The following is a 113,748-nucleotide window of genomic DNA, read 5'->3' as shown; positions in this document are numbered from 1 at the left end:
CCATGCAGGGCCTCCTGGACGACGGCGACGAGGTCCTCGTACCGGCGCCGGACTACCCGCTGTGGACGGCCGCCGTGTCGCTGTCCGGCGGTACGGCCGTGCACTACCGCTGCGACGAGCAGTCCGACTGGATGCCGGACCTCGCCGACGTCGAGCGCAAGGTCACCGACCGCACCAAGGCGATCGTGATCATCAACCCGAACAACCCGACCGGCGCGGTCTACGACGAGGCGGTGCTCAAGGGCCTGACCGACATCGCCCGCCGCCACAACCTGCTGGTCTGCTCGGACGAGATCTACGACAAGATCCTCTACGACGACGCCGTGCACGTCCCGACGGCCCGGGTCGCCCCCGACCTGCTGACCCTCACCTTCAACGGCATGTCGAAGGCCTACCGCGTGGCCGGCTACCGGGTCGGCTGGATGTCGATCTCCGGCCCCCGCGCGCACGCGGACTCCTACATCGAGGGCCTGACGATCCTCGCCAACATGCGCCTGTGCGCGAACATGCCGGGCCAGCACGGCGTGGTCGCCGCGCTCAGCGGACGCCAGTCGATCAACGACCTGGTGCTGCCGGGCGGCCGCCTGCGGGAGCAGATGGAGGTCGCCCACGAGTTGCTGACGCAGATCCCGGGCGTGACATGTGTGCGCCCGAAGGGCGCCCTGTACCTCTTCCCCCGCCTCGACCCCAAGATCTTCAAGGTGAAGGACGACCGCCGGCTGGTGCTCGACCTGCTTCGGCGCGAGAAGATCATGGTCGTGCACGGCACCGGCTTCAACTGGCCCGAGCCCGATCACTTCCGGGTCGTGACCCTGCCCTCGGTCGTGGATCTGCGGGACGCGATCGACCGGATCGCCCGGTTCCTGGACGGCTACAGCCAGCCCTGAGGTCACGCTGCGAATTCACGGATCCCTGATGGGTGACCGGCTCAACTTTAGACGAAATCTAAGGTAGGATGGCTTCTGCCAAGCACAGGAGGCCATCCCATGTACGAACCGATCCGCGACAAGTCGGTCCACACGATGGCCGGCACCCCCTCCGACTTCCCCCACCGCTCCCGTGAGGAAGAGCTGGACATCCAGCTCGCGGGACACCTCGCCGCGCTGCTCGCCGTCACCGACGAGCTGCGCGCGCTGGCCCCGTCCGCCGACCTCGACACCGCGGCCGTCCGGCTCGCCGAGCAGGTGGCCCGGCTGCGGGGAGGCCGTACGCCGGCCCGCACCTCGGCGACGGCGGCCGCCGCGCCGCACCTCGCCGCGCTGCACCGGCGCGCCCACGCCCTCGCCGGCCGGACGCTGGTGGTCGCCGCGTCCCGCGCGGACACGGCGGTGGCGATCCTCGCGGCCGAGCGGATGGACGCGCACGCGGCCGCGCTCGGCCCCCGCGAGCTCGCCGCCCACTGAGCCCGCAAGGGCCTCTCGTGCGGCCCCGGTCCGCGTGCACCCGCAGCGACGCGCGGACCGGGTGCCACAAGTGCGCCCGCCGTAGCGGGCGTTGCGTACCGGGACCTTCAAGTCACCCGTCGTTCACCCCGGAAGCCGGGGAACGTTGGGTTCCGGGAGCACGCTCCCCGGCGTGAGACGAATCGCAGGGATTGTCCTCGCGGTGTTGCTGATCGGCGGCGTGGTGGCGGCCGTCGTGGCGGGCCGGGACAACGGGGACCAGGGCACGGCAACGAAGACCGTGCGTGGCGTGGTCGGGTCGGAGAAGACGGAGTTCTTCGCCGACCCCCAGGTGGTGGACGCCCTTGCCGCCAAGGGTTACACCGTGCAGGCGGAGCCGTCCGGCTCGTGGGCCATGGAGGAACTGGACCTGGCGGGCTACGACTTCGCCTTCCCCTCCAGCAAGGCGCCCGCCGACGCGCTCGCCGCCAAGTACAAGGCGCAGCAGCCGCTGCCGCGCCCCTTCTACTCGCCCCTCGTCGCCGTGGCCCACCGGGGCGCCGCCGAGGTGCTTCAGGCCAACGGACTGGCCACCCTGGACGAAGCGCACCGCGGCGTCCTGCGGATGAACGCCTATCTCGACGCCGCCCGGGACGATCGCACCTGGCAGCAGCTCAAGGGGTCCGAGAAGTACGGCGAGTTGCGCGGCACGCTCTACATCGCCAGCACCGACCCCGTCACCTCCAACTCCGGCGCCCTCTACCTCGCCGCCGCCTCCTACGTCGACAACGGCGGCAAGGTGGTCGCGAGCGACGCCGACATCGGGCGCACCGCGCCGCTGCTGCGCAAGCTGATCACCGTGCAGGGCGCCCAGCAGTCCAGCTCGGACGGCGCCTTCCGGGACTTCGTCAGCGGCGCCGGCAATCCGCTCGTCCTCGTCTACGAGTCCCAGGTCGCCTCGCTGCTGGGCCAGGGCCAGGGCATCGACGACCTCGTCGTCCTCTACCTGGACACCACCGCCACCAGCGACCACACCGTCGTGCCGCTGACCGACGAGGGCCGCGCCCTCGGCCAGCTCCTGTCCACCGACCCCGTGCTGCGCAAGCTGGCCGCCCGTCACGGCTTCCGCCCGCAGGACGCCGCCGCGGAGTTCACCGCGGCCACCGCCGACCACACCGACTACCTCATGCCGAAGCTGAACGTGCGACAGGTGCCCGTGCCCACCTCCGAGGTGCTGCACGAGATGGCGCGCCGGGCGCGCGGATAGGGGGATCAGCCAGATGAGCGACTACGACCTCGGCCACAGCGCCAGTCAGAACACCAGCGCCAGCCGCGACGACTCCTTCCATCTCACGCCGCCCGAGCCGGTCTCCCCGGTTCCGCGCGAGAAGGCCGGCGGACTCGTCCCCGTCGACGACGGGGTGCGCGGCGACATGGCCCGCAAGGCCGCCGACTACATCGCCGGGCTCGCCGCACTGGACGCCCGCTCCCCCGAGTTCGCCGGCAAGGTCGGGGAGATCACGGCACTCGGCGCGGGCGAGATGCGCACCGCGGCCGCGCAGTCCAACCGCATGCTGGAGCGGACCGTGCGCAGCCTGCCCAGCAAGGGCGGGGACGCGCAGACGAAGGTCGCCGGGTCGCTGGTGGAGCTGCGGCGGGTCGTCGAGGACCTCGACCCGCGCGACCTGCCGACCGGCAAGGGCCGCAAGTTCCTCTCCCGGCTGCCCGGCGGCAACAAGCTGCGCGACCACGTCGCCAAGTACGCCTCCGCGCAGGGCACCCTGAACAAGATCGTGGGGTCGCTGCGCGGCGGACAGGACGAACTGCGCCGCGACAGCGCCGCGTTGCAGACCGAGCGGGTCCGGCTGTGGGAGACCATGGGCAAGCTCCAGGAGTACGTGGTGCTGACCGAGGCCCTGGACAGCGCCGTCGAGGAGCACATCGCGAGGGTCGCCGACCCCCAGCAGGCCGACACACTGCGCGCCGACGTCCTCTTCCCCGTCCGCCAGAAGCACCAGGACCTGCTCACCCAGCTCGCCGTGTGCGCGCAGGGCTACCTCGCCATGGACGTCGTACGCCGCAACAACGACGAACTGATCAAGGGCGTCGACCGGGCCGCGACGACCACCGTCTCGGCGCTGCGCATCTCCGTGATGCTGGCGTCCGCCCTCGACAACCAGAAGAAGGTCGTCGACCAGGTCAACGCGCTGCGCGGCACCACCGAGGAACTCATCCGCGGCAACGCGGAGATGCTCGCCACGCAGTCCGGTGAGATCCAGCGGATCGCCGCGGACCCGGCGGTCGGCGCGGAGACCCTGCGGAGCGCCTTCCAGCAGATCTACCGCACCCTCGACGCCATCGACACCTACAAGGTGCAGGCCACCGAGGCGATGGCGGCCACCGTCGAGTCGCTGACGAGCGAACTCCAGAGCGCCAGTGCCCATCTGGAGCGCAGCCGCGCCCAGGGCGCCCTCGAAGGAGGCCACAGATGAGACACCGGATCGCGGCCCTCACCCTCGCCGCCCTGACCCTTCTGACCGCGTGCACCTCCGGGCAGGACACCCCCGACGACGACCCCACGGCCGCCGCACCCGGCACCCTGCGCGTCCTCGCCTCCAGCGAGCTCAGCGACATGGCCCCCGTCCTGGACCAGGTCCGCGAGCGGACCGGGATCACCGTGCGGCCCACGTACATGGGCACCCTGGACGCCGTGGACCTGCTGGCGCGGGGCAAGGCGGACCAGGCCTACGACGCGGTGTGGCTCGCCTCCAACGACTATCTGCGCCTGCGCCCCGAGGCGCGCGGCAAGGTGGTGTCGGAGACGCCGATCATGTCGAGCCCCGTCGCGATCGGCGTGAAGCCGGCCACCGTGCGCGGCCTCGGCTGGTCCCCCGAGGACGTCACCTGGTCGCAGGTCGAGCAGGCCGTCGCGGACGGCGAGCTGACCTACGGCATGACCGACCCGGCCCGCTCCAACTCCGGCTTCGCCACCCTGGTCTCCGTCGCCTCCGCGCTCTCCGGGGCCCAGTCCGCGCTGACCGACGCCGATGTGCGCAAGGCGACGCCGCGGCTGCGGGAGTTCTTCAAGGGGCAGAAGCTGACGTCGGGTTCGTCGGGCTGGCTGGCGGGCGCGTACACCCGGCGCGGCACCGTCGACGCGCTGCTCAACTACGAGTCGGTCCTCAAGGGCATCCCGGACCTGACGGTGATCCGCCCCAAGGACGGTGTGGTCACCGCCGACTACCCGCTCTCCTCCCTGGCCGCCGCCGGACCCGAGGCCCGCGAGAACGTGCGCCGGCTCGCCGAGAGCCTGCGCAGCCCGGAGACCCAGCGCGCGATCACCGACCGCACCCACCGCCGCCCCGTCGTGGCCTCCGTCCCCCCGGCCTCGGGCCTGGACGCCACCAGGCGGCGCGAACTGCCCTTCCCGGGCAGCCGTTCCGTCGCCGACGGGCTGCTCGACTCGTACGAGAACGAGCTGCGCCGCCCTTCGCGCACGGTGTACGTGCTGGACACCTCCGGCTCCATGCTGGGCGAGCGGCTGACCCGGCTGAAGGCGGCGCTGACGGGGCTGACCGCGGACTTCCGGGACCGTGAGGAGGTGACGCTGATGCCGTTCGGATCGCAGGTCAAGAGCGTGCGCACCCATGTCGTGGACCCGGCTGACCCGCAGAGCGGCCTCGACGGGATCCGCCGCGACACCGGGGCGCTGCGGGCGCAGGGCGACACGGCGATCTACACCTCGCTGGAGAAGGCGTACGAGCATCTGGGCGCCGACGACGAGGCGTTCACCTCGATCGTGCTGATGACCGACGGGGAGAACACGGCCGGTCGGACGGCCGCGGACTTCGAGGCGTTCCACGGATCGCTCACCGGCGAGCAGCGCGACATCCCCGTCTTCCCGATCCTCTTCGGCGACTCCGACCGCGCCGAGCTGGAGCGTATCGCCGAGCTGACCGGCGGCCGTCTCTTCGACGCCCGGCAGGGCTCGCTGGACGGCGCCTTCGAGGAGATCCGTGGCTACCAGTAAGGCTCTGACGTACCTGGAGTCCCGCAAGAACCTCACGGGATGCGCCTGCGGGCTGCTGGGCCTGGTGCTCACCTTCACGGGTGTGGCCGGCCCCTACTGGCCCGTCGTGGTCGCCGGCCTGTACGGCGCGGGTGCGCTGATCGCGCCGCCGGAGCGGCCGGCGCTGCCCGACTTCCCGGATCCGTCGGCCCAGCTGGACGAGGTGCGCGGGGACTTCGAACGGCTGGGCGCCTACCTGGCCGACGTGGAGCTGCCGCCGGCCGCGGCGGCGCGGCTCGACGGACTGACCGGGCTGCTGCGGGCACTGCTGGAACCCGGCTGGGTCGCCGAGGTGCTGGCCCAGGACCCCGAGGGCGTGCACGCACTGTCCCGGGCCGTCCGGCAGGACGTGCCCGAGGCCGTCGACGCCTTCGTGCGCACCCGCTGGTGGCACCGGATGACCCCGGGGCAGGAGCCACCCGAACAGCATCTGGAACGCCAGCTCGCCCTGCTCCACGAGGAGGCGGAACGTCTGGCCACCACCCTGCGAGAAACAGAGTCCCGCCGCCAGGAATCCCACACCCGCTACTTGGAAGACCGCTCCCAATAACGCCCCCGAAGGGGCGCGAGGAACTGCGCCCCCAGCCCCAACCCACCCGCACCCGCCACGGAACCCGTCACCCGCGGCGGCCGGGCGCGTTCAGGGGCGCGGGGAACTGCGCGACCAGCCACAACGCACCCGCACCCGCCGACGCACCGCACCCCCCGAGCGACAAGGCGCCCCACCCCACCCACGGAGTGAACCGCGGCCGGCCGTGACGATGTTGCTGGTCAGGGCACTGTCGGCTGGACCGGCCGCGGGGTCTTTCAGGCGGGACGTCAGCCCAGCCGCCGCACCAGGGCGTGGTACTCGTCCCACAGCTCCTTCGGCGTGTGCTCGCCGAAGGTGTTGAGGTGGTCGGGCACGAGCCCGGCCTCCTCGCGCCACACTTCCTTGTCCACGCTGAGCAGGAAGTCCAGGTCCTCCTCGGCCATGTCCAGGCCGTCGGTGTCCAGGGCGTCCCGCGTCGGCAGCACGCCGATCGGCGTCTCGACGCCCTCGGCCCTGCCCTCCAGACGCTCCACGATCCACTTCAGGACGCGGCTGTTCTCACCGAACCCGGGCCAGACGAACGCACCCTCGTCGTTCTTGCGGAACCAGTTGACGTAGTAGATCTTCGGGAGCTTCGCCTGGTCCTTGCCCTTGGCTACGTCGACCCAGTGGCCCATGTAGTCGCCCATGTTGTAGCCGCAGAACGGCAGCATCGCGAACGGGTCGCGGCGCAGCTCGCCGACCTTGCCCTCGGCGGCGGCGGTCTTCTCGCTGGCCACGTTGGCGCCCAGGAAGACGCCGTGGTTCCAGTCGAAGGACTCCGTCACCAGCGGCACGGCGGTGGCGCGGCGCCCGCCGAACAGGATCGCGGAGATCGGCACGCCCTTGGGGTCCTCCCACTCGGGCGCGATGATCGGGCACTGCGCGGCCGGGACGGTGAAGCGGGCGTTGGGGTGCGCCGCCGGGGTCCCCGACTGCGGCGTCCAGTCGTTGCCCTTCCAGTCGGTGAGGTGGGCGGGCGTCTCCTCCGTCATGCCCTCCCACCAGATGTCGTTGTCGTCGGTGAGGGCGACGTTGGTGAAGACGGAGTTGCCCCACAGCGTCTTCATCGCGTTGGCGTTGGTGTGCTCACCGGTGCCGGGCGCGACGCCGAAGAACCCGGCCTCGGGGTTGATCGCGTAGAGGCGGCCGTCCTCGCCGAAGCGCATCCAGGCGATGTCGTCGCCGATCGTCTCGACCGTCCACCCGGAGATCGTGGGCTCCAGCATGGCGAGGTTGGTCTTGCCGCAGGCGGACGGGAAGGCGGCGGCGACGTACTTGGGCTCGCCCTGCGGCGGGGTGAGCTTGAGGACCAGCATGTGCTCGGCCAGCCAGCCCTCGTCGCGGGCCATCACGGAGGCGATGCGCAGGGCGTAGCACTTCTTGCCGAGCAGCGCGTTGCCGCCGTAGCCGGAGCCGTAGGACCAGATCTCGCGGGTCTCGGGGAAGTGGGAGATGTACTTGGTGCTGTTGCACGGCCAGGGCACGTCCTGCTCGCCAGCCTCCAGCGGCGCTCCGAGCGTGTGCACGGCACGCACGAAGAAGCCGTCGGTGCCGAGCTCGTCCAGGACGGGCTGTCCCATGCGGGTCATGGTGCGCATGGAGACGGCCACGTAGGCGGAGTCGGTGATCTCGACGCCGATCGCGGACAGGTCGGAGCCGAGCGGGCCCATGCAGAACGGGACGACGTACATCGTCCGGCCGCGCATCGAGCCGCGGAAGACGCCCTTGTCACCGGCGAAGATCTCCCGCATCTCGGCGGGGTCCTTCCAGTGGTTGGTCGGGCCGGCGTCCTCCTCCTTCTCGGAGCAGATGAAGGTCCGGTCCTCGACGCGGGCGACGTCCGTCGGGTCGGAGGCCGCGTAGTAGGAGTTGGGGCGCTTGATCGGGTCGAGCTGCCGGAAGGTGCCCTTCTCGACGAGCTCCCCGCACAGGCGCTCGTACTCGGCCTCGGATCCGTCACACCAGACCACGCTGTCCGGCTGGGTCAGTTCGGCGATCTCGTTCACCCAGGAGATCAGTTCCTGGTGGTTGGTCGGGATGACGGGGGGAGCCGCGATGTCGCGCGCCACGATCGCTCCTAAATGAGGGATTTTTTTCTCTGTCTGCCCCGTGGGGGCCGCGACCCGGATGCTTCGCTTACTCCCTTTGGCGCTCATCCGGTGCCGACCGCACTCATTTGATCATCCGAGGTGACTGCGCATTTGTCCAGAGGGCCGCCCACCTGAGCGGCGTGAGGAACGCCACCACCTCCATGTTCCTCCGAGTTTCTTTACGTGCACGTTGAGTTCGGATGACCGACTCTTGAGGGGTGCGGAATCCAACTGCCGTGAGATGATGGCCACTCCCAGGGGTTGCCGGATTCGTAACCTACGGTTCCGTAGGTACGATGCGGGTCATGACTGCGTCCGCCTCCGACACGCCCTCGGACAAGCCTGTCGCCGACCGGATCTCCGACGCGCTCTCACTGCCAGACCCGATCAAGCCCAAGCTCCGCGGCTGGCTGCACCTCGGCATGTTCCCGGCGGTGCTGGTCGCGGGCCTCGTACTGACCGCCCTCGCGGACTCACCGCGCGGACGCGTCGCGTGCGGGATCTACGCCCTGACGGCCTGCCTGCTGTTCGGCGTGAGCGCGCTCTACCACCGGGGAACCTGGAGCCCGCGGATGGACGGCGTGCTGCGCCGCCTGGACCACTCCAACATCTTCCTGATCATCGCCGGCACCTACACGCCGCTGACCTTGCTGCTCCTGCCGAGCAGCAAGGGCCGCTGGCTGCTGTGGGGCATCTGGGCCGCCGCGCTGGCGGGCATCGTCTTCCGCGTCTTCTGGGTCGGCGCCCCGCGCTGGCTCTACACGCCCTGCTACATCGCGATGGGCTGGGCCGCGGTCTTCTTCCTGCCCGACTTCATGCGCACCGGCGGTATCGCCGTCCTGGTCCTGGTCGTGGTCGGCGGCCTGCTCTACAGCGCGGGCGGGGTCGTCTACGGCATCAAGCGGCCGAACCCCTCACCCCACTGGTTCGGCTTCCACGAGGTGTTCCACTCGTTCACGCTGGCGGCGTTCGTCGTGCACTACGTGGGGATCTCGCTGGTGGCCTACCAGCACTCGTAGCGGACCGGCAGGCACCGTTTGACAGCGGGTGTCAACTGAGAGTTACTGTCAGTTCATGTCCGCAGCCCGCCCCTCCCCCGTCGACCGCACCCGCCCGGGCCTGCGCGAACGCAAAAAGCTCCAGACCCGCGACGCGATCCGCCGGGCCGCCCACGCCCTCGTCGAGGAGCAGGGGTACGACGCCACCACCGTCGAGCAGATCGCCGACCGCGCCGAGGTCTCGCCGTCGACCGTCTTCCGCTACTTCCCGGCCAAGGAGGACATCGTCCTGGGCGAGGACCCCGGTCCTGCGCTGGTGGCCCGCTTCCGGGCCCGCCCGGTGGACGAGCCCTGGCCGCGGGCCCTGCGGCACGTCCTGCGCGAGGCGGTCGGTGACGCCCTGCGCGAGGGACCCGAGGTCACCCGAATGCGCTGCCGGCTGATGGCGGAGATCCCCGCGGTGCGCTCCCGCGGCACCCAGCACGCGACCGCCGCCGGCCGCCTGCTCGCCGAGGCCCTCGGCGAGCGCACCGGGCGCGCCCCGGAGAGCCTGGAGGTGCGGGTCCTGGCCATGTCCCTCGTCGGCGGGCTGACGGAGGGCTGCCAGTACTGGGCACGGACCGGTTTCCGCGACGACCCGGCCGACCTGGTCGATCGCGCCCTGGCCGTCTACGACCGTGACCTCGGCGGCGACCGGGACCGCGGTCCCGAAAACCCCTGAGGCCCGCGCCGTCACCCGTGCGATGCTGATCAGGTGAACCGACCCGAGATCCACGTCGAATTCGCCGCCGAACTGCGCCTGTTCGTGCCGAACGGCCGGCGCCGCGGCGCCACCCCGGTCAGCACGGACGGGGTCTCGACGCTCGGCCATGTCGTCGAGTCGCTCGGCGTCCCGCTCACCGAGGTGGGCGCGCTCGTCGTGGACGGCAGCCCGGTGCCGCCGGCCCATGTGCCCCGCGACGGCGAGACGGTCACCGTCCGCGCGGTCCGGCGTCCGCAGCAGGTCACCGGCGCCCCGCTGCGGTTCCTCCTCGACGTCCACCTCGGCACCCTCGCCCGCCGGCTGCGCCTGCTCGGCGTCGACACGGCCTACGAGTCCACGGACATCGGCGACCCGGCGCTCGCCGCCCGCTCGGCCGCCGAGCGCCGGGTCATGCTCAGCCGCGACCGCGGCCTGCTGCGCCGCCGCGAGCTGTGGGCCGGCGCCTATGTGTACAGCACCAGCCCCGAGGACCAACTCCGTGACGTCCTCGACCGGTTCGCCCCCGAGCTGCGCCCCTGGACGCGGTGCACCGCCTGCAACGGCCTGCTGCGGGAGGCCACCAAGGAGGAGGTCGCCGAGCAGCTCAAGGGCGGCACGCAGCGGTCGTACGACGTCTTCGCGCAGTGCCGCGCGTGCGGGCGGGCGTACTGGAAGGGCGCGCACCACGAGCAGCTGGTGGCCATCGTGGAGCGCGCCCTCACCGAGTTCCCCGGCCGGGGCTAGGCCCGGCGCACATCACCCTTTCCGCAGGCCACGCCGTCCCGGTTCGGGTCGAGGCGCAGCGGGTCGTCCTTGCCGTTGACCTTCAGCCGGCCGTAGTCGTGGCTCTTCAGCCAGGTGCAGCGGGCCGCCGTCGTCTTCTTCACGTCCTTCGGGAAGGCCGTCGGGACGCAGACGTTGGCCGAGCCGTAGTGGCGGTCGCAGCCGGCGATGGTGGTGGGGACCTTCTGCGAGGCCCGCTTCTTGCCGGGACCCGCGACCTTGCCGGACAGGTCGTCGGCGAAGGAGTGGACGTGCGCGGAGGCGTCCGTCGCCCGCAGGGCCTGCGGGCCCGACAGGTGCACCCACTTGGCCACCGACGGCACGCCGTTCGCGTCGACCGCGAAGAGCATGTACCAGCCGGGCGGGGCCATGTTGGGGTTGCTCGTCACATTGAGGTCGATGTTGTTGCCGTCGACGCTCAGCGGCAGGTCCACGAACCGCTGGTTCGGGTCGGAGGAGTGCGTCACCGCCGCCGGGCGGATCAGCTCGGCCTTGGCGATGGGCCGGTCGACCGTGATGCGCTGGGTGTCGCCGTAGTTCCACTGGGTGTCGATCACCGAGGTGATCGCCGGACGCTCGCCCTTGAGCAGGTACGGCGGGGTGTAGATGGACACGTTGTGGTTCCAGGTGCCGTTGCCCGGGTTGTCACCGGTGGTCATGACCCGGCCGTCGGGCAGCAGGAACGCCGAGGAGTGGTAGCCGCGGGCCTCGGGGTCGGCGGCCACCGGGTCGAAGGTGTTCGTCTCCGGGTCGTAGAGCGACGACTCGAAGACCGGGTTGGCGCGGTTGTGCAGCGCGCCGCCGGTCTCCAGGACCTTGCCGTCCGGCAGCAGCACGGCGGAGACGTACATCTTGCCCTGGCCGCCGGTCTGCGGGACGGGCCCGTTGCCGAGGTCGACGGTGCCCTGCGGGATGGGCGGGCCGGCGACGTACGACGGGTTGGGCTGCTTCAGGTCGATGACGTCGGTCAGGCGGTTCGCCACCGGGTTGGACTCGATGTTGCCGCCGCCCAGGGTGAGCACCTTCTGGTCCTGCGCCGGGGGCAGCAGCACGCTCGCCGACTGGTCCCGCTCGTCCTTGTTCTGCAGCCCGGGCACCTGGGTGACGGTGTTGGCGCCGTAGTCGTAGATCGCGGAGCCGGTGCCGGGGATGTTGTTGCCGAAGACATGGCTGCCCGAGTAGAACAGGCGGCCGTCCTGCATCAGGATCATCGACGGGTACAGGCCCCAGTACGACCAGGTCTGGTTGACCTTCCACAGCGGCTGCCACTGCTGCTCGTCCTCGGACCACAGCTCCGCGGTCACCGAACCGGTGGAGTCCTCCTTCAGCCCGCCGAAGGAGATGACGTCACCGTTGCCGAGGATCGTCGCCGACGGGTACCAGTGCCCGTCGTTCATGTCGTTCGTCTTGATGTACGACTCGGTCGCGGGGTCGAAGATGTACGAGTCCTTGTAACCCTGGTAGCCGATCGTGCCGTCCGCCGACGGATAGCCCTTGTTGCCGCTCATGATCAGCACCCGGCCGTCGGACAGCTGCACATGGCCGGCGCAGAACATGTCGTCCGGCGTGGGGATGACCTCGTAGTCGCCGGTCTGCGGGTCGTAGACCGCGGAGGTGAACGTGCCCGCCTCGAACATGTCCGTGTTGTTGCCGGAGCCCGCGATCAGCAGCACCTTGCCGTTGTGCAGCACCACGGAGTGCATCGAGCGCACCGGGTTCTGCACGGGCAGCACGTCCCACCGGCCGTTGGCGCACTCCTGCGGCGTGCCCGTGCAGTCCGGCTCCGGGACCGGTTCGGCGACCTGGTCCATCGTGTAGTCGTCGGTGGTCACGGAGCCGGTGCCGTAGACGGAGACCCCCCAGGAGATCCGGTCGGTGCCCGCCGGGACCTCCGGCGTGCGCACCGTGGCCTCCGTCCAGGAGCCCGCCATCTGAAGGGTCTTCAGGTCGGTCCAGTACTGCCAGCCGGCGGTCGCGTCGTGCCGGAACAGCGTGATGTTGGCGTCCGGCGTCGTCGACTTGTACCAGAGGCCCAGGTCGTACTGCTTGCCCGGCGTCACGACCGGCGCGCACGTGGCGGACTCGGTGATCAGCGCCTTGCGGTCGCCCTCCAGGCGTCGCGTCAGTGTGACCTTCATGGCCTTGGTGCCCGTGCGGGCGTCGGCCACCGTCTCGAAGGTGAAGTCGTTGTCGCCCCAGCCGGACTTCGACCAGCAGTACGGCATGTCGCCGGTGCCCGCCGTCTCGAAGCCGGGGTTCTTGATGAGGTTGGCGGCGGACGCGGGCTGGGGCGCGGTCAGGAGAAGCCCGCCGGTGAGTCCGGCGACGGCCAGCAATGCGGTTCTGCGTCGTGATCTCATGTGGTGCTCCTTGCTGTGCGGCTCCGTTTTCCGTGGCGGCCTGGACGGCGCGGGAGGTACACCAGCGCTTCGGTCCCCACGAAGCGCAGGACGAAGGTGATGACGAGCGCCAGCGCGGTGGCCGGGAGCGCGCCGATCCCGAACGTGGAGACCAGCAGCGCGATCAGCGGGATGCGCACCAACAGGTCGGCGTTGGCGAGCAGTGCGAACCGCGCGGTGCGGTCGGCCCAGTGCCGGAACTGCCGCCGCTCACGGAACAGCAGCTTCTCGATGAGCAGGAAGTTCCAGGCCACACCGAGCTGGTTGGCGAGGATCTCGGCCGGCAGGTAGTGCATCCCGGCCGCGGTCAGCGCCCAGAGCCCGGCGAGGTTCGGCACGAAACCGGTCAGCCCGATCAGCCCGAAGACGATCATCCGGGCGAGCGGGGAGGCGGTGCGCAGCCCGACGAGGTGCCGCAGGAAGCGCATCCCCTCCTGCGCGGTCGACTTGGACTCCCCGGCGAAGCGGTCCTGGAAGACGAACGGGACCTCCGTGACCTCGCGGGGACGGCTGCGCACCGCGAGTTCGAGGAGGATCTTGTAGCCGAGCGGCTGGAGGACCTCGGCGGTGACGGCGCTGCGGCGGATGGCGAAGAAGCCGCTCATCGGGTCGCTGATGCCGTGCAGCCTGCGCGGGAAGAGCGACTTGGTCAGCCAGGTCGCCACCCGTGAGACGGCCACGCGGTAGCTGCCGGCGAGTCCGGCGCGGCTGCCGCCCTTGATGTAGCGGGAGGCGACGACCAGTCCGGCGTTCGCCCGCTCCCCCGTCCCCACCAGCTCCGGCACCAGGGAGGGCGGATGCTGGCAGTCGCCGTCCATGACGACGATCCAGTCGGACCCGGCCGTCCTGATGCCCTCGACCACCGCGCCGCCGAGCCCGCCCACGGGCTCCTCGCGGTGCAGCAGGGTCACCGGAAAGGGACAGTCCTGGGCGGCCTTCTGGATCACCTCCGGGGTGTCGTCCGTGGAGTCGTCGACGAAGACGACCTCGCAGGGCAGCCGGGACGGCACCGACTCGGTGATCTGGTGCAGCAGTTCACGAATGTTGGCGGACTCGTTGAAGGTCGGTACGACGATGGTCACGGCGCCCGGCTCGGGCACCTCGGCGGCGTACGCCGCCGGATCCCCCAGTTCGCCGGGGACCACGGACTCCTGGCTCATCGGACGCCTCCCGTCCCGGCGCTCTGGATCCGCCGGATCTCGATCCGGTCCTCACCGGCGCCGAACACGGCGACCGGCGTCGAGTGCTCCATGGCGGCCTTGACGTTCGGCAGGTCGACCGCGTCGCGTCGTACCGTCGGCGAGGCGACCACGTAGTGGAGGTCGCGCCAGCCGTTCGGCATGGTCTTGGTGACGGCCGGGTCGAGGTCGGCCTTGTAGAACCAGATGACGCCGAGCCCGGGCCGGTACCCCTGGTGCACGAGGTCCAGCCAGAGGGCGTCGTCGACCAGGACGCGGGTGTCTTGGGGGTCGTCGACCTCGGTGGACAGCCACTTCGAGGCCGCCCGGTACGGGGCGTTCGCGTCGGCGGTCATCGCGGTGCGATCGCCGTCGTACCAGCGCGGCACGACGTACGCGCCCGCGGCGAGCGCGAGGACGACGGCGAGCCCGTACCGGCCTCCCGTCAGGTACTTCGCCTCGCCCACCCGGCGCCGTCGCCGCAGCACGGCGTGGGCGACGGAGGCCGCCGCCCCGGCGAGCACCAGGGCGAGGAACGGGAGCGCCTGGATGATGTACATCGCGGGCAGATAGCCCGGCCGCAGCGCCATCCCGGCGAGGATCGCCACCGCCAGCGCGGGGCCGGCGAGCGCCCGCGCGGTCACCGACCAGCGCCAGGTGACAAGGAGCAGCAGCGCGCCGGCGAGCCCGCCGAGGGGCAGCACCCGGTCGTAGTACAGCCAGGACTGGAGCACCCCGTAGGAGCCGGTGCCGGCTTCGAGGATGAACCCGGAGCCGGGGCGGCTCATCTGGTAGACGATGCCGTCCCACAGCGAGACATGCCCGCTGCCCGGCAGCAACTCGCCCTTCAGCAGGGCGAACAGAGGGTACGAGACGCCCAGCAGCACGCACGCGGTGATGGCGCCGGTGATGGCGAACTTGCGGGTGTCGCGATGACTGTGCCGCCACATGGTCAGCAGCACGGCCGGCAGCACCAGCAGCATCGTCTCCTTGGTGAGGACCGCGGCCGCGGCCGCCATGCCCGCCCCGAAGTGGTGCCACAGGTGACGGCTCGGGGAGGCGGCGAGGGTGAACGCGAGGAGCGTCCACATCACCGCGATGTTGTCCAGGAAGATCTCCCGCTGCAGGACCACCGACAGCGGGGAGAGCCCGAACAGGGCCATCGCGAGCCCGGCCGCCCAGCGGGGCAGCGACAGGCGGCGCGCCAGGACGTACACGAGGACCGCGCTGATCGCGCTGATCACCAGCATCATCACGCGCATCGAGCCGACGGTCATCGACTCCGGCGCGAAGTACGCGGGAATCCAGGTCAGTACGGCGATCTGGATCCAGCCGAACGGCGGGTGGTCGTACCAGTAGGTGTAGTGGGCCAGGCCCCGGCCCTCCTGCACGGCCCAGGCCTGCGCGAGGTAGGTGCCCTCGTCGTCGCTGAGGGTCGGGTAGTCGGCGATGTTCCAGCCCTGCACGACGAGGATCGCCACGAGCAGCAGCCCGCACAGGAGCAGGTCGGGACGGGAGGAACGTAGCCTCTTGGGTCGATCTGCCCGGTGTGTCGGACCGGTTCTGGGCACAGCTGTCCGCTGCGCGGGGACCTTGACTTCGGTCGCCGCGGGAAGTGTGGAGGTCACGCAGGAACGTCCTCTCGGTTCACGTGCGCGAGATGTGCGCCGACGTGGCTGGTCAACTCCCAGTCGTTACGGCCGCGTTGCTCACGCCACACTGCGCGGACAGCGGCTCCGGCGAGCAGCACCTGGTAGAAGGGCCCGCCGATGATGAGCTTGAGGTAGTGCACGAGACGTACCCGCAGCCCGTACTGCTTGCCGAAGTCGTGCAGCCCGACGAGCTCGAAGACGAAGGTCACGAGCGCGGTGACGGCCGGCAGGAAGGTGATGAAGGCGACGCCGACCGGCACGTCGAGGAAGAGGGCGATGGCCACGTTGAGCGGGATGATCACGCCGGAGATCGCCTGGAGGTACGGCGTCATCAGGGTGTAGCGGGCGAGCAGCCGCTGACGGAAGCCCGGCAGCTGCTTCCAGTCCTTCTTCCGGTAGACCTGGAGGAAGCCCTGGTTCCAGCGGGTGCGCTGCTTGAGCAGGGACATCAGACTGCCCGGGGTCTCCTCGCGGGTGACCATGTCGGAGTCGTAGGCGACGACCACCTTCTTGCCGACGCTGGACAGCCGCACCCCCAGGTCGCAGTCCTCAGCGAGGCAGTTGGGGTCCCAGCCGTCGGCCTCGCGCAGCACGTCCGTGCGGACGAAGACCGTGTTGCCGCCGAGCGGGATGAACCCCTTCTGGGCGTGCAGATGGAGCCGGGAGCGGAACCAGAAGAAGTACTCCAGGCAGTTGCGCAGGCTGTACCAGCTGGAGTGGAAGTTGATCAGCTGCACCCCGCCCTGGACCACGTCCGCGCCGGTGGACCGGAACGCGTGGTCGACATGGGCGAGCAGTTCGGGGTGCACCTGGTCCTCGGCGTCGAAGACCCCGACGACGTCGCCGCGGCAGTGCGGCAGCGCCGTGTTCATGGCCTTCGGCTTGTTCTTCTTCTCGTGGGTGTCGACGACGACCCGCACGCGCGGGTCACGGGCCTCCGCCCGCCGGGCCACCTCGGTGGTCTCCGGGTCGTCGTGCCCGACGATGACGATGATCTCGAAGTCGGTGTGCGTGGACTCCAGCAGGCGCTGGATGGTGTGGTCCAGTACGGCCTGCTCGTGCCGGGCCGGAAGCAACAGCGAGAACGACACGTGCTCGGCGCCGTCCGGCCGGCTGAAACGTGTGGAGGCGAGCACCTCGGGCGTACGCCACGCGTGCATCTGCCACCACAGGGTGAAGGCCGCCATCCAGAACAGGGCAAGCGAAACGGCGGCAATGAAGACAGACGTCAGCAAAAGATCCCCCCAGATCTTCAAAATCCCCCCAGGCGCGGCGGAGCAGTTCGTCCGCCGCGGCACTGTGGAGAGAGTAGGGGGGAACTGTGAAGCGCGGTAGCTGTTCCGATAAATAGCTTGTTTCGGAACGGTACGGCGCCTAGGGGGACGTGTCCGAACACGTGCACAATTGCGCCGCCTTGACCGGCCTCTGATCAGGCCTTCAGCGCCGCACCCAACCGCTCCGGATCCGTCGTCGGCGCGTCACACGTGAAATTGCGACACACGTACGCAGTCGGTTCACCGCCCACCAGCGGACGGTCGGCGAGCAGCGGGAACTCCTCGCTCCCCGGCACGCCGTACGCGACCACCGCACCCGGCGCCGTACCCAGCAGCGCCACGCGGTGCAGGGACCTCGTCGCCTCGTCGTCGAGCGCGGGCCCGACGACGGCCACCTCACGCGGCCCGTCCAGCCAGGCCTCCGCGACGGCGAGACCCCAGCCGATGAACCGCGGCACCCGCGGCCCCAGCGCCTTCACCACGCCCAACGCCCGCTCCGCGGCGAGGCGATGAGGCTCGGCGCCGGTCTGCGCGGCATAGCTCAGCAGCGCGCCCGCCGCCGCGGTCCAGCCCGACGGGGTCGCGTTGTCGGTCGGATCCTGCGGACGGCGGATCAGCTTCTCGGCGTCGGCCGCGGTGTCGAACAGGCCACCCGTCTTCTCGTCCGTGAAACGCACGAGCACGTGGTCCAGCAGCAACCCGGCGAATTCCAGCCAGACGCCCTCACCGGTGACGGCCGCCAGCGCGAGGAAGCCCTCGGCCACGTCGGCGTAGTCCTCCAGCACGCCCGCGTTGCCGCCGACCCGGCCGTCCTTGCTGGTCCGGGCCAGCCTTGCCTGGTCGTCGAGATGGACACGGACGAGCAGGTCGGCGGCGGCCACAGCGGCCTCCACCAGGTCGGGACGTTCGAAGTAGGCACCGGTCTCGGCCAGCGCCGCGATCGCCAGACCGTTCCAGGCGGCCACGACCTTGTCGTCCCGCCCCGGCGCCGGACGCCCGGCACGCGCCGCCCGCAGCCGCTCCTTGACCGACTCGACCCGCTCCGCGTCGAACACCCCGTCGGACTGCGGAAGCTGCAGAACCGAGGCGCCCTCCTCGAACGTGCCCTCCTCGGTCACCCCGAAGTGCCGGACCGCGAGTTCGGCGTCGTCGTCCCCGAGGACCTCGCGCAACTGCGCGGGCGTCCAGACGTAGTACACCCCCTCGACGTGCCGCCCCGTCCCGTCGTCGCTGTCCGCGTCCAGCGCGGAGGCGAAACCGCCCTGCTCCGTGCGGAGTTCGGCGACCATGAAGTCCGCGGTCTCCAACGCCACCCGCCGGGCCAGCTCGGAGCCGGTGGCGCGCCACAGATGGGCGTACACCCGGCACAGCAGGGCGTTGTCGTACAGCATCTTCTCGAAGTGCGGCACCACCCAGTCCCGGTCCACCGAGTAGCGCGCGAACCCGCCCCCGAGCTGGTCGTAGATCCCGCCCCGGGCCATCCGCTCACAGGTGTCCTGCGCCATCTGCAACGCGCCCTCGGCACCCGTGCGCGCGTGATGGCGCAGCAGGAACTCCACGGCCATGGACGGCGGGAACTTCGGCGCCCCGCCGAAGCCGCCGCGCCGCGCGTCGTACTCCCGGGTCAGCCCGAGCAGCGCCTGCGCCTGCTCCTCCTCACCGGGCGCCTCGGAGCCGCCGAACCCGATCTCCCGCTCGGCGAGATCCCGCGCGATCTTCCCGGCCACGTCGGTGACCTCGTCACGCCGGTCCCGCCACGCGGAACCGACCCCTTCCAGCACCTGCCGGAAGGAGGGCATCCCGTGCCGGGGCGCCGGCGGGAAGTACGTCCCGAAGTAGAACGGCTCCCCCTCCGCCGTGAGGAACACGGTCATCGGCCACCCACCCTGCCCGGTCGCCGCCTGCACGGCCTCCATGTACACCGCGTCGACATCGGGCCGCTCCTCCCGATCGACCTTGATGTTGACGAAGTGCTCGTTGAGGTAGTCGGCGGTGGCCTGGTCCTCGAAGCTCTCCTTGGCCAGGACATGGCACCAGTGACAGCTCGAGTAGCCGACGCTGAGGTGCACGGCGACATCCCGCCGTCGCGCCTCCTCGAACGCCTCCTGCGACCAGGGCCACCAGTCGACGGGGTTGTCGGCGTGCTGCAGCAGGTACGGGGACGTCTCGTGCGCCAGTCGGTTCGGCATAGGTCCAGTCTTGCGCACGGGAGGCCCATAGTGCATGCAGCTGATCACCACGCCTGCCCAGGTCGCACGATACGCCCCCCACAGCCGCCACCCTCGCTACGCTCACGGCACAGCACGCATGTACATCCATGAGTACAAGGTGGTGGGGGATGAAGATTCGCCTCTTGGGTGAGGGTGACGAGGAAGGGCTCATTGATCTCCAGTCATGGCTGACCCGTGATCCGGGTACCGCTCGGGTGACGGTCGACGCCGTCCCCGGAACCGGCCCGACGATGGGCGTGCTGGAATCACTGGATGTCGTCCTGGGCAACGCCGTGGAGATCGCGAACTTCGCCCTGGCATACGTGACCTGGCGTTCGGTGCACCGGGACGAGCAGGAGGGATCCGGCTCCCGAATCTCGGACGGTCAGACTCTGGTCCACGGAGACACCACGGTGGAGATCGGCCATCTGTCCGCGGAGGAACTGGCGGACCTCCTGCGCCGTCTCGACGCGGGAACTGCGGGAGCCGACGAGTGACCTCGGACGGCAGGCGGTCACGTGCCGTCCTTTTCGGTGTCCATGAGTTCCGTGAGCTGGCCTGCCTCGACGGCGTCCGGCACAACATCCCGGTCCTGCGCGAGTTGCTCACCAGCGAGGACGTGGGCGGACTGACCGAGGAGGACTGCACGGTCGTAGCGCACGACGGCACGCAGCAGCAACTGCTGGACGCCTTGCACAGCGCCGCGCGGGAGGCCACCGATCTACTCCTCGTGTACTACGCGGGCCATGGACACTTCGGCGGCCGGGATCGTTCCTTCCTCCTCGCCACGCGGGAGTCGAGTGGGCAACGCCCGTATCACTCGGTGAAGTACGACGACATCCGCGAGTTGGTGTCCGGGTCGGCCGCGCATCGGAAGGTGGTCGTCATCGACTGCTGTTTCAGCGGCCGGGCACTTTCCATGGCAGAGGAACAGACACCGACGCAGCTGGACATGGAGATCACCGGGGCCTGCGTCCTCACGTCGGCGTCCGAGACGGAGCGATCCCTGTGCCTGCCGGAGGGCAGCGTCTTCACCGTCGAACTGACCGGGCTGTTACGCGACGGCCTCAGCGGCGAACTCGCCGGCGGACGCCGCGGCGAGCATCTTGCCGACCTGACCATGACCGACGTCTACAACGCTTTGCACTCCAGATTGCAGGGCAAGGTCATCGAGGGCTTAAGAGTGCCACAGCCCAGGATGAGCACCCGAGATCTCGGCCACCAGATCGTGCTCGCACGCAATCGGGCCTACACCGGAACGCCGGGAGGCACCGCTGTGTGCGGCGCTACCCCACCGGCGGAGGAGCCCGAGTGGGTGACGGCGGCCCGTGACCACCCCTTGTGGAACTACGTCACCGACGAGCGAGGGTCATCCCTCTTGCGTGACACGGCCACCGCACTTGCCGCCCAGGCCGCGGCAGCAGTACATCAAAGGGAGATGCCGACCGGTCCGTGGCGCTCCCAGTCCTTCACAGACCGGTTGGCCGAGTGGACCGACGGCCTGCTGCTCGACAGCAGTCTGCGCCCGGATGACCTGGGGCTCTCTGCGGCCGAGGTGTTCCTGCTCGTCACACACCCCTACCTGCACGCGGCGTTCTGGCAACACAACGAGAAGCAGTTCAGCGCGATCGGGCCGACGACCCTCACCGAGGCGCAGAGCACGTCCAAGGCAAGACGGAGCTACGAAACCTTCCTGCAAGGCCGCCCCCGATTGGTACGTCGGGCCCTGCGGAGCTCGGATCCGGAGGCGTCCGACGCCATCGGTTGGTGGCTTTTCCACCGCTGGCTCGCACGACAGGCAAGGCTCTATCACCCGACCGCTGTGGAGGCCCTTCTAGACCGTCTCGCGGTACCCCTGGGGAAGCCGTCGCCGAGGGAGAAGCGGCTTGTCGACGATGTGCTGGAGCCCTCCCTGGTGGCCCAGCTCTTGCGCGCTCCGCAGCTCCCTGGCCTGCCCGAGGATGTCGCCGCGAGGCCACGGAGCGTCGGAGCGGCGGAGACCGCGCAACGAGTCAGGGCGCACCAGCTCGCGGAGCTCCTGCGCATCGCCCACCTTTTTGCTGTCGATCCCATCGCCCTGCCAGACGTGCTGGTCGACCACATCGGGATCGGCTATGCCGTGGACCTTCCAGATGTGCACCGCACACTGGCCGGACTCAGGTGGGAGCCAAATGGACGGACCCGTACTCTGAAGGCCGTCTGCCACCACCTCGCCGTCGACCTCGGCCTGCGCCAGCACGCCGCCGCCCTCGACACCGTCCTGGCGCGCATCGACATCAGCACCGGGGAAGAGCAACGGCCGGCCCTGCTGCGCAACCTGCCCGTACACGTCACCGCTGAACAGGTGACCGCAGCCGTTGACGAAAACGGCCGTGCGGCGTACGAGTCGACCGAGCTGCGCTTCCGACTGGCCGACGACCGAATCCAAGAGCTGCTGATGGGTGAGGAACTGTACGGCGATCCCGCCCTCGCCATCCGCGAGCTGTATCAGAACGCACTGGACGCCTGCCGCTACCGAGAGGCACGAACCAATTACCTGCGCGCTACGGGCACCCAGATGACACCGTATCGCGGGAGTATCACATTCACCCAGGGAACCGATGAGAGAGGCCCATACCTGGAATGCCGCGACAACGGAATCGGCATGGGGGAGGTGGAACTCAGAGACGTCTTCTCTCATGCAGGAATGCGATTCTCGGACCTGTCGGAATATCTGGAGGAGAAGGCGAAATGGCAGGACAAGAACATTTTCATGTACCCCAACAGTCAGTTCGGTGTGGGGGTGCTCAGCTATTTCATGCTGGCCGACGACGTCACCGTAACAACCTGTCGGCTCACGCCTGAGGGGCTGCCGGGTCAGCAATTACGGGTGGAGATCGCCGGACCGGGATCCCTGTTTCGCATCCAACGCATGGAACAATGCCCGGACGCCTACACCAGCGTCCGTCTCCACCTCCGCCCCCCGGACACCGTGTCCTGCGTCGACGTACTCCGCCGCTTCCTGTGGCTGTCCGACTTCGACGTCAAGGCAAGCGACGAGCACGGGGAGACGCAGACATGGCAACCGAAAGTCCTCTCGGACGTGGCTCCCCTGGGCACCAGCGATCCCCACGAGCCCAAGGCTCTTCGTGGAGAGGGGGCGGTCGTCGTACCGAGCTCCACGCCCGCGGTGTGGTGGTGCAGCATGCAAGGAGCTGTATTGGCCGACGGCCTGTGGGCGGGAGTCCGGCTGTTCGGCGCCGTTGTCAACCTCACCGGGCCGAACACCCCGCGGCTCACGGTCGACCGACGAAGGATCATCGATCCCGACAGGACCGAGATCGAGCGGCTGCTGCGTCTGGAGATCCCGAGCCTGCTCGCCGCGAAGGACGCCGTGTTGACCCATCACTGGCTGGAGAGGTTCCTGCATGAGAGTCCGGAGACGGCCGATCTGGTCTTCTCCGAGGCAGTGGCAGCAAATTTCCGGCCGTGGAGGATCGCTCGTCGTGACGCCGACATCACTCAGTCGGGATTCTTCATCGGGGACGAATCTCTGGCAGCCCACCACGTAACCGGCGGCTTTGACGGTCCGTCGCCGTCGAGCATGTTGCCCGCGGAGTCTTTCAGGCTGCGTCCACTGATCCGGGCGGGTGTGTTCCATGATTTCTCCACACAAATATCGGAAGCAGCTGCCAAACCCACGCCTTCCGACACCCTCTTGCTCCTCCCCGGCTGGTCTCCCGGACTAGCCTTGCCCAATTGGGACGATTCGGCCTGGGCGAACGAAACTGTGGTCGGCATCAGTATCGTCCTGCGGGGTGCTCTGAGGTCTGGGCGCCCCACCGAAGACGTGATCGCCCGACTGAACGAACTCGGCTTCCGCACGCCCGCCGGTTCCGTCCCGGAGCCCAGGCCGGGAGACCTTTCTCTCCTCAGTCTGAACAACACGGGGCAAGCTCCCTGGCTCAACCACGATTCCGCCGTCAGTCCCGGCCACATCCTGCGAGTGGCGAATGGCGTCGAGCGGTCTTTCGGCGACATCGCTGATCGCCTACGTGAACTCGGTTACCGCGTCCCAGACCTCTCCGTGCCCGTCAAGTCCGACGACCTGCCAATCCTCAACCAGCAGTCCGCCGGGCGGACCTGGCTCGACCCCGAAGCCGCCGTACACCCCGCCCATATCTTGCAGGCCTCTCTGACAACGGGACGTTCCGTTCAGGACATCACCACCCGACTGAACCAACTCGGGCATCGCACTCCGATCCCTCCCGACCCCCTCACATCAGACGACTTGCTTATTCTCAAGCAGGAGTTCGCCCCACAGCCGTGGCTCGACCCCGAAGCCGCCGTACACCCCGCTCACGTCTTGAGGACGTCCCATACGACCGGACGCTCGGTCAAGGACATCACCGCCCGCCTCGAACAACTCGGCTACCGAACCACCGCCTCTCCCCACCTCGAACCCGACGACCTCCGCATCCTCAGCCGAGATCTGGATGAGCAGGCCCCCTGGCTCAACTTGGACAACACCGTGCACCCCGCTCACGTTCTGAGGGCATCCCATACCACTGGCCGCTCAGCCCAGGACATCACCGCCCGCCTCGAACAACTCGGCTACCGAACCACCACCACTCCCCACCCCGAAGCCGACGACCTCCGCATCCTCAGCCACGACCTGGATCAACGGCCCCCCTGGCTCGAAGCTGAACGTCCCGTCAGCCCCGCCCATATTCTGCGCGCCGCGAGCCTGACCCGGCGCTCTCCCCGGGACATCGTCAGCCGTCTGCATCAACTCGGGTTCTCATTACCCGATTTCGTCGTTGTGAAGGACGCGTAGTCTGCTTCCGGGGAAACCACCAGGCATCCCTCAAGACGTCCATCACGTCTCCCCACCCGCATCCACCCGATGATCGCCGCCCTCTCGCCATCCCGGGTTCGCGCAAGGACACTCGTAGGGGTAGCAGTTGGCGCCGGAGGGGGACGGGACATGCGGGACGGTCATCGGGTGGAGGCCGAGCGGCTGCTCATACGGGCGGTGGAGGAGGAGGTGCGGCGCTCCGGTGGCCGTGGTGACGGCAACGTGCTGCTGGCGCGGGCGCGTGGTGAGCTGGACGCGATGGCGCGTACGGCCGCCGAGGAGTACGAGGCGTACACGCGGGCCCTGGACGAGACGGAGGCCGGGCGGCTGACGTTCGGGCAGCGCTACGCGCGTGACGGTGCGGGGACGCCGTTGGTCGTGGCGGGTGTGGCCGCCGTGGCGGCGGTGGTGGCCGATCTGGCGCTCGGCACGGGGACGTCGACGGCGCTCGGCGCGGGCGTGACGGTCGGGGTGGTGGGTGCGGCGACGACGGTGGTGAAGGTGGCCGGTTCGCATCTGCCGGCCGCGCACCACCGGGCCGGTGCGGTGGGGCAGCCGGGCGGTCCTGAACAGCTGCGGTTGCAGTGGCTGACGGCGCTGGAGGTGCGCGGCATCCGCCCGTTCCTCGACCAGCAGCGAGTGCTCGCCGCGTCGACCGGGCCGAAGAAGCCGGGGCCGAAGCTGCTGGGCGCGGACAAGAGCGGGGCGGCGCGCGGGCGGAGTGTGCTGCGGCAGTCGTTCGGACAACTCCCGGAACCGGTCGGCCCGTTCGCGGGCCGGCGGCAGGAGATGGCGCGGATCCGGCAGTGGGTGCAGGCGGCGCGCGCGAGTACGCAGACCCGGCCCACGGTGGTCGTGCTGCACGGGGCGCCGGGCAGCGGCCGCAGCACTCTCGCGGTGCGCGCCACCCATGATCTGAAGGACCAGTTCCGCGGCGCGTGCGTGGTCGATCTGCGCGGCGACAGCCGGGACGAGGCGCCGCTGTCCACCCGTGAGGCCCTGCTGCATCTGCTGAACCGGCTCGGGGCGCCGCGCGAGCAACTGCTGTTCCGGGAGCGTTCGTCGGCGGATCAGCAGGTCAAGCGGTTGAGCGAGCTCTACCACCACCATCTGACGGGCGTACCGGTCACCGTCGTGCTCGACGACGCCTCCGACCCCGACCAGGTGCGCGCGCTGATCCCCGAGCGGTCCGACAGTCTGGTCCTGGTCACGGCGCGGGCGCCGCTCGACCTGCCCGGCGACCTGCCGGCGTGGGTGCACCAACTGGCGGTCGAACCGCTCGACGCGGCCGGCGCGGAGGAGCTGACGGGCGCGGCGGCGCAGGGTGAGACGGGGCCGTACGACGCCGAGTCCACCGACCGTATCCGGCAGTTGTGCGGCGGTCTTCCGCTGGCGCTGCGCGTCGCGGGGTCCTCGCTTGGCCCGCGCTCACCTCGCGCGCTGGCGTCGGACCTCGGCGCGTACGGCCCCGTGGACCCGGTCGAACGCGCCCTGTGGCTGCGCTACACCGACCAGAGCGAACCGGCCCGGCGGCTGCTGCGGCGCCTCGCCCTCGTCGGCCGGGCCTCGCTCGGCGTCGCGGCGGCGGCGTCGCTGCTCGCCACGGACCAGGCCGAGGCGAGCCGGCATCTGGTCGCGCTGTCCCGCGCGGGCCTCATCGACCATGTCCGCGGCAGCCGCTACCGCCTGCACGACCTCGTCCGGGCCTTCGCGCACGCCCGGCTGGTGGACGAGGAGGAGGCGAGCGAGCGGGTGGCCGCGCAGGAGCGGCTGATCGTGAACTACGCCGACCTCGCCGACTCCGTGCTGCGGCTGGTCGACGGCAACATGTCGACGCGCTCCGACCGCTTCGGCCCGCACGGCTTCACCTCGCTGGACGAGGCGCTGCGCTGGCTGGACGACGAGTCCAGCTTCATCACGGCCGCGCTGCGGCACGCGGAGGGCATCGACCAGGGTGCCGTGCTGAACCTGCTGGGCGCGCTGTGCGACTACTGCCTGCTGCGCGGCGACCTCTACCGCCTCGGTGAGATCAGTGAGCTCGCGCAGGCCGTCGACCAGGGCCTGCTGCTCCGCTCGGTCCAGTGGCGCACCGGTATCGCGGCCCGCCAGCTGGGCGAGCTGGACAAGGCGCGCACGACGCTGACGTCGGTGGTCGACCTGTACCGGGAGGCGCACCACGACGCGGGCGCGGCCCGTGCCCTGTGCTCCCTCGGCATCACCCTGCACCACCAGGGCAACCTCACCGAGGCGGCGGCCCGGCTCCGGGAGGCCCTCGACATGCAGGCCGCGCCGTCGCTGGCCACGGACCGGGCCTGGACGATGCACGCGCTGGCCGCGGTGGAACGCGATCGCGCGCACCTCGCCGAGGCGTTCGACCTGCTGAACCGTTCCCTGGAGCTGCACCGGGCCGGCGAGTCCCTGCACGGCGAGGCCTGGGCGCACTTCCAGCTCGGCCAGCTGTACCTGCGACTCGGTGACGTACCGCACGCGGAGACGGAGCTGCGCCGGGCCCTGGAGCTGTACGGGCGTACGCGCGACGCCCGTGGCCAGGCCTGGGCCCTGACCCAGCTGGCGCGGGCCCGGCTGGTGGCGGGTGACGCGTTCCCCGCGGTGGAGGAGCTGCGCCGGGCCGCGGCCCGGCACCGTGACAACGAGGACGCGCGCGGCGAGGCGTGGACCCTCTACTACCTGGGGCAGTCGCTGGAGGAGTCGGGCGACCTCGACCAGGCGGTCCGCGAGCTGGAGCGTTCCCGCACGATGTTCTCGCGGATGCGGGACGTCTACGGCCTGGCCTGCGCCCGTCATCACTCGGCTCGCGCGACGCGCGACCAGCGCGCCGCCCAGACGGGTTCGCTGCGCAACTCGGGCTTCGCCCGTCAGCTCCTGGTCGACGCCCGCGCGGACTTCCACCGCATCGGTGTCGCCCACGGCGAGGCGTGGACCTGTCTGGAGCTCGCGGTCGTCGACGCGGGCAACGCGCGCACGGCGTCGGCGCTGGCGCTGTGCGACGAGGCGGTCGGCCTGTTCGCCTCGTACGGCGACCGCCGCGGCGAGGACTGGGCCCGCTTCCTGCGCTGCACCCTGCTGCCGTACGCCGCTCCGGGTGGTGTGGACGTCGGTACGGCGGTGGCGCAGGAGGAACTGGCGCAGTTGTCCCGGGCGGGCCATCCGGCACGGGACGAGAAGCTCGACGACTACGTGGAGGCGTATCAGCTGCTGCTGGAGCGGGGCGTGGAGCTGGAGGCCGGCTGGCAGGGCTGGCGTCTGGGAATGACCCCCAGCCGCCACGCCCGCGAGGTGATGGGCGTGCCGGTCCCCACGCCCCTCTGACGGTCGCCGCGGCCACGGAGTGGAGCGCCCTGAGCCTGCGGGCGGCTACGCTCAACGGCCCGGCGGGACCCCATGCCGCGCCGGTCGCGACGACGTCCAGGGCGCGCGCTGCCCGGCGGGAATCCCCGCAGCGCGTTGCCCGGCGACGCCCTGGTACGCGTGGCTCAGGGCGCGCCGTGAACCGACGGCGGCCGACGGGATGCCCTGACCGGGCGGGGGGACCCCGGCGGGGCGTAGCCCGGCAGACCCTCGCAGCCCCCGGACACGCGCAATCCACGGCACGCCGTTGCCGGCGGCGGCCAACGCAGCGCCATGACCAGGCGGGACCCCGACAGCGCGTGGTCCGGTGTGCGCCATGCGGCGCATTTCGCGCGCAACCCACGCCACGCCCTGACCGGCGGCCCCGTGCAGGGCCGCCGGCCGGAGGGGCCCACGGCGGGCCCGGAACGAGGCGTCGCTCAGGGCGGGGTCCGCTCAAGAAGTGGGGCCTCGCACCGCCAGGGTGCGAGGCGGCTCAGCTCTGGGACGACGGCTGCCCCTGGGGCCCCGGCCCCGTGCTCCCCCTGCCGACCGCCCCCGCCGGGTCCTCGGGAGCCTCCTTGAAGTCGACCCGGCCCATGTGCCGGTTCATCGACTTCATCAGGCCCCAGACGGCCAGGGCCATCACCGCGAAGACGATGAAGCCGAGGACGCCGGGGGTCACCTTGTCCTCGTCGACCTCCTTGGCGAGGGTGACGAGGTGGGTCATTGCCATGCTCGCGCTTGCGCTCATGTCAGGCATTGTCGCGGACGCCCGCGAAGAGGTCGTCCTCGGGGAGGGAGGTGGCGACGAGGGACTTCGCGAGCTCGTACTCCTCGGTGGGCCAGACCTCCTTCTGGAGCTCCAGCGGCACCCGGAACCAGCCCCCGTCGGGGTCGATCTGCGTGGCGTGCGCGATCAGCGCCTTGTCGCGGATCTCGAAGTAGTCGGCGCAGGGCACGTGGGTGGTCAGCGTGCGGTCCTTGTGGCCGGAGTCGTCCCAGCGCTTGAGCCACTCCCCGTAGGGGGACTCCATGCCGCGGTCCACCAGCGCCTTGTGCAGCGCCTCGGTGCGCGGGCGGTTGAAGCCCTGGTTGTAGTACACCTTCAGCGGCTGGTAGGCGGGCCCGTACTCGGACTCCGGGTACTTCTCGGTGTCCGCCGCGCCCTCGAAGGCCACCATCGAGATCTTGTGGGTCATGATGTGGTCGGGGTGCGGGTAGCCGCCGTTCTCGTCGTAGGTGGTGATCACCTGCGGACGGAACGAGCGGATCTTCTTCACCAGCTCGCCGGCCGCCTTGTCGACGTCCTCCAGGGCGAAGCAGCCCTCCGGCAGCGGCGGCAGGGGGTCGCCCTCGGGCAGGCCGGAGTCGACGAAGCCGAGCCACTCCTGCCCGACGCCGAGGATCTCGCGTGCCTCGTCCATCTCCTTCTTGCGTACCTCGTGGATGTGCTCCTCGATGTACTTGTCGCCCTGCAGCTTGGGATTGAGGATGGACCCGCGCTCCCCGCCCGTGCAGGTCACGACCAGCACGTCCACCCCCTCGGACACGTACTTCGCCATGGTGGCCGCGCCCTTGCTCGACTCGTCGTCGGGGTGCGCGTGGACGGCCATCAGTCGCAGCTGGTCAGTCAAGACTCAATCCTCGTTTGGTCGGCGCCCGGTGTGACCGGGTGCGAACGGCGGCTTCTATAGTGACCGAATCGGGGGGCGATTAATTCCGGGGTACGACCCGGAAGACCCCTTCGGGACATGGATCCCGCCCCGGCCGAGAGGACGATCATGAGCACGGCGAGCACGGGACTGCCCGAGGGCCGTTACGGCCGTTCCTCGGACGAGCGCGCCGACCGCACTCTCAAGGTCGTCGGTGTGGCCCTCGGTGCGCTGCTCATCGCGGTGATCGGTTATTTCGCCTACCACTACATCGGGCAGAACAAGATCAGCGCCGAAGTGATCAGCTTCGATCTCTCGGACGAAGCGGTGAAGGTCGAGCTGGCGGTGGAGAAGGACGCGGGCGCCTCCGGCTACTGCACGGTCCGCTCCCAGTCGGCCGACGGCGCCGAGGTCGGCCGGGCCGACTTCCGCTTCGGCGGGGACGCCGAGCGCCTCAAGGAGGTGGTCACGCTGCGCACGACCGCACCGGGGACCACGGCGGAGCTGCTGGGCTGCCACGCCAACTGACGTCACTCCTTATCTACGGGCTCTGACCTGCATTGACGTGATTTTGGGCACGAATGTCCTACCCCTTCCGTCCCTGAATTGTTAGGCTCGTGGTTTCGCCCACTCATGGAGGAACATTCTTCTGGGTAGGGCGATGCTTTGTATCCCCAGTACCGACGAGGAGCACCTGTGACCCAGACCAGCGAGAACGTCACCTGGCTGACCCAGGAGGCGTACAACAAGCTCAAGGACGAGCTTGAGTACCTTACTGGTCCTGCGCGCACGGAGATCGCCGCCAAGATCGCGGCAGCGCGCGAGGAGGGCGACCTGCGCGAGAACGGCGGGTACCACGCGGCCAAGGAGGAGCAGGGCAAGCAGGAGCTTCGTGTGCGCCAGCTGACCCAGCTCCTCGACAACGCCCAGGTCGGCGAGGCGCCGACCTCGACGGACGGCGCCGTGGCGCCCGGCATGGTCGTGACGATCGCCTTCGACGGTGACGAGGACGACACCCTGACGTTCCTGCTCGCTTCGCGCGAGTACGCGAGCACCGACATCGAGACCTACTCGCCGCAGTCCCCGCTGGGGGCCGGCGTGATCGGAAACAAGGTCGGCGACGACGCGGAGTACGAGCTGCCGAACGGCAAGAAGGCCTCCGTGAAGATCCTGAAGGCCGAGCCCTACAGCGGCTGACCCCGCGGGCGCGGCGGCGGACCGCTGCCGCGCCGGCCTCGGTCGACCCCTGCCCCGAAGCCCCCGGCGTCCGCTCGACGCCGGGGGCTTCACCATGCTCAGGTCAGCCGTGCACGCCGGCCGGCCGCGGCGAACGGCCGACCGGACTTGGGCACGGGCGCGGACTCGGCCGCCTCAGGCCGTGGCCGAGCGGTACTTCCGCACCGCGAGGGTCCTGAAGATGACGACGATCAGGACCGAGTAGATCAGCGAGGCCAGGACCGGGTGCTGCATGGGCCAGGCGTCGGACTGGGAGACCCCGGGGTTGCCGAACAGCTCGCGGCAGGCCTGCACCGTGGCGCTGAACGGGTTCCATTCGGCGATGTGCCGCAGCCAGGGCGTCATCTGGCTGGAGTCCACGAAGGCGTTCGACACGAAGGTGACGGGGAAGAGCCAGACCAGCCCGCCGGAGGTGGCCGCCTCGGGCGTCCGCACGGAGAGGCCGATCAGCGCGCCGATCCAGGTGAACGCGTATCCCATCAGAAGCAGCAGCCCGAACGCGCCGAGCACCTCGCCCACGTTGGTGTGGGTGCGCCAGCCGACCAGCAGGGCGACGATCGCGAGCACCAGCAGGGTGAGCGCCGTCTGCACCAGGTCGGCCAGGGTGCGGCCGGTCAGCACCGCCCCGCGGGCCATGGGCAGCGAGCGGAACCTGTCGACCAGGCCCTTGTGCATGTCCTCGGCGATGCCCGCGCCCGCGCCGGCCGTGGCGAAGGTCACGGTCTGGGCGAAGATGCCCGCCATCAGGAACTCGCGGTAGATGCCGGGCTCGGTGCTGCCGCCGATGTTCATGGAGCCGCCGAACACATAGCTGAACAGCACCACGAACATGATCGGCTGGAACAGGCCGAAGATGATCATCTCGGGGATCCGGGACATCCGGATCAGGTTGCGCTTGGCGACGATCAGGGAGTCCCTGACGGACTGGCCGAGCGGATGCGGGCGCGCGGCCCGCTGCGGGGTGGCGTCGGTGACGGCACTCACTTGACGGACTCCTTCTTGCGCTTGCGGCCCTTGGCCTCGGCGGACGCGTCGCCCGCCTCGCCCTGCTCCTCGTCCTTGACCTCGGCCGCGTGTCCCGTCAGGGACAGGAACACGTCGTCGAGGGTCGGGCGGCGCAGGCCGATGTCGTCGATCTCCATGCCGCGGACGTCCAGCTCGCGGATGACCTCGGCGAGCAGCTTGGCACCACCGGTGACGGGCACCGTCAGCTTGCGGGTGTGCTCCTCGACGGTGGTCTCGCCCTTGCCGAAGCCGGCCAGCACCTCGGCGGCGGCGGCGATGTGCTCGCGGTCGTGCACCACGACCTCGACGCGCTCGCCGCCGGTGCGGGCCTTGAGCTGGTCGGAGGTGCCACGGGCGATCACGCGGCCCTGGTCGACCACCGCGATGTCGTGCGCGAGGTGGTCGGCCTCCTCCAGGTACTGCGTGGTCAGCAGCAGCGTCGTACCGCCGGAGACCAACTGCTTGATGACCTCCCACAGCTGCTGGCGGTTGCGCGGGTCGAGGCCGGTCGTCGGCTCGTCCATGAACATCACGGGCGGCGAGACCACGAGCGCCGCGGCCAGGTCGAGCCGGCGGCGCATACCGCCCGAGTAGGTCTTGGCGGGCCGGTCGGCGGCGTCCGCGAGGTTGAACTGGTCGAGCAGCTCGCCCGCGCGGACCTTCGCGGCCTTCGCGCTCATCTGGTAGAGCTGGCCGACCATCTGGAGGTTCTCCCGGCCGGTCAGGTATTCGTCCACGGCCGCGAACTGGCCGGACAGGCCGATGGAGCGCCGCACGTCGTCGGGGCGGGCGAGCACGTCGATGCCCGCGACGACGGCTCGGCCGCTGTCGGGGCGCAGCAGGGTCGTCAGACAGCGGACCGTCGTCGTCTTGCCGGCGCCGTTCGGCCCGAGCAGGCCGAGGACGGTGCCCTCGGGGACATCGAGGTCGACGCCGTCCAGAGCCCTTACGTCACCGAAGGTCTTGACCAGACCTTCGGCGTAGATGGCGCCTGGCATATGAGTCTCCACGTCGGTTGGGGTGCTGCTGGAGCACTGGGGCTGCGGGATTCGTCCCGGCTGATGGGCGGGGCCACGAGACACACCATAACGCGATGTATCGCGTCTCTCAACGACACTTGCCCGAACGAGGGACGAAGAGTTGGCGATCTTGACCCGATTCCGGCCCGACCTCGGCCTTCGCGAGCAGTCCGCCGCCCGGCGGCGGCTCAGTCGATGACGGTGTAGCCCGCCTCGCGCAGGGCCTCCCCGACCTCGACGCAGTGCGCCGGGCCCTTCGTCTCCAGGTGCAGTTCGACCTCCGCCTCCGTGAACCCGAGCCGAGGATCGGTCCGTACATGGCTCACGTCGAGGACGTTAGCGTCCACCACTGACAACGCCCCGAGAAGCGTCGCGAGGGCACCCGGCCGGTCCGTCAGCCGCAGGCGTACGGCCAGGTAGCGGCCCTGCGCCGCCATCCCGTGCCGCAGCACGCGCTGCATCAGGACCGGATCCACGTTGCCGCCCGAGAGCACCGCCACGACCGGGCCCTCGAAGGCACCCGGATCGCTCAGCAGCGCCGCCACCGGACTCGCCCCGGCGGGCTCCACGACCAGCTTCGCCCGCTCGAGACAGAGCAGCAGCGCGGTGGACAGCTCATCCTCGCTGACCGTCCGGACCTCGTCCACCAGATTTCCGACGAGCGCGAACGGCACGTCGCCGGGCCTGCCGACCCGGATGCCGTCGGCCATCGTCACCGGGTTCCCGATCGCCACCGGGCGCCCGGCCGCCAGCGAGGGAGGATACGCCGCCGAGCCCGCCGCCTGCACCCCGACGATCCGCACGTCGGGCCGCAGGGCCTTCACCGCGACCGCGACACCGGCCGCCAGCCCGCCGCCGCCGATGCCGACGACGATCGTGCGCACCTCGGGGCACTGCTCCAGGATCTCCAGGCCGACGGTGCCCTGACCCGCGATGACGTCCGGGTGGTCGAAGGGGTGGATGAACACGGCGCCGGTCTCGGCGGCGTACTCCTGTGCGGCGGCCAGGGTCTCGTCGACCACCTGTCCGTGCAGACGCACCTCCGCCCCGTACTCCCGGGTCGCGCTGATCTTGGGCAGCGGGGCGCCCCTCGGCATGAACACCGTGGCGTGGACCCCGAGCAGCGAGGACGCCAGGGCGACGCCCTGCGCGTGGTTGCCGGCGCTCGCCGCGACCACCCCCGCGGCACGCTCCTCGGGCAGCAGACCGGCGATCCTGACGTAGGCGCCGCGCAGCTTGAACGAGCCCGTCCGCTGGAGGTTCTCGCACTTGAGGAGGACCGGCGCGTCCACCAGCTGGGTCAGATACCTGCTGCCCTCCATCGCGGTGACCCGTGCGACGCCGCTCAGCATCTTCTGCGCGCCGCGCACGTCGTCCAGGGTGACCGAGGGCAAGGAGGGGGCCTTGCGGTAGTTCATGACTCAAGTCTCCCAGTTCACACCCCGCCGAACGCGCTGTGACCAACGTCCGAGACGGGTTTGCGCAGCGCCGGTACGGCCCGCCGCCCGGCCGCGTACCCTGTCCCCCAACCCAGCACCCAGCATGAAGTGAGCCCCCGGCCATGCCCACAACACCTGAAATGTCGATGGACATGACGACCGTCGGTGACACCGGCCTTCTCGACGCGCTGCAGCACGAGGTCGCCGTGTTCGCCCGACGTGCCGAGCAGACCCGGCTCGGCGGGGTCGGGCAGGTCCGCAACTCCATGGACCGCGCCGCGTACCTGCTCCTGAACCGGCTCGACAAGGAGGGGCCGATGGGCGTCAAGGCGCTCGCCGCGAGCATGGGCATCGACTCCTCGACCGTCACCCGGCAGGTGGCTCCGCTCGTCGACACGGGTCTGGTCAAGCGCACCTCGCACCCCGAGGACGGGCGCGCCGTGGTGCTCCAGCTCTCCCCGCGCGGTTCGGCGCGGCTCGAGGAGGTGCGCTCCTCCAGGCGCCAGCTGATGGCCGAGCTCACGCAGGAATGGGAACCGGAGGAGCGCGAGGCCTTCTGCACCCTCCTCACCCGCTTCAACCACGCCCTCTCGGCGCGGATGGCCGTCCCGGGCGTGCCGGGGCCGGAAGCCCCGTCGGCTTCCTGAGGACCGCGGCCCGCGGGGCACCGGGCCGGCCGGGAGCCGCCGCCCCGCACGCCGCCTCCGCGATCGGCATCCCACCGTGCGCGGCTCTTGACCGAAAGGGCGCGCCTGCCCTCATATGAGACCGGGTCCCCGCGGTCGCATGCGGGTACGCGTCCGGTGCGCCGGCTGCGTCGGCGGGAACCCTTCCTCAGGTCGGCCTCAGGCGGGAGGCACGGTGCGAGAACGGCAAGCGGTTCAAGGTGCCCGCCGGGCCCAGGAGTTCGAGGCGTTCGTCGCCGGCGCGGCGGGACGGCTGCTGCACACCGCCACGCTCCTGACCGCCGAGGCCCCCGACGCCAACCCGCGCGCGCGGCGCCTGCTCACGCTGGCCCTGGCCAGAACGTACGCCTCCTGGGACCGGCTGCGCGGCGAGGACCCCTACGACCGCACGCGCGCGTGCCTCGCCGTCCGCTTCGCGCACCGCGCCTGGCACCAGTACGGCGCGCTCGGCCGGGCCCGCCCGCACCCCGGCAGCGCGCTCGCCGAACTCACCCCGCAGGAACGCCTGGTGGTGGTCCTCCGGCTGTACGAGGGGGTCCCCGAGGAACAGACGGCGGCCCTGCTCGGGCTGCCCGCGGAACGGGTCCACGCCCTGTGCGACCGGGCGACCGCGACCCTGCTGCACCCGGCCCGGCCGGCGGCGACCGCGGTGACCGGCGCGCGGATGGCGGCGTCATGACCGGGAGATCGCCGTGAGCCGGGCCGATCGCGAGTCCGCCGCGCGCCGGGTCATGGAGCGGACGTCACCCCGGGTGCCACCGGACCTCGGCGCCGACGCCGTGCGCCTCGGTGAGCGCCTGCTGCGGCGCCGGGCCCTCGCCCTGCGGCTGGCCTGGCTGCTGCTGTTCGCGGTGACCGTGGCCTTCACCGTGTGGGCGCTGACCGAGCGCCCCTGGGTGGAGCCGCCGTCGCAGACGACCCCACCGCTCACCGGCTGGTAGGGCCTGTCGCGTCCGCGGCGTGATCCGCACGGCAGGCCCTTGCCGTCAGGACCGGCCGAGCGCCTGCTGCAGGTCCTCCAGCAGGTCATCGACGTTCTCGATGCCCACCGACAGGCGCACCAGGGCGCCCGGGACCTCCAGGGCCGAGCCGGCCACCGAGGCGTGCGTCATACGACCCGGGTGCTCGATCAGCGACTCGACGCCGCCGAGGGACTCGCCGAGGGTGAACACCTGGGCGCGGTTGCAGACCTCGACCGCCGCCTCCTCGCCGCCCTCGACCAGGAAGGAGACCATGCCGCCGAACGACCGCATCTGCTTGGCGGCGATCTCGTGGCCGGGGTGGTCGGGCAGCCCCGGGTAGAGCACGCGCGTCACGCGCGGGTGCCGGGTGAGCATGTCGACGACCTTGGCGGCGTTCTCGCTGTGCCGGTCCATGCGCACGGAGAGGGTCTTGGTGCCGCGCAGCACCAGCCACGAGTCGAAGGGCCCGGCGACCGCGCCCATCGCGTTCTGGTGGAACGCCAGCTCCTCGCCGAGCGCCGCGTCACCGACGACCAGCGCGCCGCCCACGACGTCCGAGTGGCCGCCCATGTACTTGGTCAGGGAGTGCACGACGACGTCCGCGCCGAGCGCCAGCGGCTGCTGGAGGTACGGCGTGGCGAAGGTGTTGTCGACGACGAGGCGGGCGCCGGCGTCCCGGGCGATCTGGGCGACGACCGCGATGTCGGTGATGCCGAGCAGCGGGTTCGAGGGGGTCTCCACCCACACGATCTTGGTCTTCGGTGTGAGGGCGGCCCGCACGGAGGCGGGGTCGCTGGTGTCGGCGACCGACCACTCCACGCCCCAGCGGGCGACGACCTTCGCGAACAGCCGGAACGTACCGCCGTAGGCGTCGTCGGGGATCACCACGTGGTCGCCGGGGCTCAGGAGCGTACGCAACAGGCAGTCCTCGGCCGCCAGCCCGGACGCGAACGCGAGCCCGCGGCGGCCGCCTTCCAGGGCGGCGAGGTTCTCCTCCAGGGCTGTCCTGGTCGGGTTGGCGCTGCGGCTGTACTCGTAGCCGCCGCGCAGGCCGCCCACCCCGTCCTGTTTGTAGGTGGACACCTGGTAGATCGGCGGGACGACCGCGCCGGTGACGGGGTCCGCCGTGTTGCCCGCGTGGATGGCGAGCGTTTCGAAGTGCTGACTGATGTGCCTGTCGCTCATGGGAACCGAGCGTAGGCGCTCGACAGGGGGTGGCGCAGGGCGCGCCCGCCTCTTTCCGTGCCGCGCGAGTCGCCCGGGCGCCGCTCGGCCGCTGTTCCCGGGCCCGTCCGAGCCCCGCCCGAGCCCTGTCCGGGCGCCGGGCGCACCGCTCGCCCGGAAGTTTTCCACAGGCTGCCGAGGGGGTTGGCCAATTGTCGGCGGCGTCTGGTTCGCTTGAGACATGGAAATTCTCTGGGTCCTGTTCGCCCTGCTCATGATCGGCTTCGTGCTGGGTCCCGTCATGCTGCGCAGGCGCAGGGGGATAGAGCTGGTCAAGCCGGGCCACCCGGACGCGGCGGACCCCGCGAACTACGGGTTCGTCCTCCAGGAGGAGCTCGACATCCGCATGCCCGGACCCGACCAGGACCTGGTGGACGTGCTGGACCTGGTGCAGCGCACGCAGGACCACCGGGCCGCCGCACAGCTCCTCGCCGGGACGGAGGCGCAGGGCGAGCTGCGCTGGCAGCGTGTGCAGGCCTTCGCGGGTGCCGCCTCCCTGGAGCTCCAGCAGCGGCCGGGCGGCGTCAGCGAGTCGCCGGGCGGCCAGTGGCTGCGCGTCTGGCGGGCGGAAGCACCCAAGGACGCGGGCGGCGCGGCCGTACACGCCGAATTCCTGGTCCAGCAGGCCTGGCGGACGGCGACACCGGGCACGGACGACTTCCGGATCATCATGGAGGAGGCGAAGACGGCATGCGGCGACGCGGCCCTGCTCGCCCCCGGTGACCCGATTCCCTACATCATCGAGCTGTCGGTGGCCCGTGGCCTCGGCTACCCGCGCGCGGAGTTCGAGCAGCTCTGGCTGAAGATCCTGGACCGCGCACCCCACCACATGGGCGCGCACCTGGCCGCCCTGCACTACTGGTGCGAGAAGTGGCACGGGTCGCGGGAGCTGGCCACTCAGTTCGCGGAGGCGGCGGCCGCCCGTGCCCCGCATGGCTCGCTGCTCGCGGCGATGCCGCTGTTCTCGGTGTTCGAGCACCTCCCCGAGGTCAACCTGGTCGCCGGGTTTTACCAGAGCGAGGTCGTGACCAAGGCGATCCACGGCGCCCTCCACGCGGTCCACTCGGCTCACGCCGACGACCCGATGCTGGCGCACGTGCGGCATCTGCTGGTCCTCTTCCTGGTCCGCTCGGAGCGCTGGGCGGAGGCCATGAGCCAGCTGATACACATCGACGGCCACGTCGGCGCCCTGCCGTGGACGCTGTCGTCCGACCCGGCCGCCGAGTTCGCGGTGTACCGGGCGCTGGCGGTCGCGGGCTACGAGGCGAACGGCGGCAGCCCGGCGACGCTGCTGCGCTGATCAGCGACACCGGGCGGGCGACGGGCGGGGCCGGCGGCCCGCCCGCCTGCGGAATGCGGGGCGGTGTTCGAACGTTCAACAAAACACCGCCCCGTCCCGACGCCTGATGGCGCCGGCGAGGCGTCCCCGTACGCACCCCGGCAGAAGGAGCCCCCATGCTGTTCCGCCGTACGCCCACCCTGCCCACCCCCGAGCAGGCGCTGCAGGGCCGCGCGGAGCCCGCCTTCACCGTCCCCGAGCGCCACACCGTCCTCGGCAACCCGCTGCGCGGCCCCTACCCCGCGGGCCTGGAGATCGCCGACTTCGGTCTCGGCTGTTTCTGGGGCGCCGAGCGCAAGTTCTGGCAGCTGCCCGCAGGGGTCTGGACGACCCTCGTCGGCTACCAGGGCGGCCACACCGAGAACCCCACCTACGAAGAGGTCTGCTCCGGCCTGACCGGCCACACCGAGGCCGTCCGCGTGGTCTACGACCCGGACGTGATCTCGTACGACCGCCTCCTGAAGACCTTCTGGGAGGCGCACGACCCGACGCAGGGCTTCCGCCAGGGCAACGACGTCGGCACGCAGTACCGCTCGGCGATCTACACCCACACCCCCGAGCAGGCCGCGACCGCGCAGGCGTCCCGCGAGGCGTACCAGAAGGTCCTGACCGGCTCGGGCTACGGCCGCATCACCACGGAAATCCTCCCGGCCGACACCCGCACCTTCTACCCGGCCGAGGGCTATCACCAGCAGTACCTCGACAAGAACCCTGCGGGCTACTGCGGAATCGGCGGTACCGGCGTCAAGCTGAGCACCCCGTTCGAGACGAACTGGGGCGCGTCCTGCCCGACGGGTATCGCTCCGGCACCGGAGGCCGCGGACCAGTAGCCGGCGTGCGCCCAGGTGTTCCGAGGAGGGCGGCCGTGCCACCGCCAAGCACGCGGTGCAGCGGCGCGCCCTCCTCCCTGGCGCTGAACAACGGAACGGCGGTCGAAATCAGTGGCCGCCCGATCCGGCCGACCCCACGCTGTACGCCATGGAAGCACCGCAACGCGGGGTCCGTGCGGCCTTTGCCGAGTCCACGATCACCGTCTACCAGGCCTACTCCCCGGAGATCGGCCTGCCCGCCGTCCGCGAGGGCCGTTTCCCCTCCGCGTGGAAGCGGGACAGGATGACCTGGATCAAGCCGTCGTTCCTGTGGATGATGTACCGCTGCGGCTGGGGAGCCAAGGAAGGGCAGGAGACCGTGCTCGCCGTCGAGATCGACCGTGACGGCTTCGAATGGGCGCTGCGCCACGCGTGTCTTTCGAGCTATGTGCGCGGGGTGCACCCCGATCGAGCGACATGGCAGCGTCAGTTGAAGCGCGCGCCCGCCCGCGTGCAGTGGGACCCGGAGCGGGACCTGCACCTACAGCCGCTGCCGTACCGGTCCCTGCAACTCGGCCTCTCCGGTGAGGCCGTACGACGCTATGCGGACGAATGGACGGTCGCCATCCGCGACGTGACCCCGCTCGCCCACGAGATACACGCCCACGTCCGCCGTGGTGACCTGGACTCCGCCACCCGCCTGCTGCCCCAGGAACGCGCCTATCCCGCCGAGGGCGAGCTTCTGGCCCACCTGCTGCCGGCTGAGGGATGAGCGGCAGCCTCGACCGGGACCACCTGTCCGAACTGTGGCAGCGCCGGTATCCGAAAGGGCCTCCCGTCGCCCACGAACTACGCACTGCCTACGGCGACCGTTGGGTGCGCTTCCACAGCCTGCCGGGCTCGAAGCGCTACCCGGAGACCGAGGACGAGTACGCCGTCGTCCTCCACCGGTACAACACGGTCCTGGACGAACTCTTCGCGGGCACCGACGTCTACGTCGTCACCGTGGCCTGGTCCTGGGAACCGGCCGGACCGGAACTCCCGCCGCAGCGGCACGAGGTGCACCCCCAAGGCGCCCGATGGACGACGCTCGCGTACGACGACGATCCCGACCCCGAACTCCACAGCTACACGCACCTCTACGCCGACCTTCGCCCCTGGCGGCCAGGCACGGTCGACGACATCCTCCGTCAAGTGGCAGACGACGTACTCGCTGGAGTGATCATCACCGACAGCGGACTCGGCCGCATCCACCATCCGTACGACGGCGGCGCAGACGTCATCGCGACGAGTTCGGCGGAACGCGACCGACTGCGTGACAGCCACCAGGACTGGCTGCCTCGAAACCCCGCCGGCCTCTGAAACGGATCCGGGAGCGACGACCGGCAAGCCACGTCGCGGTAGCCGCCGGGCCCTCGTGATGCCGCGGTCGGGCTTCGTGATGCCGGGTCGGGTTCCGCGTAAGGAGGGCCGGGGGTATTCCCCCGGGCCGATTCGGGAGTTGGCTGGATGTGACGCTCCGTCACTGTCCATCAGGCTGCTGTGCATGAAGCAGATCACGAAGAGTGTCGCCCTGATCGCCGCCGCCTCCGGAGTCGTCTTCGGGCTCGTCACCCCGCTCACCGCGTCCGCCACCGGCGCGCCCGCGCCCCCGCCCCCGCCCCTGAAGTGGACCGACTGCGAGGGGACCGGACTCGACCCGCGCCAGGAGTGTGCGACCGTGTCCGTGCCGATGGACCATGCCGACCCCGGCGGCCCGAAGATCGACATCGCCGTCTCCCGGATCCGCAGCCAGAGCCCCGCCCGCCGGGGCGTGCTGCTCATGATCCCCGGCGGGCCGGGCGGGGACAGCCTCGCCCATCCCTCCGACAAGGGAAAACTGATGCCGCGGGAGGTGCGGGACGCCTACGACCTGGTCGGGTTCGCGCCGCGCGGCAACGCGCCGTCCACGCCGGTCAGTTGCGAGGTCGGCTCCGGCGACCTGTCCGTGACGAGCATGCTGCCCTGGCCCGCCCCCGACGGCTCCGTCACCGGGAACATGGCCATGGGCCGGCGCCTGGGAGACGCCTGCGCCCGCAACGGCGGCGACCTGATGCGGCACATCACCACCCTCAACAACGCGCGGGACGTCGACAGCGTCCGGGCCGCCCTCGGCGAGCGCAAGCTGTCCGTCTGGGGCGTCTCCTACGGCACCTACGTCGGCGCCGCCTACACCGAGCTGTTCCCGCGGCGCACCGACCGCATCGTGCTGGACAGCAGTGACAACCCCGACCCCGTGCACGCCGAGCGCGCCTGGCTGCGCGCGTTCGAGGTGGGCGTCGAGGACAACTTCCCCGAGTTCGCCACGTGGGCCTCCAGGCCCGGCAATCCGGACCGCGTCGCGGGCACCCCGGCCCGGGTGCGCTCCCGCTTCCTCGCCCTCGCCGCCCGGCTGGACCGCGAGCCGATCCCCTGGCCCGGTGCCAACCCGGCGGAGCTGAACGGCAACGTGCTGCGCCAGGCCATGCTGAACAGCCTCTACGACCCGGACGACTACCCGGTGCTGGCGAAGCTGATGCTGGCCGCCGAGAGCGGCACGCTGCCGGCCGCTCCGCCGAGGCCGCCGGAGCCGGCGCTCCAGAACTACCTGGCGGTCGGTGCGGCGACGATCTGCAACGACGCCGCCTGGCCCAGGTCGGCGTCGGTGTACGAGAAGGGTGTCGCCGAGAGCCGGGCGAAGTATCCGCTCACCGCGGGCATGCCGCGCAACGCCCTGCCGTGCACCGCGTGGCCGTGGCAGCCGCGGGAGGCACCGCTGCGGGTGACGGACCGGGGGCCGTCCAACGTGCTGATGATCCAGAACGAGCGGGACGTGGCCACGCCGTTGATCGGTGCGCTGAAGCTGCGCGAGGCCTACGGGCGGCGGGCCGTGATGGTGACGATGGACTCGACCGGGCATGACGCGTACCTGGGGAACGGCAACGCGTGCGGGGACGCGGTCGTGTCGCGGTATCTCGCGACCGGGAAGCGGCCGGTGAAGGACCTGTACTGCGAGTGAGCCGGCCGGCTGCCGGTTGGCTCGGGCGGCCGTTCGGCGGGCCGTGTCGCGGCACGGCCCGCGGTCACCGCACCGCTCCGCCCGCCGCACTCCCCGTCACGGCGTGCCACCTGACCCGGTGCCCTTCCGGGGCCTCGACGGACAGGACGCGGTCGCGCAGGACGGGGAGTTCGGTGCGGATGCGGCTCACCTCGGTCATGTCGCAGTCGACCGTCACCGTCTCCGCGTCGGGTCCCGCCTCGCGCAGGACCGTGCCCCACGGGTCGGCGACGACGCTGTGTCCGGCCTGCCGCATCCCGCCGTGCGTGCCCGTCGCACAGCAGGCCAGCAGGAACACCTGCTCCTCCAACGCCCTGGTGCGGGTGAGGAGCCGCCAGTGGCCGAGCCGTGCCGCGGGCCATGCGGCAGGTACGACGATCAGCTCGGCGCCCGCGTCGAGCAGTCCCCGGAAGAGTTCGGGGAAGCGCAGGTCGTAGCAGACGGCGAGCCCGACCACCCCGAAGTCGGTGGGCACGGTGACGATGTCGTGGCCCCCTCCCATCAGGGTCGCCTCGCCGGTGTCGAAGCCGTACCGGTGGATCTTGCGGTAGTGGCCGCGCAGGTCACCGGCCGGGTCGAAGAGGAGCGCGGTGTTGTACAGCGTCCCGTCCCGGTCCCGCTCGACGAGCGACCCGGCGTGGAGCCACACCCCGGCCCCCCGGGCGGCGGCGGACATGGCCTCGGCCGTCGGCCCGTCGAGCGCCTCGGCGTCGCGGTCCCAGCCGTCGTACGACCAGGCCCCGGCGGCCCAGAGCTCCGGCAGGACCACGAGATCGTCTCCCGCCCTGTCCCGGACCAGCGAGGCCGCTCTGCGGCGGCGCTCGTCGGCCGTGTCCGACGCGTCGACGGACAGCTGTATCAGCGAGGCACGCATGGCAGTCACTTCCCGACGTGGACCGAGCCCCCTGTTCCCATGGTGGCCCCGGCCCGCCGTGTCGGCCGGTCAGGCGGCCCGACGACGGTCGCGCACCGGCGGTACGCAGGAACCCGCCGTTGCCTTACGATCACCTCGCATGCGCCGGCCGCCACCTCGGGGACCCGCGGCGACCGCCCGGAGTATCGGCGGGCTGACGGGACGAGGATCCGGCGCGCGTCACCTGGGAGGGGACAACCGCATATGCAGAACCGTTTCAAGCGGGGCGTGGCCACACTCGTGGGCCTCGCGCTCGCCGGCACCGGCCTGGCCGCCGCGAACGCCGCTCCTGCGGCCGCCGACTCGTACGACTGCCCGACGGGCTACTTCTGCGGGTGGAGCGGCCAGAGCACCACCGGCACGATGTGGAAGACGAACAAGAGCGTCGCCGACCTGGGCAGCTGGGACAACAAGATCCACTCGCACGTCAACCGCACGACGTCGATCGCCTGCGTCTACGAGGACAAGGACTACTCGCCGTGGGGCGGCTACTGGGCGCAGGAGCCGAACACGCCGGGTGAGTGGAGCAGCGGCCCGACCGCGACCACCAGCTCGATCAAGTTCGTCCGCACCGAGCGGGAGTGCAGCCGGACCGCCTACCCGCGCTGGTACTCCGAGACCTCCCCCAAGGCCCTGGGCTTCGGGGACATGAACGGCGACCGCAAGGCCGACGTGATCGCCCGCGACGAGGCCGGACGGCTGTGGTTCACGCCGGGCAACGGCACCGGCAGGCTCGTCGGAGCGGGCGGCTGGAACAGCATGAACGCCCTGACCCGGCACGGCGACTTCAGCGGTGACGGCCGGGAGGACGTCCTCGCACGGGAGGCGTCCACCGGCAAGCTGTGGCTCTACCCGGGCACCGGCACCGGCTCGCTCGGCGCCCGCAAGCTGCTCGGCTCGGGCGGCTGGAACTCCATGACCCGCGTCACCGCCTTCGGCGACCTGACCGGCGACAAGCGCTCCGACCTGGTCGCGGTCGAGAAGGCCACGGGCAGGCTGTGGCTGTACCCGGGCACCTCCACCGCCCGCCTCGGCGCCCGCAAGCTCATCGGCTCCGGCGGCTGGAACAGCATGAACGCCCTGGTCGGCATGGGTGACGTGACCGGTGACGGCCGTCCGGACCTGTACGCGCGGGAGGCGTCCACGGGCAAGCTGTGGCTGTACCCGGGCACCTCCACCGCCCGCCTCGGCGCCCGCAAGCTCATCGGCTCCGGCGGCTGGAACGCCATGGCGAACCTCTTCTCGGTGGGCGACTTCTCCGGCGACGGCCGGCCCGACCTCGCCACGGTGACCAACGAGAAGTACGTGATCGACGGCTACCCGGGCCACCTGGGCTGGCTGGTCACCTACCGGGGCCGGGACACCGGCGGCCTGCTGTCCGGCCGGCGGACCGACGGCGAGTGGTGGGGCCTGAACGGCATCTACTAGAGGGCGGGATCACCTGTCCGGTCCGCCCGCTCCGCGCCTGCCTGGGCATGCGCGGAGCGGGCGGCCGTCCTCGGAGGCAGTCGACCGAAGCCGACCGGCGTCACGACTGGAGGAATTCCAACATATCCCTGTTGAGGATTTCGGCCTCGGTCGAAATCATGCCGTGCGGGAAACCTTCGTATGTCATGAGGGTGCCCTTTTCCAAAAGCTTGACCGACAGGGGCGCGGAATCCGCGTACGGTACGACCTGGTCGTCCGTGCCGTGCATGACCAGGACCGGTACGTCGATTTTCTGGAGGTCCTCGGTGAAGTCCGTCTCGGAGAAGACCCTGATGCACTCGTAGTGCGCGTTCGCTCCGCCCATCATTCCCTGCCGGAACCAGTTCTCGATGAGTCCCTGCGACACCTTGGCACCGGTCCGGTTGAATCCGTAGAACGGGCCGGATGCGACGTCCATGTAGAACTGCGCCCGGTTCGCCTCCAGTCCGGCGCGCAACGCGTCGAAGGTCTCGACGGGCGAACCGTCGGGATTGGACGCGGACTTGATCATGACCGGCGGAATGGCCGAGGCGATCACCGCTTTCGCCACGCGACCGGGCTTGGCACGTGCCACGTAGCGTGTGACCTCGCCACCACCCGTGGAGTGCCCGACGTGGAAGGCGCCGCGAAGGTCCAACGCGTCGGTCAGCGCCGCCACATCCGCGGCGTAGGTGTCCATGTCGTTACCGGTCCACGTCTGGCTCGACCGCCCGTGGCCGCGCCGGTCGTGCGCGATGACCCGGTACCCCTTCGACAGGAAGAACAGCATCTGGGTGTCCCAGTCGTCCGCGCTGAGGGGCCAGCCGTGATGGAACACGATCGGCTGGGCGGTCTCCGGACCCCAGTCCTTGTAGAAGATGGTCGCTCCGTCACTTGTCTTCACGGTTCCCATGGTTGCCCTCCGTGTCGATCAGCGATCTTTTCGCTCGTGCAGCAGGCGCAGAGTTGAGCCTGTCAGCCGGGACGGCGTCCCACACCCCCGCTACCCCTACTCCTGAGTGCGGCAGGCGTGAAGGATGCGCCCCCACGCCTTTCCGGTGACCATGGATTACCGGGTGCGGAAAGGGGAGAGAAAATGAGCAGGCTCAGCGGGAAAATCGCCGTGGTGACCGGTGCGACGAGCGGAATCGGAGCCGCTGTCGCTCGGAGATTCGTGGACGAGGGTGCTCAGGTCGTCCTCTGCGGTCGCCGTTCGGAGGCCGGCCTCGCCATCGCCGAACGACTCGGGGAAGCCGCCACCTTCCAACGGGCCGACGTGGCGGTCGAGGCGGCGGTGGAAAACCTGATCCGGTCTACGGTGGAGCGCTTCGGACGCATTGACGTCTTGGTGAACAATGCGGGGGCCCCGGCGAATATCTGCTCCGTCACGGAAATCGACACGGCCGCATTCAAGCGCGTCTTCGAGGTGAATGTCTGCGGTCCGCTGTTCGGCATCAAGTACGCGGCCACGTACATGCGGGAGCAGGGCGCGGGCAGCATCATCAACATCGGCAGCATCGCGGGAATGAGAGCGGCCATCACCGGCCTGGACTACTCGGTTTCCAAAGCCGGGCTCCATCACATGAGCGAATGGGCGGCAGCCGAGATGGGGCAGTACGGAGTTCGCGTGAACACCATCAGCGTGAGCGGGGTCACCACGGGGATTTTCGCCAGGGTGGCGGGATATCCGGACGAGGAAGCGGAAGATCCTGAGGTGCTTGCGGCGGTCGCGGCGAAAATCACGCCGCTGCTGAAGGAAGTCAGCCCCATCACACGGGCCGGGACGACGGAGGATGTCGCCGCCGCCGCGGTGTACCTGGCCAGTGACGAAGCGTTCTATGTGAACGGCCACACGCTTCGTCTCGATGGTGGGCACGCCATCGGACAGCCGTATTCGGCGATGCGGGAACAGCGGGCAAGGATCGCCGCAGCGCTCGGCCCTGAATGAGCCTGGTTCCGAGAGGACCGCTCAACGGTCGTCAGCTGTCGCCGAACGCGTCGCGGTGGCGGTCGAGCCATTGCGCGAAGGACTGAAGCCGGGGGTTGAGGGCGCGCACCCGGCTCAGATCCCGGTCGCCCACGAATTCGGCCTCGGCGAGCTGGTAGAAGCGGAACATGTGGGCGAACTCATGGCTGGTGGGTTCCCCCAGGTTCCCGAATTGCTCGATGGTCATCGGACGGTAGTGCACCGTCCTTCCGAGCACCCGGGTGAATGCTTCGGCGTATTGCTGCCCGGTCAGGTGCTCACCCGCGATGCTCACCGTCTCGCCGATCGTCTCCGTGCCCCGCTGGAAGATGCCGTAGGCGGTGCGGCCGATGTCCTCGGAGGCGATACCCGCCAGTCTCTTCCGCCCCATGGGCAGGGTGAGTTCCAGCGTGCCGTCGTCGGCGCGGCGCGGACCGAGGCCGTCGAGGAACGCCTCCCAGTAGAACGTGGAACGCAGGAACGTCGTCGGGACCCGGAGGTCGCGGAAGTACTCGTCGGCGTCGTTCTTGGCATCGAAGTGCGGCACGGTGTAGTCGCCCTGCAGCGCCGGCACCCCGGTGTCCGCCAGGGCCCGGCGTGTGTCCTCCAGCGTCGACCAGATGACGTGCGCCACGCCGGCGACCTTGGCCGCTTGTGCCGCGGTCGCCGCCTGGGCCTTCTCGACCTCCGCCGACATGGACTCGAAGAAGTTGGTCACCACGTAGGCGCCGTATGCCCCCGCGAAGGCCGTACGGAGCGCCTGGGGATCGTCCACCGTCGCCTGCACGACGTCAGCGCCTCGACCGGCGAGGTCCCGCGCGCCACGGGAGTCCGGGCGACGAGTGATCGCCCGGACCGCGAACGGCCCGTCCGGGTCGTCCACGACCGCCCTGACCAGGCCGCCTCCCTGTCGGCCGGTTGCTCCGAGGACCGCGATGATCTTCTTGTCGCTCATGGTGGGTTCTCCGACTCGCTCCGACCGGTCCCGGCTCGGTCCACCGGTCCCGGCTCGGTCTCCGGGCCCGGCTCAGTTCGACGACGTCGACGACCCCGTCCCGGCCCGGGTCGCGTCCCTGCCCCAGCTGGCGAGGAGGCGCAGGCCCTCCGCGGACGGGGTGCCCGGCTCCGCGTGGTAGGTGATCAAGGACTGCTCGGCGTCGTCGACCAGGCGGAAGGTCTCGAAGGACAGGGCCAGGTCACCGACGAGCGGGTGGCGGATCCGCTTGACCCCGTAGCTCTTCTCCTTGACGTCGTGGGTGGCCCACAGCCGCCGGAATTCCGAGCTCTTGACGGAGAGCTCGCCGACCAGGGCCGACAGCCGCGGGTCGTCCGGGTGGCAGCCGGCGTCCATGCGCAGGAAGGCGACCATGTCGAAGGCCTTCTGGTCCCAGTCGACGAACAGCTCGCGGTACTCCGGCCTCAGGAACACGAGCCGCGCCCAGTTCCTCTCCTGCGCGGGCATCTCCGCCCAGTCGCCGAAGACGGCGGCCGCCATCCGGTTCCAGACCAGGATGTCCGAGCGGCGCCCGACGATGTAGGCCGGGACGCTCTCGAACGTGTCCAGCAGCTGCCACAGCGCGCCCCGCACATGCTGCGTACGCGCCGCCGGCTTCTTCTTGTGCTGCTTGGGCCTGGCCAGGTGGGTGAGGTGGGCGTGCTCGGCGTCGGTGAGCCGCAGCGCCCGGGCGATCGCGTCGAGCACCTCTCCCGACACGTTCCGTCCGTTGCCCTGCTCCAGCCGCGTGTAGTACGCCACGGACACGCCGGCCAGCTGCGCCAGCTCCTCGCGGCGCAGCCCGGGGACCCTGCGGTGGCGCCCGTAGTCCGGCATCCCGACGTCCTCCGGCTTCAGCCGGGCCCGCCGGCTGCGCAGGAACTCGCTGAGCTCGGCACGCCGGTCCAGGCCGCCGCCGGGTTCGTCCACGTGCGCGGGCTGTTCTTCCATACGTCCAGTATTCACGGTCGTACGCAGATGAACCTGCCCTCGTCAGAGGTAGGCACGGCGGACGTACGCAAAGCCGTGGCCTGGGTGGATGTGCCCCAGGGCCGCAGCCTGGACGAGTGCCCGGCAGAAAAAGCGGCCGGGCGGATCACTTCCCAAGGAGACCCCTCGGTATGACCACTGTCCCCGCGTACGCCGCCCCCACCGCCAAGGCTCCGCTGGAGCGCACCACGATCGAGCGCCGGGAGGTCGGTGAGTTCGATGTCCTGATCGACATCAAGTACGCCGGAATCTGTCACTCTGACATCCACCAGGCCCGCGAGGGCTGGGGCGAGGCCATCTTCCCGATGGTCCCCGGCCACGAGATCGCCGGCGTCGTCGCCGAGGCCGGCAGCGGCGTGACCAGGTTCGCGGTCGGTGACCGGGTGGGTGTCGGCTGCATGGTCGACTCCTGCCGCGAGTGCGACAACTGCAAGGCCGGCCTGGAGCAGTACTGCACCAAGGGCGCCGTGATGACGTACAACGGCGTCGGCAAGGACGGGCAGCCCACCTACGGCGGCTACTCGCAGAAGATCGTCGTCGACGAGAACTACGTCGTCGGCATCCCGGAGGGCATCGGCCTCGACGAGGCCGCGCCGCTGCTGTGCGCCGGCATCACCACCTACTCCCCGCTCAGGCACTGGAACGCGGGCCCCGGCAAGAAGGTCGCCGTACTCGGCATGGGCGGCCTCGGTCACATGGCCGTCAAGCTCGCCCACGCACTCGGTGCGGAGGTGACGGTCCTCTCGCAGTCGCTGCGCAAGAGGGAGGACGGGCTGAAGCTGGGCGCCGACCACTACTACGCCACCGCCGACCCGAGGACCTTCGAGGAGCTGGCGGGCACCTTCGACCTGATCGTGTCGACGGTCTCGGCCCCGCTCGACTTCGGCGCGTACCTCGCGCTGCTGCGGACCGACGGCGCGCTGGTGAACGTGGGCGCCCCCGAGGAGCCCGTCTCGCTCAACCTGTTCTCGCTGCTCAGCGGCCGCAAGACCCTCGCCGGGTCGGGCATCGGCGGCATCCAGGAGACCCAGGAGATGCTGGACTTCTGCGCCGAGCACGGTCTCGGTGCCGAGATCGAGGTGATCAGCGCCGACCAGATCAACGAGGCGTACGAGCGGGTGCTGGCGAGCGACGTCCGGTACCGGTTCGTGATCGACACCGCGACGATCTGATCGTTGCGTCCCTTCGTCGGCGGCCCGGTGGCAGAGCGCTTCCGGGCCGCCGACGGCTGTGGGCCCGGCCCGGGCGTCCCGCGCGGAAGAGTCCGGCCCGGCGGGGGCGTTACAGGAGCAGACGGGACGAGTGCGCGAGCCCCGCAGGAGACCCGAGGAGGCCACCGATGACCGTCCAGCTGAACCACACCATCGTCGCCGCCCACGACAAGGAGTCCTCGGCCCGTTTCCTGGCCGACCTGCTCGGCCTGGAGGTGAGCCCGCAGTACGGGCCCTTCATGCCGGTCGAGATCCCGAACGGCGTCACCCTGGACTACATGGACACGCCGGGTGACATCGCGCCCCAGCACTACGCGTTCCTCGTCTCGGAGTCCGACTTCGACACGATCTTCGCCCGCATCGAGGACCACGGCCTGACCCACTGGGCGGACCCGCACCACTCCCGCCCCGGCACGATCAACCACAACGACGGCGGCCGCGGTACGTACTTCGAGGACCCGAACGGCCACAACATGGAGATCCTCACCCGCCCGTACGGCAGCGGCGGCTGAGGGCGGGGCGGGACTCACGCCCGACGGGGCGGCGCCATCCCCCACCCCCACCGGGGCACCGGCTGCTCCCCCGGCGCGGTCGCCGTCGCCGACGAGAAGTGGACCGCCAGCCTCGTGCCCCACTCCACGTACGCGAGGAACGCCGAGCGGAACTCCGCGTCCGTCGGCAGGCCCGCCTCGTCCGCGGCGTCCTGGACGAGGTCGACCCAGCGGCGGCGCTGGGTTTCGGTGAAGCCGCGGCCCATGTGCTTGGCGACCATGTGGCCGTGGCCGCCCTGGGTCCCGGAGTAGCCGGGCGGGCCCCCGAAGACCTCGGCGAACCACAGCGCGACGTGTTCGGCGTGCTCGGGCGGCAGGTCCGCGAAGACGGGGGCGAGGACGTCGTCCTCGACGACCTTGGCGTAGAAGGCCTCGGTGAGCCGGGAGAAGGCCTCCGCGCCGCCGGCCCACTCGTAGAGGGTGGGCAGCGCGGACCCGGCGCCGCGGACGGTCGTCGGCGTGTAGTGGCGCATCTCGTCGATGGCGCCGATGTAGGGGCGGATCTCGGCGAGGAAGTCGGGGAAGCTCTCCGAGGTGCGAAAGCCTTCCAGGTGGTCCTCCGTGGAGGTCCACACGATGCGCACGACGTAGTGCTCGAAGTCCTCCTCGCAGCGGGCCAGCTCGTAGTCGACGCACTGCGGGGCCTCGGCCAGGTGGACGGCGGCGCGGGTCCAGGCGGCCAGGAACTCCGCGGACCGCTGCTCGGAGATGCGGTACCTGATGTATTCGACCGTATGGGCAGTCATGTGCTCACCGAAGCACGAAAGCCCGCCGGAAGCAGGACTTCCGGCGGGCGCTCGCCGACGGCTCCGGGAGCCGCTACGGGTGGGTGTTCTCCCGCACCGTGTTCTCCCGCACCGTGATCCGGCCCTTCCTGATCGTGGCCACCCGCGGGACCTTGCGGGCGAGGGCGGAGTCGTGGGTGACCATGACGAAGGTCAGCCCCAGCTCCTTCCACGTCCGTTCCAGCACGTCCATGATCTCGTCGCGCGTCGACTCGTCGAGGTTGCCGGTCGGTTCGTCGGCCAGCAGCACCTTCGGCCGCTTCACCAGCGCCCGCGCAATGGCCACGCGCTGCTGCTGACCGCCGGACAGCTCCCCCGGCAGATGCCCGAGCCGCTCACCGAGCCCCACCGACTCCAGTGCCTCGGCGGCACGTTCGCGCCGCTCCCTGGCCTTGATGCCGAGGGGGACGAGGGCCGTCTCGACGTTCTCCTGGGCGCTGAGGGTGGGGATGAGGTTGAAGGTCTGGAAGACGAAGCCGATGCTCTCGCTGCGCACCCGGGTGAGCCGGGCCTCGGGCAGCCGGGCCAGGTCGGTGCCGTCGAGGGTGACCTCCCCGGAGGTGGGCCGGTCCAGTCCGCCGAGCATCTGCAGCAGCGTCGACTTGCCGCCGCCCGTGGGGCCCTGGATGACGAGCCGGTCGCCGTCGGCGACGACGAGGTCCACGCCGTCCAGCGCGCGCACGGTGTCCCTGCCCCGGCTGTAGTGCTTGGTGACGCCTTTGAGTTCGTACATGGTGGTGCAACTCCTGGGATGCGTTGGGGTGGTGGCCGGTGTGCGCAGCGACCGGGCGGCGCGGGGGGCGGCTACTCCACGCGCCGCAGGGCGTCCGCCGGGCGCAGGCGCGAGGCGCGCCACCCGCCGAACGCGCCGGCGACGAGCCCGCCGGTCACGGCCAGCCCGACGGCGAGGGCGATGGTCGCGACGCTGACGGGGGCCGTGAGGACGACGTCGAGGGTGCGGGCCGCGGCCTGCCGCGCCGGGCCGCCGCCGAAGCCGCCGCCGGGGCCGGCCGGTCCGCCCCCGCCGCCGCCGAGTTCGGCCCGCAGGGTCGGGCTGACCGCGGTGACGACGTACGCCCCCGCAAGGCCGAGCGCGATCCCGAGCGCACCACCGACCAGCCCGGTGACGACGGCCTCGCCCACCACCTGCCGGGTCACCCGCCCCGACCGCCAGCCCAGGGCCTTCAGCGTGCCGAACTCGCGCACCCGCCGGGACACCGCGGAGGACGTCAGCAGCCCGGCGACCAGGAACGCGGCCGCCAGCACCACGATCGAGAGCCACTTGCCGACGCTGCCGGCGAGGTCGGAGGCGGTGGACAGGGAGCCGGAGACGGTGTCCGCGAGGTCGGCGGAGGTCGTCACGGTCGTCCCCGGGATGTTCTTGCGGATCTCCGACTTGACGGCGTCGATCCGCTGGGAGTCGGTCGCCTCGACGTAGATCGTGGTGACCTTGTCCGCCGCGTCGGCGAGGGTCTGGGCCTGCTGGAGGGGGATGTAGAGGTCGGCCGCCGCCTCGCCGCTGTCCGGGGTGGCGATGCCGATGACCTCGTAGGTGACGCCCTTGACCGTGACCGTGTCGCCGACGGCCAGCTTCTTCTCCTTGGCGTAGGAGGCGTCGGCGACGGCGACCTCGGCGTCGGTCTCGGCGGCCTTGAAGGACCGGCCGCTGGTGATCTTCGAGGAGGTCAGCGGACCTAGCGCGGGTTCGGTGACGTCGGTGCCGAAGACGGTGTAGCTGTTGACGCCGAAGTCGGCGCCGCCGCCCTGGACCCGGCCCTCACCGGGCTGACCGGAGGGCCCGCCGTCGGCACCGCCGCCGCCCTGCTCGATCCGGCCCCGGGTGAATTCGCCGCTGACCTTGAGGACCTGAAGGCTCAGGCCGCCGACCGCGTTCGAGACGCCGTCCTGCGAGCCGACCTTCGCGACGGTGGTGCTCGCCAGCGTCTCGAAGCCCTGGACCATGACCCGGTCGCTGCTCTGCTCCTCGCCGGAGTCGCTCTCGCGCGCGTCGAACCGGAACCGCGGCCCCTGCGCCTGCCCCTCCTCGGCGGGGTCCGCGGCCTTGGTGACGGTCATGTCGGTGCCGAGGCCGTACAGCGACTGCAGGATCTTGTCCTGTGCCTGCCCCATGCCGGACGACACGGAGGTGACGACGATGACCAACGCGATGCCCAGCGCGAGTCCGGAGGCGACGACGAGGGCCGCCCTTCTGCGGCGGCGCAGTTCGCGCCTCAGGTAGGTGAAGAACATGTGCCGCAAGCTAGGGACGCACCGTGATGGTCGAATAAGGCGGCGATAAAAGAAGGATGAGAAGCGGCGGGGACGACGCCGGGAAAGACCGAAGGCCGCCCGGGGCGGGCGGCCTTCGTCGTACGGGGGGTGTCGCGGAGCGGGGCTCAGACGGCGGAGCCGGCCTTCCACTGCTCCCAGCTCATGTTCCAGCCGTTGAGGCCGTTGTCCGGCGCGATCGTCTTGTCGCCCGTGTTCTGGACGACCACGAGGTCACCGACGATCGAGTTGTCGTAGAACCACGCGCCCTCGGTCTTCGGGTCGTTCGCGCCCTTGCTGTCGTTCAGGCCGACGCAGCCGTGGCTGGTGTTGACGCTGCCGAAGATGGAGTCGTCGCCCCAGTAGTTGCCGTGGATGAAGGTGCCGGAGCTCGACAGCCGCATGGCGTGCGGGACGTCCTTGATGTCGTACTCGCCCTTGCCGTCGTCGTCGGTGAAGCCGACCGTCGCGCCGTTCATCCGGGTCTCCTTGAACTTCTCGGAGATCACCATCTGGCCCTCGTACGTCGTGTTCTCGGGCGAGCCGGCGGAGATCGGGATGGTCTTGACGACCTTGCCGTCCTGCGTGACCTTCATCTGCTTGGTCTGCGCGTCGACGTAGGAGACCTGGTTGCGGCCGATGGTGAAGGAGACCGACTTCTGCTGGACGCCGTAGACGCCCTCGGCGCCCTCGACGCCGTCGAGCGCCAGCTTCAGCGTGACCGTCGAGCCTTCCTGCCAGTACTCCTCGGGGCGGCAGTCCATGCGGTTCGCGTTGAACCAGTGGCAGGCGACCTCCTGGCCGCTGCTGGTGGTGACGGTGATGCCCTTCTGGACGTCCGCCTTGTTGGTGATCGCCTTGTCGAAGTTGATCGAGACCGGCATGCCGACGCCGACGGTGGTGCCGTCGTCCGGCGTGAAGGAGCCTATGAAGCTGTTGTCCGGGGAGACCGTGGTGAAGGAGGCGTTCTCGTGGGCCTCCAGGCCCTTGGCGTCCTCCGCGGTCACGGCGATCTTGTAGCGCGTGGAGCGCTCCAGCTGGACGCTGGGCTTCCAGCTGGTCTTGTCGGCCGAGATCTCGCCCTCCACGGCGCCGCCGTCGGCGGTCGTCATCGTCACCTCGGTGAGCGTTCCCTTGCTCACCGTGACGGCGGCCGAGTTGTTGATGGAGGCGTTGGCCGAACCGTCCTTGGGTGTGATCTTGATCTGGGCCTCCGAGGTCTTCTGCGCCGCCGCCTCGTCGACCTTGGACTGCGAGCTCTCGGTGCCGCCGTCGCTGCCGGCGGCCTCTTCACCGCTGGAACACGCCGAGAGCACCAGCACGCCACCGAGCAGTACGGACGCGGCCGACAGGCCCCTGCGCCGCTTACTGTTCGTCATCACACGCTTCTCCATCGTTGCCGAATCCCCAGAACCCCGAGAGTCCCCGTCCAGAGTCCCCATCAACCCATACCAACGCTACGACCGGTTCGTCCCGTTCCACATGCCTTCGATGTGTGGGCCACACCACGTCCGCGGGACCTGTGGCCCCTGGTGCGGATGCCGAAGCGTGCGCCCCTTGAGACGAACGAACCCCGGGCGGTGGTTGCCGCCCGGGGTCACGATTTCCCCAAGCCGCGTCAGCCGACCCGCTGTTCTTCTTCGTCGTCGTCCACATCATCCTCGTCGAGGTCCCAGTCCGGCGAATCAGGGTCGTAGTCCACCTGTTCGCTGCTCCAGGAGGCCTGCTGGAGCTCGATCCCGGGCACCTCGCTGACCAGGTCGAACGGGTCCACGAGATACGCCAGCGCCTCCGCGGTGTCTTCCGTCACAGCGCTCTCGGCGTGTACCCGCTCCTCGGCCGGCATATCGGCGTCCTCGGAGATCCGGCGCCGCGCCGCCCGGGTCACGGCCTCCGCGTCGTCGATCTGGAGGACGAGTTCCACCCGAAGCCGTACATAACCTGCTGTCTCTGGAGTGCTCATGCCCGGAGCGTACGGCCAGGGGGCCCCGCGACTTTCCCACGACCCGCGCCTTTCACTAGCATCGGCCCACACGGCCAATTCGCCAGCGTCACAAGGGGATCGATATTCCGTGTCATCCGCTCGCCGTCCGTTGCTGACCGCCACCGCCGCGGGCACCCTGCTGGGGGCCCTGTGGTTCGTCCCCTCCGCCAACGCGACATCGGACGGCCCGCTGAGAGAGCAGGCCGTGGCGGTGATGACGCAGGCCAGGGCCACGACCACGGACACCTCCACCACCTCGGACCCGGGCTCGGCCGCCGACGCGGACACCGGCACCGGGTCGCGGACGGAGACGGGGACCGGGAGCGGGGCCGAGTCCGCGATATCCGTGGACGGCGGGACCCGGCTCGCCGACACCGGCAGCTTCGACAGCACCCCGTACGTCCTCGGCGGCGCGCTCTGCCTCGCGCTGGGCGCCGGATTCGTCGCGTACTCGGTGCGCCGTGAGCGTCTCGGGTTCTGACGCGGCGCCACGTCGGGGGCGCCGCACGCAAAAAGCGCGAAAAGTTCGCTTGACGCGCTCTTGACCTGCGCCGCATAGTCCGATCATGAACAGAACATCGGGTGCGCGGTGGTGCGCCACGGTTGCCGTGGGAGCGCTCTCGCTCGCCCTCCTCACGGGTTGCGCCGACAGCGGTTCGGACGGCTCGAAGGACTCCAAGGGCTCCAAGGGCTCGGACTCCTCGGCCGCCCCGGCCCAGAAGGCCCTCGGCACCGCCGAGTTGCAGAAGCTGCTGATCGCCCAGGGCGACGTCGACGGGTACGAGGTCAAGTCGCCCGACGCCCAGCTCCCCGCCTCCAAGAGCGAGGTGAAGGTCGACAAGGCGGAGTGCGAGCCGCTCGCCTACGCGATGAGCGGTCTCGCGCCGGGCGAATCGGCCGGGGACGCCCGCACCATGGCGACCCAGAAGAAGTCGCCCACCGACACGGCCTCCCAGTCCATGGAGGACATGACGGAGGGCGAGTTCGAGGACGCGTTCTCGGACGCCCTGAGCATCGACATGACCGCTATCGGGCTCTCCTCCTACGAAGGTGACGGCACCGCGGCGACCTTCACGTCCGTCTCGGACGCGATCACCGCCTGCGCGGGCGGCTTCACCCTCACCACCAAGGGCACCGCCCAGAAGGTGGTCGAGGTCGCCACGGAGAAGGGCTCCGGCACCGGTGACGAGTCGGTCGCGTTCTCCGCGTCCGTCGAGATGGAGGGCCAGGACGCGCCCGGCACGGTGCACGCCGAGGTGGTGCGTCACGGCGGCACGCTCACGACGTACTACACGATCAACATGGGCGCGCTGCTGACCGGTAAGGCGTACGAGATCCCCGCCCCGGTGGTCCAGGCCCAGGCCGCCAAGCTCAAGTAACGCATCGCGGGGCCCCGGCGGACGTGCGCCGGGGCCCTGCCGTCTTCCGGGGCCTGGGCTACCGCAGCGGCCCGGTGACCTTCTGCACCGCCTCGACGAGCCGCCCGTCCCGCACGAACGCCTCGGCCGCCGCCAGGTCGGGGGCGAGGAAACGATCCGGCCCGGGGCCGGTCACGCCGGCGGCCCGCGCGGCGTCGATGACGGCCCGGGTGGCCGGCGCCGGGGTCAGGCCCTCGCGCAGCTCGACGGCGCGGGTGGCGGCGTAGAGCTCCACCGCGACGACCCGGGCCAGATTGCCGACGGCCGTGCGCAGCTTGCGCGCCGCCGACCAGCCCATCGACACGTGGTCCTCCTGCATCGCGGAGGACGGGATCGAGTCCGCGGACGCCGGTACGGCGAGCCGCTTCATCTCGCTCACCAGCGCGGCCTGCGTGTACTGGGCGATCATCAGCCCGCTGTCCACCCCCGCGTCGTCGGCGAGGAAGGGCGGGAGCCCGTGGCTGCGGTTCTTGTCCAGCAGCCGGTCGGTGCGCCGCTCGGCGATGGAGGCGAGGTCGGCGGCGGCGATGGCGAGGAAGTCCAGCACGTAGGCGACCGGGGCGCCGTGGAAGTTGCCGTTGGACTCCACCCGCCCGTCGGGGAGTACGACGGGGTTGTCGACGGCGGCGGCGAGTTCGCGGTCGGCGACGAGGCGGGCGTGGGCGAGGGTGTCGCGTCCGGCACCGGCGACCTGGGGCGCGCAGCGCACGGAGTAGGCGTCCTGGACGCGGGGCGCGTCGTCCTGGTGATGGCCCGTCAGTCCGGAACCCTTCAGCACGGCCAGCATGTTGGCGGCGCTGTCGGCCTGACCGGGGTGCGGGCGGATCGCGTGCAGTTCGGGGGCGAGGACCTTGTCGGTGCCGAGCAGGGCCTCCATGGACAGGGCCGCGGTGACATCGGCGGACTTGTAGAGGGTGTCGAGGTCGGCGAGGGCCATGAGCAGCATGCCGAGCATGCCGTCGGTGCCGTTGAGGAGGGCGAGGCCCTCCTTCTCGCGCAGTTCGACGGGCGCGATGCCGTGTGCGGCCAGCAGTTCGCCGGCGGGCCGTACGACACCGTCGGGGCCCTCGGCGTCCCCTTCGCCCATGAGGGTGAGGGCGCAGTGCGACAGGGGCGCGAGGTCGCCGGAGCAGCCGAGGGAGCCGTACTCGTGCACGACGGGGGTGATGCCGGCGTTCAGCACGTCGGCCATGGTCTGCGCGACCTCGGGGCGCACACCGGTGTGCCCGGAGCAGACGGTCTTCAGCCGCAGGAACATCAGCGCCCGGACGACCTCCCGCTCGACGGCCGGGCCCATCCCGGCCGCGTGCGAGCGGACGATGTTGCGCTGGAGCTGGGTGCGCAGCTCCTGGCCGATGTGCCGGGTCGCCAGGGCGCCGAAGCCGGTGGAGACGCCGTAGACCGGGTCGGGCTTGGCCGCGAGCGCGTCCACGATCCCGCGGGCCGCGGTGAGGGCGGCCACCGCCTCGCCGGAGAGTTCGACGCGGGCGCCGGCGCGCGCCACGGCGAGGACGTCGGACGCGGTGACACCGGACGTCCCCACCACCACAGTGTGCATATCCATATTCAGGAGCGTACGCAGTGAATTCCGCGATGTCACGAGTGGGGGCGGGATGTGACCCTTACCGCCCGATGCGTGTGGCTCCGTTCCGGACGCCGTCGGGGCGGCCTCGGCTCACTCGCGGCCACGGAAGCGGCGGCGCTCTCCGGCGGGACCCTCGGGAGGCGCGTCCGCGAGGCGCACGACGGGGTCGTCGGGGCCCTCGCGGCCGGCCACGACCGCCCTGGGCGCGCGGACTCCCTTGGCCCGGTACTGGGCGGCGTCCGCGAGCCGGAAGAGCCGGCGGGCCGAGCGGACCGGGCCGATCGGATCCGCGGTGGACGCGACGCCGCAGGCCACGCCGTCGCCCAGCTCCATCTCCGTGGCCCGGCGGCACAGCTCGTCGGCGACCTTGACGACGTCGTCGGCGGACGGGCCGACGGCGAGCAGGCAGAACTCGTCGCCCCCGAGGCGGGCGGCGAGGGTGCCGGACAGCATGGCGCCGCACAGGGAGAGCACGGAGCCGAAGCGTTCGAGGAGCCGGTCGCCGACGGCGTGCCCGCGGGTGTCGTTGACGCGCTTGAGGCCGTTGAGATCGCAGACGACGAGGCTCACCACGACCCCGTCCCTGCGGTGCCGCTCGACGGCCTCATCCAGGCGCATGTCCACGGCACGGCGGTTGGCGAGGCCGGTGAGGGAGTCGGTGAACGCGAGCCGCCGGGCCTCCTCCAGGCGCTCGGTCTGCGCGATGCCGGCCGCGACGACGGCGGCCAGTACGGTCGCGAAGTCGGCGTCGCCGCGGTCGAAGACCGGGACGCCGAGGGGCCGGGCGACGTACAGCTCGCCCCAGGCGCGGCCGTGCAGGACGACGGGGGCGACGACACAGCAGCCCCGGCCCCTGCGCCGCAGGGCGGCGACCCGCTGATGGCAGAAGCCGGCGCTGCCCGTGGTGGGGCCCTCGGCGGTCTCCACCCAGGCGTCGGGCTCGCCGCCGCCCGCCCACCGCTCGTGCAGGAACTCGGTGATCTCGGCGAACTGGTGCACCGGGTAGGTCTCGCCCTCCGGGAACTCCTCCTCGTCCTCCACCCGCTCGCCCACGTTGACCAGCACCCGCAGCTGCCCGAGGTCCCGCTCCCACACCGAGAGCGCGGCGAAACTCCCGTCCAGCGCGCGGCACGCCCCGAGCGCGGCGGCAGCCCACGACTCGCGCACCGACTGCGCCGCAGCCATGCCCTGCGCCAACGCCACCACAGCCGCGAGCCGGCTCTCCACACCCATCCCCCCAGGCTAGGGAGATTCGGGAGAAATGGGGATGTTTGCGATGCGGTGGAGTGAGAGGACGCGGGGGGAGGTTTGCGGGGGCGTCAGCGCTGCCGGGCGCTGGGCGCGGGCCCGGGCGGCGGCGGTCAAGCTGCGCGAGCCGCACCGGGCCGGCGGGGCGTTGCTCTCCCGGTGCCTCCGAACACGGCACCACGCCGAGCCCTACGGGGCCGCGAGCGACGCGGCGTCGACCTCCCGACCGCCACCGGGACCCGCACCACGCCGGGTTACGCGGGCGCCGACCCCGCGCCCGGCGAGCACCATCGCGACCGGCACGACGCGGGGCCACGTCGCCGCCGCGCCCGGCCGCCGAACGTCAGGGCCCGGCCACTGGGACCTGCGCCACTCGCCCAAGGCCACGCCCGGTCCCCAGCGCCGGCACGACACCGACCTCACGACCGCACGGCCCGGCGTCGACCTCCCCACCGCCACCGGGACCCGCACCACGCCGGGCTACGCGGGCGCCGGCCCGGGCGCCCGGCAAGCACCACCGGGCCCGGCACGACGTGGGGCTACGACGGCGTCGGCGCCGCGGCCAGCCGCCCCGGCCGCGAGGCGTCCCTCACTGGCCCAGCCACTGCGCCGTCCCGAGCGCCACCCAGGAGCGGCACGACACCGACCTCCCGAGCACCACCGGAGCACCGCACGGCGCGGACTCGAGTTCCCGAGCGCCACCGGGACCCGCGCCACGCCGGGCTACGCGGGCGGCGGCCCCGCGCCCGGCAAGCACCACCGCGACCGGCACGACGCGGGGCTACGACGGCGTCGGCGCCGCGCCCGGCCGCCGAACGTCAGGGCCCGGCCACTGGGACCTGCGCCACTCGCCCAAGGCCACGCCCGGTCCCCAGCGCCGGCACGACACCGACCTCACGACCGCACGGCCCGGCGTCGACCTCCCCACCGCCACCGGGACCCGCACCACGCCGGGCTACGCGGGCGGCGGCCCACCGCCCAGCCGCCCCGCCCGCGAAGCGCCTCACGCCGGCCCGGCCGCCGCGGCCTGCGCTTCACGTCCAAGGTCACGCGCCTCCCGGGCACCGCCAAGACCGGCACGAAACAGGGCTACGCGGGCGTCGGCGCCGCGCCCCGCCGTCGCGCTCGCGGAGCCCTCCTTACTGGCCCGGCCACTGGGGCTTGCGCTTCTCGTTGAAGGCGGCGACGCCCTCCGCGCGGTCCCCCGAGAACGCCACCGAACGCCATGCCGCGTCCTCGACCTCCAGGCCTGCCGACAGGTCCAGCCCGTGCCCGAGGCGCAGGGCCCGCTTGGCCGCGCGCAGGCCCACCGGGGAGTTCGCGGCGATACGGGAGGCCAGCGCCAGCGCCTCCTCCCGGTCCCGGCCCTCCTCCACGAGCACGTCCACCAGCCCCAGCTCACGCGCCTCGGCCGCCTCGACCCGCCGCGCGGAGAAGATCAGCTCGGCGGCCCTCGCCGCCCCCACCCGCCGCGGCAGCAACTGCGTACCGCCGCCCCCGGGAATCACGCCCACCGACACCTCCGGCAGCCCCACCACCGCCGTACCGTCCGCCACGATCACGTCGCACGACAGCGCCAGCTCGAAGCCACCGCCGAGCGCGAAACCGTGCACCGCCGCCACCGTCGGCACCGGCAGTTCCAGCACGCCGGTGTACGCCCCCCGCGCCACCGGCCGCTGCCGTACCAGCTCGGCGTCGGTCAGAGAGTTCCGCTCCTTCAGATCGGCCCCCACACAGAACGCCCGGTCGTGCGTGGACGTCACCACGACCACCCGTACGTCCCGGTCCGCACCCAGCGACGCGCAGGCCCCGCCGATCGACCTGGCCATCTCGGTGGACACCGCGTTCATCGCCTTGGGCCGGTCGAGTGCCAGCTCCGCGACGTGCCCGTCGTCGTGCCGCCGCACCAGCACGAACTCCCCGAACCGCTCCTCGCTCATGACACCCTCCCGGTTAACGCGGGTTAACAAGACTCGTCCCGATCATTCCAGCCCGGCCCCTCCGGGGGAAGGCCGGGCCGACGCGCGCCAGGTTCCCGGATCACCCTCCGACACCCCGTTCGAGTGACATGACGCCCGACTCCCTCCCCTGCCCCCGGGGGAGCGCATAGCGTGCGAGCGCCATGGCGCACGGGGGGCGCCGGCGCGCATCGGGGAGGGACCGGCATGAGGACCGACACGCCGACGGGCATCCCGTCGAGGAACGGCCGAGCGAACGGCCAGCGAAGCACCACCGCCCAGGGACGCGGCGAGGGCGGCACCCCTGAGGGCGGCCAAGGCGGCCCCCCGAGGGACGGCCAGGGCAACAGCACCGCCAAGGCCACCCAGGGCGCCGCCCCGAGGACCGGGACGGGGGACGACCGGAAGGCCGATGCGGCCGGTCCGCGGAAGGACGAGCAGGCGAACCCCGCGAAGGAGCCCCAGGGGAACAGCCCCGCAGAGGCTCTGCGCACCCGCCTGAAGGCCACCCCACCGAGCCCTCGGCCCACCGCCCCCGCACCCGACGAACCGACCGGCCCACCCACCGGCCCGGCACCGGAACTGCAGAACGCCGGCCCCACCAGCACCACGGCCGCGCCCCCCAACGCCGGACCCACCAAACCCGAGACCGAACCGCACAACGCCGGCCCCACCAAACCCACAACCAGTCCGGCGAACACCCGACCCACCGGCCGCCCCGCGGCAAGCACCCCCGACAACCCACCCACCGGCCCCAGCGCGATCCCACGCCCCACCCAGCCCACCCTGCTCGTCAAGACCGCGGCCGGCCCAGGCAGCACCCAGCCCACCAAGCCCACAGCCGCCCCGAACGACGCGCGGCGGAACAGTCAGGGCAGTGCCGCGACGCAGCGTGCCCCCCGTGAGGCGCCGGACGCACCGCCCCGCAAAGGCGCCGTCGGCGGCGGCGAGGACAACGCGCCCGCCCATGGCCCCCGCAGGTCACCGGACGCGCCGCCCCGCGCGGGCGCCGTCGGGGGCGGCGAGGACAAGGCGTCCGCGGCCGCACCCCCGGGTGCCGGGAGCCCCGGCACCCGGGGCCGGCACCGCAGGCCCCGTGCCCGCAAGGTGCTTCTCCTGGCCGCCGCCGCTCTCGTCCTGGCCACCGGTCTCCTGAGCGTCGTGCGCCTGGCGCCGGACTCCGGACACGGCGGCTCCAAAACCGCGGCGGCCGGACCCACCCCGGACGCGGCCGTCAGCAGCGGGCAGCCGGCCGACACCTCGGGCGGTGCGTCCCCGGGCGACCGCACCGCGGGCCCCGCCACCCCCGGCTCCCTGAGCCGCCCCGGCACGCCTCACGCGTACGGCACGACGCCCACCGCGCCGGCCTCCCCGCACGGCTCCTCGCGCCCCCAGGGCGACGCGCCGGGCCCGGCTCCGGACATCGCCACGACCATCCCGGACGCCCCGGGCACCCCGGAGACGCCCGTCTCCCCCGCCCCCGGAGGGACCGGCGGCGCCGGCCACACCCCACCGTCACCGCGCCCGCCGACCCCCGGCCCGGCCCCCGCGCCGACGCCCGCCCCGAGCGCCCCGGCCCCGCAGCCCGACCGGCCAGGACTCTGCCTGCCGATCCTCGACCTGTGCCTGGGCCCGCTCCTCGGACGGTGAGGCGGGGTCCCGCTACGGCGCCCCGTCCCGCCGGGTGAGCAGCCACGGCTCGACCACGCCGAGGCCACGCACCGGCCGCTGCCACATCGGCTGGAGCCCGAAGCGGTACGTCGGCGGCTCCTCGCCCTCCTTCTCCGCGGCGGCCGCGGCCTCGGCCGCCTCCGCCTCGGAGGCCGGCGCCTCACCGCTGCGGATCAGCTCCTCGGCGAACGCGCTGTCGACCAGGACCGCGTCCCGCGGCGCTATGGACGTCAACCGGGAGGCCAGGTTCACCGTCGTTCCGAAGACGTCGCCCATACGGGTCGTCACGGTGCCGAAGGCGATGCCGACCCGCAGCTCGGGCATCGTCTCGTCGTTCGCCAGGGTCTCGATGAGCCGCAGCGCGATCTCCGCGGCGACACCCGAGTCGTCCGCGGCGTACAGCACCTCGTCGCCGAGCGTCTTGATCAGTCGGCCGCCCCGCGCCGCCACCAGGTCGGCCGCCGTGGTCTCGAAGGCCTCCACCAGCTCGCCGAGTTCCTCCTCCTCCAGGCGGCGGGTCAGCCGGGTGAACCCGACCAGGTCGGCGAAGCCGACGGCCAGCCGCCGGTCCACCATCTCCTCGTCGTCCCCGGCCTGCACGACCCGCCCGGTCGCCGCGGCGAGCTGCCGCCGCCAGACGTAGACGAGGAACTCCTCCAGTTCCGGCAGGAGCAGCTCGACCAGGGGATAGGTGACCTCGGTGCGGGTCATGCCGGGCTCGGGCGGCTCGGTCAGGCCCTCCAGGAAGGAGTCGATCTGCCATTCCGCGAGGCGGGCCGTGGTCTGTCCGGTGGAGCGGGCGACCTGCACGGCCATCGCCTCGCTGAGCAGTCCCGCCTCGACCAGACCGGCCAGACGCCGCAGCGCCAGGACGTCCGCCTCGGTGAGCGCCTTGGCCTGCCCTATGTCGGCGAAGCCCATGGCGCGCCAGAAGCGGGAGGCCAGTTCCATGGACACACCCGCGCTGCGAGCCGCCTGGAACGGTGTGTAGCGCCGCTCGGCGCCCAGGATGAGCCCTTCGAGCCGCAGGGCGAGCGGGTCCTCGCCGGAGTCGGCGCCCTGCGGGTCCGTGCCGGAGCCCGTGTCGTCGACGCTCACGCCTGCTGCCCTTCCGATCTGCCGCGGTCAGGTATCGACCGGCCCCAACTTTACGTCAGCTGTGCCCCAGGTCACTCCCTCCGGCACTGCGGTCAAACCCCCCTCAAGTGCACGATGTCACCGGCGCCGACCGGCTCCTGCACGCCCTCCGGCGTCGCCAGCACCAGCCTTCCGTCCCCGTCCACCGCGACCGCCTCTCCGACGATCGACCGGTCTCCCGGCAGTTCTGCGCGGACCACCCTCCCCAGCGTCGCGCACCCGGCGGCATACGTCTCCTGCAAGCCGCTGGAGACCGGATCGCCGCCGGCGGTCCGCCACCGCCGGTACCACTCCTCCAGCGAGCGCAGCACGGCCCTCAGCAGCGGGTCCCGGTCGGTGTTCACCGCTTCGGCCAGGGCCAGCGAGCCCGCCGTGGGCACCGGCAGCTCCTTCTCGCGCAGCGTGACGTTCAGGCCGACGCCGATGACCACGCCGTCGTCCACCGCCCGCTCGGCGAGGATGCCGCCGGCCTTGCGCTCCTCGCCGTCGACCGTCACCAGCAGGTCGTTGGGCCACTTGAGTGCCGTGTCGACCCCAGCGGCTCGCGACAGGCCCGTGGCCACGGCCACGCCGGTGAGCAGCGGCAGCCAGCCCCAGCGGGCCACCGGGATCTCCGTCGGGCGCAGCAGCACGGAGAAGAACAGTCCGGAGCGCGGCGGAGCCGTCCACCGGCGGTCCAGCCGGCCCCGCCCCGCGGTCTGCTCCTCGGCGATCAGCACCGCGCCCTCCGCCGCCCTGCCCTCGGCGGCCCGGGCCACCAGGTCGGAGTTGGTGGAGCCGGTCCGCTGCACGACGTGCACCTCGGACCACAGGCCGTCCTCGCGCACCAGCGCCTTGCGCAGGGCCGTGGCGTTCAGCGGCGGCCGGTCCAGGTCGGTCCAGCGGTTGCTCGGGTCTGAGGCATCTCGGGGCGTCATGCAAGCCACCCTAGGTGTGGTAAACGCCGCACTGCCGATCGATAGGCACCCCACTACGCTACGGATGAGTAACCGTCCCCCCTTTTGAGCAGGCAGGGAGCCGCATCCCGATGTCCGAGCCGGAAGAGCTTCAAGAGCGTCACGAGATCGACATCCACACGACCGCGGGGAAGCTCGCGGATCTCCAGCGCCGTATCGAGGAAGCGACGCACGCCGGCTCCGCTCGCGCCGTCGAGAAGCAGCATGCGAAGGGCAAGTTGACGGCGCGTGAGCGGATCGCGCTGCTGCTCGACGAGGATTCCTTCGTGGAGTTGGACGAGTTCGCCCGGCACCGCTCCACCAACTTCGGCCTGGAGCAGAACCGCCCCTACGGAGACGGCGTGGTGACCGGGTACGGCACCGTCGACGGCCGTCCCGTCGCGGTCTTCTCGCAGGACTTCACCGTCTTCGGCGGGGCGCTCGGCGAGGTCTACGGGCAGAAGATCGTCAAGGTGATGGACTTCGCGCTGAAGACCGGCTGTCCGGTCATCGGCATCAACGACTCCGGTGGCGCCCGGATCCAGGAGGGCGTGGCCTCGCTGGGGGCGTACGGCGAGATCTTCCGCCGCAACACCCATGCCTCGGGTGTGATTCCGCAGATCAGCCTGGTCGTCGGGCCGTGCGCGGGCGGCGCGGTGTACTCGCCCGCCATCACCGACTTCACGATCATGGTCGACCAGACCTCGCACATGTTCATCACCGGCCCGGACGTCATCAAGACCGTCACCGGTGAGGACGTCGGCTTCGAGGAGCTGGGCGGCGCCCGCACCCACAACACCGCCTCGGGCGTGGCCCATCACATGGCCGGCGACGAGAAGGACGCCATCGAGTACGTCAAGCAGCTGCTGTCGTACCTGCCGTCGAACAACCTCAGCGATCCCCCGGCGTTCCCGGAGGAGGCGGACCTCGCGCTCACCGACGAGGACCGCGAGCTGGACACGCTGGTCCCGGACAGCGCGAACCAGCCGTACGACATGCACACGGTGCTCGAACACGTCCTGGACGACGGCGAGTTCTTCGAGACGCAGCCGCTGTTCGCGCCGAACATCATCACCGGCTTCGGCCGCGTGGAGGGCCGGCCGGTCGGTCTGGTCGCCAACCAGCCGATGCAGTTCGCGGGGTGCCTCGACATCGCCGCCAGCGAGAAGGCGGCGCGGTTCGTGCGGACCTGCGACGCGTTCAACGTCCCGGTGATCACCTTCGTCGACGTGCCCGGCTTCCTGCCCGGCGTCGACCAGGAGCACGACGGCATCATCCGCCGCGGCGCCAAGCTGATCTTCGCCTACGCGGAGGCCACGGTCCCGCTGATCACCGTCATCACGCGCAAGGCCTTCGGCGGCGCGTACGACGTCATGGGCTCCAAGCACCTGGGCGCCGACCTCAACCTGGCCTGGCCGACGGCCCAGATCGCCGTGATGGGCGCCCAGGGCGCCGTGAACATCCTGCACCGGCGCACCATCGCCGAGGCGGACGACGTCGAGGGCACCCGGGCGCGGCTCATCCAGGAGTACGAGGACGCGCTCCTCAACCCCTACGTCGCGGCCGAGCGGGGTTACGTCGACGCGGTGGTCATGCCCTCGGACACCCGCAGCCACATCGTGCGCGGTCTGCGTCAACTGCGCACCAAGCGGGAATCCCTGCCTCCGAAGAAGCACGGCAACATCCCGCTGTAGTCGACCCCGAGCTGCTGGAGCAGAAATGACGATCAAGGTCGTACGGGGCAATCCGACCCCGGAGGAGCTGGCCGCCGCCCTGGCGGTGGTCCGCGCCCGCGCCGCGGCGGCGTCGGCCCTGCCGCCCGGCGCGCCCCGCCCGCGGGACTCGTGGTCCGACCCGGCCCGCCTCGCCGCCCAGCACGTGCCGCACGCGGGCCCGACGGCCTGGGCGCGGACCTACTGGCCGGCCTGAAGCACCTCGGCGACGGCTTCGGCCATCACCGCGTACCCCGCGTCGTTCGGGTGCAGGTGATCGCCGAAGTCGTACGCCGGGTGCAGCCGGTCCGGGTCCGCCGGGCCGGCCAGGGCGCGGCGCAGGTCCACCACCGCGTCGTACTCCCCCGAGCCTCTGATCCACTCGTCGATCTCTCGGCTCACCCCGGCCGCGCGCTCGCCCCAGTGGTCGGAGCCCGCGAAGGGCGCCAGGGTCGCGCCGACCACCCGTAGCCCCGCCCCTCTCGCCTGGCGTATCAGCTCGCGGTGCCCGGCGACGAGGTCCGCGGCCTCCAGCACGGGAGCGGGCCGGTACGTCGGCTGCTCGTCCGTCTCGCTGAAGCCGATGTCGTTCACCCCCAGCAGCACGACCAGCGTGTCCACGCCCGGCTGGTCGAGGACGTCCCGCCGCAGCCGCCGTACGCCCTTCTCGCCGTACCAGGCGGAGTCGTTGAGCAGCAGGTTCCCGCCGATCCCCGCGTTGATCACCGGCCGTCCGGTGCGCCGGGCGAGGGCGTCGGACCAGCGGCGGTCGGCGCCCGGGGTGGAGCCGAAGCCGTCGGTCAGGGAGTCGCCGAACAGGGCGATCCCGTCGGTGCGCCCGGCGTCGACCTCGACGGCGGTGAGGAAGTACCAGGACTCGGTCACCGCGTCGAAACCCGCCCCGGTGACGTCGGTGAGGAGGTCGCCGGGGCCCCGGTGTCCGGCGGTGAAGGCCTGGGCGTGGAAGGTCGCGGGTCCGGTCACCGCGTCGAAGTACAGCGTCACGGCGACCGCCTCACGCGCGTCCACCGCCAGTTCCACGGCGTCGCTCAGCAACTGCCCGCGCGCCGGTATCACCGCGTCGTGGGCGCCCGCGAAGGTGAGCCGGCGGATCGAGCCCGGCTCGACGGCGGCACCGCCGGCCGTACGCGCCACCGTCGCGCCCGCGACCCGCACGCAGGAGGTGCCGTAGGCGTGGGACAGCCGTACGCGCAGCCGGCCGCCCCCGGCCGTGAGCCGGACGACCTGGCGCAGCGACTGGCGCCAGAAGCCCTCGCGGGACCAGTTGGGGGTGAAGCCGTCGCTGGGGACCTGGGGCGAGGCGGTCCAGGCGGTGGTGAACATGGCACGACCCTTCAAACGGGACTGAAGTTCCCTTAGCCTAACGGAATCACAGGCCCGTTTGTTCAAACTTGAGTACGCGTACTCAGGCGCGGCCGGGCGTCGCGGACCCACGATCGAAGGCATGCTGTGGTCCGACCCGGAGAACGAACCGCCGAAAGAACTGCGCGACATGCAGGTGATGTTGCGGCGGCTGGGCTTTCTCATGGCGCTGGCCATGGTCCTCGCGATGATCGTCATCGGCCTGGGATGAGCCGTTCGGGTCACGCCGATACGCTGACCGCATGACAGATCAGCCGCGCCGCCGACTCGTGCTCGCCTCCCAGTCCCCCGCCCGGCTCGGGCTGCTGCGGCAGGCCGGACTCGCCCCCGAGGTGATCGTGAGCGGGGTCGACGAGGACGCCGTGACCGCGCCCACGCCCGCCGAGCTGGCGCTCGCCCTGGCCGAGGCGAAGGCCTCCGTCGTGGCCGCCCGGCCCGACGTCAAGGGCGCCCTGGTGATCGGCTGCGACTCGGTGCTCGACCTGGACGGCCAGGCGCTCGGCAAGCCCGCCGACGCCGAGGAGGCCACCGCGCGCTGGAAGGCGATGCGCGGCCGGGCCGGGACGCTCCAGACCGGTCACTGCGTCTACGACACGCTGAGCGGGCGGTACGCGTCCGCCACCGCCTCCACCGTCGTCCGTTTCGGTGAACCCACCGACGCGGAGGTCGCCGCGTACGTCGCCTCCGGCGAGCCCCTCCATGTCGCCGGGGCCTTCACCCTGGACGGCCGTTCGGCGCCGTTCATCGACGGCATCGACGGCGACCACGGCAACGTGATCGGGATCAGCCTGCCCCTCGTGCGCCGCCTGCTGGCGGAACTGGGGGTCGGGATCACGGAGTTGTGGGCGACGGCGGAGGGCTGACCGGAGCCCCGTCGGCGCGGCCGGCGTCGTCCCCGGCCTTCGGGGCCTTGCCCGGGACGGGCCGCTCCTGGGCGTCGTACGTCATCAGGAGCAGCACGATCAGGCCCATCACCACCATCATGAACAGGAACGCGTTCTCGCCCACCAGGCCCCAGGACACCGCGCCCAGCACGCCGTGCACCACGGCCGCGCTGATCAGCAGGACACGCCCGAGGCCGGCCGGGGCGCGGTCGCGCACGGCGACCAGCAGGGCGATCACGCCGCACAGGGCGAAGTAGAGCCCGAAGAGCACGCCGCCGATCTTCGAGGACAGGGACATCACGTCCGGGTCGAGGCCCGCCAGTGACATGTCCTGGTTGTCGACCACCATGCCCATGATCCACTGCAGCGCCGCGACGCCGAATCCCTCGACCACGAGCAGCAACGCCACGATCCACGCCACCGGCCTGCGCACCACCGGTCCCCACCCACTTTCGACCGCCGTACCGCCACAGGGGCCGTTACCCCGAGTACGTTCGAGTACATCGCGCACGCTACTAACGGGTAAACCGCGGGACAAGGGTTCCGCCGCGGGCAAAGAATCATTGGGCCATTCGTAGGGACTCCACAAAGAAACCGAGTGGGGCGCGGCACGCTCTCACAGAGACCTTGACCACATGGTAGGGCTAGGGTTTTCCCGAGGAGTCCCGCGTAACGCGCCGCGACAAGGGATTTCGCGGGTCGAGCAAGCCTCGCATCACGCTCCGTGTGGGCAAGCTCACCATTGGGGACGGGTCGAAGTGCCGTGTCGGCAGTCCCTAAACTCGGCTTGTTTCAAGGAGGGAGCCTCAATCGTGCGCAAGGTGCTCATCGCCAACCGTGGCGAAATCGCTGTCCGCGTAGCCCGGGCCTGCCGGGACGCCGGTATCGCGAGCGTGGCCGTATACGCCGACCCGGATCGGGACGCTCTGCATGTCCGCGCCGCGGATGAGGCGTTCGCCCTGGGTGGTGACACCCCCGCCACCAGCTACCTCGACATCGAGAAGGTCCTGAACGCCGCCCGCGAGTCCGGCGCAGACGCCGTCCATCCGGGCTACGGGTTCCTCTCGGAGAACGCGGAGTTCGCGCAGGCGGTGCTGGACGCGGGGCTGATCTGGATCGGGCCGCCGCCGCAGGCCATCCGCGATCTGGGTGACAAGGTCGCGGCCCGGCACATCGCCCAGCGTGCCGGTGCCCCGCTGGTGGCGGGGACGCCGGACCCGGTCTCAGGCGCGGACGAGGTCGTGGCGTTCGCGAAGGAGCACGGGCTGCCGATCGCGATCAAGGCCGCGTTCGGCGGCGGGGGCCGCGGCCTTAAGGTCGCCCGGACCCTGGAGGAGGTGCCCGAGCTGTACGACTCGGCGGTCCGCGAGGCCGTCGCCGCGTTCGGCCGGGGCGAGTGCTTCGTCGAGCGCTACCTCGACAAGCCCCGCCACGTCGAGACCCAGTGCCTGGCCGACACCCACGGCAACGTCGTGGTCGTCTCCACCCGCGACTGCTCCCTCCAGCGCCGCCACCAGAAACTCGTCGAGGAAGCCCCCGCACCGTTCCTGTCCCCGGCACAGGTGGACGAGCTCTACACGGCGTCCAAGGCCATCCTCAAGGAAGCCGGCTACGTCGGCGCCGGCACCGTCGAGTTCCTCGTCGGCCTCGACGGCACCATCTCCTTCCTCGAGGTCAACACCCGCCTCCAGGTCGAACACCCCGTCACCGAGGAAGTCTCCGGCATCGACCTGGTGCGCGAGATGTTCCGCATCGCCGACGGCGAGGCCCTCGGCTACGACGACCCGCCGCTGCGCGGCCACTCCTTCGAGTTCCGCATCAACGGCGAGGACCCCGGCCGCGGCTTCCTGCCCGCCCCCGGCACCGTCACCACCTTCACCGCGCCCTCCGGACCCGGTGTCCGCCTGGACGCCGGCGTAGAGTCCGGCAGCGTCATCGGCCCCGCCTGGGACTCCCTCCTCGCGAAGCTGATCGTCACCGGCCGCACCCGCGCCGAGGCCCTCCAGCGCGCCGCCCGCGCCCTGGAGGAATTCACCGTCGAAGGCATGGCCACCGCCATCCCCTTCCACCGCGCGGTCGTCAAGGACCCGGCATTCACCCCCGAACTGACCGGCTCCACCGCCCCCTTCACCGTCCACACACGCTGGATCGAAACCGAGTTCGCCAACGACATCAAACCCTTCACCGCACCCGCCGACGCGGAGGCCGAGGAGGAGCTGGACCGCGAGACGGTCGTCGTCGAGGTCGGTGGCAAGCGCCTGGAGGTCTCCCTCCCGTCCTCCCTCGGCATGTCGCTGGCCCGCACCGGCCTCGCCGCCGGCGCCAAGCCCAAGCGCCGCGCCGCGAAGAAGTCGGGCCCGGTCGCGTCCGGCGACAGCCTCGCGTCGCCGATGCAGGGCACCATCGTCAAGATCGCCGTGGAGGAGGGTCAGGCCGTCAAGGAGGGCGACCTGATCGTCGTACTCGAGGCGATGAAGATGGAGCAGCCCCTCAACGCCCACAAGGCCGGGACCATCAAGGGCCTGACCGCGGACGTGGGCGCGTCGATCACCTCGGGCGCCCTGATCTGCGAGATCAAGGACTGAGCGGTCGCAGGACATCCTGAGCGCCCGGCGGACGGCATCCCCCGTCCGCCGGGCGCTTCCCGTTCCTTGTGGGCCGTTCGCTCCGCGCGACGGTGTCCCGCCGGTGCGGTACGCGTGGTCCAAACGGGCGCACGCCGAGGGTGCGGCGATCGCCGCCGTCCCCCTGACGGCCGCTCAGGACGGCGCCCGGGCGACTTGACGACGTGCCGGACCGCCTCTCGGCGCGGCCCGCTCAGGCCCGGGTCGCGGCCCGTCACCGCCGGCGCAGATCGGCCACCCTGGCCCGCTCCCCGCCCGCCGACTGCTCGCCGAGGACGGCCGCCGTACGCAGGGGCGACCCGGCACCCGGGACCTGACCGCGCCGGGGGCCCGGGAGTGGAACGTCCCGGCGCTGGCGCGCCGGGTTGCCCTCACCGCCCGCGTTACCGGAGTTTCCCGAGGCGCCCGTACCGGCCACGGCGATCTGGACGCCCTGGTCCGCCAGCGCCTGCAGCTCCGTGGCGGCGCGGTCGTCGTGGGCCGGCGGCTCGTCGGTCACGAGGCGGGTGATCACATCGGTGGGCACGGTCTGGAACATGGTGTCCGTACCGAGCTTGGTGTGGTCCGCGAGGACCACCACCTCGGCGGCGGCCTGGACGAGAGCCCGGTCGACGGAGGCCGAGAGCATGTTGGACGTGGACAGACCGCGTTCGGCGGTCAGGCCGCTACCGGAGAGGAAGGCCCGGGACACCCGCAGCCCCTGGAGGGACTGCTCGGCACCCGACCCCACGAGGGCGTAGTTGGAACCGCGGAGCGTGCCGCCGGTCATCACCACCTCCACCCGGTTGGCATGGGCCAGGGCCTGTGCCACGAGCAGGGAGTTGGTGACGACGGTCAGGCCGGGGACCCGGGCGAGCCGGCGGGCCAGCTCCTGGGTGGTCGTACCCGCCCCGACCACGATCGCCTCGCCCTCCTCCACGAAATTCGCGGCGAGGTCGGCGATGGCGGTCTTCTCGGCGGTCGCGAGATGCGACTTCTGCGGAAAGCCGGATTCCCGCGTGAATCCGCCCGGCAATACCGCACCGCCGTGCCGGCGGTCTAGGAGTCCTTCTGCCTCCAGTGCGCGCACGTCCCGCCGTACGGTCACTTCGGAGGTCTGGACGACGCGGGCGAGCTCACGGAGCGACACGGCCCCGTTGGCGCGCACCATTTCGAGGATCAACTGGCGACGTTCTGCAGCGAACACGAAACTGACAGTAACCCCAACGACCGTCTGGTTTCAGCAGTTTGCGCCGAATAACAGAAGTTGTTCGCACACGTCAGCGGGAAGTGGTATAGCAGCCTACCCAGGCCGCCTATGCCGAACGCATGGTCGGCAACTCCCCGTGACCAGCGAGGAGTCACTTTCGGCCGCCCGGAACGTCAGGCCTCGCCGGTGGCCTTCCGGGCGTGGAGCTGGCGGGCCACCTCCGCGATCGACCCCGAAAGGGACGGGTAGACGGTGAACGCGTTCGCGATCTGTTCGACCGTCAGATTGTTGTCGACGGCGATCGAGATCGGATGGATGAGTTCGGAAGCGCGCGGCGCCACCACCACACCGCCCACCACGATCTCCGTCCCCGGACGGCAGAAGATCTTGACGAAGCCGTCCCGGATGCCCTGCATCTTCGCGCGCGGGTTGCGCAGCAGCGGCAGCTTCACCACCCGGGCGTCGATGACACCGCCGTCGACGTCGGCCTGGCTGTAGCCGACGGTGGCGATCTCGGGGTCGGTGAAGACGTTGGACGAGACGGTCTTCAGGTTCAGCGGGGCCACCGCGTCGCCGAGGAAGTGGTACATGGCGATGCGGCCCTGCATGGCCGCGACGGACGCCAGGGCGAAGATCCCCGTGACGTCACCGGCGGCGTAGACGCCGGGGGCGCTGGTGCGCGAGACCCGGTCGGTCCAGATGTGCCCGGAGTCCTTCAGCCGGACCCCGGCCTCCTCCAGTCCCATGCCCTCGGTGTTGGGGATGGCGCCGACGGCCATCAGGCAGTGCGAGCCGGTGATGACCCGGCCGTCGGAGAGGGTGACCTCGACCCGGTCGCCGACCCGCTTGGCGGAGGCGGCGCGCGAGCGCGCCATGACGTTCATGCCGCGCCGCCGGAAGACGTCCTCCAGGACGGCGGCCGCGTCCGGGTCCTCGCCCGGCAGCACCCGGTCCCGGGAGGAGACCAGCGTGACCTTCGACCCGAGCGCCTGGTAGGCGCCCGCGAACTCGGCACCGGTCACACCGGACCCGACCACGATCAGCTCCTCGGGGAGCTCGTCGAGGTCGTAGACCTGCGTCCAGTTCAGGATCCGCTCACCGTCGGGCCGGGCGTCGGGCAGCTCACGGGGGTGCCCGCCGGTGGCGATGAGCACCGCGTCCGCGACGAGCGTCTCCTCGCTCCCGTCCGCGGCCCTGACGACGACCTTGCGCGACCCGTCGAGCGCCTGCATGCCCTCCAGCCGCCCGCGCCCGCGCATGACGCGCGCTCCGGCCCGCGTCACGGCGGCGGTGATGTCGTGCGACTGGGCGAGCGCGAGCCGCTTCACCCGTCGGTTGACCTTGCCGAGGTCCACGCCGACCACCCGGGCGGCCTGCTCCACGTGGGGGGTGTCGTCGGCGACGATGATGCCCAGCTCCTCGTACGAGGAGTCGAAGGTGGTCATCACCTCGGCCGTGGCGATCAGGGTCTTCGACGGCACGCAGTCGGTCAGCACCGACGCTCCGCCCAGACCGTCGCAGTCCACGACGGTCACCTCCGCACCGAGCTGGGCGGCTACCAGCGCCGCCTCGTATCCGCCGGGTCCGCCACCGATGATCACGATCCGAGTCACGTACTCCATTGTCCCGCACCCTTCAATGTGCGACTGCCCCGGGGGGCCGCCCGAGCTACCACAGGTACCCCTGGCACGGAAGTGACGCGCTGGCCGACTGCCGTAGTCTCGACCCATGTCGCTCTACGCCGCCTACGCCGGCAACCTCGACGCGCGGCTGATGTCCCGCCGCGCCCCCCACTCGCCGATGCGGGCCACGGGGTGGATGAACGACTGGCGGCTGACGTTCGGCGGCGAGCACATGGGCTGGGAGGGCGCGCTCTCGACGATCGTCGAGTCACCCGGTTCCCAGGTCTTCGTCGCCCTCTACGACGTCGCACCCATGGACGAGGAGTCACTCGACCGGTGGGTGGGCGTCGGCCTCGGCGTCTACCGCCGGATGCGCATCCGCGTGCACACCCTGGAGGGCGAGGAGGGCGCGTGGGTCTTTGTTCTCAACGGCTACGAGGGCGGTCTGCCCTCCGCCCGCTACCTCGGCGAGATCGCGGACGCCGCGGAATCGGCGGGCGCGCCGCACGACTACGTGATGGAGCTCCGCAAGAGGCCCTGCTGACCCCGGCCCCCGGCTCCTAGACTGGGCGGACCGACGCCCATGGGAGAGCGCATGTCCCCCACCACGTACGACGTCTACTTCACGGTGCAGGCGGCCGAGGCCCGTGACCGGCTCGACGACGGGCAGCGCATCGCCTTCGACAAGGGCATCTCCCTGCTGGCCCGCGACCCCTTCCTCCCGGTGTCGCGCCCCATAGGCTCGACCGGCGACGACCGTACGATCCGGCTCACCCAGAACATCATCGTGGAGTACACGGTCAGCCGGGGCCGGCTGCTGATCTTCATCGTCGAGGCCTTCAACGACAAGGACGTCCTCGTCGCCGACGAATGACCGTGCCGCCCCTTCTCGTCCCCCGCTCGTGGGAAACGACAAGACAACGATCGCAATCCCGTGACCTCCATCATCTACGCGCGTAGGACCGGACCGGCTACCCTCGTCCGCGTGAACGCATCTCTTCTTCCGGACGACATCCAGGGCGACCCCTACGCCGCCGCCGACGCCGCCGCCGCTCGCCTGCGCGAACTGACCGGCGCCGAGTCCCACGACGTCGCCCTCGTGATGGGCTCGGGCTGGGCGCCGGCCGTGGAGGCGCTGGGCGCTCCCGAGGCCGAGTTCCAGGTCACCGAGCTGCCCGGGTTCCCGCCGCCCGCGGTCGCCGGGCACGGCGGCAAGATCCGCTCGTACCGGATCGGCGACAAGCGCGCCCTGGTCTTCCTCGGCCGCACGCACTACTACGAGGGCCGCGGCGTCGCCGCCGTCGCGCACGGCGTCCGCACCGCCGTCGCCGCCGGCAGCAAGACGATCGTGCTCACCAACGGCTGCGGCGGCCTGCGCGAGGGCATGCGCCCCGGCCAGCCGGTCCTGATCAGCGACCACATCAACCTCACGGCGACCTCCCCCATCGTGGGCGCGAACTTCGTCGACCTGACCGACCTCTACTCGCCCCGCCTGCGCAACCTGTGCAAGGAGGTCGACCCCACGCTGGAGGAGGGCGTCTACGCCCAGTTCCCCGGCCCGCACTACGAGACGCCGGCCGAGATCCGCATGGCCCGTGTGATCGGCGCGGACCTGGTGGGCATGTCGACGGTCCTGGAGGCCATCGCGGCACGCGAGGCCGGCGCGGAGGTCCTCGGCATCTCCCTCGTCACCAACCTCGCCGCCGGCATGACCGGAGAGCCCCTCAACCACGAGGAGGTCCTCCAGGCAGGCCGCGACTCCGCCACCCGAATGGGCTCCCTCCTGACCCAGGTCCTGGCCCGCCTCTGATCCGTGGGGCGCACGGCGCGGCACCCGCCTACGGCGCGAGGCGAGCGGACCACTCGGGCGTCACTCGCATGGCGCGGCAGCCGCGCACGACGGGAAGGGGGCGGGTCGGGGGGGTGTCCGCCCGCAGCGGCTGGCGCGTCAACACGGGTACGTCGGTGAGAGACCGGTTCCGCGCCGTTCCGAGGACGGACACCCCCCGACCCGCCCCGACGAGACGACCACCCCCCGCGCGCCGGCAACCCCCAACGGACCGGCACAGGCGCCGCAGGCATCGCACCGCACCCGCACCACCCCCGACGAGAGGCTGACCGACCGTGCAAGACGACCTCCTCGCCCAGGCCCAGTCATGGCTCGCCGAGGACCCGGACCCGGACACCCGTGCCGAGCTCGCCCACCTGATCGACACCAAGGACGTCACCGAACTCGCCGCCCGCTTCGCCGGCACCCTCCAGTTCGGCACCGCCGGCCTCCGCGGCGAACTCGGCGCCGGCCCGATGCGCATGAACCGCACGGTCGTCATCCGCGCCGCGGCCGGTCTCGCCGCGTACCTCAGGAAGCAGGGCCACGAGGACGGCCTCGTCGTCATCGGCTACGACGCCCGCCACAAGTCGGCCGACTTCGCCCGCGACACCGCCGCCGTCATGACCGGCGCCGGCCTCCGCGCCGCCGTCCTCCCCCGCCCCCTGCCCACCCCCGTCCTCGCCTTCGCCATAAGGCACCTCGGCGCGGTCGCCGGCGTGGAGGTCACCGCCAGCCACAACCCGCCCCGCGACAACGGCTACAAGGTCTACCTCGGCGACGGCTCCCAGATCGTCCCGCCCGCCGACACGGACATCGCCGCCGAGATCGCCGCCATCGCCTCCCTCACCACGGTCCCCCGCCCCACCGAAGGCTGGGAGACCCTCGACGACACCGTCCTCCACGCCTACCTGGCCCGCACGGACGCCGTCCTCTCCGCCGGCTCCCCCCGCACCGCCCGCACCGTCTACACGGCCATGCACGGCGTCGGCAAGGACACCCTCCTCGCCGCCTTCGACCGCGCGGGCTTCCCGGCCCCCGCCCTCGTCCCCGAGCAGGCCGAGCCCGACCCGGACTTCCCCACGGTGGCGTTCCCCAACCCGGAGGAGCCCGGCGCGATGGACCTGGCCTTCGCCAAGGCCCGGGAGACGCACCCCGACCTGATCATCGCCAACGACCCGGACGCGGACCGCTGCGCGGTGGCCGTGCAGGACGGCGACGACTGGCGGATGCTGCGCGGCGACGAGGTGGGCGCCCTCCTCGCCGCCCACCTGGTGACCCGCGGAGCGCAGGGCACCTTCGCGGAGTCGATCGTCTCCTCCTCCCTCCTCGGCCGCATCGCCGCGAAGGCGGGCCTGGCCCACGAAGAGACCCTCACGGGCTTCAAGTGGATCGCCCGCGTCGAGAACCTCCGGTACGGCTACGAGGAGGCCCTCGGCTACTGCGTCGACCCGGACGGCGTACGCGACAAGGACGGCATCACGGCGGCGCTCCTGATCACGGAACTGGCCTCCACCCTCAAGGCGGACCACCGCACCCTCCTCGACCTCCTCGACGACCTCGCGGTCGCACACGGCCTGCACGCCACCGACCAGCTCTCGGTCCGTGTCCAGGACCTCTCGGTGATCGCCGACGCCATGCGCCGCCTGCGCGAGCAGCCGCCCACGCGGCTCGCGGGCCTGCCGGTCACGAAGGCCGAGGACCTCACCCGGGGCACGGAGACGCTGCCGCCCACGGACGGCCTGCGCTACACCCTCGAAGGCGCCCGCGTGATCGTCCGTCCCAGCGGCACGGAGCCGAAGCTGAAGTGCTATCTGGAGGTCGTGGTTCCCGTCACGGGACACGCCGACCTCCCCGCGGCCCGCGCCGAGGCGACGGACCTGCTGGCGGCGATCAAGCGGGACCTGTCCGAGGCGGCGGGCATCTGAGGCACCGCGGCACGCGGGCCGGGCGGCGCCCGCCCCGCGGCACGCGGGCCGGGCGGCGCCCGCCGCCGGCACGCCGTCCCCAAGGGTTCCCCGATTCACCGGGAGTTGGGCTGTAGCTCTCCCCCCGGCTGTCTGCTCCGCTCCCGCGCGTCCCACGCTGGGGGAAGTGCGGATGCGCTCCTCACCCCCCCCTTGGACGCATCCGCCCGCAGGTGTCCCGCACTTCGGAACACCCCCCGCGGGACGCCGGGCGCAGGCCCGGCACGGGATTCTCGGCAACGGATCACCGGCCGAACCCGTGTCGGGCAGGTGCCTTCCCGCCCCCTCCGGTCAGCCGGTGGCCAACGCGGTGGTGTCGGACGAGGTGGGCTCAGGGCTCTCAGGGCTCCCGGTGGTCTCGCCGGGCGAGGGGGACGCCGGGGCCTCGGTCGACGGCTCGGGGTCCGGGGTGGTGGTCTCCGAGGGACTCTCGCCCGGAGTGGGCGCGGCGGTGTCGCCCGGCGTCCCGGTCGGCGTGGGCCCGTCGGAGGGCCGGTCACCCGGCGTGGAGGAGGGCCCGGGTGTGGAGCCGGGACTCGCGCCGTCGGACGGCGTGGGCGGCTCGGGCGACGTGGACCCGCCAGGCGCGGCAGTGGCACCCCCGCCGGAGCCCCCGTTTCCGTTCCCGTTACCGTTCCCGCCCCCGGCGCCGCCCCCGCCCCCGTTCCCCGCCTCGGTCACCGGCCTGGTGGCGGGGTTCCCGCTGCCGGCCCCCGGGCTTTCCGGGACGACGCCCGTGCCGTCGGGCACGGCGTGCACACCGCGCAGATAGAACTCCATCCAGCCGAGGACGAGGTTCAGGTAGTCACGCGAGTAGTTGTAGCTGAGGATCGCCCGCTCCAGTCCGGCGGCCGTACCGAGGTCCCGCTCACCCGCGCACAGGTAGTGCCCCGCGGCCAGGGCGGCGTCGAAGATGTTGTTCGGGTTCGCGGTGCCGTCCCCGTTGCCGTCGGCGCCCCAGGTCTTCCAGGTGGTCGGCAGGAACTGCAGGGGCCCGACGGCCCGGTCGTACACGGCGTCCCCGTCCCACCGCCCGCCCTCGCTGTCGAGGATCAGCGCGAAGCCGTTGCCGTCGAGGGCGGGGCCGGTGATCCGGGTGAGGGTGTCGCCGTCGGCGTCCACGGCGCCGCCGCTCGCGTGCCCGGACTCCACCTTGCCGATGGCGGCGAGCAGTTCCCACCTCAGCCGGCACGAGGGATCCGTGCGCCCGACCGAGGCGGTGGCCCGCCGGTAGGCGGCGAACACGGTGGACGGCAGCCCGGCCTCGGTCCCGACGCGCCGGGGAGCGGGCTTCGCGGCCTCCTCGCCCCACACCTTCTCGACGGCCTCCACGTCCTTCAGGGGCGGGAGTTCGACGTGGTACGAGTCGTCGCCCTGCGAGCGGACCTCCGGCAGTGCGGCGTCCGGCGGCACGAATCCGCCGGGCACGCTCATCCCTCCGTCGCGCGAGGCCTGCTGCGCACCGAGGTGCCCCGGCGCCTGGGAGCCCGCGGTGAGCAGTGCCGTGGCCACGGTGGCCACCGTCGCGACGACGGAGCCGCGCAGTCCGCGCCGGCCCCGCAGCCGTTCGCCCGCCTCGTGGAAGGGTCTGGTGAGCGGACGGGACATCAGAACACTCCTGTTGCCGAGGTGACGGTTCCGGTTTCCGCGACCGACGCTAGGCAGCGGCGGGCGGCACGAGGGCTCCGGGCCGACTCCGAGGGGAGAAGCCCGGATGAACAACACACGGCCGGGACAGGCGCGTCGGGCAGGTGCCCTCACTCGCGGACGAGATAGCTGAAGCCCGTGTCGTCGCCGACGCAGGACTGAAGGGTGAGGTCGCCCCAGTAGAGGCCGTGGGAGGGCGTGCCGCGGCCCGGTGAGACGTGATGGGCGTAGACGCGGTACGTGAACGTGCCGCGCGGCGTCGTGGCGGTGACGGTCGTCCCCACGGGCAGCTGGGCGAACCGGTCGAAGCCCCCGCAGTACTCGTGGCCCACGACGACGGCGGTCCGCAGCGCGTACCCGTCCTCGGTCCCGAGGTCCGGCCCGGTCCACTGCACGGCGTCCTCGCACGCGTCGACGGCGTCCTGCCCGCCCCGGACGACCTCGGCCGACCAGTCGCCGATCCGCAGGGTGGTCGACCCGTCCTCGCTGCGTGCACCGAGCGTCCGGGGCGACGGTGTCGCCCGGGGGCTCCTCGTGGGCGTGGCGCGGGGACTCGGGGACACCGACGGGACCGGATCGGGGCTCTCGGACGGCAAGAGCGCGGGGGTTGCGGCCGGTGTGGGTGAGGGGGACGGCGTCGGCCCCGAGACCCCGCCGGTCGGCGCGGGCGGCACAGGAGCCTTCGCCGGGGTCCGCACCGGGCGGGGCTCGGCGGGGACCTCGGACACGACGGGCCCTGCGGACCCGCCCCGGACGGCCGGTTCGGCCACCGGGGCGGACGCGGGCGGGCCGGCCGGCGGCTCGTCGGGCACACCGGGCACGGCACAACCGACGAGGGCCACGGAGACGGCGACACCGAGAAGCGCCCCCACGAGCGGCACCGCACGGCCACCTCGTCCTGGGGGCGTTGCGCAAGGGGTACCGGTCATCGCGGAGATCCCTTCGTAGGGCCGGCCGGGGCACCGCTCAGCCGAACCGCCCGTTCACGTAGTCCGTGGTGCGGGGGTCCTGGGGGTTGTTGAACATCGCGTCGGTGGCGCCGTGTTCGACGATCACGCCCGGGGTGCCCTGTTCCGCGAGGAAGAAGGCGCACTGGTCGGAGACGCGGGCCGCCTGCTGCATGTTGTGGGTGACGATCACGATCGTCACCTCTTCCTTCAGCTCGTGGATGGTTTCCTCGATACGGCGCGTCGACGTCGGGTCCAGGGCCGAGCAGGGCTCGTCCATCAGCAGTACGCGCGGGCGCACCGCCAGCGAGCGGGCGATGCACAGCCGCTGCTGCTGGCCGCCCGACAGCGCGCCGCCGGGCTGGCGGAGGCGGTCGCGGACCTCCTTCCACAGGCCCGCCTTGGTCAGGCACTCCTCGACCAGCCAGTCCTTGTCGTCGCGGCCGGCCTTGATGCCGCCGAGCTTGAGGCCCGCGGTGACGTTGTCGTAGATCGACATCGCCGGGAAGGGGTTCGGCTTCTGGAAGACCATGCCGATGTGGCGGCGGGCGTGCGTGATGCGGCGGCCGCGGTCGTAGATGTCGTCGCCGTCGAGGAGCACGCGGCCGGACAGGGCGGCGGAGCCGACCAGTTCGTGCATCCGGTTCAGGATCCGCAGGAAGGTCGACTTGCCGCAGCCGGACGGGCCGATGAGCGCCGTCACCCTGCGCGCGGGCATCGTCAGCGAGACGCGCTCCAGGACCTTGTGGTCGCCGAACCACGCCGAGATGGCGTCGGCCTCCAGGGTGGCGGGGTCGCTCTCCGCGGTCGCCGCGCCCAGCTTGCGCGGCTTCGCCGTCGTCATCTGCTGGGTCGGATCCAGGATCTCCTCGACGAGGGTGCTGGTCGCGTCGGTCGTGTCGGACATGGTGGGGTGGACTCCTCGTCGGTCAGAGCAGGTTGGGCAGGAGACGGGCGGCGGCGCCGGAGACGGCCAGGCCGAACGCGGCCAGCACCGGCACGGCGACGACCCACGTCTGCCAGCGGCCCCACGCGCGGTAGGCGGCCATGGTGAGCAGGGCGGCTAGCAGCAGGCCCTGCGACCACAGGAAGACGGACAGCCAGGCCGCGCCTTCCGTGCCCATGGCCTGCTCGGACTCGTCGATCCAGCCCGGCGCGAGCGGCCGCGGCGGCGCCGGCATCACGTCGCTGGTCAGCTCCGCGTCGACACGGAGCGTGCCGGAGGGGGTGTAGGGCCCGCCCTCGGCGGTGATGAGGGTGAGCCTGCCCGCGCCCTCCTTGAGGGCGGGCGGCAGCGGGTCGCCCTCACGGCGGACGGCCGAGACCTCGTACGTGGCCGTGCCCTGCCCGGTCGTGACCCGGATCTCGGTGCCGAGCGGCAGCTGGTGCAGGTCGTTGAACGGGCTGCCGTACGCCCACTGGCGGCCCATGATCACGCTCGTGCCGGCCTGTCCCGGCAGCGGGGTGTCCCGGCGATGGCCGGGGCCCGACATCAGCACGCCCGAGGTGGTGCCCTCGGCGACGACCTCCCTCAGGCCCAGCGTCGGGATCCGCAGCAACGCCACCGGCGCGCCGGGCTCCAGCAGCTCGCCCTCGTAGGTCTGCTGGCCCACCGGTGCGACGCCGAGCGCGAGTTGGCGGCGGAGTTCGTCGTACGCCGTCTGCTGGTCGCGGGCGTGCTGGAGGTGGCCGACGATCGTCAGGTTGGCGGCGAAGCCGAGCAGCAGCGCGGCGAGCAGGCACAGCGCGACCCCGGCGAACGCGAAGCCGGCGCGTTCGGCCCGCGGCGGCCCGGCGGCGTGCTCGGGCTCGGGTGAGGACGCCGCTGCCGGTGGCGCCACGGCCGGCGGGGGCGGGGACAGCACGGTCACGGGGTGCGCTCCTGTGGAGAGGTGTCGAAGGGGGATACGGAGGCGCGGGCGGCGGGGTGGTGTCCCGCCGCCCGTGCTCCGAGTGCCGTCAGGCCCTGGGCTCGCCGAAGCTCAGCAGCCCGTTGCGGCGGCCGAAGCGCACCGCGAAGATGCCGGCCGCGACGAGGACGATCGCCCCGATGCCGGAGAACAGCGCGATCTGGCTGCCGGTGGAGGCGAGGCCGCCGCCACCGCCCTGCGGGGAGTTGCCGCCGGTGTCGCCGCCGGTGCTGCCGCCGGTGTCGCCGCCGGTCGTGCCGGACGTGGTCCCGGAGGTGTCGCCCGACGGGTCGTCGGTCGGGTCGCCGGTCGGGTCGTCGGTGGGGTCACCGGAGGGGTCGTCGGTGGGGTCACCCGAGGGGTCGTCCGAGGGCTCGCCACTGGGGTCACCGGAGGGCTCGGCGAGGGTGAAGGACGCCTGGGCGTTCGCTCCCCCGTCGCACGCCGGGGTCCACTTCCAGGCGTTGTCGCCGGCGACCGCGTCCTCGGGCACGGTGAGGGATGCCCAGGTCACCGTTCCGTTCGGGTCGGCTGTGGCCTTGGGGAAGTCGGCCTCGTGCTTGTCGAGGGCCAGCGTGTACTCCTCGCCGGCCGTGCAACGGCGGACGACGAGCTTCACCTGCTGACCGCGCTCCAGCTCCGGGACATCCGGCAGCCGCTCGCCCTGGGCGTTGTGGAGTTCCACCCGGGGCAGCTGGACGACGAGCCTGACGGGCTCGGACTCGGAGGCGCCCCACTCGGCGGTGTTCGCCGGGACGAAGCGGGCGGTGAAGTCGTGCGGCCCGTCGTCCAGAGCGGGAGTGGTGAGTTCGGCCTTGCCGTTCGCGACCGCGGCATCACCGAGCGAGGTGTCGCCGTCCAGGAAGGTCACGTTCCCGGTCGCCTCTGACGGGGTGACGGTGGCGGTGAGCTTCACCGTCTGTCCGGGTTCCACCTGGGAGGGGCTGTACGTCAGCTCGGTGCTGGTCGCCTCCGCGCCCTCGCCCTGCGCCCAGGTGTCACCGGTGACGGTGATCTTCTGGGTCCAGTACGGGTTGCCGGGGACGATCTCCTCCGAGGGCTTGGCGAAGTCGTAGTTGTCCACGCAGAAGGCACGCAACTCGTACGTACCGTCACTGGTGACGATGTCGGCGAGGCTCTGCACCTCCATGCCGGGGTTGTCCGCGGCGGCCAGCGAGATCGACGGCGTCGCCTGGGTGTACGGCCCGCCGTTGCTCACGCCCCTCAACACCGTGGCCTCGGTGCCGTCCGCCTTGACGAGGTAGAGGTTGAGATGGCTGTTCCAGTTGATGTCCTCGATCGTGACGTCGGGACACGCGGCGGGAATCCCCAGAGTCGCACCGAGCGGCTCGGGGTCGCTCAGGCTGCCGCCGGACGCGATGGTGAAGTCCCCGATGGACGCCGCCCGGGCAGGCTGGGACTGGGACGCGACGAGGGCCACGACGCCCGCGACGAGCACGGCACAGGCGGCCAGGATCGCGGCCGCTCTTCGGAAGGGTTGGAGCACTGTCATTGCGGAGGCCCCCCGGGGGACTGTTGGCTGCACGGACTCATGGACAGCGCGTGGGGCCGGGCACCTGGTCGGTGCCCGGCCGTCACGCGGTGGTGCGGATGACGATCGGCGTCTACCGGTTGCCGGTGGTGCTGGTGTCACCGCAGTTGGACGGCGCGGAGTCGGCGCTCAGGTCACCGAAGCCGTAGTTCTTGACGGTGGCGATGTTCTGGCAGACCTGGGAGCTCGCACCGACGAAGGCGCGCGCGATGTTCGCGTCACCGAGCTTGGCGGTGGGGACGACGTTGTAGACGTCGCGCGCGAAGGTGAAGTTCGGGTTCAGGGCGAGCGCGCTGCCCGAACCGGTGGTCGGAGCCACACCCGCGATGCTGCGCAGACGCGACTCGCCACGGCGGTTCGGAACGTCCGCGAAGCCCTTGCCCTGGGCGATCCACTGGGCGACCGAGTACGGCATGATCTGGGTGCCGCTCGCGAGCGCGACGCCGTCGTGCTCCTGGACCGTGTCGTCGACGCAGCCGGCGTTCTTGGCCGTGGTGATCTCCGCCTCGGTGACACCGATGGACGACAGCCAGTAGGTGCGGGTACCGGAACCGGCCTGCGGCAGCAGCGCCTTGGAGACCGTCTTGGTGACACCGGCGTCCACGAAGGTGCAGTTGCGGTAGATGGACTGCAGCTGCGCGATGGACAGGTTGGACGGCAGGGTGCTGCCCAGGTCGGTCGCGTAGGTGACCGCGTCCTTGCCGAACGGGATGAAGGTGAGGGTCGAGCCCGCGGTCGACGGACCCCGCGAGGAACGGGCGAAGTCGACACAGTCGGACTGGGCCGTGTTGTTGATGTCGGCGAGCAGTCGGTCGATACCGGCCGAAGAGCCGTTCGGACGGGCGATGTTCGCGCAGTGCGCGTCGGCCTTCGGGGTGATCGTGGCGGAACCGGTGGCGTTCCAGGAACCGACGATCTTGTTGCCGCCGGCGTCCACCGCGACCTCGCCAAGGCCGTTCACCACGTACTGCGTGGTGTCGGAACCGACACCGGCCAGCGCACGGAACGGCGGGGTCGTGTAGTCCGCCGACGCCGGGGTGGACATGATGCCGACACCGAGGGCCGCGGCACCGAGAACCGCGGCGCCGACCTTGGCGCGAGACTTGACGTTCACTTCTGATCTCCTTGTTTCGGATTTCGAAGGCTGGACGTTCAAGCTGAATCCGGATTGCTGTGCTGCCGACCCGTCGATCGGCCACCGCATACATTTCCAACATTTCCTGGCAGTGGCCACCAATTCCCAGCGAGGGAAAGGTTACGAGCAGGCTTACGAGGTGTCTCCTAGGGAGTCCGCCGATGGGCGAGGCGCAGCATTATCGGACCCGAAAGCCCGGCCGCTCCACCGAGGACGAGAACGCCGACAAGAACCCAGCGGATGACGCCCATAATCTCTCCGGGCGTAAATCCGCCCTTCGCTTCGGCGACGTTTTGCTGAGGCCCCGAGGAGGGTGCCGCCGAAGCGTCCGCGGCGGCCGGTCCCGACGCCGACGGCTCCGCGCTGCCGCCGCCGGTCGCGCCACCCGCTCCCGACGCCCCTCCTGCCGTGCCGGCACCGGAGGAGTCCCCTCCGGCACCACCGGCCGGCCCCGGTCCCGCGGCGCCCGGGTCGTCCGGGTCCGGTTCGCCGGAGGGGTCGTCGGAGACGGCTCCGCGCTCCAGGTCGTCCGCGGCCTTCTCGGCCCGCGTGCGCAGGTCGGCCGGCAACGGAGCGTAGCCGTGGGGCAGTTCTCCGGCCGACAGGCCCGGCGTCTGGCCCGGACCGGCGGCATACCTGATGAACTCCGCGTAGGCCTTGCGGGCCTCGGTGTCCTGGTCGACGGACGCGGCGGCGTAGGTCACCGCGCTCAGCGGGTAGGCCTGGCCCTTGGCGCGTGCCGGGTCGGGCTCGAGCACACCGGCGTCGACGGACGACGGCAGCATGGTGTCGACGCCCGCGAGAAGGGAGGCGGTCGACGGCTCGACGAACTCGCCGTCCGCGTTGCGCAGACCGGCCACGGGCAGTCCGTAGCGTTCCGCCGAGGGGATGTCGACGACCGCCATGACCGCGCGACTACCGGGCAGCGGGGCGTCGTTGACGAGTTTGTCGGGTGCGCCGTTCCCTCCCGCCTGCCACAGAATCGTCCTGTTGTTGTTCCCGCGACGAGCTCGCACCGCCCCGTCGTGCAGGTCGGCCGTGTAGGGGGCGATGTCCAGGAGGGTGTAGGGCAGGCTGGCGCCTCCGGAACCCGTCGCAATTCCCTCGCTCGGGTCCACCTTCGGGTACTCGTTGAAAGTGGAGTTCTCGTCGAGCCCCAGTTCACCGAAATACGGATTCACTTTCATCCCGTTCGGGTCCGCCTTTCCCGCCAGAAAGTCACGGGCCTCCGGGTCGGACTGAAGCCAGTTCCACACCAGCCGGGCAGTGTCGGAGTTCCCGATGGGCACCATCAAACTCATGGGGGACCCGGGAACCGGGGGGAAATCAGGATTCAGCTCTGTGAACTCCGGATCCTCGGTGTAGTCCAGCGGATTGTCCTTGATGTGCTCCGGACCGGGAGTCAGGGAAACATCATTTCGATAGGAATGAGTGAGCATCTTGGCGACGAGCCGTGGTGTGAGCCGCATGTCCTGGACGACACCGTCCGGCCCTTCGACGAAGAACGCGAAGGCCAGCCCGGAGACGGCGACCGGCGCGTGGACGATCGCCGGCCCGCCCTCCGCCTGCTCCACGGGATCGACGGTGAAGCCCAGCGTGGGTGTCTCGGCCGATGTGCTCAGCACCTGGCTCCTGGCCTGCTCCTCGGCGGCCGAGGTGAAGCCGAACGTGCTGTCCGTCGAGGTGCACAGCCGCGGCTGCCAGGACGTGACCGCGTCGGTCAACAGCTCGGTGCCGATCGTCGGCCGCTCCGGCTGCCCCTCCGGGCAGAACTGGTCGACCTGGAGGAAGTCCAGCGGGAAGACGATCCGCTGGGCCCAGTTCGTCGCGGAGAGCGGCGAGGTCCTGAGACTGCCGAAGCCGATGTCGTTGCCGTTGGTCTCATGGATGCCACGCGGCACGACCACCAGCCAGCAGGGGCGCGGAGCAGCCGGCCGCCCCTGGGGGGCCGTGTTGACACCGCATCCGAGGTAGTCGGCCTGGATGCCGTCCTGCATCTCGAACACCGTCTCGCCGGTGCCGTTCGCGAACGTCAGGTTCGCCTGCTGTTCGTTGGTGTCCAGCGGGCCGAAGTACGTGTAGTCGAAGGCTTGTGTCGTGGCCGGTTCCCCGTTGGCCGGGCGGAACGGCACGAAGCTCCGGGCTGCCTCGTCCTGGTCGAGCGAGGGGTTGAGCACCCGGCCCTGGCCGTCCGCCACCACGGCCGCGGACCCGCCGTACACACACTGCTCGGGATCCGGGCCGTCGGGGTCGTCGCCCCAGCACTGCATGATCTGCAGGTAGTTGCCGTTGAACTGGCCGTTGCCCCGGGTCTGCTCGCCACCCTCCCAGGTGACGCGCACGCCCTGGGACCGGAGTCCCTGTGTCTGATGCACCGTCACTTCGAGGTCGGAGAAGTCGTCGTACTTCCCCTTCGGTCCGGACTTCGTCACCGCGGAGGAGTCGCCCTCCGCCGCCACCGCCGGCTGAGAACCCGGCGGGATCGGCAGCAAGGCCACCACCAGCGCGGCCAGCAGGCACCCCACGGCGATCGGGATCCGCGGCCGGCGCCGCGTCGTCACCGCGGTCATGCCGCGCCCCCCTTCCGGCGCGTCCTGCCACCCATCACCCGCGCGAGCACCGGGGGTCCGACCACCACACCCAGCAGCAGCGCCGCGGACAGCGCCATCAGTGCCGTCCGCAGGCCCAGGGAGTCCCCGGTGCCCAGGGACACCGGGCTGGCCGCGACCGAGCTGTCCCCGGCCGTCCGGTCGGCGGCGAGGACCTCGCCGGTGTCGGGGTCGACGACCGTGCCCCCGGTCGTCCCGGACGTGCCGCCGGTGCCGCCGCCGTCGGTGCCGCCGGTCGAGCCGCCCGTGGCACCGCCCGAGCCCGTCGAGCCGGACCCGCCGGTCGCGCCGGAGCCGCCGGTCGAGCCGCCGCCACCGCCGGTGGAGCCACCGCTGCCGCCCGTGCCGGAGCCGCCGCCGGTGCTGCCGCCGCCGGTCTGGGTGGTGGGTTGCCTGGCGCCGCCGGTACCGGTGGCGCACTGGTCCGCGCCCTTCTTGTCGCACGCCTTCGGGTACGGGGCGTTCTCGATCAGCAGGTTCCTGCCGCCGGAGAACGTCGGGTTGTTGCAACGGTTGATGTCGATGCTGCCGGTCTCGGCGCCGGGGATCTTCCTCGTCTGCTCCATGCCGGCCTCGACCAGGTTCTTCGGCAGCGGCGAGTAGCCGAGGCGGTCGGCCTGCTGCTGGCCCTCGCAGAGGAAGTAGTTGTTGAAGGCGCTCAGGGTCCGGCCCTTGGCCTTGGTGAAGCCCGCCTCCTCCTTGGTGGGGATGATCATGTAGCTGTAGCTGGAGAGCGGGTAGGTGCGGCGGTCGCCGAAGCTGTAGACGCTGTCCAGGTTCTGGGTGAGGTAGGTCGCCGAGCGCGGGTCGTTGTTGATCCTCGCCTTGGTCAGCGCCACCGCCACGCTGGACGCGGTCGGCTCGACGTAGTAGCCCGACTTGTTCAGGACCTTGACCACGGGGAAGCCGGCGTTGCGCGCGTAGGAGTACTCGACGTACGTGATCGCGCCCTCGGCCTGCGGCTGGCGGGTGTAGCCCGCGACGCCGAGCGAGGTGGACTGGGACACGAATCCGGAGCCCGGGATGTTCGGGAAGTACGAGGTCAGGCCGCAGGGCGTCTGCTTGCCGGCGCGGCGGCAGTAGTCGTTCCACAGGGAGCCGTACTGCTTGGACATCCACAGCGTGAACTGGGCGGTCGTGCCCGAGCCGTCGGAGCGGACCACCGGGACGATCCGGCGGGCCGGCAGGTTCAGCCCGGGGTTGTCGGCCTTGATCTCGGCCGCGTTCCACATGGTGATCCTGCCGGTGAAGATCTTCGTGATGACGTCGCCCGAGAGCCGGAGGTTGGTGACGCGCTGGCCGCCGATCCTCAGGTTGTACATGAACGACGTACCACCGGCGACGATCGGCATGTACGCGTACTTGCGCGACGGCGGGGAGTCGACGTTGCCGAGGTCGTTGAGGCCGTAGGGGATCTCGGAGACGCCGAAGTCCGAGGTGCCGTCACGGAACTGGTTGCGGCCGATCGTCGAGCCGACCGACGCGTAGTTCACCGTCATGCCCTGCTGGCGGACGTTGCGGCGCCACTGCTCGATGGCGTTGGCGCTCCAGGTCGAGCCGGAGCCACTGATCTTGGTGTAGGTGGCGGCCTGCGCGTTCGGCGGGTCGAGGGCCAGCAGCGCGCAGACCAAGGCGACGAACAGCGCCAGCGCCTGGTACACGCGCAGCGCGCGTGGACGTCGGACAGGTGCGGAAATCACGGGGTGCTCCTCGTCGGTGCGTTACTGGCTGACGGCGGGACGGACGGGGCGTGGGCCTGCGAGGTGAAGCGCTTGGCGTCGCGGCGGGAGGCCCGCACACGGCGGTGTTCCTGGCGGCGCGTCAGCTGACCGGGTCCGCGGCCGCCGAAGAAGCGGGCGAGGACGAACAGGATCAGCACCAGCACCAGCAGGACCGCCGCGGTGCCGAAGCCGCGGGCGATGTAGCTGGCCTCGGGGGACTTGACGAGTTCGAAGGCCGCGAGCGGCAGCGAGACCATCGGGTCCTGGAGCGGGTTGGTGTTCAGCTCCGCGGTGTATCCGGCGGTCAGCAGCACCGGCGAGGTCTCGCCGACACCGCGCGCGGTGCCGAGGATGACCGCCGTCGTCAGACCGGACCGGGACGTCGGCAGCACCACGTGCCAGACCGTGCGCCAGCGGGAGGTGCCGAGCGCGTACGACGCCTCCCGCAGCGTGCCGGGGACCAGCCGGATCACCACGTCCGCGGCGCGGATGATGATCGGCAGCATCATCACGGAGATGGCGAGCGCCGCGGCGAGTCCGGAGCGGTCGAAGCCGAGCGCCAGGATGAAGGTCGCGTAGATGAACAGGCCGGCCACGATGGAGGGCAGCGCGGTCATCGCCTCGACGATGGTGCGCACGAACCGGCTGAAGCGGCCCGGGATCTCGTTCAGGAAGACCGCGCAGACGAGCCCGGTCGGGATGCAGATCACCAGCGCGATGCCGATCTGCCACAGCGTGCCGACGATGGCGTGCAGGATGCCGCCGACGCCGAGCGGCTCCAGCGGGCCCGCGGCCGCCATCGACTCCGTGTAGAAGTTCAGGTGCGGCAGCGCCTCACGGCCCTCGTAGAGCGTGTAGACGACGACGAAGGCGAGCGCGGCCAGCATCACGACGCCGAGGCTCTGGACGACGGCGGCGGCCACCCGGTCCCGTACGGCGGGGCCGTCCTCGTCGAACGAGACCACCAGCGCGTACAGGCCGATGAAGAGCACGTAGGCGATGACGACGAAGCCGAGCGCGCCGTTGAAGGGCAGCAGCCGGTCGAACATCAGCCAGGTCAGGGAGAGCGACGCGGCGGCGGCGCCCAGCATCGCGTACACGTCCGTGGCGCGCAGCGTGGACAGGTTCCTGCGGGACTCCCCGAGGGTGCCGCCCCCGCCGGCACGGCGGCCGGGCAGGGTCGTGCCGGGGCCGGCGGGCCGCTGCGGCGCCGCCTGGCGCGGTCCGCCCTGCGGCTCCTGGTCGCTCGGCGGGCTCTGTGGCGTGGTGACGGTCATCTGGCTCGGTCTCCTCAGGTGTCGCTCGTCGCGCCGGAACGGCTGCGGGCGACGATCGAGGACGCGGCGAAGTTCACGACGAGGGTCATCAGGAAGAGCGCGAGGCCGGCGGCCATCAGCGCGGACATGCCGAACTCGGTCGCCTCGCCGTAGCGCAGGGCGATGAGGGAGGAGACGGAGTTGGTGCCGTTCTGCAGGATGTGCGGCTGGATCTGGAAGACCGGCGAGATGATCAGGTATACGGCGATGGTCTCGCCGAGCGCCCGGCCGAGGCCCAGCATGGTGCCGCCGATCATTCCGCCCTTGCCGAAGGGCAGTACGACGCTGCGGATCATGCCCCAGCGGTTGGCGCCGAGCGCGTAGGCGCCCTCCCGCTCGCCGACCGGGGCCTGCGAGAACACCTCCCGCATCACCGAGCAGATGATCGGCGCGACCATCAGGGACACCACCATGCCCGCGATGAACGTGGACGACGTGAAGACGGTCGCGGTGGCGAGGGGGTCGGTCGGGTCGGCGCCGTCGACCTTGAAGACCGGGATCCAGCCGAAGTACGTGGAGATCCAGCGCGACACCGTGACGACGTGCCCCTGGAAGAAGAACAGGCCCCACAGGCCGTAGACCACCGACGGCACGGCGGCCATCAGGTCGACGACGCTGATGAGCGTCTGTTTGATCCGCGCCGGCGCGTACTCGGAGATGTACAGCGCCGTACCGAGCGCGAGCGGGACCGCGAAGACGATGGCGACGAGGGCGATCAGGATCGTGCCGACCAGCACCGCGGCGATGCCGAAGTTACGGCCTTCCGGCTCCCACGCCTCGGTGGTGATGAAGTCCCACTGCGCGACCTCCAGCGCCTGCCAGGCCCGGTAGGTGAGGAAGCCGCCGACGAGCAGCATGATCGCGAGCACCAGGGAGCCGCCGCCGCGCAGCACCCCGCGGAAGACCCGGTCGGGCACGCCCGGGTCGACGTGGAGGCGTCTTCGCGGGTCGTCCGCCGGGACCACTGGTCGCTCATCTCTTAGCGTCGTCACATGTGTTGACGCTCCAGAGAAACGGTGGACGCCCGCGCACACCCATGTGAACTAGGCAACCCCGAGGGGCAACTTCGGGGGTTGACGTGAACGCGGCGACGACGGAACGCGTACGGGGTACGGGCCCGGGAACACGCGTCGGGGCCCGGGCCCGCCGGTGCGGCGGGCCCGGGCCCCGTTGCGTGCGCGCCGAGCCGTCGGCCCGGCGTCGTCCTCGTCTGCTCAGCCGACGCTCTCTCGCGTCGTCATCTGCTCGGCACACTCACTCCGCGTCGTCCCACGGAATCGCTCCGCCCGACCCGATCTCGGTGAGCAGCGCCCGAAAGCGCTCGTAGGCGGCCTGGCACGTCGAGTGCCGCTCATAGGCGCGTGACGAGACGGCCACGGCGCCGCCGGCCCGGTCCCGAAGCCGCCAGACCCAGCCGCTCCCCTCCGACGTGTGGTGCACCGCGCCCGGTAAATGCGCGACCTCGGCACACAGCCGCTCGAACGCCGCTCGGCACTCGTCGTAGCCCTCGTAGGTGACCGCCGCCATGGCGATCACCCGTCCGTTCGTGGCCGTCAGACGCCACGAGTAGGTTCCGTCCGCCCCTATGTCTATTTGACAGCGCGTGCCGGGTACAGCAGCGCCGCCCTTTCTTCCCGCCATCCATCCCCACCCCTGCGTTTCCCCTGTTCCCGACATCAGGAAGCCGCACGAGCCGACGCTGGTTCGTCGACGGCGCGGCACACGCAGGTTAGTGAGGCGGGAGTGATACGCGATCGCCGTCGGTAAGTGCATTCGACATGCTTCATGCGAATGTTGCCCCTCGTTCATGAGTGCGACCGACGGCCCCCGTCAGGCGGGACGGACACCCTGTCCGGCCGCCGGCACCCCGCCGGGTCGCCCGCGGCACGGCGGGGCGGTACGCGTAGGTGGGCGCCAGGTCCGCTGAAATTCGGACCGAATTTCCCCGTCGGTTTTCCATGGAATCAATCCACCGGATATTCCGCGCGCATTACTTCGCAGGGAAATAGGTCCGCGCATCGGCACCTCCGTGAATTACCTCCACGAAAACGTTCCTAAATCTCCACGGAATGAGTACGCTGCACACGTCAATTCGGGCCCGCCGGGGGGTTTTGGACGGGCCGCGGCATTCACATTGGGGAATTCGCATGCGCATGAGCTCTGCTGTCGCCGCTGCGTGCGGCGTCGTCGCCCTGTCCGCCCTCTCCGTTCCGGCAGCCCACGCGGACGAGCAGTTCGGCGACACCGAGGTCACCGGAGTCGTCGTCAACGACGGCAAGCCCGTCGTCGTCGGTACGACCGCGAGAACCGTGACCGTCGAGGTCACCGCCACCGACCCGTCCGGTCTGGAGCAGATCAACGCCACCCTGTACCACGGCTCGATCGACGCCCCGGACGCCGCCGTGTCCTCGACCGCGGCCTGCGGCCCGACCGCCGACACGACCAGCACCTGCACCCTGACCTTCCCGCTCACCCCGGGCACCGCCCCGGCGGACGACGCGCAGGCCGGCACCTGGAAGGTCAGCGCCTACGCGATCGCCCCCGACAGCGACGCCCACTTCGTCGACGCCGCCGCCTCCTTCACGATGCTGCGCCAGACGCAGGTCACCGCCGACGCCACCCCCGAGCCGGTCAAGCGGGGCAAGCCGCTCACCGTCAAGGGCGGCGTGCAGCACGCCGGATGGACCGCCGGGACGAACGTGGCCGCCGGCGCCGGCCAGGCCGTGAAGCTCCAGTTCCGCCCCGAGGGCTGCCGGGAGTTCAAGACCGTGAAGACGGTTCTGACGGGTGCCGACGGCTCGCTGTCCACGAGCGTGCGCGCGTACAACGACGGCACCTACCGCTGGTCCTACGCCGGCACGTCCGGCACGGCGGCCGCGGTGTCCGCGGGCGACTTCGTCGACGTGCGCTGACCCCGAGCACTCGGCTCGCGCAAACAAACGGCGCCGGTCCGCCCACGTGGGCGGACCGGCGCCGTCAGGCCCAGGCATCGCGTCGGCCGGGACGGCGATCGGGCGCACGCGGTGGGCGCGCACGCCTGTCAAGACCGCCCGACGGACTCACGCCACGGGCGCCTGCGATCAGTACGCCGACCCCGACGCCCCGAGCGAACCCGTCGGGTGCCAGACCGTCTTGGTCTCCAGGAAGGCCGTCATGCGGTCGGTCCCCGGAGCGGCGAACCAGTCGTCCACAGGCTGTGGACGCAGCACGCGCTTGAGGTTGTCCGCGGCGGCGATCTCCAGCTCCTTCGCCAGCACCTCGTCGGCGCCCGCGAGGTCGATGGCGTTGACGTCCTGGTGCGCGGCCAGCGGCGCCGCGATCTCCGCCGTGCGGCCGGACAGGACGTTGACCACGCCGCCGGGGACGTCGGAGGTGGCCAGCACCTCACCCAGGGACAGGGCGGGCAGCGGGGCCTTCTCGGACGCGATCACGACGGCCGTGTTGCCGGTCGCGACGACCGGGGCGACCACGGAGACCAGCCCCAGGAACGACGACGCCTGCGGGGCGAGGACCGCCACCACACCCGTCGGCTCCGGAGAGGACAGGTTGAAGAAGGGGCCCGCCACCGGGTTGCCGCCGCCCACCACCTGGGCGATCTTGTCGGTCCAGCCCGCGTACCAGACCCAGCGGTCGATCGTCGCGTCGACCTGCTCGGCGGCCTTGGACTTCGACAGTCCCTCGGCGTCCGCGACCTCGTGGACGAACTGGTTCCTGCGGCCCTCCAGCATCTCCGCCACGCGGTAGAGGACCTGGCCCCGGTTGTACGCCGTCGCCCCGGACCAGGCGCCGAACGCCTTGCGGGCGGCGACGACCGCGTCACGGGCGTCCTTGCGGGAGGACTGCGGCGCGTTGGCCAGCCACTTGCCCTTGGAGTCCGACACCTCGTACACCCGGCCGCTCTCGGAACGCGGGAACTTCCCGCCGACGTACAGCTTGTAGGTCTTCAGGACAGAAAGTCGCTCAGACATCGAGGTACGCCTCCAGGCCGTGGCGGCCGCCCTCGCGGCCGAAGCCCGACTCCTTGTAGCCGCCGAACGGCGAGGTCGGGTCGAACTTGTTGAACGTGTTGGACCAGACGACGCCCGCGCGCAGCTTGTTCGCGACCGCCAGGATGCGGGAACCCTTCTCCGTCCAGATGCCCGCCGACAGTCCGTACGGAGTGTTGTTGGCCTTGGCCACGGCCTCGTCCGGCGTACGGAACGTCAGCACCGACAGGACCGGGCCGAAGATCTCGTCGCGGGCGACCGTGTGCGCCTGGGTGACGTTGGTGAACAGCGTCGGGGCGAACCAGTAGCCCGAGGAGGGCAGTTCGCAGGACGGGGACCAGCGCTCGGCGCCCTCCGCCTCGCCCTGGTCGGCGAGCGCGGTGATCCGCGCCAGCTGCTCGGCGGAGTTGATCGCGCCGATGTCCGTGTTCTTGTCAAGCGGGTCGCCCAGGCGCAGCGTCGACAGGCGGCGCTTCAGCGAGTCCAGCAGTTCGTCCTGGATCGACTCCTGCACCAGCAGCCGGCTGCCCGCGCAGCAGACCTGGCCCTGGTTGAAGAAGATGCCCGTGACGATGCCCTCGACGGCCTGGTCGATCGGGGCGTCGTCGAAGACGATGTTGGCGCCCTTGCCGCCCAGTTCGAGGGTGAGCTTCTTGCTCGTGCCGGCGACGGTGCGGGCGATCTCCTTGCCGACGGCGGTGGAGCCGGTGAAGGCGACCTTGTTCACGTCCGGGTGCGCGACGAGCGCGGCACCCGCGTCACCGTAGCCCGGGAGGATGTTGACGACACCCTTCGGCAGGCCGGCCTGGCGGCAGATGTCGGCGAAGAACAGGGCGGACAGCGGGGTCGTCTCGGCGGGCTTCAGCACCACCGTGTTGCCGGTCGCGAGCGCCGGGGCGATCTTCCAGGCCAGCATCAGCAGCGGGAAGTTCCACGGGATGACCTGGCCCGCGACGCCCAGCGGCCGCGGGGACGGTCCGAAGCCGGCGTGGCCGAGCTTGTCGGCCCAGCCCGCGTAGTAGAAGAAGTGCGCGGCCACGAGCGGCAGGTCGGCGTCCCGGGTCTCCCGGATCGGCTTGCCGTTGTCCAGGGTCTCCAGGACGGCCAGCTCGCGGGAGCGCTCCTGGATGATGCGGGCGATGCGGAACAGGTACTTGGCGCGCTCGGCGCCGGGCAGCGCCGACCACTTCTCGAAGGCCTTGCGCGCGGCCCGCACGGCACGGTCGACGTCCGCCTCGCCGGCCTGGGCGACCTCGGAGAGGACCTCCTCGGTGGCCGGGGAGACCGTCTTGAAGACCTTGCCGTCGGCCGCCTCGGCGAACTCGCCGTCGATGAACAGGCCGTAGGAGGGGGCGATGTCGACGACCGAGCGGGACTCGGGCGCGGGTGCGTACTCGAACACGGAAGCCATGGTGATCAGTCCACCGTCACGTAGTCGGGGCCGGAGTAGCGGCCGGTGGCCAGCTTCTGGCGCTGCATCAGCAGGTCGTTCAGAAGCGAGGAGGCGCCGAAGCGGAACCAGTGGTTGTCCAGCCAGTCCTCGCCTGCGGTCTCGTTGACCAGGACGAGGAACTTGACGGCGTCCTTGGAGGTGCGGATGCCGCCGGCCGGCTTCACGCCGACCTGGACGCCGGTCTGGGCCCGGAAGTCGCGCACGGCCTCCAGCATGAGCAGCGTGTTCGCGGGGGTGGCGTTGACGGCGACCTTGCCGGTCGAGGTCTTGATGAAGTCGGCCCCGGCCAGCATGCCGAGCCAGCTGGCACGGCGGATGTTGTCGTACGTCGAGAGCTCGCCGGTCTCGAAGATGACCTTCAGCCGGGCCGCGGTGCCGCAGGCCTCCTTCACGGCGACGATCTCGTCGTACACCTTCATGTACCGGCCCGCGAGGAAGGCGCCCCGGTCGATGACCATGTCGATCTCGTCGGCGCCCGCGGCCACGGCGTCACGCACGTCGGCCAGCTTCACGGAGAGCGCGGCGCGGCCGGCCGGGAAGGCGGTGGCGACCGAGGCGACCTTGACGGAGGAACCGGCGACGGCCTGCTTGGCGGTGGCCACCATGTCGGGGTAGACGCAGACGGCCGCGGTCGCCGGGGTCGTCCGGTCCGTCGGGTCCGGGTGGACCGCCTTGGCACCGAGCGCCCGGACCTTGCCCGGGGTGTCCGCGCCTTCCAGCGTCGTCAGGTCGACCATCGAGATGGCGAGGTCGATGGCGTAGGCCTTCGCGGTGGTCTTGATGGAACGGGTGCCGAGGGAGGCGGCGCGCGCCTCCAGGCCGACCGCGTCGACGCCGGGCAGCCCGTGCAGGAAGCGGCGCAGCGTGCTGTCGGAGGCCGCCGCGTCCGAGAGGGAGTGTGCAGTGGTGGGCATGGTCACCAGACGAGCATATCTACGCGCGTAGCGGCTGTACAGCCCCCCGAAGTGGGCCGGCGGGCGACGACACGGTCGGCCTGGCACCCCGGGGCGTGGCCCGGTGGCGGCGGGCGTGGTGTGTCTGGGGGCGTTCCCGGCGGGGCCGGGGGCTCCGCGCCCAGGGGAGACGGGCGATCGGCGGGGTGGTGGGGGGATGCGGCAGAATCGGAGGCATGACGACCCCGGACCAGCAGTCACCCGCGCCGCAGCCCTCGCGCCCCACGACCCGGGACCGGATCTACCGGTCGCCGATGGCTCTGGTCGGCGGCGTCCTGGTGCTCGGCCTCGCCGGGTGGCTGGGCGTGGACGCGATCATCGCGGGCGAGGGCAGTACACCGTGGCTGGCACTGGCCACGCTCCTCCTCCTGGTGCCGCTGGTCGTCGCCTTCACCGTGCGGCCCGCCGTGTACGCCGGTGAGGACCGGCTGCGCGTGCGCAACCCGTTCCGCCTGATCGTGCTGCCCTGGGGCGAGGTCGCCTCGCTGCGCGCCGGGTACACCAACGAGGTGGTCAGCAAGGCGGGCGACAGGTACCAGCTGTGGGCCATACCCGTCTCCCTGCGCGCCCGCGGCAAGGCCGCCCGCAAGGAGGCGCGGCGCACGGCGCAGGCGTCCGGCGGCGGCAAGGGCCGCGGCCGTGGCCTCGGCGGGCTGTCGGACGTCGACGTCCAGGACGGCCCGGTCCGCGCCGAGAGCGACCAGATCATCCACGACCTTCGCCAGACGCTGGAGGCCCGCGAGAAGGCGAGGTCGGCCCAGGGCGAGGTGACCGTCCGCTGGGCGTACGAGCTCATCGCACCGGCGGTGGCCGGAGCGGTGCTGCTCGCGATCCTGCTGGCGATCGGCTAACCACCCCCTTCACCGGAGGCCGGCACCCACGCACGACGAGCCGACCCGCCCACGTACACCGGGCCCCCGCTCAGCAGAACCCGCGACGCCGGGCCGCAGACCCGCGCCCACGCCCCCGCGTCGGAAGCCCGGATGCCGACGAACCCCGGCACAGCCATCCGGCGATCGGCCGGCCACACCCATGGCCGGAGGCCGGCATCCGCGCACGGCGGGCGGCCCGCCCACGGCCGCCGGGCACTACCCGCCCAGCGCAAGCAGAACCCGCTACGCCGGGCCGCAGACCCGCGCCCCCCGCCACGGAAGCCCGGACGCCGACGAACCCGCGACGGCGGACACCGGCACAGGCGCCATCCGGCGATCGGCCGGCCACACCCATGGCCGGAGGCCGGCATCCGCGCACGGCGGGCCGACCCGCCTAGGTACGTCGGGCGCCCTTCGCTCAGCAGAACCCGCGACGCCGGGCCGCAGACCCCCGCGCCCACACCCCCGCCGCGTAAGCCCGGCTGCCGACGCGGCGCGGACCCCGACACAGCCGTCATCCGGCGATCGGCCGGCCACGCCCACGGCCGGAGGCCGGCATCCGCGCACGGCGGGCGGCCCGCCCACGGCCGCGGGCGCCCCCGCCCAGCGCAAGCAGAACCCGCTACGCCGGGCCGGATGACAGACCAGCGCCCACGACCCCGCCACGGAAGCCGACGAACCCGCGGCGCGGGCCCCGGCGCAGCCGACCTCAGGTGTGCGGGATTCGCGTCGCGGTCAGCTGGGAGGCTGCCGGGGCCGTGCGGGCCGGAGGGCGCCAGGTCCAGGTGCGTACCGTGTCGAAGCCTGCCGCGTGCACGGCTGCCGCGAGGGCGGACAGGCCGGTGGGGAGCCACCGCTCGTGGGCGGACAGCAGGAGCTGCCCGCCGGGGCGCAGCACGCGGTGGAGCTCGGCCAGGGCGGCGGGGACGTCGGGCCAGAGCTGGAGGTTGTTGACGGAGATCACGACGTCGACGGAGGCGTCCGGCTGTCCGGTGCGCGCGGCGGTGCCCGGACTGAGGCGCAACCGCCCCCGCCGGATCAGCGGTGCGCAGCGGCGGCGGGACATGGCGAGCATGACGTCGGAGGGTTCGATCCCGATGACGTGGGCCGAGCGTTCGGCGGCGGCCGTGAGACCGACGCCGGGGCCTGGGCCGAGGACGAGGACGACGTCCTGCTCGGCGGGCGCGGCGAGGGCCACGGCATGGCGTTCGGTCGCGGCGTTGCCGCGGGCCATGAGATGGCCGCCGAGACGGCCGAGCGGTCCCCTGGGCCGGCCGAAGCAGGTGGCGAGGAGCTGTCCGACGATGCTCTGCACCCCCGCATCCAAACACGGGCCCCTGACCGCCGCATGCGGGGAAGCGGGGTGCGTCGGATCCTTGAACACGACTTGCCCTACCTATCGAGAATCGATAGATTCTTATCGTGAGTCGAGAGAGGGAGAGGCCATGGGGCAGATGACGACGCTCGCCCTGCGCGGCGTACTGGTGGTGTTGCTGGCCGGGTCCGTGTTCGTGCAGGCCGTGATGGTGCCGCTGATCGGGGCCGATCTGGAGGAGGGCACCTCGGAGTTGGCGTATCCGCGGGCGGCGTTCCTCGTCGTGCTGGTGCTCGGCGTGGTCACCGTGCAGGTCGTCCTCGTCTGCGTGTGGCGGCTGGTGACCATGGTCCGCAGGGGCACCGTGTTCTCGCACGCCGCCTTCCACCACGTGGACGTCGTGCTCTGGGCCATCGCCGCGGCCGCCGTCCTGTTGAGCGCGTTCGGGTACATGCTCGCGCCGGGTGAGGCCGTGGCGCCGGGCGTCGTCCTGCTGGTGGGCGGGGTCGTCGTGGCCGCGCTGGGCGTCGCGCTCATCGTGCTCGTGCTGCGGATGCTGCTCGCGCAGGCGGTCGCCCGGGACGTCGAGGCGGCGCGGCTGGAGGCCGAGTTGCAGGGGGTGATCTAGTGCCGATCGCCGTCGACATCGACGTGATGCTCGCCAGGCGGAAGATGTCCGTGGGCGAACTCGCCGAGCGCGTCGGGATCACTCCGGCCAACCTGGCGGTGCTCAAGAACGGTCGCGCCAAGGCCGTACGGTTCGCCACCCTCGCCGCGCTGTGCGAGGTGCTGGAGTGCCAGCCGGGCGACCTGTTGCGCTGGGAGGCGGAGGAGGCCGCGCAGGCGGACCGCGAGCCCGCGGCGACCGGGGCGCGGACCGACGGGGAATCCTCCCCGCGGACTAGGCCCTCTCCGCCGGGGAGCCGGTGAGAGCCGACGGCGATCCGGCACACCAAGGGCCGCGCCCCCTCGGGGAACGCGGCCCTTCGTCGCACGGCGGCCCCTGACGACTCAGGTCAGCAGCCCCGTCGCCAGCCCCACCACCGGCACCGCGTCGAACGACTCGGCCTGCGCCAAGGGACCCGTGACGGTCTTGGACGTCATGGGCTTGAAGTCGGCGAGCTGGGTGCCGACGCCGTTGTCGAGCGGGTCGACACCGGTGCCCGCGAGGGGGTTGGGCTTGAGGCCCGCGACGGGACCCGCCACATAGCGGACCGAGCCGGTGAGGGCCGCGGCACCGGCCTCGGGGTCGACGTTGCCGAGGGAGGTGGGGCGGGTGTGCACCATGCCCAGGACCGACTCGGTGTCCGCCGCGGCCGGCGCCACTGACGCACCCAGGGCCGCTCCCGCCGTCGCGAGCACGGCAAGGGCGTGCCGGGTGGTGGGCCTGTAGGAGGAGTCGTTTCGAGCCATGGTTGGTGCCACCTCTTGATCGCACTGAGTAAGCAGTTCGCAACCGAGGGTAGTTGAGAAGCCGTGTGCGCTTCAATCAGCGACCCACGAGCAAGGAAGTTCGGGAATCCCTGGCCCTACCCCTCGCGCGGCAGCACCGCCCCCGGATTCAGCACGCCCGTCGGATCCAGTGCCGCCTTCAGCGACCGCATCACGGCGATCTCCGCCGGCGACCTGCTCAGGTGCAGATAGCGGGCCTTGGCCCGGCCCACCCCGTGCTCCGCGCTGATGCTGCCGCCGACGGCCGCCACCCGCCCGAGCACCGCGCCGGTCACCGCGTCCTCGTCCTCGTCCGCCACGTCCAGCAGGTTGACGTGCAGGTTCCCCTCCGCCAAATGCCCGAAGAGATACGGCCGGCCACGCCCCGCCAGCACCCCGGGCAGATCGGCGACGAAGCCGGGCACCTCGGCCGACGGCACCGTCACGTCCAGCTTCAGCGGCACGCCCGCCGCGTTGATCGACTCGGTGTGCCGCTCCCGGTAGGCGGCCAGCCGCCGCCGGTCGGCGTCCGCGAGCGCGACCGCCGTCTCCGCCGGTCCCGCCTCGTCCAGCACGCCGGCCAACTCCTCGGCCGGATCGCGCCTCCCGGCGCACTCCACGAGCAGATACACCGGGTACGCGGTACGGAACGGCGCGGGCAGCCCGCTCTTCTCCAGCACCAGCGCCAGTCCCTCGGCCATGAAGAACTCCGCCAGTTCCAGCGACTCCAGCACCCGCAACCGCGCCACCAGCGCCAGCGCCGCCTCCAGCGAGTCGAGCCCCACGAGCGCGCTCACCCGCTCGGGCAGCCGCGGCACCAGGCGCAGCCGGGCCCGCGTCACCACGGCCAACGTCCCCTCGCTGCCGACCAGCAGGCCGGTCAGGTCGTACCCCGCGTTGTCCTTGGGCAGCCCGGCCAGCCGGTCCAGCACGGTCCCGTCCGCCAGCACGGCCTCCAGCCCGGCCACGTTGGCACGAGTGGTGCCGTGGCGTACGACCCGCTCGCCGCCCGCGTTGGTCGCGATCATCCCGCCGAGCGTCGCGGAGTCCCGGGCGGCGAGGTCGACGCCGAACTCCAGCCCGTGGGCGGCGACATGACGGCGCAGGTCCGACAGCACCACCCCGGCGCCCACCGTCACCCGGCCCACGCTCATGTCGACCTCCCCGATGCCGTCCAGCCGGCGCAGCGACAGCACGACCTCGCCGCCGTCCGGCGTGGGCACCGATCCGCCGACCAGCCCGGTGTTGCCGCCCTGCGGCACGACCGGCACGCCGCCCGCCCGACACCGCCGCAGCACCTCGGCCACCTGTGCGGTGTCGGCGGGCCGCACCACCAGACGGGCCCGGCCCCGGTAGCGGCCGGTGAAGTCGGTCTCGTACGAGGCGCGCAGGGCCGGGTCGGCGAGCACCTGGGCCGGTCCGACAACGGCGGACAACTGCTGGGCGAGACGATCGGTATCCACGGGGCCGGCACTCCTCCTCGTCGTACGGCGTACGGCGTACGTCGGACGCGCGGGCGAGGCGGCGCACCCGCCCGCCGACCTCGCATCCTACGAAGCGACCGCTCCGGACAGGGGCTCCTCGCCCCGCGTGCGCGCGTACGGCGCGAAACGTCCGCCCGGGCCACGGCAGGATCACACCGGCCCCCCGAACCCGCCGCAGCACCGGACACCGATCCGGTCGCCGCCCGACACCCGCTCCCGGGGCCGGACGGCGGCAGGGATAATGACGGGATGCGCGCGGGCGGGACCCCACCCGCGCCGGCCCCCGAGACCGCCGGTGAGAAGGACGACACATTGGGTTCCCATCCGCCCATACCCACCAGGGTCGTGCTGCTGTGCGGCCCGTCCGGCTCCGGCAAGTCGCTCCTCTCCGCCCGTTCCGGCCTGCCGGTGCTGCGGCTCGACGACTTCTACAAGGAGGGCACCGACCCGACGCTGCCGCAGGTCGCCGGGAGTTCCGACATCGACTGGGACCACCCGGCCTCGTGGGACGCGGACGCCGCCGTCGCCGCGATCGCGGACCTGTGCCGCTCGGGCCGTACGGACATTCCCGTCTACGACATCTCGCTCAGCGCCCGCACCGGCGCCGAGACCCTCGACATCGGGCGGACCCCGCTGTTCATCGCGGAGGGCGTCTTCGCCGCCGAGGTCGTCACCCGCTGCCGTGAACTGGGCGTGCTGGCCGACGCCCTGTGCCTGAGCCGCGGCCCGGTGCGCACCTTCCGGCGCCGCTTCGCGCGCGACCTGAAGGAGGGGCGCAAGTCGGTCCCGTTCCTGCTGCGCCGCGGCTGGCGCCTGATGCGCGCGGAGCGTTCCATCGTCGCCCGGCAGACCGCGCTCGGGGCGTACGCCTGCGACCGGGACGAGGCGATGGGCCGCCTGGCCGCCGCCGCGGCCGGCCGCTGCACCACGGCCCGTACGGCCGCGTAGCCTCCCGGACGCCGGGCCCCGGCACACGAAGGCGGGACTGGACGGACCCCCCGGCCCTCCAGCCCCGCTCCCCCGTGTTCCCCCGTACCTCCCCCGATTTCCCCCGTCCTGCTTCCCCCGTGCTCCCCCCCTGGGCCCCGTACTCCCCCGTACTCCCCCTGGGGCCCTGCCTTCAGGCGACGAGCTCCCCGAAGGCGTGCTGCTCGTCACGGCCGAAGCTGAGGACCTCGTCCTCGCGCAGCCGGCGCAGCGAGCGCCAGATGCTGGACTTCACCGTGCCGACACTGATGTCGAGGATCTCCGCGATCTCCGGGTCCGTGCGGCCCTCGTAGTAGCGCAGGACCAGCATGGTGCGCTGGAGTTCGGGCAGCCGGGCCAGCGCCTGCCACAGGACCGCGCGCAGCTCGGTGCCGCGCATCGCGTCCGTGTCGCCGGCCGTCTCCGGCAGTTCCTCGGTCGGGTACTCGTTGAGCTTGCGGCGCCGCCAGGCGCTGATGTGCAGGTTGGTCATGGTGCGGCGGAGGTATCCGCCGACCGCGGCCTTGTCACTGATCCGGTCCCATGCCCGGTACGTCGAGAACAGCGCGCTCTGCAGCAGGTCCTCGGCCTCGAAGCGGTCCCCGGTCAGGTGGTAGGCGGTCGCGTACAGGGAGGCGCGGCGTTCCTGGACGTAGGCGGTGAACTCCGCCTCGGTCAGCGAACGACGCTCCCCCGGCTCCTCCCCGTACGCGGCTCCCCCGTGCGGTTCCCCCGTGAAACCGTCCACCACCGTCATGTAGGCGGTGTGCTGACGCCCGGTGCCGCGAGCGCACCCCCGCCCGCTCACAGCACCGGACTTCTCTGCCCCCCGGCCCGACTGCACGTCGTGCAGACGCGTGACCACTGCGCTGGTGCTGATGCCGTGCAGCGTGTTCATCTCGCGCCCCCCGTCGTGTACTTGCCGGTGTCCGGCCCTGCTCGTCCTGCTTCCTTGCCTGTGCCGAAAAGCTTGCCGAGCCGACATCATCGCCGTGTCCCCCGACTGTCACAGACGTGTCACAGGGGCCGGCCCGCGCGTCCGTCGCGCGACACCAGGCACCGTCACGGAGGAGAACGGTACGGCTACGCAGCCGCCCGAGTGTCGAAACGCCGGCCCACCATGGGCCAGAATGAGCCCGTGCCTTCCCTGTTGCTGATCGAGGACGACGACGCCATCCGCACGGCCCTGGAGCTCTCACTGACGCGCCAGGGACACCGCGTGGCGACCGCTGCCAGTGGTGAGGACGGTCTGAAGCTGCTGCGTGAGCAGCGGCCGGATCTGATCGTGCTGGATGTGATGCTGCCCGGCATCGACGGGTTCGAGGTGTGCCGGCGCATCCGGCGCACCGACCAGCTGCCGATCATCCTGCTGACCGCTCGCAGCGACGACATCGACGTGGTCGTCGGGCTGGAGTCCGGCGCCGACGACTATGTCGTCAAGCCGGTGCAGGGCCGGGTGCTGGACGCGCGCATCCGTGCCGTGCTGCGGCGCGGCGAGCGGGAGGCGAACGACGCGGCGGCCTTCGGCAGCCTCGTCATCGACCGCGCCGCGATGACCGTCACGAAGAACGGCGAGGACCTCCAGCTGACCCCGACCGAGCTGCGGCTGCTGCTCGAACTGAGCCGACGGCCCGGTCAGGCGCTGTCCCGGCAGCAGTTGCTGCGGCTGGTGTGGGAGCACGACTACCTCGGCGACTCCCGGCTCGTGGACGCCTGCGTCCAGCGGCTGCGCGCCAAGGTCGAGGACGTGCCGTCCTCGCCGACCCTGATCCGTACCGTGCGGGGTGTCGGCTACCGGCTGGATCCGCCTCAGTGACCGACGCGCACAAGGGGCTGCGCGGCTGGGCCGCGGCACGCAAGGGAGCTCTGTCGACGCTGCGCTTCACCAGTCTGCGGCTGCGGCTGGTCGTCGTGTTCGGGCTGGTGGCGCTGACGGCCGCGGTGTCCGCGTCCGGGATCGCCTACTGGCTCAACCGCGAGGCCGTGCTCACCCGCACCCAGGACGCGGTGCTGCGCGACTTCGAGCAGGAGATGCAGAACCGCGCGGGCGCCCTGCCCGCCCATCCGAGCCAGGACGAACTCCAGCGCACCGCCGGTCAGATGGCCAGCAGCAGCCAGCGCTTCAGCGTGCTGCTGGTCGCCGAGGACGCGGCCGGCCGTCCGGTCTACGGCAGTTCCGGCGGCCTGAACGACGGCTTCGCGCTGGCCGACGTACCGAAGTCGCTGCGCACGGCGGTGAACAAGGAACAGCCGCTCACCGCGCACAACAAGTCGCCGTACCACCTGTACTGGCAGCGGATCGTGGACGGCGGCACGCCGTATCTGGTGGCCGGCACCCGGGTGATCGGCGGTGGGCCGACCGGCTACTTGGTCAAGTCGCTGGAGCCGGAGGCGAAGGACCTCAACTCGTTGGCCTGGTCGCTCGGCATCGCCACCGGCCTCGCGCTGATCGGCTCGGCGCTGCTCGCGCAGGCCGCCGCCACGACCGTGCTGAAGCCCGTGCACCGGCTCGGCGTCGCCGCGCTGCGGCTCGGGGAGGGCAAGCTGGACACCCGTCTCAGGGTCTCGGGGACCGATGAACTGGCCGATCTCTCACGGACGTTCAACAAGGCCGCCGAGGCGCTGGAGAAGCGTGTGGCGGACATGGCCGCGCGGGACAACGCCTCCCGGCGGTTCGTGGCGGACATGAGCCACGAGCTGCGCACACCGCTCACCGCCATCACCGCCGTGACGGAGGTGCTGGAGGAGGAGCTGGAGTCCGAGAGCGGCAGCCTCGACCCGATGATCGAGCCCGCGGTACGGCTGGTGGTGAGCGAGACCCGGCGGCTAAACGACCTGGTCGAGAACCTGATGGAGGTCACCCGCTTCGACGCGGGCACCGCCCGGCTGGTCCTCGACGACGTCGACGTGGCCGACCAGATCACCGCGTGCATCGACGCCCGCGCCTGGCTGGACGCGGTCGAGCTGGACGCGGCGCGGGGCATCCACGCCCGCCTGGATCCGCGCCGACTGGACGTCATACTCGCCAACCTCATCGGCAACGCGCTCAAGCACGGCGGTTCGCCGGTGCGGGTGGCCGTGCGCGAGGAGGACAGCGAGGTCGTCATCCAGGTCCGCGACCACGGTCCCGGCATCCCGGCGGACGTCCTGCCGCACGTCTTCGACCGCTTCTACAAGGCCAGCGCGTCCCGTCCCCGCTCCGAGGGCAGCGGCCTCGGCCTGTCCATCGCCCTGGAGAACGCCCACATCCACGGCGGTGACATCACCGCCGCCAACTCGCCGGAGGGCGGTGCGGTGTTCACGCTCAGGCTGCCACGGGACGGGTCGGACGTGGTGCGGGCGGCGGAGGAGAAGCGCTCGGAGAAGGACGACACGTGAGGAAGGGGGGACGCGTGCGCAACGCTCGTCTCCTGGTCGTGCCCGTGTTCGCCGCGCTGCTCGCCGGCTGCGGCATCCGGGCCACCGAGGTGCCGACGGACTTCGGCGCGGCGCCCTCGCGGGCGCACTGTTCGCTCGCCGGTGCGGACCTCGCCACGCGGTCCTCGGCGGGGATGCCGGTGCGGGTCTTCCTGCTCTGCGGCTCGTCGCTGCTGACGGTGGACCGTGCCGTGCGGGTCCCCGAGGGCGCGGAGGACTCCGCGCGCCGGGTGCTGGTGGCGCAGGGCCTGCTGGACGAACTCGCGAGGACGCCGCCGGCGGCCGAGAAGCAGGCCGGCTACTCGACGGACGTACGCGCGGGTACGACGGTCGGCGGGCCCGCCCCGCGGGATCCGGAGGACACCTTGCGGCTGTCCGTCGCCCCCGACGACCTCACCTCCTACGCGCTCGCGCAGATCGTCTGCACGTTCTCCGACTCGGCCGCGGCCGAGGGGGACGGCTCGGTGATCCTCGGCGGCCCCGGTACCGCGCCGCCCCGCCGCTACGAGTGCACGGACGACCTGCGCGCCCGTCCGGGCGAGGTGGATCCGCCGTCGGCGCAGGTCACGGGCGGCTGACCCCGGGTGTGGCGCATGCCTCACCCGGGCAGGGGGGCCCGGCCCGGAACCGATCGCGCCGGAGGCCGCGTCTTGGGGGGCGTGCAGCGTCAAGGCTCCAGGGGCGGCAGCGCCGCGATCCACATGCGCGTGACGGGGGGTGTCCTCCTCGCCGCGCACCTCGCCCTCGTCGCCTGGTACACGCTGCGTCCGCTGGACGTGCCCTGGGTGATGCCCGCCAATCTGCGTCCGCTCGCCGGTATCCGCGCCGACCTCGCGCTGGGCTGGCCGGCGGCGGCGCGCGGCATCGGGGGCGCGCTGGCGCTGCTCGCGCCGCTGGGTGTGCTGCTGCCCCTGGCCGGCGGCAGGGTGCGGGTCTCGCCACTGGGCTCGCTGCTGCGCACGGTCACCGCCGGGGCACTGATCTCGCTCGGCATAGAGCTGCTCCAGACCGGGGTGCCGGGCCAGGTCGTCGACGTGGACTCCGTGCTGCTGAACACCGCGGGCGTCGCCCTCGCCCATGTCGCCCTCGTCCCGGCGGGCCGCTCCTGGGTGCGCCGCAGGGCTCACGACCGGCACCGGGCAGCCCCGCCGGCCCCTCCCAGGGAAGAACCCAGGGAGGAGGCGTCTCAGGGTCGTACCCCGACGATTCCCAGGGTCGGTATCGCCCCATGGAGCGACGCTTTGCCCCCTTCGTCACCGTAGCGTTGTTGTCAGACGGGGCAGGCGGAAGAAGCCCCGGGAAGACGCACCGCGATCGAGCCGTGACGACGAAGGAGTCCTGATGAGCCGCCTTGCCCGCCCCACCAGTGGTCGGATGATCGGCGGAGTGTGCGCAGCGCTGGCACGGCGCTTCGGCACCTCCGCGACCACGATGCGGGTGATCTTTCTGATTTCCTGCTTGCTGCCCGGCCCCCAGTTCCTGCTCTACCTCGCGCTGTGGATCCTGCTGCCCGCGGACGGCAAGGGCGCCCGCACGGCCTGGTGACAGCCACCTGATCTGCCCTCCCTCAGGGGCACGTGTCGATGGGGCGCAACCCTTATCAGGGTGCGCCCCATCGGCACGTCCGAGCGGAGTGGCTCAGCCCAGCGGGATGCCGTTCACCGGGGTGCCGTGGGTGGGCAGACCCTGCACCGGCAGGCCGCCGAGCAGCTTCGCGGCGGGGCCGGTGGGACCCTCGGCCAGCACCGACTCGGCGGCCGGCTGGGCCGCCGCCAGCCCGACGCCGAGCGCGGTCTGCCCCTGGGCGAGCGCCGCGGAGGACCCGGGCACCGCCTGGTTGAGGTTCTCGGCCGGCAGTGTCCTCGCGACCGTGTCCAGCGCCTGGCCCGCGTCGGGCAGGGTGGCCGGGGCGGCGTGGGCGGCGCCCGCACCGGCGGCGGCGAAGGCGGCACCGAGGGCGGCGACACCGAGGGTCTTGGCAGCAGACTGCTTCATGGTGAATTGCGTCCTTGACTGGCTTGAAAATGGGATAAGCGGGATGACGGATCAGGGGGGCGTCCAAGAACGTAAACACCCCGGGGTACCCGCCGCAAACATCGAAATGCGGACGGAATGTGAACGCCCGCCCGCATTCCCGCTCCCCGCCGAGCCCTAGGAAGCCGTGGAGTCCCTGGTGGAGGCGGTCTGCTGGAACAGCCATTCGGACTTCAGCTCGGCATACCCGGGCTTGATCACGTCATTGATCATGGCGAGTCGTTCATCGAAAGGAATGAATGCTGACTTCATAGCATTGACCGAGAACCACTGCATGTCGTCGAGCGTGTAACCGAACGCGTCGACAAGGTGCTCGAATTCCCGGCTCATGCTGGTGTGCGACATCAGCCGGTTGTCCGTGTTCACGGTGGCCCGGAAGTGCAGCCGCCGCAGCAGGCCGATCGGATGCTCGGCGTACGAGGAGGCGGCGCCGGTCTGGAGGTTGGAGCTCGGGCAGAGCTCCAACGGGATGCGCTTGTCCCGGACGTAGGAGGCGAGCCTGCCGAGCCGCACGGTGCCGTCCTCGGCGACCTCGATGTCGTCGATGATCCGCACCCCGTGCCCGAGCCGGTCGGCGCCGCACCACTGCAGGGCCTGCCAGATGGACGGCAGCCCGAAGGCCTCGCCGGCGTGGATGGTGAAGTGGTTGTTCTCGCGCTTGAGGTACTCGAACGCGTCCAGGTGCCGGGTGGGCGGGTAGCCGGCCTCGGCGCCCGCGATGTCGAAGCCGACGACACCCATGTCCCGGTAGCGGTTGGCCAGTTCGGCGATCTCCAGGGCGCGGGCCGCGTGCCGCATCGCGGTGAGCAGCGCGCCCACGCGGATACGGTGGCCGCTCTCGCGGGCGATCCGCTCCCCTTCCCGGAAGCCCTCGTTGACGGCCTCGACGACCTCTTCGAGGGTGAGCCCGCCCTCCAGGTGCTGCTCGGGGGCGTAGCGCACCTCGGCGTAGACGACCCCGTCCTGCGCGAGGTCCTCCGCGCACTCGGCGGCGACCCGGACCAGGGCCTCACGGGTCTGCATGACGCCGACCGTGTGCGAGAAGGTCTCCAGATACCGCTCCAGCGACCCGGAGTCGGCGGCCTCGCGGAACCACAGGCCGAGCTTGCCGGGGTCCGTGTCGGGGAGTTGGGAGTAGCCGCTGTCGCGGGCGAGGTCGACGACGGTGCCGGGACGCAGCCCCCCGTCGAGGTGGTCGTGCAGCAGAACCTTGGGTGCCCGGCGGATCTGGTCCGGGCTCGGGGTGTGCCCCATCCGGTCAGTCTGGCTCGTCATTTTCGCACTCTAACTCCTACGCGCGTAGATCGCCGGGTGTACGTTTCCGTCGATACGTAACGGTGACCGTGCGGACGGGTGGCGTACACCGGTGCTTCTGACACTGTTCTGTCATGGCACAGCAAGCGACGCCGGTTCGTACGGCCCGGCTGGGACGGGCGTTCGGTCCGGAACCGACGGCGGTGAGCGCAGTGGTGCTGCTGCTCCCCGGCGGTGAGGCGAGCTCCGCCCGCAGGCCCTCCCCCCTGCTCGCGTCCGCGTCCGTACGGGGGTTGGGGCGCAGGCTGGCACGTGCGGGACGGGCCGAGGGGCTGGCCGCGCACGTGGTGCACTACCGCTACCGGGGGTGGAACGGCAGCGACGCGCATCTGGCCCGGGACGCCTCCTGGGCCGCCGACGAGGCCGTCCGGCGCTACGGCGACGTCCCGGTCTGCCTGGCCGGGATCGACATGGGCGGGCGGGCGGCGCTGCACGCGGGCGGCCACGAGGCCGTCAACTCCGTGCTGTCCCTTGCTCCCTGGCTGCCCGAGGACGATGTGGCGGCCTCACCCGAACCGGTGAAGCAGCTGGTGGGGCGGCGGGTGCTGATCGTGCACGGCACCAACGACCAGCGCACCGATCCCGAGCTGTCGTTCCGGTACGCGGCGCGGGCGAAGAAGGCCAACCGGGACGTGTGCCGGTTCGAAGTGCACGCGGACCGGCACGGGTTGCACCAGTACCGCGACGAAGTGCTCGCCCTGGCCGAGGACTTCGTGATGGGGGTGCTCTTCGGGAGGGGGTTCTCACGGCCGGTGGAGGACGCGCTGGCCGCGCCGCCGCCGCTCGGGCTGCGGATGCCGCTGGCCGCGGGGTTCGGGCGGTCCCTGCGTCGGTGAGGCGGTGACCGTCGGTGAGGCGGTGACCGCCGGTGAGGCGGTGGCAGCGGGTGAGGCGGTGACCGCCGGTGAGGCGGTGGCGCCACGGCGTCGTGGGCCCCCCGGTCAGGTCGGGAGCAGGTTGCCTCTTCTGGAGAGGAGGAACTTCTTGAAGGCCGCCACCGGGGGTGTGTCCGGGTGGCCCTCCAGCCAGGCCACGCCGATCTCGCGGGCCGCGCGCGGTGCCGTGACCGTCAGCTCCACCACGCCCGGGCGGGCCACCGCCGGGGGCGGCAGGAGCGCCACACCCAGGCCGGCGGCCACGAGGCCGCGCAGGGTCTCCGCCTCCTCGCCCTCGAAGGCGACCCGCGGCTTGAAGCCGGCCTCCCGGCAGAGGTCGTCGGTGATGCGGCGCAGGCCGTAGCCCGGTTCCAGGGTCACGAAGTTCTCCTCCGCCGCCTCGGCGAGGCGGATGCGCCGGCGGGTGGCCAGGCGGTGCTCGGCGGGGACGACGAGGCGGAGCTTCTGCTCGTCGAGCCGGCGGGCCACCAGGTCGGGGGCGTCGGGGACCGGTGAGGTCAGGCAGAGGTCCAGTTCACCCGTGCGCAGGCGTTCGAGCATGGCCTCGCCGTAGTTCTGGACGAGGCTGAAGCGGACCCGGGGGTGGTCCGCGCGGAAGGCGTGCAGCAGGCCGGGGACGGTCTCGGCGCCCATGGTGTGCAGGAAGCCGAACGCGACCTTTCCGGTGGTGGCGTCGGCGTCGGCGCGCACCTCGTCGGCGGCTCGCTCGATCTCGGCGAGGGCGCGGTCCACGGAGGCGAGGAACGTGCGGCCCGCGGCGGTCAGGGAGACGGTGCGGCCGCGGCGGGCGAACAGGTCGACGCCGAGGTCCTGTTCGAGGCGGACCATGGCGCGGGAGAGGGTGGACTGGGGGACGTTCATCTCCTGGGCGGCCCGGGTGACGTGCTCGGTGCGGGCGACGCCGGCGAAGTGCGCGAGGCGCGGGGCGAGGAGTGTGACGATGTCTTCTGTGTCACTGCTTGGTGACAGCCGCGGCCGTGAGCTCTGTTGATGCACCATGGGAACGATTATGACGATTCCATGCATTGGACGGATGAGCGGGAGCGTACGTAGCTTCGAAGCATGACTCCCGCCAGTACCGGGGCGTCCACCCTCGTGGACGCCGCCCCTTCCGCTCCCTCCGCTCCTTCCGCCTCCCCCGCCGAATCGCGCATGGTCCCGGGCGGGCCCGGCTACCGCCGGATGAGTCTCGCCCTCTTCCTCGCGGGAGTGGCGACCTTCGCGCTGCTGTACTCCACCCAGGCCCTGCTCCCCCTGATCTCGGGGGACCTCGGGGTGAGCGCGAGCGAGGCGAGCTGGACCGTGGCGGCGGCGACGGGTGGTCTGGCGCTGTTCGTGATCCCGATGAGCGCGCTGTCCGAGCGGTTCGGACGCCGCACGGTCATGACGCTGTCGCTGGCGGTCGCGGTGGGCGTGGCGCTGCTGGTGCCGTTCGCCGGATCGCTGACCACGCTGGTGGCGTTGCGGGCGGTGCAGGGGGCCGCGCTGGCGGGGGTGCCGGCGGTGGCTACGGCCTATCTGGCGGAGGAGGTCCGGCCCAAGGCGCTGGTCACGGCGATCGGGCTGTTCGTCGCGGGCAACAGCGTCGGGGGGATGAGCGGGCGGGTCATCACCGGGTGGGTCGCGCAGGAGTGGGGCTGGCGGGTGGCCGTCGGTGCGCTCGGGGTGCTGGCGGTGGGGTGCGCGGTGGCGTTCCGGGTGCTGCTGCCGGCGCCGCGGCACTTCTCGGCGGCGTCGGTGCGGCCGCGGGTGCTGGTGGGGACGGTGCGTGAGCATCTGGGCAATCCGCTGCTGCGGCGGCTGTACGCGATCGGCGCGCTGTTCATGACGGTGTTCGGCGGGGTGTACACGGTGATCGGGTACCGGCTGACGGAGGCGCCGTTCGGGCTGCCGCAGGGTGTGGTCGGCTCGATCTTCCTGGTCTACCTGGTGGGGACGGTCTCCGCGTCCACGGCGGGTCGGATGGTGGGGCGGCTCGGGCGCAGGGGGGCGCTGTATCTGGGCGGTGGTACCACCGCGGTGGGGCTGGTGCTGTCCTTGGCGGACTCGCTGGTGCTGGTGCTGCTGGGGCTGGTGCTGATCACGGCGGGCTTCTTCACGGGGCACGCGGTGGCGTCGTCGGCGGTCAGCAAGACGGCGACGCACGGGCGGGCGCAGGCGTCCGCGCTGTACCAGTCGGCGTACTACGTCGGTTCCAGCGCGGGGAGCACGCTGGGGGCGATGGCCTTTCACGCGGGGGGCTGGAGCGGGACCGTGGGCGTGGGGCTGCTGGCGGTGCTGGGGGTTGTCGGGATCACGCTGCTGGGGACACGGGCGGCTCGGGTGGCTGCGACGCGGGTGGCTGCGTAGCGCGTTCGGTGCGGGTTGCCGTCGCGCGGCGGGTGCGGGTGGTGCCGGGGTGCGGTCGCGCGGGGGGGTGCGGGTCTCGTCGGGGGGCGGGTGGTCGTGTCGTCGGGGGGGGGGGGGGGGGGGGGGGGGGGGGGGGGGGGGGGGGGGGGGGGGGGCCGCGCCGCCCCCCCCCGCTTGGGGGCCACG

The 113,748-nt window shown here is 71.5% G+C and carries 101 protein-coding genes (1 of these 101 only partly in view); 50 read left to right on the top strand and 51 right to left on the bottom strand.

Annotated elements, in window-relative coordinates:
* The 6 genes from ACIP2X_RS15505 to ACIP2X_RS15480 all read left to right on the top strand — a co-directional run.
* On the top strand, positions 1–887 hold the 3' portion of the coding sequence (locus ACIP2X_RS15505) for a pyridoxal phosphate-dependent aminotransferase (RefSeq protein ID WP_401672637.1). The gene continues 325 nt to the left of window position 1, outside the view; only the last 887 of its 1,212 coding nucleotides appear in the window; its start codon lies off the left edge, out of view; the stop codon is at positions 885–887.
* Positions 888–986: 99 nt separating this feature from the next.
* Positions 987–1,403, top strand: coding sequence for a hypothetical protein (locus tag ACIP2X_RS15500; protein ID WP_401672634.1), 417 nt, complete (start codon positions 987–989; stop codon positions 1,401–1,403).
* 172 nt (positions 1,404–1,575) lie between these two features.
* Positions 1,576–2,649: a hypothetical protein gene (locus tag ACIP2X_RS15495; protein WP_401672631.1), complete on the top strand. Its 1,074-nt coding sequence runs from the start codon at positions 1,576–1,578 to the stop codon at positions 2,647–2,649.
* A 13-nt stretch (positions 2,650–2,662) separates the two neighbouring features.
* Positions 2,663–3,874 carry a toxic anion resistance protein gene (locus tag ACIP2X_RS15490; protein WP_401672628.1) on the top strand — a complete coding sequence of 404 codons (1,212 nt, stop codon included), beginning with the start codon at positions 2,663–2,665 and terminating at the stop codon, positions 3,872–3,874.
* Positions 3,871–5,412 carry a substrate-binding domain-containing protein gene (locus tag ACIP2X_RS15485; protein ID WP_401672625.1) on the top strand — a complete coding sequence of 514 codons (1,542 nt, stop codon included), beginning with the start codon at positions 3,871–3,873 and terminating at the stop codon, positions 5,410–5,412. The genes ACIP2X_RS15490 and ACIP2X_RS15485 overlap by 4 nt, the downstream gene beginning before the upstream one ends.
* Complete coding sequence (locus ACIP2X_RS15480) at positions 5,399–6,001, top strand: hypothetical protein (RefSeq protein WP_401672623.1); 603 nt, start codon at positions 5,399–5,401, stop codon at positions 5,999–6,001. Before ACIP2X_RS15485 ends, ACIP2X_RS15480 begins: the two co-directional genes overlap by 14 nt.
* A 269-nt stretch (positions 6,002–6,270) precedes the next feature.
* Here ACIP2X_RS15480 and ACIP2X_RS15475 read toward each other — a convergent pair whose 3' ends face one another.
* On the bottom strand, positions 6,271–8,094 hold the full coding sequence (locus tag ACIP2X_RS15475) for a phosphoenolpyruvate carboxykinase (GTP) (protein ID WP_401672620.1): 1,824 nt from the start codon (positions 8,092–8,094) through the stop codon (positions 6,271–6,273).
* A gap of 326 nt (positions 8,095–8,420) precedes the next feature.
* Here ACIP2X_RS15475 and ACIP2X_RS15470 point away from each other — a divergent pair, with 326 nt between their 5' ends.
* From ACIP2X_RS15470 to ACIP2X_RS15460, 3 genes are read left to right on the top strand one after another with little or no spacing between them, the layout of a single operon-like run.
* The gene (locus tag ACIP2X_RS15470) at positions 8,421–9,134 is read left to right on the top strand and encodes a hemolysin III family protein (protein WP_401672617.1); all 714 of its coding nucleotides are present in this window, start codon (positions 8,421–8,423) and stop codon (positions 9,132–9,134) included.
* A gap of 55 nt (positions 9,135–9,189) precedes the next feature.
* Positions 9,190–9,834 (top strand): TetR/AcrR family transcriptional regulator, encoded by a 645-nt coding sequence (locus ACIP2X_RS15465; RefSeq protein WP_401672614.1) that lies wholly within the window; start codon positions 9,190–9,192, stop codon positions 9,832–9,834.
* 33 nt (positions 9,835–9,867) lie between these two features.
* Positions 9,868–10,599 carry a Mut7-C RNAse domain-containing protein gene (locus tag ACIP2X_RS15460; RefSeq protein WP_401672611.1) on the top strand — a complete coding sequence of 244 codons (732 nt, stop codon included), beginning with the start codon at positions 9,868–9,870 and terminating at the stop codon, positions 10,597–10,599.
* On the opposite strand, the gene ACIP2X_RS15455 is transcribed toward ACIP2X_RS15460, so the two are convergent.
* From ACIP2X_RS15455 to ACIP2X_RS15435, 5 genes are all read right to left on the bottom strand, one after another.
* Positions 10,596–12,998 carry a galactose oxidase-like domain-containing protein gene (locus ACIP2X_RS15455; protein ID WP_401672608.1) on the bottom strand — a complete coding sequence of 801 codons (2,403 nt, stop codon included), beginning with the start codon at positions 12,996–12,998 and terminating at the stop codon, positions 10,596–10,598. The genes ACIP2X_RS15460 and ACIP2X_RS15455 overlap by 4 nt on opposite strands.
* Positions 12,995–14,197 carry a glycosyltransferase gene (locus ACIP2X_RS15450; RefSeq protein ID WP_401672606.1) on the bottom strand — a complete coding sequence of 401 codons (1,203 nt, stop codon included), beginning with the start codon at positions 14,195–14,197 and terminating at the stop codon, positions 12,995–12,997. Before ACIP2X_RS15450 ends, ACIP2X_RS15455 begins: the two co-directional genes overlap by 4 nt.
* Positions 14,194–15,843, bottom strand: a complete 1,650-nt coding sequence (locus tag ACIP2X_RS15445; RefSeq protein WP_401672604.1) for an ArnT family glycosyltransferase — start codon at positions 15,841–15,843, stop codon at positions 14,194–14,196. The genes ACIP2X_RS15450 and ACIP2X_RS15445 overlap by 4 nt, the downstream gene beginning before the upstream one ends.
* A complete protein-coding gene (locus ACIP2X_RS15440) occupies positions 15,840–17,102 on the bottom strand; it encodes a glycosyltransferase (RefSeq protein ID WP_401672602.1) in 1,263 nt (420 codons plus the stop codon). The genes ACIP2X_RS15445 and ACIP2X_RS15440 overlap by 4 nt, the downstream gene beginning before the upstream one ends.
* Before the next feature lie 194 nt (positions 17,103–17,296).
* Positions 17,297–19,330, bottom strand: a complete 2,034-nt coding sequence (locus ACIP2X_RS15435; protein WP_401672600.1) for a thioredoxin domain-containing protein — start codon at positions 19,328–19,330, stop codon at positions 17,297–17,299.
* A 149-nt stretch (positions 19,331–19,479) separates the two neighbouring features.
* On the opposite strand from ACIP2X_RS15435, the gene ACIP2X_RS15430 reads away from it, so the two are divergent.
* The 3 genes from ACIP2X_RS15430 to ACIP2X_RS15420 all read left to right on the top strand — a co-directional run bounded on the left by ACIP2X_RS15430 (position 19,480) and on the right by ACIP2X_RS15420 (position 27,518).
* Positions 19,480–19,848, top strand: a complete 369-nt coding sequence (locus ACIP2X_RS15430; protein ID WP_401672597.1) for a hypothetical protein — start codon at positions 19,480–19,482, stop codon at positions 19,846–19,848.
* Complete coding sequence (locus ACIP2X_RS15425; RefSeq protein ID WP_401672595.1) at positions 19,845–24,167, top strand: caspase family protein; 4,323 nt, start codon at positions 19,845–19,847, stop codon at positions 24,165–24,167. The genes ACIP2X_RS15430 and ACIP2X_RS15425 overlap by 4 nt, the downstream gene beginning before the upstream one ends.
* Positions 24,168–24,317: 150 nt before the next feature.
* Complete coding sequence (locus tag ACIP2X_RS15420) at positions 24,318–27,518, top strand: tetratricopeptide repeat protein (protein ID WP_401672593.1); 3,201 nt, start codon at positions 24,318–24,320, stop codon at positions 27,516–27,518.
* Between the two features lie 514 nt (positions 27,519–28,032).
* On the opposite strand, the gene ACIP2X_RS15415 is transcribed toward ACIP2X_RS15420, so the two are convergent.
* Both ACIP2X_RS15415 and mca read right to left on the bottom strand, forming a co-directional pair.
* Positions 28,033–28,299: a hypothetical protein gene (locus ACIP2X_RS15415; protein ID WP_401672591.1), complete on the bottom strand. Its 267-nt coding sequence runs from the start codon at positions 28,297–28,299 to the stop codon at positions 28,033–28,035.
* Complete coding sequence (gene mca, locus ACIP2X_RS15410; protein ID WP_401674446.1) at positions 28,292–29,152, bottom strand: mycothiol conjugate amidase Mca; 861 nt, start codon at positions 29,150–29,152, stop codon at positions 28,292–28,294. Before mca ends, ACIP2X_RS15415 begins: the two co-directional genes overlap by 8 nt.
* A 168-nt stretch (positions 29,153–29,320) precedes the next feature.
* On the opposite strand from mca, the gene ACIP2X_RS15405 reads away from it, so the two are divergent.
* Positions 29,321–29,719 (top strand): DUF4307 domain-containing protein, encoded by a 399-nt coding sequence (locus ACIP2X_RS15405; protein ID WP_401672588.1) that lies wholly within the window; start codon positions 29,321–29,323, stop codon positions 29,717–29,719.
* A gap of 168 nt (positions 29,720–29,887) precedes the next feature.
* Positions 29,888–30,388, top strand: a complete 501-nt coding sequence (gene greA / locus ACIP2X_RS15400; protein WP_401672586.1) for a transcription elongation factor GreA — start codon at positions 29,888–29,890, stop codon at positions 30,386–30,388.
* A gap of 174 nt (positions 30,389–30,562) precedes the next feature.
* Here greA and ACIP2X_RS15395 read toward each other — a convergent pair whose 3' ends face one another.
* The 3 genes from ACIP2X_RS15395 to ilvA all read right to left on the bottom strand — a co-directional run bounded on the left by ACIP2X_RS15395 (position 30,563) and on the right by ilvA (position 33,869).
* Positions 30,563–31,411, bottom strand: coding sequence for an ABC transporter permease (locus ACIP2X_RS15395; protein ID WP_401672584.1), 849 nt, complete (start codon positions 31,409–31,411; stop codon positions 30,563–30,565).
* Complete coding sequence (locus tag ACIP2X_RS15390; protein ID WP_401672581.1) at positions 31,408–32,430, bottom strand: ATP-binding cassette domain-containing protein; 1,023 nt, start codon at positions 32,428–32,430, stop codon at positions 31,408–31,410. The genes ACIP2X_RS15395 and ACIP2X_RS15390 overlap by 4 nt, the downstream gene beginning before the upstream one ends.
* Positions 32,431–32,639: 209 nt before the next feature.
* Entirely contained in the window at positions 32,640–33,869 is a 1,230-nt protein-coding gene (gene ilvA, locus ACIP2X_RS15385) for a threonine ammonia-lyase (RefSeq protein WP_401672579.1), read from the bottom strand.
* A gap of 161 nt (positions 33,870–34,030) precedes the next feature.
* On the opposite strand from ilvA, the gene ACIP2X_RS15380 reads away from it, so the two are divergent.
* The 3 genes from ACIP2X_RS15380 (at position 34,031) to ACIP2X_RS15370 (ending at position 35,517) form a co-directional block, all read left to right on the top strand.
* Positions 34,031–34,537, top strand: a complete 507-nt coding sequence (locus ACIP2X_RS15380) for a MarR family winged helix-turn-helix transcriptional regulator (protein WP_401672576.1) — start codon at positions 34,031–34,033, stop codon at positions 34,535–34,537.
* A 214-nt stretch (positions 34,538–34,751) separates the two neighbouring features.
* Positions 34,752–35,255 carry a sigma factor-like helix-turn-helix DNA-binding protein gene (locus ACIP2X_RS15375; protein ID WP_401672574.1) on the top strand — a complete coding sequence of 168 codons (504 nt, stop codon included), beginning with the start codon at positions 34,752–34,754 and terminating at the stop codon, positions 35,253–35,255.
* Between the two features lie 13 nt (positions 35,256–35,268).
* Positions 35,269–35,517, top strand: coding sequence for a hypothetical protein (locus tag ACIP2X_RS15370; RefSeq protein ID WP_401672571.1), 249 nt, complete (start codon positions 35,269–35,271; stop codon positions 35,515–35,517).
* 45 nt (positions 35,518–35,562) lie between these two features.
* On the opposite strand, the gene ACIP2X_RS15365 is transcribed toward ACIP2X_RS15370, so the two are convergent.
* Positions 35,563–36,723, bottom strand: a complete 1,161-nt coding sequence (locus ACIP2X_RS15365; protein WP_401672569.1) for a cystathionine gamma-synthase — start codon at positions 36,721–36,723, stop codon at positions 35,563–35,565.
* Between the two features lie 220 nt (positions 36,724–36,943).
* Here ACIP2X_RS15365 and ACIP2X_RS15360 point away from each other — a divergent pair, with 220 nt between their 5' ends.
* From ACIP2X_RS15360 to ACIP2X_RS15340, 5 genes are all read left to right on the top strand, one after another.
* Complete coding sequence (locus ACIP2X_RS15360; protein ID WP_401672567.1) at positions 36,944–38,062, top strand: hypothetical protein; 1,119 nt, start codon at positions 36,944–36,946, stop codon at positions 38,060–38,062.
* Between the two features lie 155 nt (positions 38,063–38,217).
* Positions 38,218–38,931 carry a peptide-methionine (S)-S-oxide reductase MsrA gene (msrA, locus tag ACIP2X_RS15355; RefSeq protein ID WP_401672565.1) on the top strand — a complete coding sequence of 238 codons (714 nt, stop codon included), beginning with the start codon at positions 38,218–38,220 and terminating at the stop codon, positions 38,929–38,931.
* A 148-nt stretch (positions 38,932–39,079) separates the two neighbouring features.
* Complete coding sequence (locus ACIP2X_RS15350; protein ID WP_401672563.1) at positions 39,080–39,682, top strand: DUF4291 domain-containing protein; 603 nt, start codon at positions 39,080–39,082, stop codon at positions 39,680–39,682.
* Positions 39,679–40,272 (top strand): hypothetical protein, encoded by a 594-nt coding sequence (locus tag ACIP2X_RS15345; RefSeq protein ID WP_401672561.1) that lies wholly within the window; start codon positions 39,679–39,681, stop codon positions 40,270–40,272. The genes ACIP2X_RS15350 and ACIP2X_RS15345 overlap by 4 nt, the downstream gene beginning before the upstream one ends.
* Positions 40,273–40,456: 184 nt before the next feature.
* Positions 40,457–41,947: an alpha/beta hydrolase gene (locus ACIP2X_RS15340; protein WP_401672559.1), complete on the top strand. Its 1,491-nt coding sequence runs from the start codon at positions 40,457–40,459 to the stop codon at positions 41,945–41,947.
* A 64-nt stretch (positions 41,948–42,011) separates the two neighbouring features.
* Here the strand turns inward: ACIP2X_RS15340 and ACIP2X_RS15335 are convergent, their stop codons facing one another.
* Positions 42,012–42,860 (bottom strand): carbon-nitrogen family hydrolase, encoded by an 849-nt coding sequence (locus ACIP2X_RS15335; RefSeq protein WP_401672557.1) that lies wholly within the window; start codon positions 42,858–42,860, stop codon positions 42,012–42,014.
* A gap of 243 nt (positions 42,861–43,103) precedes the next feature.
* Here ACIP2X_RS15335 and ACIP2X_RS15330 point away from each other — a divergent pair, with 243 nt between their 5' ends.
* On the top strand, positions 43,104–44,327 hold the full coding sequence (locus ACIP2X_RS15330) for an FG-GAP-like repeat-containing protein (RefSeq protein ID WP_401672554.1): 1,224 nt from the start codon (positions 43,104–43,106) through the stop codon (positions 44,325–44,327).
* A gap of 100 nt (positions 44,328–44,427) precedes the next feature.
* On the opposite strand, the gene ACIP2X_RS15325 is transcribed toward ACIP2X_RS15330, so the two are convergent.
* Positions 44,428–45,258, bottom strand: a complete 831-nt coding sequence (locus tag ACIP2X_RS15325) for an alpha/beta fold hydrolase (protein ID WP_401672552.1) — start codon at positions 45,256–45,258, stop codon at positions 44,428–44,430.
* A 183-nt stretch (positions 45,259–45,441) separates the two neighbouring features.
* Between ACIP2X_RS15325 and ACIP2X_RS15320 the strand changes: the two genes are divergently transcribed.
* Positions 45,442–46,293, top strand: coding sequence for an SDR family NAD(P)-dependent oxidoreductase (locus tag ACIP2X_RS15320; protein WP_401672550.1), 852 nt, complete (start codon positions 45,442–45,444; stop codon positions 46,291–46,293).
* Between the two features lie 31 nt (positions 46,294–46,324).
* Here the strand turns inward: ACIP2X_RS15320 and ACIP2X_RS15315 are convergent, their stop codons facing one another.
* Together ACIP2X_RS15315 and ACIP2X_RS15310 are read right to left on the bottom strand one after the other, a co-directional pair.
* On the bottom strand, positions 46,325–47,266 hold the full coding sequence (locus ACIP2X_RS15315) for an NmrA/HSCARG family protein (protein WP_401672547.1): 942 nt from the start codon (positions 47,264–47,266) through the stop codon (positions 46,325–46,327).
* A gap of 72 nt (positions 47,267–47,338) precedes the next feature.
* A complete protein-coding gene (locus ACIP2X_RS15310; RefSeq protein WP_401672544.1) occupies positions 47,339–48,256 on the bottom strand; it encodes a helix-turn-helix domain-containing protein in 918 nt (305 codons plus the stop codon).
* A gap of 170 nt (positions 48,257–48,426) precedes the next feature.
* On the opposite strand from ACIP2X_RS15310, the gene ACIP2X_RS15305 reads away from it, so the two are divergent.
* Positions 48,427–49,467 (top strand): NAD(P)-dependent alcohol dehydrogenase, encoded by a 1,041-nt coding sequence (locus ACIP2X_RS15305; RefSeq protein ID WP_401672542.1) that lies wholly within the window; start codon positions 48,427–48,429, stop codon positions 49,465–49,467.
* Between the two features lie 167 nt (positions 49,468–49,634).
* Complete coding sequence (locus tag ACIP2X_RS15300; protein WP_401672540.1) at positions 49,635–50,018, top strand: VOC family protein; 384 nt, start codon at positions 49,635–49,637, stop codon at positions 50,016–50,018.
* A gap of 14 nt (positions 50,019–50,032) precedes the next feature.
* Here the strand turns inward: ACIP2X_RS15300 and ACIP2X_RS15295 are convergent, their stop codons facing one another.
* From ACIP2X_RS15295 to ACIP2X_RS15275, 5 genes are all read right to left on the bottom strand, one after another.
* Positions 50,033–50,803, bottom strand: a complete 771-nt coding sequence (locus ACIP2X_RS15295) for a group II truncated hemoglobin (protein WP_401672538.1) — start codon at positions 50,801–50,803, stop codon at positions 50,033–50,035.
* Positions 50,804–50,876: 73 nt separating this feature from the next.
* The gene (locus ACIP2X_RS15290) at positions 50,877–51,575 is read right to left on the bottom strand and encodes an ABC transporter ATP-binding protein (protein WP_401672536.1); all 699 of its coding nucleotides are present in this window, start codon (positions 51,573–51,575) and stop codon (positions 50,877–50,879) included.
* Between the two features lie 71 nt (positions 51,576–51,646).
* Complete coding sequence (locus ACIP2X_RS15285; protein WP_401672533.1) at positions 51,647–53,092, bottom strand: ABC transporter permease; 1,446 nt, start codon at positions 53,090–53,092, stop codon at positions 51,647–51,649.
* A gap of 146 nt (positions 53,093–53,238) precedes the next feature.
* A complete protein-coding gene (locus ACIP2X_RS15280) occupies positions 53,239–54,489 on the bottom strand; it encodes an Ig-like domain-containing protein (protein WP_401672531.1) in 1,251 nt (416 codons plus the stop codon).
* Between the two features lie 239 nt (positions 54,490–54,728).
* Positions 54,729–55,073, bottom strand: a complete 345-nt coding sequence (locus tag ACIP2X_RS15275) for a hypothetical protein (RefSeq protein WP_401672529.1) — start codon at positions 55,071–55,073, stop codon at positions 54,729–54,731.
* 109 nt (positions 55,074–55,182) lie between these two features.
* On the opposite strand from ACIP2X_RS15275, the gene ACIP2X_RS15270 reads away from it, so the two are divergent.
* Both ACIP2X_RS15270 and ACIP2X_RS15265 read left to right on the top strand, forming a co-directional pair.
* A complete protein-coding gene (locus ACIP2X_RS15270) occupies positions 55,183–55,575 on the top strand; it encodes an LPXTG cell wall anchor domain-containing protein (protein WP_401672526.1) in 393 nt (130 codons plus the stop codon).
* Between the two features lie 85 nt (positions 55,576–55,660).
* Entirely contained in the window at positions 55,661–56,473 is an 813-nt protein-coding gene (locus tag ACIP2X_RS15265) for a hypothetical protein (RefSeq protein ID WP_401672524.1), read from the top strand.
* 58 nt (positions 56,474–56,531) lie between these two features.
* Here ACIP2X_RS15265 and hutH read toward each other — a convergent pair whose 3' ends face one another.
* The 3 genes from hutH to ACIP2X_RS15250 all read right to left on the bottom strand — a co-directional run bounded on the left by hutH (position 56,532) and on the right by ACIP2X_RS15250 (position 61,285).
* On the bottom strand, positions 56,532–58,070 hold the full coding sequence (gene hutH / locus ACIP2X_RS15260) for a histidine ammonia-lyase (RefSeq protein ID WP_401674443.1): 1,539 nt from the start codon (positions 58,068–58,070) through the stop codon (positions 56,532–56,534).
* 117 nt (positions 58,071–58,187) lie between these two features.
* The gene (locus tag ACIP2X_RS15255; RefSeq protein ID WP_401672522.1) at positions 58,188–59,330 is read right to left on the bottom strand and encodes a diguanylate cyclase domain-containing protein; all 1,143 of its coding nucleotides are present in this window, start codon (positions 59,328–59,330) and stop codon (positions 58,188–58,190) included.
* A 1,154-nt stretch (positions 59,331–60,484) separates the two neighbouring features.
* Complete coding sequence (locus tag ACIP2X_RS15250) at positions 60,485–61,285, bottom strand: enoyl-CoA hydratase/isomerase family protein (RefSeq protein WP_401672520.1); 801 nt, start codon at positions 61,283–61,285, stop codon at positions 60,485–60,487.
* A gap of 225 nt (positions 61,286–61,510) precedes the next feature.
* Between ACIP2X_RS15250 and ACIP2X_RS15245 the strand changes: the two genes are divergently transcribed.
* Positions 61,511–62,953, top strand: coding sequence for a hypothetical protein (locus tag ACIP2X_RS15245; RefSeq protein WP_401672517.1), 1,443 nt, complete (start codon positions 61,511–61,513; stop codon positions 62,951–62,953).
* A gap of 12 nt (positions 62,954–62,965) precedes the next feature.
* Here ACIP2X_RS15245 and ACIP2X_RS15240 read toward each other — a convergent pair whose 3' ends face one another.
* Both ACIP2X_RS15240 and ACIP2X_RS15235 read right to left on the bottom strand, forming a co-directional pair.
* Positions 62,966–64,072, bottom strand: a complete 1,107-nt coding sequence (locus ACIP2X_RS15240; protein WP_401672515.1) for an adenylate/guanylate cyclase domain-containing protein — start codon at positions 64,070–64,072, stop codon at positions 62,966–62,968.
* A 92-nt stretch (positions 64,073–64,164) separates the two neighbouring features.
* A complete protein-coding gene (locus tag ACIP2X_RS15235) occupies positions 64,165–65,028 on the bottom strand; it encodes a biotin--[acetyl-CoA-carboxylase] ligase (protein ID WP_401672512.1) in 864 nt (287 codons plus the stop codon).
* Between the two features lie 110 nt (positions 65,029–65,138).
* On the opposite strand from ACIP2X_RS15235, the gene ACIP2X_RS15230 reads away from it, so the two are divergent.
* A complete protein-coding gene (locus ACIP2X_RS15230) occupies positions 65,139–66,740 on the top strand; it encodes an acyl-CoA carboxylase subunit beta (protein WP_401672510.1) in 1,602 nt (533 codons plus the stop codon).
* Positions 66,741–66,765: 25 nt separating this feature from the next.
* Positions 66,766–66,975: an acyl-CoA carboxylase epsilon subunit gene (locus ACIP2X_RS15225; protein ID WP_401672507.1), complete on the top strand. Its 210-nt coding sequence runs from the start codon at positions 66,766–66,768 to the stop codon at positions 66,973–66,975.
* On the opposite strand, the gene ACIP2X_RS15220 is transcribed toward ACIP2X_RS15225, so the two are convergent.
* The gene (locus ACIP2X_RS15220) at positions 66,960–68,102 is read right to left on the bottom strand and encodes an SGNH/GDSL hydrolase family protein (protein WP_401672504.1); all 1,143 of its coding nucleotides are present in this window, start codon (positions 68,100–68,102) and stop codon (positions 66,960–66,962) included. The two genes, ACIP2X_RS15225 and ACIP2X_RS15220, sit on opposite strands and share 16 nt — an antisense overlap.
* A 121-nt stretch (positions 68,103–68,223) precedes the next feature.
* On the opposite strand from ACIP2X_RS15220, the gene mmpB reads away from it, so the two are divergent.
* Positions 68,224–68,352, top strand: coding sequence for a morphogenic membrane protein MmpB (gene mmpB, locus ACIP2X_RS15215; protein WP_401672501.1), 129 nt, complete (start codon positions 68,224–68,226; stop codon positions 68,350–68,352).
* Between the two features lie 31 nt (positions 68,353–68,383).
* The gene (locus tag ACIP2X_RS15210; protein ID WP_401672498.1) at positions 68,384–69,004 is read left to right on the top strand and encodes a Maf family protein; all 621 of its coding nucleotides are present in this window, start codon (positions 68,384–68,386) and stop codon (positions 69,002–69,004) included.
* On the opposite strand, the gene ACIP2X_RS15205 is transcribed toward ACIP2X_RS15210, so the two are convergent.
* Positions 68,973–69,461, bottom strand: a complete 489-nt coding sequence (locus ACIP2X_RS15205; RefSeq protein ID WP_401672496.1) for a hypothetical protein — start codon at positions 69,459–69,461, stop codon at positions 68,973–68,975. The two genes, ACIP2X_RS15210 and ACIP2X_RS15205, sit on opposite strands and share 32 nt — an antisense overlap.
* A gap of 376 nt (positions 69,462–69,837) precedes the next feature.
* Here ACIP2X_RS15205 and ACIP2X_RS15200 point away from each other — a divergent pair, with 376 nt between their 5' ends.
* Positions 69,838–71,610, top strand: coding sequence for an acetyl/propionyl/methylcrotonyl-CoA carboxylase subunit alpha (locus ACIP2X_RS15200; RefSeq protein ID WP_401672494.1), 1,773 nt, complete (start codon positions 69,838–69,840; stop codon positions 71,608–71,610).
* A gap of 253 nt (positions 71,611–71,863) precedes the next feature.
* Here ACIP2X_RS15200 and ACIP2X_RS15195 read toward each other — a convergent pair whose 3' ends face one another.
* Positions 71,864–72,835: a DeoR/GlpR family DNA-binding transcription regulator gene (locus tag ACIP2X_RS15195; RefSeq protein WP_401672492.1), complete on the bottom strand. Its 972-nt coding sequence runs from the start codon at positions 72,833–72,835 to the stop codon at positions 71,864–71,866.
* A 176-nt stretch (positions 72,836–73,011) separates the two neighbouring features.
* Positions 73,012–74,460, bottom strand: a complete 1,449-nt coding sequence (locus ACIP2X_RS15190) for an NAD(P)H-quinone dehydrogenase (protein ID WP_401672489.1) — start codon at positions 74,458–74,460, stop codon at positions 73,012–73,014.
* A 106-nt stretch (positions 74,461–74,566) separates the two neighbouring features.
* Between ACIP2X_RS15190 and ACIP2X_RS15185 the strand changes: the two genes are divergently transcribed.
* From ACIP2X_RS15185 to ACIP2X_RS15170, 4 genes are all read left to right on the top strand, one after another.
* Complete coding sequence (locus ACIP2X_RS15185) at positions 74,567–75,004, top strand: gamma-glutamylcyclotransferase (protein WP_401672487.1); 438 nt, start codon at positions 74,567–74,569, stop codon at positions 75,002–75,004.
* A 51-nt stretch (positions 75,005–75,055) separates the two neighbouring features.
* Positions 75,056–75,334 (top strand): type II toxin-antitoxin system RelE/ParE family toxin, encoded by a 279-nt coding sequence (locus ACIP2X_RS15180; RefSeq protein ID WP_401672484.1) that lies wholly within the window; start codon positions 75,056–75,058, stop codon positions 75,332–75,334.
* Positions 75,335–75,445: 111 nt separating this feature from the next.
* The gene (locus tag ACIP2X_RS15175; RefSeq protein WP_401672481.1) at positions 75,446–76,270 is read left to right on the top strand and encodes a purine-nucleoside phosphorylase; all 825 of its coding nucleotides are present in this window, start codon (positions 75,446–75,448) and stop codon (positions 76,268–76,270) included.
* A gap of 314 nt (positions 76,271–76,584) precedes the next feature.
* A complete protein-coding gene (locus ACIP2X_RS15170) occupies positions 76,585–78,216 on the top strand; it encodes a phospho-sugar mutase (RefSeq protein ID WP_401672479.1) in 1,632 nt (543 codons plus the stop codon).
* 330 nt (positions 78,217–78,546) lie between these two features.
* Here the strand turns inward: ACIP2X_RS15170 and ACIP2X_RS15165 are convergent, their stop codons facing one another.
* The 11 genes from ACIP2X_RS15165 to ACIP2X_RS15115 form a co-directional block, all read right to left on the bottom strand.
* Positions 78,547–79,863, bottom strand: a complete 1,317-nt coding sequence (locus tag ACIP2X_RS15165; protein ID WP_401672476.1) for a hypothetical protein — start codon at positions 79,861–79,863, stop codon at positions 78,547–78,549.
* Between the two features lie 149 nt (positions 79,864–80,012).
* The gene (locus ACIP2X_RS15160; RefSeq protein ID WP_401672474.1) at positions 80,013–80,465 is read right to left on the bottom strand and encodes a hypothetical protein; all 453 of its coding nucleotides are present in this window, start codon (positions 80,463–80,465) and stop codon (positions 80,013–80,015) included.
* Positions 80,466–80,868: 403 nt separating this feature from the next.
* Entirely contained in the window at positions 80,869–81,693 is an 825-nt protein-coding gene (locus tag ACIP2X_RS15155; protein WP_401674441.1) for a phosphate ABC transporter ATP-binding protein, read from the bottom strand.
* 85 nt (positions 81,694–81,778) lie between these two features.
* Positions 81,779–82,720 (bottom strand): sortase, encoded by a 942-nt coding sequence (locus ACIP2X_RS15150; protein WP_401672471.1) that lies wholly within the window; start codon positions 82,718–82,720, stop codon positions 81,779–81,781.
* 88 nt (positions 82,721–82,808) lie between these two features.
* A complete protein-coding gene (locus ACIP2X_RS15145; protein WP_401672469.1) occupies positions 82,809–84,272 on the bottom strand; it encodes an Ig-like domain-containing protein in 1,464 nt (487 codons plus the stop codon).
* Positions 84,273–84,384: 112 nt separating this feature from the next.
* Positions 84,385–85,425, bottom strand: a complete 1,041-nt coding sequence (locus ACIP2X_RS15140; RefSeq protein ID WP_401672466.1) for a hypothetical protein — start codon at positions 85,423–85,425, stop codon at positions 84,385–84,387.
* Positions 85,426–85,592: 167 nt separating this feature from the next.
* Complete coding sequence (locus ACIP2X_RS15135; protein WP_401672464.1) at positions 85,593–88,016, bottom strand: hypothetical protein; 2,424 nt, start codon at positions 88,014–88,016, stop codon at positions 85,593–85,595.
* Positions 88,013–89,755, bottom strand: coding sequence for a phosphate ABC transporter substrate-binding protein PstS (locus tag ACIP2X_RS15130; protein ID WP_401672462.1), 1,743 nt, complete (start codon positions 89,753–89,755; stop codon positions 88,013–88,015). The genes ACIP2X_RS15135 and ACIP2X_RS15130 overlap by 4 nt, the downstream gene beginning before the upstream one ends.
* Positions 89,752–91,053 carry a phosphate ABC transporter permease PstA gene (gene pstA / locus ACIP2X_RS15125; protein WP_401672460.1) on the bottom strand — a complete coding sequence of 434 codons (1,302 nt, stop codon included), beginning with the start codon at positions 91,051–91,053 and terminating at the stop codon, positions 89,752–89,754. The genes ACIP2X_RS15130 and pstA overlap by 4 nt, the downstream gene beginning before the upstream one ends.
* Before the next feature lie 14 nt (positions 91,054–91,067).
* Positions 91,068–92,057 (bottom strand): phosphate ABC transporter permease subunit PstC, encoded by a 990-nt coding sequence (pstC, locus tag ACIP2X_RS15120; protein WP_401672458.1) that lies wholly within the window; start codon positions 92,055–92,057, stop codon positions 91,068–91,070.
* 289 nt (positions 92,058–92,346) lie between these two features.
* On the bottom strand, positions 92,347–92,628 hold the full coding sequence (locus ACIP2X_RS15115) for a hypothetical protein (RefSeq protein ID WP_401672456.1): 282 nt from the start codon (positions 92,626–92,628) through the stop codon (positions 92,347–92,349).
* Between the two features lie 617 nt (positions 92,629–93,245).
* Here ACIP2X_RS15115 and ACIP2X_RS15110 point away from each other — a divergent pair.
* Positions 93,246–94,004: a DUF5707 domain-containing protein gene (locus ACIP2X_RS15110; RefSeq protein WP_401672453.1), complete on the top strand. Its 759-nt coding sequence runs from the start codon at positions 93,246–93,248 to the stop codon at positions 94,002–94,004.
* Between the two features lie 168 nt (positions 94,005–94,172).
* Here the strand turns inward: ACIP2X_RS15110 and ACIP2X_RS15105 are convergent, their stop codons facing one another.
* From ACIP2X_RS15105 to deoC, 3 genes are read right to left on the bottom strand one after another with little or no spacing between them, the layout of a single operon-like run.
* A complete protein-coding gene (locus ACIP2X_RS15105) occupies positions 94,173–95,060 on the bottom strand; it encodes an aldehyde dehydrogenase family protein (protein WP_401672450.1) in 888 nt (295 codons plus the stop codon).
* The gene (locus ACIP2X_RS15100; protein ID WP_401672448.1) at positions 95,053–96,489 is read right to left on the bottom strand and encodes an aldehyde dehydrogenase family protein; all 1,437 of its coding nucleotides are present in this window, start codon (positions 96,487–96,489) and stop codon (positions 95,053–95,055) included. Before ACIP2X_RS15100 ends, ACIP2X_RS15105 begins: the two co-directional genes overlap by 8 nt.
* 5 nt (positions 96,490–96,494) lie before the next feature.
* Positions 96,495–97,445: a deoxyribose-phosphate aldolase gene (gene deoC / locus ACIP2X_RS15095; protein WP_401672445.1), complete on the bottom strand. Its 951-nt coding sequence runs from the start codon at positions 97,443–97,445 to the stop codon at positions 96,495–96,497.
* Positions 97,446–97,660: 215 nt separating this feature from the next.
* On the opposite strand from deoC, the gene ACIP2X_RS15090 reads away from it, so the two are divergent.
* Positions 97,661–98,335 carry a PH domain-containing protein gene (locus ACIP2X_RS15090; RefSeq protein WP_401672443.1) on the top strand — a complete coding sequence of 225 codons (675 nt, stop codon included), beginning with the start codon at positions 97,661–97,663 and terminating at the stop codon, positions 98,333–98,335.
* 730 nt (positions 98,336–99,065) lie between these two features.
* Here ACIP2X_RS15090 and ACIP2X_RS15085 read toward each other — a convergent pair.
* Positions 99,066–99,671 (bottom strand): class I SAM-dependent methyltransferase, encoded by a 606-nt coding sequence (locus ACIP2X_RS15085; protein ID WP_401672441.1) that lies wholly within the window; start codon positions 99,669–99,671, stop codon positions 99,066–99,068.
* A 130-nt stretch (positions 99,672–99,801) separates the two neighbouring features.
* Here ACIP2X_RS15085 and ACIP2X_RS15080 point away from each other — a divergent pair, with 130 nt between their 5' ends.
* Both ACIP2X_RS15080 and ACIP2X_RS15075 read left to right on the top strand, forming a co-directional pair.
* Positions 99,802–100,299 (top strand): DUF2975 domain-containing protein, encoded by a 498-nt coding sequence (locus tag ACIP2X_RS15080; protein WP_401672438.1) that lies wholly within the window; start codon positions 99,802–99,804, stop codon positions 100,297–100,299.
* Positions 100,299–100,601, top strand: a complete 303-nt coding sequence (locus tag ACIP2X_RS15075) for a helix-turn-helix domain-containing protein (protein ID WP_401672435.1) — start codon at positions 100,299–100,301, stop codon at positions 100,599–100,601. The genes ACIP2X_RS15080 and ACIP2X_RS15075 overlap by 1 nt, the downstream gene beginning before the upstream one ends.
* 81 nt (positions 100,602–100,682) lie before the next feature.
* Here the strand turns inward: ACIP2X_RS15075 and ACIP2X_RS15070 are convergent, their stop codons facing one another.
* Together ACIP2X_RS15070 and ACIP2X_RS15065 are read right to left on the bottom strand one after the other, a co-directional pair.
* Complete coding sequence (locus ACIP2X_RS15070; RefSeq protein WP_401672432.1) at positions 100,683–101,084, bottom strand: hypothetical protein; 402 nt, start codon at positions 101,082–101,084, stop codon at positions 100,683–100,685.
* 116 nt (positions 101,085–101,200) lie between these two features.
* On the bottom strand, positions 101,201–102,565 hold the full coding sequence (locus ACIP2X_RS15065) for an FAD-binding oxidoreductase (RefSeq protein WP_401672429.1): 1,365 nt from the start codon (positions 102,563–102,565) through the stop codon (positions 101,201–101,203).
* A gap of 333 nt (positions 102,566–102,898) precedes the next feature.
* Here ACIP2X_RS15065 and ACIP2X_RS15060 point away from each other — a divergent pair, with 333 nt between their 5' ends.
* The gene (locus ACIP2X_RS15060; protein ID WP_401672427.1) at positions 102,899–103,534 is read left to right on the top strand and encodes a uridine kinase; all 636 of its coding nucleotides are present in this window, start codon (positions 102,899–102,901) and stop codon (positions 103,532–103,534) included.
* A 172-nt stretch (positions 103,535–103,706) separates the two neighbouring features.
* Here the strand turns inward: ACIP2X_RS15060 and ACIP2X_RS15055 are convergent, their stop codons facing one another.
* Positions 103,707–104,450: a SigE family RNA polymerase sigma factor gene (locus ACIP2X_RS15055; protein ID WP_401672425.1), complete on the bottom strand. Its 744-nt coding sequence runs from the start codon at positions 104,448–104,450 to the stop codon at positions 103,707–103,709.
* A 240-nt stretch (positions 104,451–104,690) separates the two neighbouring features.
* On the opposite strand from ACIP2X_RS15055, the gene afsQ1 reads away from it, so the two are divergent.
* The 5 genes from afsQ1 to ACIP2X_RS15030 all read left to right on the top strand — a co-directional run bounded on the left by afsQ1 (position 104,691) and on the right by ACIP2X_RS15030 (position 108,514).
* Positions 104,691–105,368 (top strand): two-component system response regulator AfsQ1, encoded by a 678-nt coding sequence (afsQ1, locus tag ACIP2X_RS15050; RefSeq protein WP_365460417.1) that lies wholly within the window; start codon positions 104,691–104,693, stop codon positions 105,366–105,368.
* Positions 105,365–106,930, top strand: coding sequence for an ATP-binding protein (locus ACIP2X_RS15045; protein ID WP_401672421.1), 1,566 nt, complete (start codon positions 105,365–105,367; stop codon positions 106,928–106,930). The genes afsQ1 and ACIP2X_RS15045 overlap by 4 nt, the downstream gene beginning before the upstream one ends.
* Before the next feature lie 14 nt (positions 106,931–106,944).
* Positions 106,945–107,547, top strand: a complete 603-nt coding sequence (locus ACIP2X_RS15040; RefSeq protein WP_401672418.1) for a hypothetical protein — start codon at positions 106,945–106,947, stop codon at positions 107,545–107,547.
* A gap of 81 nt (positions 107,548–107,628) precedes the next feature.
* Positions 107,629–108,231 carry a VanZ family protein gene (locus ACIP2X_RS15035; protein WP_401672415.1) on the top strand — a complete coding sequence of 201 codons (603 nt, stop codon included), beginning with the start codon at positions 107,629–107,631 and terminating at the stop codon, positions 108,229–108,231.
* A 79-nt stretch (positions 108,232–108,310) separates the two neighbouring features.
* Positions 108,311–108,514 carry a PspC domain-containing protein gene (locus ACIP2X_RS15030; protein ID WP_401672413.1) on the top strand — a complete coding sequence of 68 codons (204 nt, stop codon included), beginning with the start codon at positions 108,311–108,313 and terminating at the stop codon, positions 108,512–108,514.
* Between the two features lie 93 nt (positions 108,515–108,607).
* Here the strand turns inward: ACIP2X_RS15030 and ACIP2X_RS15025 are convergent, their stop codons facing one another.
* Positions 108,608–108,964: an ATP-binding protein gene (locus tag ACIP2X_RS15025; RefSeq protein WP_401672411.1), complete on the bottom strand. Its 357-nt coding sequence runs from the start codon at positions 108,962–108,964 to the stop codon at positions 108,608–108,610.
* A gap of 156 nt (positions 108,965–109,120) precedes the next feature.
* Entirely contained in the window at positions 109,121–110,278 is a 1,158-nt protein-coding gene (locus tag ACIP2X_RS15020; RefSeq protein ID WP_401672409.1) for an adenosine deaminase, read from the bottom strand.
* A gap of 113 nt (positions 110,279–110,391) precedes the next feature.
* Between ACIP2X_RS15020 and ACIP2X_RS15015 the strand changes: the two genes are divergently transcribed.
* Positions 110,392–111,153 carry an alpha/beta hydrolase gene (locus ACIP2X_RS15015; protein WP_401672407.1) on the top strand — a complete coding sequence of 254 codons (762 nt, stop codon included), beginning with the start codon at positions 110,392–110,394 and terminating at the stop codon, positions 111,151–111,153.
* A 105-nt stretch (positions 111,154–111,258) separates the two neighbouring features.
* On the opposite strand, the gene ACIP2X_RS15010 is transcribed toward ACIP2X_RS15015, so the two are convergent.
* Entirely contained in the window at positions 111,259–112,212 is a 954-nt protein-coding gene (locus ACIP2X_RS15010) for a LysR family transcriptional regulator (RefSeq protein WP_401672404.1), read from the bottom strand.
* A 63-nt stretch (positions 112,213–112,275) separates the two neighbouring features.
* Between ACIP2X_RS15010 and ACIP2X_RS15005 the strand changes: the two genes are divergently transcribed.
* The gene (locus ACIP2X_RS15005) at positions 112,276–113,562 is read left to right on the top strand and encodes an MFS transporter (RefSeq protein WP_401672401.1); all 1,287 of its coding nucleotides are present in this window, start codon (positions 112,276–112,278) and stop codon (positions 113,560–113,562) included.
* Positions 113,563–113,748: the final 186 nt, after the last annotated feature.

It is taken from the genome of Streptomyces sp. NPDC089424 (assembly GCF_044749345.1).
Lineage (GTDB): Bacteria > Actinomycetota > Actinomycetes > Streptomycetales > Streptomycetaceae > Streptomyces.
This window is presented reverse-complemented; position numbering and strand designations above follow the sequence as displayed.

What these genes read in the sequence shown, in the direction of transcription:
- ACIP2X_RS15500 (WP_401672634.1), top strand. Translation starts at nt 987, where the DNA reads ATGTACGAACCGATCCGCGACAAGTCGGTCCACACGATGGCCGGCACC.
- ACIP2X_RS15490 (WP_401672628.1), top strand. Translation starts at nt 2,663, where the DNA reads ATGAGCGACTACGACCTCGGCCACAGCGCCAGTCAGAACACCAGCGCC.
- ACIP2X_RS15485 (WP_401672625.1), top strand. Translation starts at nt 3,871, where the DNA reads ATGAGACACCGGATCGCGGCCCTCACCCTCGCCGCCCTGACCCTTCTG.
- ACIP2X_RS15470 (WP_401672617.1), top strand. Translation starts at nt 8,421, where the DNA reads ATGACTGCGTCCGCCTCCGACACGCCCTCGGACAAGCCTGTCGCCGAC.
- ACIP2X_RS15465 (WP_401672614.1), top strand. Translation starts at nt 9,190, where the DNA reads ATGTCCGCAGCCCGCCCCTCCCCCGTCGACCGCACCCGCCCGGGCCTG.
- ACIP2X_RS15455 (WP_401672608.1), bottom strand. Translation starts at nt 12,998, where the DNA reads ATGAGATCACGACGCAGAACCGCATTGCTGGCCGTCGCCGGACTCACC.
- ACIP2X_RS15450 (WP_401672606.1), bottom strand. Translation starts at nt 14,197, where the DNA reads ATGAGCCAGGAGTCCGTGGTCCCCGGCGAACTGGGGGATCCGGCGGCG.
- ACIP2X_RS15435 (WP_401672600.1), bottom strand. Translation starts at nt 19,330, where the DNA reads ATGCCGAACCGACTGGCGCACGAGACGTCCCCGTACCTGCTGCAGCAC.
- ACIP2X_RS15430 (WP_401672597.1), top strand. Translation starts at nt 19,480, where the DNA reads ATGAAGATTCGCCTCTTGGGTGAGGGTGACGAGGAAGGGCTCATTGAT.
- ACIP2X_RS15420 (WP_401672593.1), top strand. Translation starts at nt 24,318, where the DNA reads ATGCGGGACGGTCATCGGGTGGAGGCCGAGCGGCTGCTCATACGGGCG.
- ACIP2X_RS15415 (WP_401672591.1), bottom strand. Translation starts at nt 28,299, where the DNA reads ATGCCTGACATGAGCGCAAGCGCGAGCATGGCAATGACCCACCTCGTC.
- mca (WP_401674446.1), bottom strand. Translation starts at nt 29,152, where the DNA reads ATGGCCGTCCACGCGCACCCCGACGACGAGTCGAGCAAGGGCGCGGCC.
- ACIP2X_RS15405 (WP_401672588.1), top strand. Translation starts at nt 29,321, where the DNA reads ATGAGCACGGCGAGCACGGGACTGCCCGAGGGCCGTTACGGCCGTTCC.
- ACIP2X_RS15390 (WP_401672581.1), bottom strand. Translation starts at nt 32,430, where the DNA reads ATGCCAGGCGCCATCTACGCCGAAGGTCTGGTCAAGACCTTCGGTGAC.
- ilvA (WP_401672579.1), bottom strand. Translation starts at nt 33,869, where the DNA reads ATGAACTACCGCAAGGCCCCCTCCTTGCCCTCGGTCACCCTGGACGAC.
- ACIP2X_RS15380 (WP_401672576.1), top strand. Translation starts at nt 34,031, where the DNA reads ATGTCGATGGACATGACGACCGTCGGTGACACCGGCCTTCTCGACGCG.
- ACIP2X_RS15365 (WP_401672569.1), bottom strand. Translation starts at nt 36,723, where the DNA reads ATGAGCGACAGGCACATCAGTCAGCACTTCGAAACGCTCGCCATCCAC.
- ACIP2X_RS15360 (WP_401672567.1), top strand. Translation starts at nt 36,944, where the DNA reads ATGGAAATTCTCTGGGTCCTGTTCGCCCTGCTCATGATCGGCTTCGTG.
- msrA (WP_401672565.1), top strand. Translation starts at nt 38,218, where the DNA reads ATGCTGTTCCGCCGTACGCCCACCCTGCCCACCCCCGAGCAGGCGCTG.
- ACIP2X_RS15350 (WP_401672563.1), top strand. Translation starts at nt 39,080, where the DNA reads ATGGAAGCACCGCAACGCGGGGTCCGTGCGGCCTTTGCCGAGTCCACG.
- ACIP2X_RS15345 (WP_401672561.1), top strand. Translation starts at nt 39,679, where the DNA reads ATGAGCGGCAGCCTCGACCGGGACCACCTGTCCGAACTGTGGCAGCGC.
- ACIP2X_RS15340 (WP_401672559.1), top strand. Translation starts at nt 40,457, where the DNA reads ATGAAGCAGATCACGAAGAGTGTCGCCCTGATCGCCGCCGCCTCCGGA.
- ACIP2X_RS15335 (WP_401672557.1), bottom strand. Translation starts at nt 42,860, where the DNA reads ATGCGTGCCTCGCTGATACAGCTGTCCGTCGACGCGTCGGACACGGCC.
- ACIP2X_RS15330 (WP_401672554.1), top strand. Translation starts at nt 43,104, where the DNA reads ATGCAGAACCGTTTCAAGCGGGGCGTGGCCACACTCGTGGGCCTCGCG.
- ACIP2X_RS15325 (WP_401672552.1), bottom strand. Translation starts at nt 45,258, where the DNA reads ATGGGAACCGTGAAGACAAGTGACGGAGCGACCATCTTCTACAAGGAC.
- ACIP2X_RS15320 (WP_401672550.1), top strand. Translation starts at nt 45,442, where the DNA reads ATGAGCAGGCTCAGCGGGAAAATCGCCGTGGTGACCGGTGCGACGAGC.
- ACIP2X_RS15315 (WP_401672547.1), bottom strand. Translation starts at nt 47,266, where the DNA reads ATGAGCGACAAGAAGATCATCGCGGTCCTCGGAGCAACCGGCCGACAG.
- ACIP2X_RS15310 (WP_401672544.1), bottom strand. Translation starts at nt 48,256, where the DNA reads ATGGAAGAACAGCCCGCGCACGTGGACGAACCCGGCGGCGGCCTGGAC.
- ACIP2X_RS15305 (WP_401672542.1), top strand. Translation starts at nt 48,427, where the DNA reads ATGACCACTGTCCCCGCGTACGCCGCCCCCACCGCCAAGGCTCCGCTG.
- ACIP2X_RS15300 (WP_401672540.1), top strand. Translation starts at nt 49,635, where the DNA reads ATGACCGTCCAGCTGAACCACACCATCGTCGCCGCCCACGACAAGGAG.
- ACIP2X_RS15295 (WP_401672538.1), bottom strand. Translation starts at nt 50,803, where the DNA reads ATGACTGCCCATACGGTCGAATACATCAGGTACCGCATCTCCGAGCAG.
- ACIP2X_RS15290 (WP_401672536.1), bottom strand. Translation starts at nt 51,575, where the DNA reads ATGTACGAACTCAAAGGCGTCACCAAGCACTACAGCCGGGGCAGGGAC.
- ACIP2X_RS15285 (WP_401672533.1), bottom strand. Translation starts at nt 53,092, where the DNA reads ATGTTCTTCACCTACCTGAGGCGCGAACTGCGCCGCCGCAGAAGGGCG.
- ACIP2X_RS15280 (WP_401672531.1), bottom strand. Translation starts at nt 54,489, where the DNA reads ATGACGAACAGTAAGCGGCGCAGGGGCCTGTCGGCCGCGTCCGTACTG.
- ACIP2X_RS15275 (WP_401672529.1), bottom strand. Translation starts at nt 55,073, where the DNA reads ATGAGCACTCCAGAGACAGCAGGTTATGTACGGCTTCGGGTGGAACTC.
- ACIP2X_RS15265 (WP_401672524.1), top strand. Translation starts at nt 55,661, where the DNA reads ATGAACAGAACATCGGGTGCGCGGTGGTGCGCCACGGTTGCCGTGGGA.
- hutH (WP_401674443.1), bottom strand. Translation starts at nt 58,070, where the DNA reads ATGCACACTGTGGTGGTGGGGACGTCCGGTGTCACCGCGTCCGACGTC.
- ACIP2X_RS15255 (WP_401672522.1), bottom strand. Translation starts at nt 59,330, where the DNA reads ATGGGTGTGGAGAGCCGGCTCGCGGCTGTGGTGGCGTTGGCGCAGGGC.
- ACIP2X_RS15250 (WP_401672520.1), bottom strand. Translation starts at nt 61,285, where the DNA reads ATGAGCGAGGAGCGGTTCGGGGAGTTCGTGCTGGTGCGGCGGCACGAC.
- ACIP2X_RS15245 (WP_401672517.1), top strand. Translation starts at nt 61,511, where the DNA reads ATGAGGACCGACACGCCGACGGGCATCCCGTCGAGGAACGGCCGAGCG.
- ACIP2X_RS15235 (WP_401672512.1), bottom strand. Translation starts at nt 65,028, where the DNA reads ATGACGCCCCGAGATGCCTCAGACCCGAGCAACCGCTGGACCGACCTG.
- ACIP2X_RS15230 (WP_401672510.1), top strand. Translation starts at nt 65,139, where the DNA reads ATGTCCGAGCCGGAAGAGCTTCAAGAGCGTCACGAGATCGACATCCAC.
- ACIP2X_RS15225 (WP_401672507.1), top strand. Translation starts at nt 66,766, where the DNA reads ATGACGATCAAGGTCGTACGGGGCAATCCGACCCCGGAGGAGCTGGCC.
- ACIP2X_RS15220 (WP_401672504.1), bottom strand. Translation starts at nt 68,102, where the DNA reads ATGTTCACCACCGCCTGGACCGCCTCGCCCCAGGTCCCCAGCGACGGC.
- mmpB (WP_401672501.1), top strand. Translation starts at nt 68,224, where the DNA reads ATGCTGTGGTCCGACCCGGAGAACGAACCGCCGAAAGAACTGCGCGAC.
- ACIP2X_RS15210 (WP_401672498.1), top strand. Translation starts at nt 68,384, where the DNA reads ATGACAGATCAGCCGCGCCGCCGACTCGTGCTCGCCTCCCAGTCCCCC.
- ACIP2X_RS15190 (WP_401672489.1), bottom strand. Translation starts at nt 74,460, where the DNA reads ATGGAGTACGTGACTCGGATCGTGATCATCGGTGGCGGACCCGGCGGA.
- ACIP2X_RS15185 (WP_401672487.1), top strand. Translation starts at nt 74,567, where the DNA reads ATGTCGCTCTACGCCGCCTACGCCGGCAACCTCGACGCGCGGCTGATG.
- ACIP2X_RS15180 (WP_401672484.1), top strand. Translation starts at nt 75,056, where the DNA reads ATGTCCCCCACCACGTACGACGTCTACTTCACGGTGCAGGCGGCCGAG.
- ACIP2X_RS15165 (WP_401672476.1), bottom strand. Translation starts at nt 79,863, where the DNA reads ATGTCCCGTCCGCTCACCAGACCCTTCCACGAGGCGGGCGAACGGCTG.
- ACIP2X_RS15155 (WP_401674441.1), bottom strand. Translation starts at nt 81,693, where the DNA reads ATGACGACGGCGAAGCCGCGCAAGCTGGGCGCGGCGACCGCGGAGAGC.
- ACIP2X_RS15145 (WP_401672469.1), bottom strand. Translation starts at nt 84,272, where the DNA reads ATGACAGTGCTCCAACCCTTCCGAAGAGCGGCCGCGATCCTGGCCGCC.
- ACIP2X_RS15135 (WP_401672464.1), bottom strand. Translation starts at nt 88,016, where the DNA reads ATGACCGCGGTGACGACGCGGCGCCGGCCGCGGATCCCGATCGCCGTG.
- pstA (WP_401672460.1), bottom strand. Translation starts at nt 91,053, where the DNA reads ATGACCGTCACCACGCCACAGAGCCCGCCGAGCGACCAGGAGCCGCAG.
- ACIP2X_RS15110 (WP_401672453.1), top strand. Translation starts at nt 93,246, where the DNA reads ATGAGCTCTGCTGTCGCCGCTGCGTGCGGCGTCGTCGCCCTGTCCGCC.
- ACIP2X_RS15105 (WP_401672450.1), bottom strand. Translation starts at nt 95,060, where the DNA reads ATGTCTGAGCGACTTTCTGTCCTGAAGACCTACAAGCTGTACGTCGGC.
- ACIP2X_RS15100 (WP_401672448.1), bottom strand. Translation starts at nt 96,489, where the DNA reads ATGGCTTCCGTGTTCGAGTACGCACCCGCGCCCGAGTCCCGCTCGGTC.
- deoC (WP_401672445.1), bottom strand. Translation starts at nt 97,445, where the DNA reads ATGCCCACCACTGCACACTCCCTCTCGGACGCGGCGGCCTCCGACAGC.
- ACIP2X_RS15090 (WP_401672443.1), top strand. Translation starts at nt 97,661, where the DNA reads ATGACGACCCCGGACCAGCAGTCACCCGCGCCGCAGCCCTCGCGCCCC.
- ACIP2X_RS15080 (WP_401672438.1), top strand. Translation starts at nt 99,802, where the DNA reads ATGGGGCAGATGACGACGCTCGCCCTGCGCGGCGTACTGGTGGTGTTG.
- ACIP2X_RS15070 (WP_401672432.1), bottom strand. Translation starts at nt 101,084, where the DNA reads ATGGCTCGAAACGACTCCTCCTACAGGCCCACCACCCGGCACGCCCTT.
- ACIP2X_RS15055 (WP_401672425.1), bottom strand. Translation starts at nt 104,450, where the DNA reads ATGAACACGCTGCACGGCATCAGCACCAGCGCAGTGGTCACGCGTCTG.
- ACIP2X_RS15030 (WP_401672413.1), top strand. Translation starts at nt 108,311, where the DNA reads ATGAGCCGCCTTGCCCGCCCCACCAGTGGTCGGATGATCGGCGGAGTG.
- ACIP2X_RS15025 (WP_401672411.1), bottom strand. Translation starts at nt 108,964, where the DNA reads ATGAAGCAGTCTGCTGCCAAGACCCTCGGTGTCGCCGCCCTCGGTGCC.
- ACIP2X_RS15020 (WP_401672409.1), bottom strand. Translation starts at nt 110,278, where the DNA reads ATGACGAGCCAGACTGACCGGATGGGGCACACCCCGAGCCCGGACCAG.
- ACIP2X_RS15015 (WP_401672407.1), top strand. Translation starts at nt 110,392, where the DNA reads ATGGCACAGCAAGCGACGCCGGTTCGTACGGCCCGGCTGGGACGGGCG.
- ACIP2X_RS15010 (WP_401672404.1), bottom strand. Translation starts at nt 112,212, where the DNA reads ATGGTGCATCAACAGAGCTCACGGCCGCGGCTGTCACCAAGCAGTGAC.
- ACIP2X_RS15005 (WP_401672401.1), top strand. Translation starts at nt 112,276, where the DNA reads ATGACTCCCGCCAGTACCGGGGCGTCCACCCTCGTGGACGCCGCCCCT.